This is a genomic window from Spirochaeta lutea, assembly GCF_000758165.1.
GTDB lineage: Bacteria > Spirochaetota > Spirochaetia > DSM-27196 > Salinispiraceae > Spirochaeta_D > Spirochaeta_D lutea.
The window spans coordinates 1-80,963 of record NZ_JNUP01000066.1; the positions used below are offsets into that span (position 1 = coordinate 1).

An 80,963-nucleotide genomic window follows, 5' to 3' on the forward strand; every position below is an offset into this window, starting at 1 on the left:
TGCTTCAAGGGTGGGGGAAGGTTTGTAAAAAGTTACAGGGTTTTGCGCACTACAAAAAAAAATCGGTACTGGAACATCCAGTACCGGAATATATAGTTAGCGGCGAAGGGACTTGAACCCCTGACCGAACGGATATGAGCCGTTTGCTCTACCGACTGAGCTACGCCGCCAAGCAACGGTGCAGACTATACCCGGGTAACTTAAAACTGTCAATAACCGGCAGCAATCTTAAAGCAGATTGAAATGGCGTCCCCGGGCAATTAGTTTTTTATTCCAATATTCCGATTGCAAAAACAACCGGCGGTGAGCAGGGTCTTCAATCTTGCTATTCCGTTCCTGCATGGCCTTAACGGCCTTACCCAAGACGGTTATGAAATCATCCTGTCCATCCTCCCCATTCTGCCGGATAGACTGTTCAAGGACCCCCTGATACCACAGCAGATGCCAATGGTAATAGGGGTCACCCAGCATATGGGGACGATTTCTGGTAAGGCTGGTCAGGATTTCCCGGGCCTCCTCAACATGACCAAGTCCCGCCAGCGCCAGGGCTCTCAGCCCCTGGGCCATGGCGGATTCAACGGTAAACCCATTTTCCGTACCGATGAAGCGGTCCTCAAACTCCCAGAACCCCGAGAGGGGTTGCAGGATAAACGGAATCGATCCCACTTCCAATTGAATCTCCCCCATGGGTTCATTGAGGATCTGATGGGCCTGACTGTAGTCAGCCTTCAGGATACAGCCCTCAGCTGCAAATAGCCGGGCTTCTCCCGATTCTGCACCCCAGGGTAGAAGTACGGAGAGCCCCTGGTCTATAGCTGACGAGTAGACGTCGCAGCGTGCTCCCCATATCTGAAACTCCCGGCGCCAATCCCTGAACCTATCCCCGTTAGCCCAGGACGGCATCTGGGTAAAGATCTTCCGAGCCTGGTCATAATCTCCTAGACTAAAACAGACCCGTCCTTGGAGAAACCGAATAAAAAGCGACCAGCTAAAAAACCCGACTTCCTCCAACCGCGCCGATAGACCGCCGTCCTTCTGGATAATCCCAAAAACCCGGGAGTAGTATCCCGTAAAAAACCATGAAAGCGCCTCAAAACAAGAACTGAGCAAGATTATCCACCCTGTTCCGGTTGCCTCGGCCTCCCGGACTGCCATGAGTACGTAATCCTTTGCCTCGCCGAGCTTGTTCTTGGCAGCGCAAATCTCCCCGTATAGCAACATCCCCATAATCTCTCCCAGAACATTTCCAATACTCTGAAAAGAAATCAACGCGGATTTCGTATCGGTTATTGCCGAATCCCATCTTCCCGCATATACAAACAACCGAGCTTGGAGGAGTTTTCTGAATCCCAGGAGTGCCGCGCTGTCTTCGATTCCCGGAAGCCGTTCGATGGTAACCAGGCTGTTTTCAGCGGCCGCTGCCTGCTCGTTCAAATGAAACACCTCGGTCTGGAAGAGCCGGAGCCATCCCTCTTGAAGAACCGACATCATCTTTCCCTGGGCCATATTCTGTTGAATGGATTCCCCCAGCCCCCGGATACCCAGCCTGCTCTGGCCGAGAACCAGGGAGTATCCGATGGAACTTACCGTCTTCCAATCGGTGAACTCATTCAGTATCAGATCCCAAAAGGCGGGTTGCATGGTTACCCGCCCCTGGGAATAGGCGGTCATCACCTGTCGGGTAAGAATGGACCGGACCTCATTAAAATCCGGATCACCCCCGCCCACACATGTCCTCTGCCATACCTCCAACAGCGTCGGTGACAGGGTAAGCAGTTCTTCACCAGCAAGAAGTCCCCGGTCCGCTAGCTGCCTGAACATCTCCGGCAACAGTACCCGGTTTATACCCAGGTGATCCGCTGCCCCGGCCAATTCCTTCACCGGGACCAGCCCCCGGGCGTAGCCACAGAGAAGCACAACCTTCTTCTCCTCCGCCCTCAAGCGGGAAAACTCCTCCCCAAGCTCCTGGGGATTCTCCCCGTTGATGGAAATGGTACGAAAAAAATCACGCGCCTGAAGGTACTGGGTCAAAACGCCATGGGGTTCCAAGGAGACGATCCGTAACGGCTTAGAATAACTGACCTCCCGCGCCACCTCCCGCACTAACTCCACGAGACCGCCGGACATATGCTCCTGGCCGGAAACCACAAGAATCATTCGATCGTTCACCGAGGAGGATTGAATCCAGTTCACCACCCCTGCAGCCATAGAAGCAATATCCTCCCTCCCCAAAGAGGGCCGCAGATACGTATCAGCATCATGAAAGCCTGCAATGATATTCAACCATGATTCGGAAAGATTGTTCCGATCCCTCCAAATCCGTAAGGCTCGGATCAATGGTTCCCACTCGTCCTTATCATACATGCTTCCATGGAGGTAAAAACACCGACTACTGATACCGGGCTGTTCATCCTCGAGAACCGCTGTAAAGCCCTGTAAGCCCTGCATCGCCGATGCAACCCTCAAAAACCCTGGGCCCTTTGTCCTGAGGAACCAGCGCAGGTCCTCCGCCTCCTCCAGGGTGCAACAGCTAGCTCTACTGCGGATGGGCTGGGGCTCTACGGCCCTGGACTCTTGAAGTAGGAACCAGCCTGGAAGGGACTCGGTAAATGAGAGCGGGGGGGTTAAAATCGCCCGGGCATCCTCCGAAGCCCAAAGGCAGTTCTGATAGGGTATCTCCATTCTGAAGGATTTGAAGATCCTCAGGGCTGATGCACGGTCAGAGGCTGTCACCATTACTCCGTGGTATGCCAATAAAAGGGATTTTAATGAACCGAGTACGGTAACACAACGCGCTATTCCTTCTGCGGCGGGATGCACAGTACCGGTTTTCTGGTGAGAAAAGGTTATAACCCAGACCTGGCTGCTGAGCTGCTCAAAGCCTGAGGCATATTGTACACTGGCTTCCTTCAGTTCCAATAACCCCTGACTAAATTTATCCGCTTTTAGTGTAACGAGTTGGGGAGCGAAGGGTACTTCAACAAAAAAGTAGATCATCCTTCCTCTATTGTCGATTCATTTCCTGTATACCCTTAGTAGCTTTATTAGATTCAGCTGAGTTTTTCGAACTTGAGTTGTTCTTATTCGAAAGTGGGTATATAACTATATGGGAGGGGTACCACCATGCCTGAATTAGCCACATGCACCTATGACGGCCAAGCCGGATTGGTTAAGCAGATCACTACTGAAGAGATTCAACTGGAATTCGAAACTGAACCCAAGATCTCCGTAGGTCGTATTGATACCTTCACAATCCAGCCCCAGTCCTCCGGAAATCCCGATGCGTTCAGCCTCAAAGGCGAGGTACATTGGATCAGACATAAAGACAGTAAAACTATTGTAGATATTTCCGTTATGGAACTATCGCTAACCGGGCATATAGCCTTAAAAAAGCTCATTCAAAGTTACCAAAAGCACTGATTTCCCCAACCCGCAGGGTCATCCGCCGATGGTAAGCCAACCATAGTAGGCAGACCACAAACCGGTAGCTCGTGTAAAACACTAAGGAGCAACCAAACCGGCTGCTCCCCTACCTCCAAGGCACGACCCAGGACGGCTCCGCTGAACATGGGTGTATGCTGCCCTTCTATCTAGGGTGAATCCCAGGTGAACTTTAATCTTCCCGCGGCTCAGCCACCTCTATTTTTCCATCATAGTCGCTTCCGTATATATAAGAGAGGAGGAAACCATGATCGGTAGATTTCATGTCCAGGAATTGTACCCCCACGTAGACCCGGCCCGAATCCCGATACAGGCGCATAATCCGGCCGCTGCAGGGTATCCTCTTCTTTCCCGCATGGATTACAAGTTCCAGGTCCATGAAAAGCCGGAGAGACGGTCCATCCAAGGGAAAGGAGAACAGCATACCCGATCCACTGATATCGACCAACTCGCTTTTTTTAAACTCGGCCTTTACCGGTACTGCCTTGAAATAACCGTTCTTCTGTAGGCTGTAGGAGAGCAGGCGCGAAAACTGGACCACAAAATCAATGACGTTTCGCGAAAAGCTGCTGGTCTGAACATCGGTACGAATGAGGAGGATATACCCCACCACATACTCGTGGTATAACACCGGACAATACAATTCATGCCATACCCGTTGAGCCTTCCGCTTTTTGACATACTCCTCCAGGCCGGAAACCTCCGTCATGGGATCCTCTCCCATGTCCTTGAACAAGCGGTAGATGTCATCCTCAGAGATAAGCAGGTGCTGAAGATTCCCCTTGGGCCCGGGGTTCACTGCCTGAATATCCTCAAAGGGCAGAAGGAGAACCTTTCCCCCGGCAGCAACCAGCCGTTCCATGGCGGTCTCGGGTTTACGCTCCCGGAACATAATGATCTTATTCTCCGAAGCAAAGCTGGCCACCTTCTCGCGGAATCCCTGCAGCAACTGGGCAATACGAGCCGGATCAAAGCGGTTATCCAGGGTAGGCATATCCGGCTCATAGTAGGTCTCGCTGGCGGGAAAGTCTAATTGGAAGCGTTCTCCCTCCAGAACCAAGGAAACCTGGATATCACCCTCAGGCTGAACCCGCTCAAATGAGCGGCTGAGATCCCGATATACGTTCGAAGGAAGATATACTTGAAGGCTTTTTCCCGTACATGAATGCACCCCGGATGTGGCTGTCATGGCTGTCCCGCGGAATCGGAAGAAGAGAGTTACCTCCTTGGGGGTGCCGTTGCATTCATCCTTATCCAACTCAAGGGTGATTTTCTGGTTAACAAAGCCAAGAAACCGGCCGTGGTATCGCTTCCCCTTGGCATGTATAGAAACAGGAGCCTCATTATCAACCAGATTTTTAAAGATAAATTCTTTTTCTATACGTTTAATTTCCTGTGCCACGTGTTTAGCCTTTCAAACTTATTTCAAAGGAGATACAACTACATCCACAATCTTCCAGGAGTCCGGGCCTTGAAGGTAGAACACTACATGTTGCTCCTCCGGTCTTCCCCACAGAATAACCGATATTTCCAATTCCTGGGGTGAAACCCGGTGTGTACCGATAATATAATGCATTTGCCATGATAAAAAAAGCTGTTCAGATTCCAGCACCTGATTCTGAACCATGACATCGTAGGGAGGAGCCAACAATTCCTTGATGGATTTCCGCTGTTTTACCCGTTCCAGAAAATCTGTAACCACCCCATAGGCCTGCCGAGCCTGGGGATTCATCTGTTCGGGCAATATCACCTTGAACTCCTGCCCGATGGTGGGTAATACCGGCACATATCCCCAGTGTCGGTCTGTCACCTGGGCAGTACCTATGCCGCTCGTTATGGTATAAACCAGAACGAGTATGATGGTCCGGCTCTTGGGGAACTTGTTCAAAACCGCCCTCCTTACAACAGTTACACCTCGCCCCTTCCGGGCCGGTCCATGGGAACCTACCCGATCCTGCGGCACCGGGTAATAGACAATACCACTCCGAGGGGGTAAGCTCAATTCCAATATGAATCACGAATTGCGTTCCCACATCGAAAACGATTATAACCTTCCCATCAGAGACCCCATCTGGCACCATATCTACCTATCTCCGGGCCTTAACAAGATCATCCAATCCCGACCGTTCCAACAGCTTTCCCGGATTAAGCAGCTCGGCCCCGCATACCTGGTATACCCCGGGGCAACCCATAGTCGATTCAACCATTCCCTGGGGGTTTTCCACATAGCAATGAGGATACTCCAGCGCATTCTCCTGAGACCATCCTGCCCTCCCCTCACCCTCGAGGGAGGTAAGGCGTTTCTTACCGCTGCCCTGGTGCACGACCTCGGGCACTTCCCCTATACCCACAGCCTCAAGGAGCTTCCCCTCAAGGACCACGAGGTGCTCACCGGGGAGATAGTGCTCAGCCAGCCCCTCTCGGACATCATAACCCGGGAAATCGGCACCAGTCCGGAGTATGTGGCAGATATCGTTGATACCTCGCGGCACTCATCCCGGGATGAGATACTCTTTTTTCGCAACATCCTTTCGAGCCCCTTGGATCCGGATAAGCTGGATTACCTGACTAGGGATGCCTTTTTTTGCGGGGTTCCCTACGGAACCCAGGATATCGATTACATCCTCAGCAGGATCCACCCTGCAGGGTACTCTGGAATCACCCTGGAGGAACAGGGGGCATCATCAATAGAACACCTGCTATTCTCTAAATACCTTATGTACCGGTCGGTCTACTGGCACCGGCAGGTACGCATCGCTACCGGCATGATTAAAAAAGCCTTATTCCTGGGCCTGACCAATGCCATCATCAGTCCTGAAGATTTGTACAATCTGGATGATGAGGGGTTCTTTGCTACCTTAAATACCAGGGAGGGATTCATTCCCTTCGGTCTCATTGAGTCTGTCCACCGGGGGGAGCTTTATACCATTGTAGTGGACCGCCCCTTCGATCCTGGCAGCCAAGGACACCACCATCTCGAAGACCTGGTGTACCGGGAACAGTTTGAACAGCGTATTATGGAGTGGCTCCGGAACCATACCGGCCTTCAGGTCCAGCCGGAAGAGGTGGTCTTGGATATTCCTGAGTCCATTTCCTTTGAGGTCGATCTGCCCATCCTTCGCAGGGACTCTACAACCGCACCCTATCTAGAAACCCGTACGGTATTTACCCCCCGGGTTGTCAACGATTTCACTCAAACCTTGCGCTACATCCGGGTAGCTCTCTCACCCAGGGTAGCTCAGGCGTTGACCACCCCCCTGCCCTTCGATGATCTGTTGACACAGCTTGCATAGCCTGGGCAAAGTACTATAGGTTACCCATAATGAAGAGTTCAAAAATACTTAAAGAACGCATACGTCGTATCGAAATCCTCCTCAAAGAACTGGGCTATGATGTGGAACCCGACGAACTTCCAGAAATGGCTGGATACAGCGCCGGGGTTTTTCAGGGGGAGCAGTACATTCTGAGTATCTCCGTCGATCAGGAGAGCAGGTTCCTGGAGCTTGGCTTTACCTTCGGATTTAGTAATTCCCTCCATGAACGAATACGATCATCTATGGAAGATCTTTTGGGAATCTGCTATGAATATGGAAACTACCTGTCCATCCAAACCCTGGATCCAGAAATAACCATTTCTATCTTTTCAAAGATTTACTTCTCCGGCCTAAACTACTATGCTTTAAAGGAGTCTGTCCGCGATCTACGCGCATCAGTTCGGCTCATCAAGGAACTGTTTCAGATTCATGACCATTTGGTAGGGGATGAGTATGGAAATTCATAACTTAATGGAAGACAAGGTTTTGGAGATGATTGCAGAGATCTGTGATTCCGAAGAAAAAACCCGTGCGAACGGGTACTGCACCTCTGAACAATGCCGTTTGGATGCTGCCTGCTTTGTGTTAAACCGGATTCCCCAACGGTATGTAACCTCGGGGCGGGGATTCGCCTATCTAGAATCGGATTTTAACGATAACCAGCAACTCCAGGTGGACATCATGACCCTTTGTCACGAGGGGCTGCGTAGGGTTTCAACCATCCAACGAAGTTTCTACGGAAACGACACCCCTTCACACCCCAACTCCTTCAAAGGCCCCTGTTTTACCTTTCCCCTAATCAAAGGCCGGTTGTTTAACGGAATAACCTTCGAGCCCATTGTAGGCCTGGATATAAAGATTCGCTTTAATAAGGAATTGGTGCCCATGATTGATTCCCGCTGGCCCAATCCCTACTCAGTTGTTGGGAATACGCCGGGAACCTATCTGTTCTGGCCGCGCCCTGTAGAAGCCGAATATGAGGGCCAGGAACAGGATTTTGACTTTGAATTAGTTATCGAAAGCCCCGAGTACGAGCCCTTCTTCCATTACTTCACCCTACACCTCCGGGCCGAGGATATTTCATCCCGGAGCGCCCTGAAACCCAACCGCGACTTCAACCTCACCGATCTTTTTCTGATTCCCCGGGGTATTGAAGAGGATATGCAGCTCTAGGACAAAGGGATTCTACTGCCCGCAAAAACGATACCGTGGGTGTCGAACCAACCCAACCCTGATGGAGCTCATAGCCCCGGCTGAGCAGCCCACCGCAGCAGCCTCGGGTAAACATGCTACACCCTTTGCGCACGAGGAACGAATCGCTAAAATTGTTCGCTATAGATCTCAACATCCTGAATGCGGCCCGGGACCCAGCGCTCTGCGAAATTCAAAATCTTATGCATGACCGATTCGCCGAACTGCTTGTCATTGGAAACGAGGGCAACGCCGATCTGGCCGAAGGTAAGGCTCTCATGCAGGTCTACCTCCGCGGCGCTCACCTTAAACCGGTCGATGATCTTGCCCTTGAGTCCCTTGATAACCTTCCGCTTTTCTTTCAGTGAAGTGGTATCCGGAAGCTCCACCACAAACTGAAGCATTGAAATCACCATAAACCCTGTTATTCCTGAGAATCCCCGGAATTCTGATCGTCTAGGAGGGATTCCAAATCCAGATGTGCTGTGTCAAGGCTGCTGGAACCCAAGCCCTCCATTTCCACCCGATTTTTCATGGGCAGAAACTCCTGATTATAGCTGTCCGCCAGGCGGTATATCTCATCCTCAGCATAATTCCGGGGAATGGCGATTTCCAAGGCATAGGTCGATTCATCCATTCCCCTCCGCATGATGGCCACAGGGTCAGACACCGTCAGTGCAAAGTGCGGCCCGTAAATAAAGGTCAGTACAAAGAGCAGCACGACAATAATGACAAAGACATAGAGGGAGGTTCTCGCATCCTGGGCATTCAGAGCCAGGGTCGATAGGTATACCGTAACGGAATCACCCTGGAGATACGCATAATCCCCGGGACCGTACTGGTCGACCATTTCCGGTCGATCATAGCGCTGGTACACCGTCCGGTTATTCTGTTGAATCAGAAGAATCTCGGGTACGAGGCTGGCACTCTGTCGAATCTGAGAAAGGGAATCCGAATCGGCAGCATCCACCGTTTCAAGGGTCTGGGACACCGCCTCCGCCCGACGAATGAAGTCCGTACTGGGATCCACGGAAGGAAGCAGGGAGCTCAGGATGCTTAAAACCATGACAGTAAATACTATGGTTGCAATCGATAGGGTCGCAATCTTATTAATGTGGCGCTGGGCCATGACCGAATCGATAAAACGGATATTCTTCGCAATCTTAAGAACCCGAAGCAGCCGGAGAATCCGGGCGATGCGGATGGTTTTTGCGATCTTCAGCACATTAAGAAATCCCCCCATCCCCGAGAATCCAACCGATCCTGCAGCCAGGGCAATGACCGTCGGCCCGGAATTTAATAGAAGCAGGGGTATGGAGGCTGCCAGATCAATCCAGCCCCCTCGCTCCAACAGGTATCCCCGGACATCCCGTTGAAGGATGCTGGCGTACAACCGTGATAGAAACTCAATGGAAAAAAACAGGTCGAAACCAAACCCTGTATACACCAACACCCGCCGGAACGACCAACTCCAGCCGCTGAGCCGGGCAAAGTCTTCCAAAAACGTCTGTATTAATACAAGGAAAATTGCTGCAACCACAATCCCTTCTAACAAGCCTTTTACCGAGGTCTTTTGGGTCCTCATCTGAGTTCCTCCTAACGGGAAAATTCCGCCGCAATCATGAATAGTTCATCCAAAAACCGCACATCGTACCCGAACACGGGGTAGTTTTTCCGAGCCGTACTGAGCCAGCTCTTCTCTGGTGTATTGGCACCGCGGTCCACGGTTTGCCCAGGACGGTAGGCCCTGCCCCAGTCAGAAAAAATACATGCAAGTCGTGCGGTGGCTTCAATATACGAGTTGTCCTTAAATGAGAGATTCGCGTTAATGCCGCTGGACAGTATCTGGGGGGGTAGATTCTTCCACTCTTCCCCTAATTGTTTTCTGAGCTTTTCACCGAAACTGGGTTGGATCACTCCGCTCCGCCGGTCGGGCAGGGATTGATGTGCCCTGACGTAGTAGTAGATGACCGGACGGAGTAGCATACTGGTTTCCACATACCGGAGGATCTCCTCCCTGCTCATCTTTAACCGCTGCACCTTGGACAGCTCAAAATGGATGTGCCGTTTACGATCCACTGCTTCAAGGCAGTAAAACTGGGGCAATCGACGTTCTATGGCGGTCCAAATGCCGGTGTACATCCGTCTGGCGTGGGGATTGGTAACCAAACCTAACACGAGCTTCTTCAACTCCTGCTTTGATCGGGTTAGTTCGGTTGTGCTCGCATCCAGGGCCTGGAAAAAACTGAGATCCAAGGTATTATCCAGGTATGATATCATCTGGGGCAGCAGTTGGGTGTTGGTAATCTCGTAGAGATTAGTCAACAGCAATGCTATGATCTGTCCCCAGGAGCGACCGGGAAAAAACCTGTCTGCCGCCAGGGTGGGGCCCAGAACATTCCGGTTTTGCATGAGAAACTGAATGATCTGCTCTTCTCGCTGCAAAAGAGAATCCTCTGCTAAGGCCGGATTCTGTAGTAACTTTACCAAAAAGGCCTTAGCCTTCGGAGCCTCTGCGCTGTCCATGGAAGCAAGTATAATACAGGGAGTTTAAAATTGAAAACCCGCAGAGAGAACTCGTTTGGCCTGCTTCTCGGAATACTGATCTTCAGCTGCCCTCTGTCCGGGGGTTTTTCCCAAACTCCCCCCCCGAACCTGGAGAACCTGCCTCCGGGGATGCGGGAATATTTCGAACCCGAAGCCCCGGCCTCCCTTCTCGATTTGTCCCTGGGCGATCTTGCCGCAGAACTGTTCATCTACGGTACCTGGACGAGCCAACTCGGTGCTCATTTCGGGGTTAGCTTTGTACCCGATTCCCAGGGTGATGTTGTTGCCATTCCGGGAACATTTCCTGGGCTTGAAGCCATCCCCTTTAAAAACACCGTCGATCTGCTGGTGAGTATCTGGATTGATCGGGGGTATTTTCTGGAGGCCGATGCAAAAAAGGAGTTTTCGGATTTGGGCCTTCTCATGGGGTACTCAAATTGGGAGCAGGATTTCTGGTTATCCAGGGTATGGCTGGGCAACCGGGGCATCGGGGTCCTGGGAAATCCCATGCTTCCCCAGCTTGCAGTCATCGACGGTACACCCGGCATCACCGCGGCCGCCCGATCATCCCTGGGGGTCCATGAGGTGGTTCTGCGGCTGGACGGCCGCCAGACCAGCACACGGTATTTCCTGGGTACCCAGGAGGTGGAGATGGTGCAGATTGAAGACAGCCGGTGGGTCTCCGGCTTTTCATTCATGCTTCCCTGGGGATTCCCTGCAAGCCTTCAGGATGAATTCGACCTGTACCAAGAGGTGGCCCCTAGCACACCCGGCGCCATTGAGGATGAAGCCGGGATCCGGTACCTCCCCCTCAAAGCCCGGGAGGATTACCAACTCCTGGCGGAACAAGGCAGGGTGTACCTGAAGGAACATCCGGGGCAGAAGCGGATAGTGGCAATGGTACCTCCCTTCGAGGACTCCTATCAGGAATATCCCCTCGTACCCCTGACCCTCGATCCGAATGCCCCGAACCGCTATCATTTCCAGCCGACAGATACATTGGAAGTCCGCCTTCCCCCTGGACAGGATCTAGAACTCTACGCAGACCGCCTGGACACCCTGGAACTCTCCGAAGACTCGGATCCCGCTACCTGGCCTGGAATTACCCGGCTTTTTCCCGAATTTCCCCGGGGCAGCGGTTCTTACGGCATCCTGCTCTTCGATCCCCAACGGTTTTCCCCCTTCATGGACTACGGGTTTTACTCCATGAAATCGAACCAGGACGGAGAAACTCCCGAAACTCCGGAATCAACCGAACCTTCCGAATCCCCGGCAGGTCAGGAGCTGCTCCGGGCAGATTACCAGCCCGGCGGCGGAAGCGGAATACTCCCCATGGTGCTCCAACAACTCTCCCCCACCCTGCTCCGGATTATTCCCGGAGATACCGGAGGCCCCAGGCGTCTGCCCCTGCTCTCCTACACCCCAGAAGCACTCAATACAAACCCATACATTTCTCGGAGCCTTCAGCCTCCGGGAACTATTCGCTTTTACCGGCCCCTGGGAGAGGATTCCGGCGTAATCACCCTCTCCCCGGATACCAAACCGGGATCCATCACTGTGCTTCGTAACGGTGTTCCCGTCCAGGATGTGGAGATAATCCCAGAAACCGGGGAACTGCGTCTCCGCCCTGAACCGCACAACACCGAGCTTATTACCGTAACCCAGCAAAGCCACAGTCCGGGATCCGCCTTCACCAACCTCAGCATCGGCACCCAGCATCGCATCAGCCTTGCAGAGGACCGATTCACCCTCGGACTCGGAGTAGCCGGTTCCATTCCGATTGCCGAGGATGGTGCCGCAGCCTTAACCGATCTGGATGCCGAGGGACTCTCACGGCGATCGGGTCTCCTCGAAGGGCGCTTGGATACCTCCTACCTGGATGATTGGATCACTGCCCGGATAAGCCTGGAGGCCCAGCTTCAGACCAGCGACCGTTTCGGAGGCATCGGCATATTCTCATCCGGAGGAACAACCTTCACTGTAATCTCCGAACCCTACCGGGCACTCCCCCTTTCGGATCTCGCTCCGTCCTGGCTCTATCCGGAAACCTCGCTGCCGGAACTCTCCCGGGAAACCCGGGCCCTTCCGGTGTACCGGGATTCCTACATCGGCGGATCTATTCGGGAGCTCCCCAGGACGTATGATGATCCAGCCCTTACCGAGGACTCCACCCTGCCCCCGGGGGAGCAAGACGGGGTAACCCTGACCGGGCCCTATCCCGTCAGGGGAACCGGTACCCAGGATTCCCTTATCGAGGGTTACGGCCACCTCTTGGAATCCCATTTCACAGAGAACCAGGTCTGGACCGGTATGATTCTCCCCGGGGCTCTTTGGTCCGAAACCCCGGAACCCGATGCCCCGGATCAAGACAGAATGACCAGTCCTCCCTCCCGAATACGGGGCACCGTCGGGCTGTTGGAACTGCCCCAGACCGGTGCCGAGGTCGACCTCTACCTGCTGGTCGGACACATGCCCGAAGACCTCAACAGTAACGGAACCATCGACCAAGGGTATCCCCTGGCCCTGGATGCTCAAGGAACAATTCTAGCTGGAACAGACTGGCAGCGGGGGTATACCGCCGGGCTGATTGACATCCCCCCCGGGGAGGACCTGAACCGGAACGCGGTGTTGGATAGGTTCCAAAGAGCCCAAGGCATGGCCCTCTCTTTGGGCAGCTTCACCGCATCGGGCCCCGGAACCATCACCTTCGACCGCCCCATCCCTCCCTCGGTGCGAATCCAGATTCTACAAGGCACAGCAGAGATCGCCCTGGTTGCAATCAATAAGGGGCAATCCCCCGGCACTCTGCGGATCGTCGCCGGCGACTGGCGCTACATCTTCGATGATTGGCCCCTCTCCCCCGGCACCGGGGGAACAGTCACCCAATACCCCCCGGACCATCCCCTGGCCCAGGATCTTCCCGGCCTACCCACCCGGGGAGATTGGGGTCAATCCTTCGCCCAGGGCAACCGCCAGTTTTCCTGGAACGCCGGGCAACCCGAATCCTGGGAAACCGGCACCTCCTTTTCTCCGGTCCCCAAACAGGCCTACAACAAAATCTCCCTTTCTTTCTATATTCACGACCTGGACCAGGGAACCATGACCCTCCTGGTCCGGGGCCAACACCAGGGCACCGCGGTCAGCCTCCCCGCGGCCCTCTCCCTGCCCTCGACGCCGGGATGGTACCGTCTGGATATAGATCTAACCCAGGGGGATTTCACCCTTTCTGATGCACAAAATACCGTCCTCCAAAGCGGCAGCCTTACAACCCCGATCCCGGAGGTGCTAACCGGCTTGGGCATAGAAATATCGGAGACCAACCGCGGCACTGTAACCCTTGGTCAGGCATGGTTTTCCTCACCCAACACCCGGGGACAGCTGTCCACCCAGGGCGATCTAATCCTGAGAGCCGGAGAAAGCAGCATCTACGGGCTTACCCAGGTTAACTGGATAACCGGAAACCTCCTCGCCGATCTAGGGCTAACCCTGGGTTATTCGGGCTTCTCTCTCCGGGGAAATCTCACCCTAGGCAACCAGAGCTATACCACCTCTCCTGAAATCATCTCCGCAGGCCACGGTCTAACCCTCCCCCTCGGGTTCCTTTCCCTCGGACACTCCTATACCCAAGGCCTGGATCCAACGAACCTCTGGAATTCCCTCACCAATACCCTGCAAATCACCCTGGGAAAAACCGTTCCCCAATTCACCTTGAGTCTCGCCAGCTCTCTAAGCGAGGCATCGAGACTGCTCCATCGCAGCTGGAAGGGCTCCCTGGGATTCAGTGGTAAAAGTCAGGGTGATTCTCATGCCTCTGCTTCCCAATTCGATGCAACCCTTACCCATACCCAGGGGCATCGACCTTCAACCCCCCGAACCCTCTCCACCAACTACCCCTCGAGCCTGCTGGCGAGCCTGGAACACAGCGTACCCTGGGTTATCTCCCAGGAAGATAGCCGCAGCTACACCGGGACCACGGGACTGAAACTCCCGGGTATGGAACTATCCTATTCCATCGCCGATGAACATCCCCCGGGTTCCATCGGCCCCCGGGCGGTCAGGGCAGGTCAGAAACTCACCCTGTTCCTGATTCAAACCGAGATAGCCGATCTTACCCTGAACTACTCCCGCGATTCCGTCAGCCAATGGGAACCGGCGCTTTTTCATTCCATCGGGGAGGATTTACAGAGCCTCGGTAGAATCATTCAGCAGGCTCCCCGGTCGATCATAGACCTTCCCCTCGCAGACCTGCTGTGGCCGGAATCCATCCTGGAAATTCCCGGAAGCAGCGCATTCACCCTGACCCCGAGCATCACCCTTAACCTCTCCCGCCCCCTCCGGGGCCTCGCATCGGACCTCTACACCCCGAGTTCCGTCTTTGTGGGAGCAGGAAGAATCTCCACGGAAGCCCGGGATTCCACCAGCCTCGGTGGGTCAGTTGGTATCAATGCCCTGAATATCTTCGGCCGTCGGGGCATCCTCGCCTCAAGTCAGGCCTTCGACAGCGATGACATTCGGTTATCCGGCGGCTTTGTATTGGTGCACCCGGAGATGTACTGGTACGGGGGATTAGCCGCCCAATGGGAGTTGTACGGCCTGGGATCCGGCGCCGGCAGCCCTCCGCCTCAATCCCTCTGGGAACTGCCGATATCGCCCTTGGGGTTCCCCCAGGGGGGCAGTTTACTCCCCCACACCCTGACCCTGAATACGGATCTCACCCTCGTCCGCCACCTAGAAGGAGGATTTATCGGCTCCCTAGGGGGCGGATACTCCTACGATACCCCTCTGCCGCCCATGCCGGAACAACTGAAGGCCTGGACGGACCAACAGCCCTGGCAGCTTATTCACCAAACCACGGGAATGATTGCCGGCCAGCTTCCCGGAGCTGGACTCAGCATGCCCCAGGAGCAAGCGGCAGGAGAATCACCCCAAAACAGCCCTAACATGACACCCCGAACCTGGAATAAACCCTCACTTTTTACCGTTCCCCTAGTGTCTTCAGGTTCATTCTCAATTATCATTAAGCACAGCAGCGTAATTGTCCTTCCCGGTGCGGGAAGTCTCCGGCTCTTTGCAGGCCTTGGCTGGAGACTCTACGAGTACCTGAAAATTCCGGATACCCTTACCCATCAACTGGGAGGACACGTGGGAATTGAGGTTCAACTTCAATTGTGACACTGATTACTTCGTAGTGCGCCAAGGGATGTACCATACGCCGTACATAGACACACCCTGCTATCCAATCCAAGGATAGTGTCACCGGCAGCAATGGTTACAACCTTCTATGCACTATAGATTTTTTTGCTTCCGGCGTTATATTTATAAGGAGGAGGGATTCCTATGAAGCAGCGTATAGTTACCGTCTTGATCGGTACTTTGTTTTTTTGTCTCGCTACCGTTCCCCTGGTGAGCCAGGATGAGGCCGGTTCACCGGATCTTGGATTAGGAATGGACCTGGCTCTGGGCACCAGCACCTTTACTAACCCCAGCACTGGCCAGCAGGAAAACTGGCAGACCCTGGGACTGAAGCCAGATTTGGCCATCGGCAAGTTCGGTATCGGTCTGGATATTACCTTGAATTACCGATTCACGACCTCCGAGGGAGAACCGGGATTCGAGGTACGGAAAGAGGACTGGGTTCCCTCGGAAGAAGCAGGCACTACCTTCCTGGATCTGTATCTCCCCCTGTTTAATTACATTCGCTGGGGTGTGAAGGGTGAACCGCTGTATGCCAAGATCGGCGGCATCGAAGACGGTCTTCTGGGTAACGGGTTTATTCTGGGTGGTTTTTCTAACACCCTCCATCGGCCGGACAACCGCCTCGTGGGTCTAAGTTTCGATCTTGACGGCAATCTCTTCGGATTTCCCTATGTCGGCTTAGAGACCTTCGTTAGCAACCTTGCAGCCTTTGATCTAATGGGAGGACGCTTCTACACCCGTCCCCTGGCTTGGCTGAATGTTCCGGTACTAAATACCATGCAACTCGGCTTTACCCTTGTCGCCGACCGGGATCCCTTCTTCTTCGACCGGTTGGATTATAAAGAGGTTGCCGCTGCCAGCGAAACAGCACCGACGTATCGCTACCCTGATTACCAAGACTATGTAGAATCGAAGGAAAATCTTCCGGATCCGGCAAGTATGTGGGGTTTCGACCTGCGGGTACCCATTCTTGGAAGCCAAGCCATCAGCCTCGCAGCCTTTACCGACCTGGTTAAACAACCCAGCGGCACCGGATTCATGATCGGCTTTGGCGGACAAGCCTTCAGTCTGCTGAATTTCGGCGCCCAGGTGCGTGTTCTGGGAGAAAACTTTCTGCCGGTATACTTTGATGGCAACTACGATCTGTACCGGGTTGATAAATACCGCATATTAACGGGAGAGGAGACGGTTCCAGGCTATGAAGGTTGGTTCGCCACCCTGGGTCTGGATGTCTTGGAAGGTATGGTAGTCTTCAATGCGAGCCTGGAAGGCCCATTCAAGCCCGATCCCGATGTACTATTCCTGAATCCCACCCTGAAAGGGCATCTCAGCGTATCGCCGGAGCTTCTGGCCGGCTTCAGCCTGAACGGCCACTATGAGAAGAAAGGAATCACCGACATTGCGGATCTGATTAGTCCGGAAAATGCAGTTATCGGCCTCTCCGTGGGGTACCAGACCGGTCCGGCCATAATTTCCTTGGTATATGACTTGAAGTATAATCCCGTTACCGCTGAAGGTGCGGACCCCTGGAAGGTCACCTCAAGCATTGAAACAACACTGACCTTTTAGGGATGTCCAGTTAAGGAGGAATATATGAAAAAACAGCGATTACTAATGTGTTTTATCGCCGTGTTGGCTGTCCTGGGAGGATACGGTTTCGCCCAGGCTGATGCCCCTGCGGCGTATCTCGAATACTATGACTTCGGAGTATCGGTCTTCGATTCCGAGGGATTCGAAATCCCCGATATCTCCTTCGGATTTGAGCTGGATCCGGGGTACCGTATTGAAACCAATGAAGGGGCTGCGGAAATAAGCCTGCAACCCAATGGTTCGATTATCAAACTCTCCCCGGGTACCAACTTCACCATCGACAGTGTTCAGGGTCGTGACGGAAGTACCTCGAACAACTTTTCCGTCGGCCGAGGCCGGATTCGTGCTGTCGCCGCGAAGGTAACCGGATCGGAATACAATTTCCGTACCCGAACCGCCGTAGGGGGTGTTCGGGGAACCGACTTCGGTATCGAGGTGGTTCCGGATCAGTCCGATTCTCTCTTTGTTGCCGAAGGAAGTGTGGAATTTACCAACTCTGAAACGGGGGAAAGCCTGTTACTTGGAGCCGGCCAATTTGCCAATGCCCTTTCAGAGGTTTTCCAGGCGGTTAACCTTACAGCCGAAGAGATGGGAGCCTTGTTTGAGGGACTTGATTTTTCCGCTCTAGATCCGGCCTCAGTACCCGGTCAGCCCCAACCCCAGGCAGACGATCAGCCTGCTGATCAGCCCGAGGAAGGCGACGACGGCTCTGAAACGGCTTCAGGAGCCGGAAGCTCGGGGCCCCTAGCCTCTCCGGAGAGTCAGCAGGACCAGACCGCCCAGGAAGAAGGAGAAGCCCAGGGTGATCCAACCATCAATACCGACAGCCCCATCTATAAGTTCCTTAGCGACTTCCTCGGGATGGAGGTAGGTTCCATTACCATGGATGGCAAGACCTACGGGAAGGCAGTGTTCCAACCGAAGATCAATTTCGGCAGCTTTAGATCCCAGTTGTATCTGCCTATTATCTATTCCGACAACCTCCTGGACCCCGAAAACTGGCATAAGCCCCAGGGTAACGATGAATGGAGTTTCGGTACCGATCAGCCCGAGGGTGAGGTGCTGGCCATTGTCGGGGATGTCCTCAAGGATTTGGTTCTAAAAATTAAATACATCGAAATCGGCGATTACCGCGACCCCTTCTTCTTGAAGCTCGGAAATGTTGAAAGCATGACACTCGGACACGGTATGTTGATTAATAACTATGCCAACGATGCAGATTTCCCTGCGGTGCGAAGGATGGGTCTGAACATCGGGTTGACGGGGAAAAAGGTAGGCCTTGAGCTGTTAACCAACGATCTGAGTAATCCGGAAATCTTTGGAACCCGGTTTGTATTCCGCCCCGCTGCCCCGTCCTTCGGCTTGGGCGTAGCCCTCAGTCTCGCAGCGGATATCAATCCCGGCGGTGAGCTGGAACGGGCGGCTGAATCGGCTGGTACGGATAATCTGACAGAATTGCAAAAAGCAGCAGCCGAAGCGGATCTGATGTTCTTTAATGCAGCCTTTGATATTGATGTCCCGATAGTGGAAACCGACTTCCTGAGTCTGGTACTCTTTGGAGATTTAGGTACCTTCATCCCCTACGTTGGATCATCCGTTACCCTGGACGGCACCACCATTGAGTCCGGGCTGAGGACCGAAGCCTTCATAGAACGTGACGATGGATTAAAGATCCGTAACTACGGGATCCAGACCGGATTGTTCGGGAATCTTTGGATCCTCGATTACCGGTTGGAGTTCCAGTACTATCAGGGTGCATTTACTCCGTCCTTCTACAACAATCCCTACGACCGGATACGATCCCAGCGTGCCACCGATACCCTTACCTTCCTGTTGGATCCAGCTGGATTTGACGGAATAACCAAGGCTGGTGTTTACGGATCCGCCGGAGCGCAGATAATTCCTGGATTAAGTCTCGGTGCCGGGTATAAATGGCCGTGGGTCATTGGAGCAGAGGGAGAAGCTGATATCACCGCCGACGATTACTTCCACATCGGCCTGCATGTTGCCGAGGGTCTCTTGCCCTACAACATCAGCGGAGGCATCCAGTTTGAACGGGCCCGATTCCGGGATGTATTCACCGACACGGAGAATTTCTCCCTCTTTGATGAGAATGCAACCTTTAAGGGCTCCATTAGTGTTGAGGTAGCACCCCTTATGGATATCGTGCTGTCAGTCGGTACTGCAGTATTGCGGGATGACACCGGTGCGGTGCGGTACAATGAGGGTGGAAAGCCGGTTTTCGGACCAACCATCAGTCTTGAAACGAAGATCGGATTTTAGTAGCTTGATTCTCAATGAATGAGAACCAGAAACACCATGCCCATCCTTCCCCAAGGCGTGTACAGGTCTTGCGGGAGGATGTGGCTCGTAAAATCGCGGCCGGTGAAGTAATTGACCGGCCGTATTCTGTTTTACGTGAATTACTCGATAATGCCATTGACTCCGGTGCGGATCAGATTCAGGTAGAGATTGCTGATGGTGGCACGCGATTAATCCGGGTAAGCGATAATGGATCCGGAATGAACAGTGAGGATCTATCCCTATGCTTCCAATCCCACGCTACCAGTAAAATTGAACATGAAGATGATTTGCTGCGAATCCAGACCCTAGGATTTAGGGGAGAGGCGTTATCCAGTATTGCAGCGGTGAGTAAACTGGAGATTACCTCCCGAGCAGAGGATGCTCCTGAGGGAGGGGTTGTAATCGTTCATGGGGGAAAAAAGGTCAGCCAAACCACCAAGGCTTGGGGAAAGGGCACCAGTATTGGGGTGAGCGATCTTTTTTTTAACCTCCCCGCCCGGAAGAAGTTTCTAAAACGCTCCGCAACAGAGGCGATGCTCTGTAAAAATACCCTCATAGAAAAGGCCCTAGCCTTCCCCCATATTCAGTTTGAATACAGAACAGAGGGAACACTCCGGTTCGTCCTGCCAGGGGTTCCTCCTCAGATAGAATCAAACCACTTACAGCGAATTCTCATGGCGTATCCGGACCTAGGAGATGAAAAACTCTTTTTCTCGGTCCAGGGTTCCGGGGATGGATTTTCTTTTACAGCCGTTATCGGTGAGCCGGGTATCAGCCGTGGGGACCGGAAGATGGTACAGGTGTATGCAAACCATCGCCGTATTCAGGAGTTCTCTCTCATTCAAGCCATGGAGTATGGGTTCCAGGGGTTCTTGCCTGGCGGCCGGTACCCCGTTGCCTTTCTGTTCCTGGATGCCGATCCTGCCTTTGTAGATTTCAATATCCATCCTGCAAAACGTGAAGCGAAATTCACCATTCTGCCGGAGATTCATCGAAGGGTGAGCCGATCAGTACAAGAAATTCTTTCCAATCACGCAAAGCAAACCCTGAGCTACCAGCAGCGAAGCGCCAGTCCCCGGCAGGATATCGGCGTTACATCCTTCCTGCACCATAACTCCACCGGGCAACTGCAGGGACACCCCCATGGCGCCACCCCGGCTGATTCCCCTCCCAATTCTGATTTCCCGGCTCGGGGAGTTCAGGAACGTATCCCGAATTGGAACCGACCTATGCCCCGCTCTACCTCCGAACTCTATGAGCCCCACGCCGAACCGATGTCGTCAAATCCAGCACCGCGTCACGAATCCGAACCCTACCGATACCTCGGCCAGGTGTTTACCCTGTTCCTGCTCGTAGAACTGGAGAATTCTCTGTACATGATCGATATGCATGCCGCACATGAAAAGATACTCTTTGAACAATTTTCGCAAAATCCCAGGCCCCAGCGGCTGCTACTCCCCCTGGAGCTCACCGAACTTGACGAACCTATTAACCCGGAACTGCTGCAGGAATTACATGCCCTGGGGATTGAAATCGAAACCAATGAATCCGGCACCTATCAAATAATCTCCCTGCCAGGGGGATTGATCGGAAAGGAACTCTATCTTGCGGAGTTTCTTGGGGGATTTCGGGGGACCAAGGACGATCTGCAGCGCAGCCTCTATGCCACCATGGCCTGTAGAAGCGCAGTCAAGGACGGTGATTACATAAACGACCGTATCGCCCATGCAATTATCCAGGGAGCACTCCAGCTAGAGAATCCCCGTTGTCCCCATGGAAGGCCCATCTGGTTTGAAATCTCCAAGGATGAGCTCTTCCAGTTGGTGGGGCGGACGTAACACCCCGCCTTCCCGGTAGGTTCCCGGGATGAAGGCAGAATCCCCAGCGTGTTCAGAGGGTGCTTGCAGCCCCCTTCTTATAGTCCGGCAAGCAAATCGCGCACCTCGGACGCATCCTCATAGTTCGCATTCCGCTTTAACAAATCCTCAAGGACGACCCGAGCCCGATCCTTATTATCCTGGGCGATGAGGACCTCTCCGAGACGGTGGTAGGCTTTGAAAAAGTTCCCATCTAGATTAATACTGGTTTCTAGGCTGCTCCTGGCCCCGCTGTAATCCTCCATACCGATCTGGGTTAGGGCGAGATTGTATCGTAGTTCAGGGTCGTTCGGTTTTTGGCTGACGGCCTTATTCGCATGGCGAAGACTATCGGTGTATACCGCTTTGAGGCGGTAGGAGGTCGCCAGGTTGGCATTCACTTCAATGGAATTCTCGTCGAGGTCGTAGGCTTGTAACAGGTACTCCAGGGCTTCATCCGGCTGATTCAGTTCATTGTAAATGGCCCCCAACTCGATATAGGGCTTGATATACCTTCGGTCCTGGTTAACTGAGGTAGTAAGGTATTCAATTGCCTGATCTACCCCCCCCAGCTTATGGGCCACAAGCCCGAGAGTATACGTATACTGAGCCCTGCCAGGCTCCAATTGCACGCTCTTCGCTGCTACGGGCAAAGCTTCCTCAAACCTCTCAAGCTCGATTAATACGGTTGCATAGTTATAATTGTTTACTGCCTGGTTGGGTTCCAGATCAAGGGCTGCCTTAAAGTACTCAAGACTTTCCTGGTATCTATTCTGGGTGAACAACACCGTTCCCAGAGCGCGGGTATGGGCGGCGCTGGGATTTAGCTCTACCGCCTTTCTGAGGTGGGTTACCGCCCTATCCAAATCGCCCCGGCTCTGGTTTATTCTACCGAGACGGTAGTAGGCGGCAGCATAGGAAGAGTCGACAGCCACGGCCTTTTGGTACGCATCCAAGGCGCGGCGCTGGTCCCCCAACTGTTCATAGGCCGCTCCCAGGTTGTAGAAACAGCGTTCATTGGTTGAGTCCAAGAAAATACTTGCTTCATAGGAACCCTTGGCTTCTTCAAAGCGGCCGGCACGGTACTGAGCATTTCCCAGGGCAAACAATACATCCGCATTGGTGGTATTGAGATCTGCCGCCTTTTTAAGCTCCTGGATAGCCCGGTCAAACTGCTGGGTTTCTTCGTAAATCCGCCCCAGGGTGTAATAGCTCTCCCAAAGATCGGGGTTCAGGGTTATCGCCCGGTTTGCATTGGCGATGGATTGATCTAGGTTAACCTGGTTAGCTGGATCTTCTTCAAAATAGTTCTCCGCCATCCGGGCATATACCAAGGCCTCCTGGGAATCGAGATTCATAGCCTCGGTAATTTTCTGCCGGGCTTGGGAGTATTGATCATTTTCTTGGTCGCGGCGGGCCTGCTCAAGAAGCTGCTGAATTTTCCTCTGTTTTTCAGCTTCCTGGGCGGAGAGCCGGGCTAGTCGTTCCTGCTCTGCCTGCTGGCGCTCTAACTCAGCTTGACGCTGGCGTTCTAATTCAGCCTCTCGTTGGGCAGCCAACTGCCGAGCCTGTTCAAGCTCCAACCGCTGCTGTTCCGCCTGGGCTTCCCGCTCTCGGGCTGCGGCCTCTGCCCTCCTGGCTTCTGCAGCTGCTCTCTGGGCTTCCAAGGCTGCAACCTCAGGATCCTCCCCTGCACTACTATTCCGTATGCTTTGCAGGGCATCCTGAAGCTCCTGGTTTTGTTTCGCAAGATCCTGAAGTTCCTGCTGACGACGTTGTTCTTCCTGGTTTCTTTTGGCTGCAAGAATCTCGTCCCGAAGCTGAGTGACCTCGGTATCCCTGGGATTCTCCAATAGTATCTGCTCTAAGAGATTCAAACCGCGGTCGTATTCCTCGTTTTCCAGATAATCCCGGGCAAGAAGCAAGGCGTTATCGCGTCTTTTCTGGGCTGGAGAGACATCCTGGAAATTCGCTGGTGAAGAGCTCCTGGATACCCAGATTGCCGTCCCCACTCCGGCTAACCCAACCAGGATAATCCCACCAATAATTATCAACATGCGTTGTCTCTTAGTTACAGAGCCCTTATTCATTTCTTCTGGCATAGACAAATTCCTTTTGTTTGTATCATCCTTCACGCAAGACGGCTAATCATGAATAGTGAGTTCATCGTCGAGATCAATCACCGTATCCGCCCCGGCACCCCGGCTATTTTTATCACCGGCAGCCGTATCAAGACTGTTAAAGACCGAGTTTAACAGATCTTGACGCCGCTGGGCTTCCTGTCTGGCCCGCTCTGCCTGCTCCTGGGCAATCCGGCGCTGCTCAGCCTCTCGTTGAGCTTCCTCCAGTTTTTGCTGTTCTTCCTCGGCAATTCTTCGCTGTTCCTGAGCCCTAAGCTCACCCTCCAAGGCTGCAATCATCTGGAGTACCTGAGGCACCTGTTCATGATCCGGTGCCAGCTGGATAAAGCTCCGGTAATCCCCAATTGCATTCTGATAGGCACCCCTGCGAACCTGGTTATTGGCCCTGTTTAAATAAGCGGGTGCATAACTGCGTTTGGCTTCAATAGCCCGGTTAAAAAAGCTCATGGCCTGATCAAGCTCACCCTTCCGCACAGCAATATTCCCCATATTGTAGAGGATCAAATGGGTCTCGGCTCCCGGCTTTGACAGCCCGTCCTGGAGCACCCCGAGAGCCTGCTCATACAATCCTATCTGTTCATATGCCATACCGAGGTACAGATAGACACGGGTATCCACCCCTGGACTCCGCAAACTAGCCTCAAGCAGGGGGATGGCCTCCTGGGGTTTGTTATACAAAAAAGCCTCAATGCCCTGTTGATACACCGAAGGAGCATCAGTCGACTGCGCCTCAAGACCGATTATACCGGAAAACAACAGAAGTAGCATAAACAGCAGAGGGATTTTCATGGCATTGATTTGACAGCGTGATAAGCAATACGGTATCTTTTTTAGTATCATGATCATAATCCCTCTAGTGGCCCTAGGGCTGGTGTTCGTACTTGGTATTATACTCATCGTCAGATCCATACTAACACCTAAGCGGGTGGGGACCATCGAACGGCTCTATAAACAGCGAAAGTTCCCCCAGGCTATAAAAATGGCAAAGCAAATCCTGCTCAAAGATCCAAGAAATGCCGATGCCCACTATTTCCTCGGCCTCAGTTACCTAGAGGATAATAAACCGGAACTCGCCCTCATGGAACTGAAAGCCGTAAACCAAATTGGTAAATTCGACGGCCTCATACGGGAGGTACCGTTCAGGATTAAAATAGCGGAACTATATTCGAAATTCAATCAGCCCGAAGAAGCCTTGAAGGAATATCTTTTACTTCTTAAGAATGATCCGGAAAATCCTGAATACTACTATCAAAGCGGCCTACTCTTCGAGCAGCGGGGCCGGGCTGACAAGGCCGTCGGGTACTACCGAAAGGCCATAAGCCTCAACGACCGTCATGCAAATGCACATAGTAGGCTTGGCTCCCTCCTGTTTCGGGCAAAGCGCCTCGGGGATGCAAAAGAATCCTTGGAAAAGGCTACGCGATTGCAGCCTGAGAATGCCCAGGCCCATTATTTCCTGGGTAAGATTCAAAAGGAGGCAAAGGAATACGTAGCTGCTCTAGCCTCCTTTGAGAAATCGGCCAAGGATAGCGAGTTTAAAACAAAGTCGCTCATAGAACGGGGGAACTGCCTCTACTACACCGGGGATATGGACCGAGCGGAGGCGGAGCTGCAGCGGGCAATCAAACTCTCCCAGCAACCCGGCTCTGCGGAGATCATTTTTGCCCGCTACCTATTGGCCGCCATGTATGAACAGAGCAGAAAAATTGAAGAGGCTATCGAGCAATGGGAAACCATCTATGCCGTGAAGCCCGATTACCGGGATGTGGGACAGAAATTGTCCAACTACCAGGATCTGCGGACCGACGATGTTTTGAAGGATTTTTTGATCGCCGGGCAGGAGGAGTTTATTCAGATGTGCCGGGGGGTTGTGGAGGGGTCCAGCCTAGCCGTTCATGATGTTAAAACCATAAACGGTGGCTGCCAGATCATTGCCGGTGAATCGTCCACCAAGTGGCGGAATCAGAGGACTCAGCCACGTCTTATCCATTTTCTCCGGATAACCGATCCGGTGGATGAATCTACCATTAGAGATTTCAACGAGCTGATCAGGGAGCAGGGGGTATCTCGAGGGCTGATTTTTACCAGTTCAACCTTCACCCGGATGGCTCAGGTCTTCGCAGAAAACAGACCGATTGAGCTCCACGATAAAGAAACCCTCCAACGGCTTCTCAAGAAGTACTCCGGAAACTCCTAGGACGGATCATGAAAATACTATGTATTGCCGACCATATCGATCCCTTGGTGCATAGTGTGAACGCTAAGGACCGCTTTAAGGATGTAGATTTTGTTCTCAGTGCGGGAGATCTCCCCATGGATTATTTGGGATTTGTTGCGTCTACATTAAATAAATCGGTGTTTTTCGTCTTTGGTAACCACAACCTAAAGCATGTAGAGTTGTTCCGTAGGGGATTTTCTGCTCTTCGATCAGGCATGGACGCTGCCCATCTTACACGAAACCGCTTCGGCTCAACCTACATTGGTGGGCGGTGTATAAAAACCAGGTCCGGATTGCTGATAGCAGGGATGGGGGGGAGCATTAACTATAATAATGGGGAGAACCAATTCAGCGATGCTCAAATGGCCTGGAAATTACTCCGGCTCATTCCCCGGTTATTACTCAACAAACTGTTCTACGGTAGATTTTTGGATATCTTCTTGACCCATAGTCCGCCCTACGGTATCAACGATCTGCCTGAGGATCCCTGCCACCGCGGATTTAAACCCTTTTTGTGGTTTATGCGCCTTTTTTCTCCCCGGTATCTGTTACATGGCCATGTACACCTGTATAATTCGAACGATACTCGGGTATCCCGGTATGAACATACACAGATTGTAAATGTGTATGACCACTACGTGCTAACCATTGAGGGAGTTTAGATGAAGGAATACTACGAAGGGCTGGCCCGGGATAATTTTAATAAAGCTAAGGCCCGGGCTTTCTTTCATCGCATCCTAAATGTTATTACCCCTGAGAAAGAAGAGCTTCTCAGCTTGGATGAGGTACGGACCATGGTTCCTGCCAAGGGAGAAAGCTACCAGGGGCTCAAGACCGTGCCGATCAACCTCATTGTCGGCTCCGAGGGACGGTATCAGGACTTTAACAAACGGTTCCTGCCGAAAAAAGAGCATCTCAGGGGACGGTGGACGAGTATTGACCGGGCTCATTTGACCGATGTGATCCTTCCCCCTGTTCAGCTATATGAGGTTGGCGGTGTATACTTCGTTCGGGACGGAAACCACCGGGTTTCGGTTGCTAAGATGCAGGGCGTTGAGGCCATCGATGCGGAGGTCACGGTTCTAGATTCGGACATTGAAATCACCCCAAATATGACAAGAAACGATCTAAAACGGGCGGTCATTACCTACGAATACAAGCGGTTTTGTACCCTCACTGGCTTCCCCACCATTATTCCAGATTATGATCTTATGTTTACCGCCACCGGCCGCTACGATGAGCTCCTGAACCATATTTATGAACATAAATACTACATGAATCTTCATCGTGAGTTAGAAATTCCCCTGGGAGTTGCTATTCAATCCTGGTTTGAACATGTGTATACCCCCATTATCGACCAGGTGCGCCAGGAGGGGCTGCTGTCTCGTTTTCCTGACCGCACCGAAGCTGATTTATACGTGTGGATTGTAAAACACTGGCACTACCTGAAAGAAAAGTACGGTCCGGGGGTGTCTCCCAGAGCGGCTGCCCTGGATTACTCGAAGCAGTTTGGAAAAAACCTGTGGGAACGGATTACGACCTTCTTCAGGCAGCTGCAGAAGTAATCGGCAGTCCCCAAGAGGGTTGTACCCCGGCCCGTCGGCAGCCCTCCCAAGGGATTCGGAGCACGAATGCCCCGGACCTACCCGGTGACGTTACAACCCGTTAGCGCATTATCGAGGTGATAACCAAGATCCCCGATTCATGGGTTGCCATGAGGTACCCCCTGCCCTGCTGGATAAGATCCGGTACATCCGGATAATCTTGGAACAGCAGCCCCCCTGCTGGGATGGGTATTACCCGGTGACTCGGTGAAACAGCCGAGGTCAGCAGCAACCCCAGTTGGAGATCCTCTAAGGATGGCCCGGGAACCGGCTGTTGAAGGGGAAGCAGGCCTTGGTCGGTAAGCTGCACCATGGTCGATGCCTCCATGGCCAGGGTGCCAGGTGGCCGGGGAACGGTGATCGTCTGACCGGATGAATCCCCTGCGCGATCAAAAACCTCAACCTCGTAGGTTCCCCCTGGGAATGCCATTCCAGTAGTGCTTAGCTGGGGATTCAGGGTTATAAGAGGCAGATGCAGAAGGCCGTTCTTGTCCGGAGGACTCTCGGGAGTGACCTCCCACAACAGATCATTACCCGGATAGCGTACCCTGACCAACTGGATATCCTCGTTCCCATCGGGATCATCAACTACCAGGGTCAGGTAAATCCCCCAATTCTCAACCTGCCCGTCTTGAATCATCACGGCAGTATCGGTACGGACCTGCAGCAATTCGGGCGGGTTTCCCGTACACCCGGATAGTACAAGGGCGAGCCAGAGAACAACGATACTAACACCCCATTGCCCGACGGTACGCTGTTTAAGAAAGATTCCCAGGGAAACCCCTGAAGAGAGGGAGGGGGCTACGATTCTTGGCAGGGTTTTCCTGGGGGTAACCCATCCTTCCCGGGGTGAGGTATTTAGGGTTGATTGTCCCAGGATCTTTGTATCAGCCATTCTAGGAAGAATGGTTCCATAAATGATGGGTTTGCGCAAGGTTTATATAGTGCACAAAAGGTTGTAACATTTCACCCCGACGACCCCACCCATGGGTGGTCATTTAGGTTGTTCCGCTATATCTGGTGGCGTTTACAACCTTTTGCGCACTACACAAGGGTTGGATATTGGGCCGATCATGACCGCCAACGCGGTCCGGCATTAAAAAACCCGTGCGCCAGGCACGGGTTTACAGTCTTCGTATTATGATTCCAGGTTTAGTAGGACTTCATCTGCTGAAGCTTACGTACCTTTTTCTGGATCTTCCGTTCAAGAGCCTTCTTTTTCCGGTTCTTGATGGTGGAGGGTTTTTCGAAGTATTCGCGCTTCTTCCACTCCCGGATAATACCTTCTTTCTCTACCATCCGCTTGAAGCGCTTAATGGCTTTTTCCAGGTTCTCACTGTCGTCAACTCTGATCTGAGCTATTTGAATCACCCCCTTTTCTTTCAACGGTAGTTAGGATTCTATCAAAAGGAAAACTTGGGGTCAAGTAAGGGAGTCCTACTGAAATACTCGGGATCCAATGCTTCGGTGCCGAATCGCAGTTCCCAGTGCAGATGAGGCCCCGTTGCCAAACCGGTTGCCCCTAGGGTCCCGAGAATCTCTCCCTGCTCCACCACCTCAGCCTGCTCGACCCGTAACTCGTCGAGGTGGAAATACAGGGTAAAAACCCCGGGAAGATGTTCCACCACCACGGTATTTCCGGTCACCTGGCGGTACCCGGTAAAAACAACCCGGCCGTTCCCCGAAGCGCGCACCGGAGTTCCCCGAGGACCGCCGTAGTCTACACCAATATGGATGGACCGGGCGCTGGATCCATCATCGTAGCGGTAGTTCCTCCGATCCCCATAGTAGCTGGTTCTGCGGATAGAATCCAAGGGATACACGAGAAGGCCGGTATGGTACCAGGCATCCTCATCCGCCTGGAGAAGGATAGATTGGAGAGCCAGCGCCTCCTCCGATCGTCGTTCCGGATTACCCGAGCGGACTGCGGTTAGGTCCTTGGTCAGGGGAATTTCCTCGGATAGGAATTCGCGCTGGCCGACCCGGATAACCCGCCTCTCTTCCCAGGGTTCCTCGGTACTACTAGGCATCAACCGTACCGTATATAACCCCGGGTCCAGGGTATTCGGTATGGGGAGGAAGAATATCCAGGTATGCATATCCGGATCAGCAGGATACCCGGGCAGGGCTTGTGATCGCGGCAAAACTATCCCCCGTACGGAAATACTCACCCGGTCTGCACCGTCCAAAAGGGAGGCGGTTAGTTCATTGCTGTACTCGGTATGGAAGGAGATTACCAAGGGCGCACCGGGAAGAACCGCTTTCTCCGTCACGATCTCATGGTCGGATATCGAGGCTGGCAGGGATTCCGCGGCGAGAAATGGCACAAGCATGGTAAGCAGTACCAGAGCCAGGGGGATCCTCCGGGATGGGGTAGTAGAAATCATTTATTACCTCGCATCTGGATTTTTGACATCCACAATCTGCAGTTGGAGGTTTTGACTCTGTCCGTAATAGTTGCGTTCAAGATGAAAGGCAACATCTGCAACCGCATTCTTCTGGAGAACCGATCCTACTAGATCCGAAGCATTCCAGTACAATGCCGGCCATTTTCGGGGCCCCATCTGCAGGGTGAGCTTCACATGCTCCTGGGTTTTTCCCAGGAACTGAATATCTTCTATCCGTGCGCCGTGGAAACTGTAGGTGAGACGGGGGAACTCCTGCCCATGGGGGGCAAGGATCTTCTCCACCGCTTCGAGCCCCTCATCCATCCGCACCGGAGGAACCATCAAGTCTACAGCCAGCACCTCTTCGGTTTGCTCATCCAGATGCATAAAGGGCAGCACCTCAGTTATACGCTGGAGGAACACGGAATAGGAGTCAATACCGAGGCTAAACCCTCCGGCGGCATCATGCCCACCCCAGGTTTCGAAGAGATCCTCAAATCGGGAGAGAAACTCGGTTGCACGGAATCCGCGCATTGATCGTATTGACCCCACCAACCGTGTATCAAGCTGGGCGACTACCGCGGCAGGAGCGTTGAATTCCCGGCAGAGCCGGCCTGCAAGAATACCGGTAATCCCCCGGTGAACAGAATCGTCCCGAACGATAAGAAATCTGCGGCCAAACTGTTCAAAACTTTCTTTGGCCAAGGGATACACCTTCTGCCATGCGGCAGATCCCAGCTCCTTCCGCTCCGCATTCATGGAGACGACCTCCCGGAGCAGTTGAGTAACCTCCTGGGAGGACCTGTTATCTGATAACAACAGCTCCACAGCCCGATCAGGTCTACCCATGCGTCCAGTGGAGTTTATAATGGGGCCGATTTTCCACCCGATATCCTTGGAAGAAATGGGCTTGCCGTAGACCTTTGTGTACTGTAGCAGTTCACGCAGTCCCTGACGGGGTGTGGTGGAAAGGGATTCTAATCCGTGGCGGACGAGAATCCGGTTCTCATCCCGCATCGGCATCATATCAGCCACCAATCCCAGAGCCACCAGATCCAGATCACGTTTATACTCCTCAAACAGGGCGGGATACGCGTGGTACATGAAACTGACCATCAGCTGCATGAGGGCTTCGATTTCCAGGGGTGGGCGATGGGAAAATCTCGCTAACCGGCTCCCCTGAAGCATTCGCATGAGACTGCGCCCCTGGAGGGAGGGGAAGGTCTTGGCAATCTCCGGAGCAATATCGGTGAGAGAAATGTCCACCCGGTCGCCAAAAACCTGGCGCATAAGCCGCTCCTGGGGTTTTGCGTCGTAAACCAGAATCTCATGACCAACCAAAAAATCTACCAACCGGCTCTGCTCGGGCTTCCCGATTCCGGGTACAATGTTCTCCGTTAATCGGTCAACCTCAACCATGTTTTCCATTTTTATGGCCTCAAAAATGACCGACTCATTGCCGGGGCGCACATTCAAAAGCGTAAAGGTTTGCTTGTAAAAACTGGTCTGGCTGAACCGGAGAGCCCACAGAAACTTAGCAACCAGTGCCGCTCCGCATAACCCGTCAAAGGGATAGCCCGCATCATCCAGCTTGGGGTTTATCAGAGCTACCGCCATGGGTATATCATCCTGGGGATTGTGATGATCTATTACTATGGTATCAATTCCCAGATCACGGGCAAGATCGATTTCCCGGGCAGATGTAATGCCACAGTCTACGGTAATAAGCAGACTGCCGTCTTCCCCAGCAAATCCGGTAATAACCTCTTCGGTCAATCCGTAACTCTCATCACCCATGGGAAGCTGCCACTTCACATCTAGTCCGAAATCCCGGAGCCGTTGGGTAAGCAATGCCGTGGAGGTAATGCCGTCTACATCCCGGTCACCGAAAATGAGTACCTTCTCACCCTCAGCCCTCGCCTGAAGCACACGATCTACCGCATCCTCCATTTCCATAAATAGAAAGGGGCTGTGGGTGGATTTGAGATCCTCGTCTAAGAAAAAGCGCAGCTCCTCGGGTTTTTCAATGTTCCGGCGCAGCAATACCGCCCCCACAAGAGGGTCGATCTGAAATCGCTGGCAGAAATCGTCGACTGCCTCTTTAGGCAGCCGTGGCATCTCCCATATCATAGGTCGTACAGTTCCTCCACAATCATTCCAGACGGTCCGGCAACCCCGGTCGATGCATCGCCGATTTCAATAGATTTCTCCAGAAGGGTACGGGCCTCATCAGCCTGTTCCTGGGTTTGGGCCCATAATCGGTAGATGTCCTGGCCGCGGGTCACCTCGGTTCCGGGTTTTATCAGTACCTCAACCCCGACGTGGGGTTGTACGGGATCCGTGGTCTTGTTCCGGCCTGCCCCGAGATACACACCGGCCATCCCTACCTTAAAGGCATCAAGACTGGCGACAACCCCGGCCCGGGGCGCCGAAACCCTAAGCTCTATTGGGGCCCTCCAGGTACCGATGCGACGTTCCATCTCCTGGATGTCGCCGCCCTGGAGCCGCACATTATCAAGAAAATGCTGGTATGCCCTGCCGTCGGCCAGGGCGGAGAGACAGCGGTCCTCGGCATCGGTAACATCCCCGGCAATCCCCCCCGCAACCAGCATCCAGGCAGTGAGCCGGATCGTAACCTCCATGAGATCTGCTGAGGGACCGGTGTATACTAGCTGTCCCTGGGGGGTACGCTGAGCTTCCCACCCCTCCCCTTGAAGGCAGGCTATCGACTCCTCAACCTCAAGGAAATTGCCTACCATGGTACCCAAGGGCGCATCCATCCGGGTGAGTACAGCAACCACCGTTTTCCCCAATTGTCTTCCGGTGGCAACCAGACTTTGAGCGAGGTTTCGGGCCTGTTCCTGAGTCTTCATAAAGGCCCCGGGACCAGTTTTTACATCAAAAACCAGGGCATCAGCACCCTCGGCGAATTTTTTACTGAGAATACTTCCGGTAATCAGAGGGATGGATTCCACGGTGCCGGTAGCATCCCTCAGGGCGTAGAGAAGCCGGTCTGCGGGGACGATCTCACGGCTTTGCCCGGTCATAGCGAAGCCGCAGGAACCGATTATTTCCCTGAACCTTGGTTGATCCATAGCTGTGGAATACCCGGGAATGGATTCCAATTTATCCAATGTTCCCCCGGTATGCCCAAGGCTACGACCGCTCATCATGGGAATCTGCACTCCCAGGGAAGCCGCCAGGGGTGCAAGAATAAGGGAAACCTTATCGCCCACCCCTCCGGTGGAATGTTTATCCACAAACGGCCCCGAGAGGCCGGTGAGATCAAAAACATCCCCCGAGGCTATCATAATCTCCGTGAGCACCTTGGTCTCCTCCGGGGTCATTCCCTGGAAGAACACCGCCATAAGCCAGGCACTAATCTGATACTCAGGGATTTCACCGGCAACATACCCGTTGATCAGATGAACAAGCTCCTCTTTGGTAAGTTGTTGACCGCTTCGTTTTTTTATAATTATATCCAGTGCCCTCATGGGATCCTCCTATCGGGGAAAACGGGTTACTCCAAGACCATCAGAGTAGCACAGAACCCCCTGGTTCACCAAGCAGGATTATCCGGGTAGAATACCGCCATGACGTCATTACAATTGTTTCTAGACCTTGACGGTGTTTTAGCGGATTTTGACGGGGGCGTAAAAGCTGTAACAGGCAGGCTTCCCGAAGCCTTGCCCCCGGGTGTGATGTGGGGCAAGATTGCGAAAACACCGGATTTTTATAATACCCTGGACTGGATGCCCGACGGCCAGCTGCTTTGGGAACATCTTCATGCATTGAATCCCATTATCCTTACCGGATTACCCCGGGGCTCTTGGGCTGAACCCCAAAAGCGTGCTTGGTGTAAGCGAATGCTCGGTCCCGATATTGAGGTAATAACCTGCATGAGCAGGGAAAAAGCAACTATCGCCAGGGAACGTGTCGGACATGACCGGGACATGGTTCTCGTGGACGACCGGGAACGCCTTCGCGGCGCATGGGAGGACGCAGGGGGCATATTCATCCACCATAGGAACGCCCGTGAATCCCTCCAGGCGCTCCAGCCGTATTTAGTGGGCGAAAACCCGTAACTATGCATACCGGCGACACTATCCTGCACTGAATCCCGGACTCCCAGACCTTATTACCGGAACAATCCCGGACCGAGGGTCTTGAGGGTTACCAGGGGTTTTCCCAGAGCATCCTGGACGATCATAATACCGACCTTAAAAAGTTGTCCCAAGGCCCCCTTTGGCAGCCCGACTGCGCTGGCCGTTTTGAGCTCCATGCGAAAACTGTTCTGCAGAAAATTTCTCGCCCCGGGCATCAAGGGGATTCCCATGGCTGCAGCAGGAACTTCCCTGGCAATCAGCCCAGCTCCGGGGGGTGCAAAAAACACCTCCTCATCGGAAGCAAAATCCCTTCCCGATTCTGAACAGACTTGGAGATCGGGCATTAGACCCGCTATAGCAATGAACCGCCACAGGAACAGGGTGCCCAGGGTGAGAATCCGTGAGATATGACCATCATCCCGGGCATAGCCAAACCCGCTGAGAAGCAGGAGGGCGTCCTGGAGCAGATAGAATACCTGGCTATTATCTCCCTCCATATGGCTTGATAGTGCCAGCTCCGCCCAGAGGCTGGCTATTCCCAGGGCTTCGTAGGATTCCCGCAACCCCGGATGGTACTCCTCAATATCCGCATCGGTGAGCTTGATGGAGTTCCGTACGGGGTCTTCGTACAGGAACAGGATGCCCCGGGCGAAGGGAATTGCAGCACTCCGCAGCTTCCCCCGGGGACTGGCTGCGCCATGGGCAATAGCCCGAAGGATACCCCGGTCGGGGGTTACGAACACAACCCCGCGGTGTTGCTCCCCCAGGGGATAGGTTTTTAGTATGATGGCCTTTACTGTTCGGCTCCTGGACATACCTGCATGGTATCCCGGTCGGGCAGTCATGCTCAACGGGGTATTCGGACCTGGGGGATCGGCTTGTACTTGACCCCTGGCATCCTGGAGCTTACTTTTTAGCAGTAGGTTCAAGCATTAGAATCACCCTACCATTTTGACAAAACCTGGAGTAAAAGAGGCAACTATGGCTGACCAAAACATCGTACCATCGGATCAAACTCTACCCAATAAAATTCGGGTACTCCCCCTGATGGGGAAGCCCATTTTCCCGGGGATATTTACCCCTTTGATGATAAATAGTCCCGAGGACCTGAAGACGGTGGAGGATGCCCTCCAGAGTGACAATAGTCTCGGGTTAGTGTTGGTTGAAAACGAAGAAACTGAGAACCCCAGCAGCAATGATCTATTCTCTGTAGGCACCCTGGCGAAGATCGTGAAGAAGATAAATCTCCCGGACGGGGGCATGAATATTTTCATATCCACGATAAAACGCTTCAAGATTAAGAAGGTCATCCAATCCGAGATTCCTATTACGGTTGCCGTGGAATACCCCGAAGAGGTTCTCGATGATACCCTGGAGGTTAAGGCCCTCACCCGGAGTCTGATTACGGAGATGAAGGCTGTCTCGGAGAACAACCCCCTTTTCTCCGAGGAGATGCGGTTGAATATGGTCAACATTGATCAGCCCGGAAAGATTGCTGACTTTATTACCTCGATTCTCAATATCGACCGGGAGGAGCAGCAGCGTGTCCTGGAGACCTTCGGTATAAAAAAACGGATGGAACGGGTCCTGCTCTTCATTAAGAAAGAGCAGGAACTACTAAAAATCCAGAAGAAAATCCAGAATCAGATCAACGATAAGATTGAAAAGAGCCAGAGGGATTACTTCCTGCGTGAACAGCTTAAGGCCATTAAGCAGGAGCTGGGAATCGCCGTGGACGGGAAGACCGAGGAGTATAACCGGTTCAAGGAGATAGTAGATTCTCTTGAGGTCGAGGATGATATCAGGGAGCAGATCGAGAAGGAGCTGGATAAATTCGCCCTGATGGAACCCAACAGTTCGGATTACCATGTAACCAGGAATTACCTGGACACCATTGTCAGCCTCCCCTGGAACGATCCGCCCCCGGTGGAGATCGACCTCAAGAAGGCCCAACGGATACTGGATGCTGATCACTATGGTCTGGAGGATGTGAAGGAGCGGATCCTGGAATTCATTGCCGTACATAAGATGAAGAAAGACTTCAGGGGATCTATTATCCTGTTGGTCGGTCCCCCGGGGGTAGGTAAAACCAGTATCGGCAAATCTATTGCCCGGGCTCTGGGGCGGAAATTTTTCCGTTTCAGTGTGGGAGGAATGCGGGACGAGGCCGAAATCAAGGGACATCGCCGAACCTATGTGGGAGCCATGCCCGGAAAAATCATCCAAGGATTGAAAATTGTGAAAACCAAGGATCCGGTTTTCATGATTGATGAGATAGATAAACTAGGTGCTAGTTTCCAGGGGGATCCGTCCAGTGCACTTCTTGAGGTTCTGGATTCTGAGCAAAACAATAGCTTCCGCGACCATTATTTGGACCTCCCCTTCGATGTTTCCCGGGTATTGTTTATTGCAACGGCCAATAGCCTGGATACCATTCCTCGACCCCTCATGGATAGGATGGAGATTATCCGGTTATCCGGGTACATAACCAAGGAAAAACTTTCCATTGCGAAAAAATACATTATACCCAAAAGCCTAGACCGGAACGGAATGACCAAGGACCAGGTTCAATTCGACTACAAGGCCCTTACCGCCATAGCGGAAGGCTACGCCAGGGAAGCCGGGATGCGAAATTTTGAAAAGGCAGTGGATAAGGTCAATCGAAAGATCGCCAAAAAACTTCTGGTTGAAGAGGTACAGCCGCCGGTTACAGTGACCCGGGAGGACCTCACAACCTACCTCGGCCAGCCCTACTTCCGGGAGGATGACGCGAAAACCATTATTGCACCCGGCATGGTTACCGGACTTGCCTGGACAAACTTCGGTGGGGACACCCTGATAATTGAAAGTGTAGCAGTACCCGGTAAGGAGGGGTTCAAGCTAACCGGGCAGATGGGAAGTGTCATGCAGGAATCGGCAAATATTGCCTACACCTACGTGCGCTATCTGGCGGATTCCCTGGGAATCGCTGGAGACTGGTTCTCTAAACACACCATCCATATCCATATTCCTGCCGGGGCTACTCCCAAGGACGGTCCCAGCGCGGGAATTACCATGGCCAGCACCCTGGTTAGTCTGGCTCTCGGGAAAAAGGTTAGCAAGAAAATAGCCATGACCGGGGAGCTATCCCTCGCCGGCAGGGTGCTCCCCATCGGCGGTTTGAAGGAGAAGACAATCGCGGCAAAACGAGCTACTATAAAGGACATCATCATTCCAAAAGCGAATGAGCGGGATCTGGATGAGATTCCCGATTATGTTAAAAAAGGCCTGACCTTTCACCCTGTGGAGGAAATGGCAGAGGTATTACGGATCCTCTTCGGAGAGCTAAAGGATGCCTGAGGTTGGGCTTAAACATGGCACCCTCTTCTCCTCCCGATGGATACCATCTCAGAACAATCAACTAAGGTACGGTGTAAATAACCTATGACTACTCTTACGACTGGTTCCCGATATCGGGAAGGAGATTCTATGTTCACCCCGCCGGCAATCCAATTGATCTTCCTGGCGGCGGCTCTTATCCTGACAGGATGCGGCGCTGAAGAGACCCAGGCTTCTACTGGAGGATTGACGGCTCAGCCCAGTTCTAGCTCTTCCAACTCACCCGCTCCGGTGTCCCATGGAGTACCGGGGACAAAACTGGCTGATGGGGATACCAGAACAGCTGACCGGCTTCATCCCCGGTTTCAATTAACCAAGAATGAACTTACGCGTCTCTTGAAAGAAACGGCTTCCCGGGAACCCGGGGCAATTACCGATGATATAGAGGAAGCCATCCTCTCCCGTCCCCAGGTGTTCCTGGACCTGGCAGCCCGGATCCTGGATGAATACCCGGCAGATCTGGTTCTGGTGGATAAAAACCATGCCCTACCCGCGGATTATATTCCCCCGGATCTCGTTGCTATGACAGAGTATCCTCAGCTCTACCTGAACCGGAATGATCTCCGTCTCCGGAAACGGATTATACCGGATCTCCTAGCCATGGTGGAGGCTGCGGACCAAGCAGGGGCACGACTGGTGCTCTCCAGCACCTACCGGAGCTTTGAATATCAGGACGGCCTGTTCCAGCGTCATGTCCGAGAAATGGGAGAAGCAGAGGCATCCAGGGTGAGTGCTAGGCCGGGGACGAGCCAACACCAGTTGGGTACGGTAGTCGATTTTGGCTCCATCACCCCGGAGTACGCCCGGCACCCCGGGGGTATCTGGCTGGCAGCCGAGGCGTGGCGATACGGGTTTAGTCTGTCTTACCCCGAGGGATATGAGGCGCTTACCGGATATGACTATGAGCCCTGGCATTTCCGCTGGATCGGGCGACCGGCAGCACGGCTCGAGCATGAGTTTTTCCAGGGAATTCAGCAGCGCTTCCTCCTTGCCTGGCAACACCTCGCAGGCAGCCTCAGCGCTGCACTTCGGTAAAGGAGATTTCCTTGGAACTACTAGCACCAGCCGGCAGCCTCGATAAATTGCACTATGCATACCGCTACGGCGCAGATGCCGCGTACATCGGATTGCCCGGTTTTTCTCTCCGGGCAAAGGCCGACAACATAGCAACGGATAACCAGGACAGTCCCGAGAGTATCCGCAGGGTGAAGGGCTCTAAAAAACTCTACTGCACACTAAATATCTATTTTCATAATAACGATGTAGAAGAACTGAAATCCCAGCTGGATCGAATCGAAACCTACCCCTTTGACGGATTCATTATCAGCGACATCGGCATTCTCCCGATTCTCCAGAAGAGATTTCCTGATAAGGAACTCCACCTGAGCACTCAAGCCAACTGCGTCAACCGGGAAGCGGCGAAGATGTACCATTCCATGGGATTCTCACGGATTGTGCCAGGCCGGGAGCTCAGCCTCCCCGAGATCCGGGAGATCAAAGATGGGGTTCCGGATCTTGAGATTGAGGCATTCATCCATGGAGCGATGTGTCTGGCCTACTCAGGACGCTGCTTCTTATCGTCCTGGATGAGCGGAAGATCGGCAAACAAGGGCGACTGCGCTCATTCCTGCCGCTGGGGATACCGGGTTGCACTAGAAGAAGAGATGAGGCCCGGTGAGTATTACCCGTTGGACGAGGAGGAGGGTCCTTCGGGTACGGGCTACACTACGATCATGTCCAGCAAGGACATCTGCATGATTGATTATCTCTCGGAGCTGCGGGCTGCCGGGGTGGATAGCCTGAAAATTGAAGGCCGAATGAAGAGTCTCTACTATGTTGCCATGATCACCCGGGCGTACCGGAAGGAACTGGATCGGATCTCCCGGCTCTCCGATATCGAGATTGACCTTCGCTCCCGGGAGACCCAGCCCTTCATCGATGAGCTCTACCACGTAAGTCACCGTGAATTTTCCACTGGGTTCTATTTCGGGAGAACCGATATCCAAAAACCGACTACCGAGAACTACCGGCGAAGCCATCTCTTTCTTGGAAGTCTGGAGGAAACCCCGCCGGAGGTATCCGAGCCGAACCAGATTCCCCAGGAGGACTCCCAATGGACCCTCCCGGTCTACCTGGATGTAAAAAACCACATTACCCAGGAACACGCCTTAGAACTGGTAACCCCGGATATCCCCTTCATTCCCCTGGAGCCCGGAACCTTCAGGTTCATTAATGCCCAAGGCAGCATCCACGATTCAGCCACCCACGGTAAACCCTGGTTCATCCAGATAAAAAGGTCAGCCCTGGCGCGAGGCAGGGTATCCCACGCCCCCCTACCGCCGATCCAGACCCAGGCATCCTCAGCCCCACCATCCCCCCATCCGGGATGGATACTTCGACGACGGATTCTGGATACCCCACCAACTCCATAACCTCAGGGCGCTTTCCCATACATTGCCCATTGGAGATGGAAAAACAGCAGCGGGGATTCAATGAACCGGAGGGCTTATGATGCATAGGTAGAATACGGGCCGTAATTGACTGTATCCTGGGCGATAGGCTGTACCGAGCCATGCCGGCGGTACTATCCCTGGGCTTGTAACCGGACTGCACCCTTAGTTAGTGCGCAAAAGGTTGTAAACGACACCAGATATAGCGGAGCAACCGAGGATTCTTCCCATGGGTGGTGTCGCCGGGATGAACAGTTACAACCTTTTGCCCACGACCCACCCCGTATCTGTCACACACTAGCGGCCTAGGCGCATTATGCCTGGGATTGCTACTATCGACGGCTGAATCGTCGGAAGCGTTCGTACTCCTCGAAGGATCTCACAAGGGTGTCTGTGATTCGTCGCAAGGGAAACGCCCTGCTCTCTAGTATCAAATCCGCCGCATCACCGAACCACAGCCCCTGGGTGCCTGCTAGAAAATCCTGCCAGGTTGTATTCATATCATCCGCGTCCCGGAGCAAATGTTCCACCCTGGCTTGTAGGGTATGCAGCTCCTGGTACCCTCGTAATGGCCCGTTTAGTACCATCCCGATTTGCTGAATCTCCTGGCAGATTTCAGTGTACAATCTTCCCTGCCGCTCATCGATCCTCGTAAATCGCTGGTAGTCTTCCGGAGCCGCCAGGGCAAGACTCGATATAACCTGCGCCTGTTCCAGGGCTTCTTGATCCAGGGGCACACCGGGGAGCAGAGACTCTACATCACCCCGGAACTCCTCAACCAATCTGGTAAATGCGCCGCGGGAATCCGCCAAGGAATCGTAACAGGCCACATCACCCCGCCAGGGCTGGGGAATGGTGGGGAGATAAAACCCCCACCTGTCTAGCAAGGAATCCATCAATGCCCGGAACGGGGGAAAGAAATCTTCAGGATACACCAAATAATCGTTGATTCTGCTTTCGAATCCCCATGGAAATAGCGCCCCAAAATCCACCAGGAGCGACTCTCCTTCTTCCAGAAATCCGGGACTAGTAATTTCAGGCAGCACCCGTAGGATCAGATCGGGCCTCAGGGGGGTAGACCAAAATTGCAAAATCATGAGGGTAGTATGCAGCCAGCATGGACGGTCTTGCAAGAGCTTTCGTCCCTGGGTATGCTCCTATCCATGACATCCATGAATAAAACCTATGCAAAGACACTTGAGGCCCTGGGTATCCGGTTTCCCCGGCTGCTCATGCCCGCACCGGAAGTCCCCATTGAGACCTGGGGGGTTGTAGCCTGCGATCAGCACACCAGCGACCGGGATTATTGGAACCGGTTATCCAAGGCTATCGGATCAAACCCCTCTACCCTGCCCCTGATTTTCCCGGAGGTGTACCTGGAGGACCCGGATCGTCAGGATCGGATTCAGCGGATCCACCAGACGATGCAGCACTACCTTGACCAAGGGCTCCTGCAGGATGTGGGTGAACAGCTCATCTACATTGAACGAACCACGGAAGCATCGGGGCTGCGTCAGGGGATCCTCCTCGCCATGGATCTGGAGTATTACGATTACTCCAAGGGATCCACCAGTCTTATCCGGGCGACCGAGGGGACCATCCTCGACCGCATCCCACCCCGGGTACAGGTGCGTAAAGGGGCTCCCCTGGAGTTGCCCCATATCATGATCCTCATCGACGACCCTGATCAGGGCATCATCGAGCCCCTGGCTTCCCAAAAAAACTCGGATGCCCGCGTTTACACCACCGACCTGCTGCTCGGCGGAGGCCATATTGAAGGGTACTCCATCAAAGATTCCGGGACAATTCAGACCATCCTTTCAGGACTGCAGAATCTGGCCTCCGCTGACACTACCAAGAAGCGGTACGGAACCGACACTCCCCTGCTCTTTGCCATGGGCGACGGCAACCATTCCCTGGCAACAGCCAAGACGGTATGGGAGGAGTTGAAGGCCGCAGCGGTTCAGGAGCACGGAACCTGGGAACATCTGGTGGATCATCCCGCCCGCTTTGCTTTGGCGGAAATTGTAAACCTCCACAGCCCGGGCCTCCGGTTTGAACCCATCCACCGTACCCTCTTTGGCGTCTCCGGGGAGGAGCTCCAGGAGGTATTAAAGGGTGATTTTAACGCCCGTATTACTCCCATGGCGGAAGATACCCTGCAGGCATTTCTGGAAGGGAACCCGGCTGGTCAAAAAGCTGCCGGAATCTACGATGGGGATCAATGGTACTGCGCCGAGTTCCCCGAGGATGAAGAGCGCCTTCCCAACGCCCTGGTGGATTTGGCCTTTGAGACCCTTCGAAGCAGGAATCCCAAGGCGACCATAGATTTCATCCATGGTTGGAACCACACCAAGAATTTTGCAAAACAGGGCTCAGCGGTTTCGACATTTTTCCCGGTAATTGCCCGGGACCGGCTCTTTGACTATGTAATTAACCAGGGTTCCCTGCCCCGAAAAGCCTTCTCCATGGGAGATGCCGAGGAAAAACGCTATTATATCGAATCCCGCCGGATCTTACCCAGTTGAAGGGTGGTCAATTGATTTTTTTCGCCCACGGGGCTACATTGACTCCATGAGGTCAAGAAGCCCCGGGGGCATCTTCATTATTGCCGTACTCCTCTGGTTTGTTACCCTTGGGCATGCTGGAGCTCAGACCGACGCCTATACCTTTGTGTTCCTGGGAATTCACGATGGAGAGGGAGTACTTTCCCCTGCCGAGTCTCGGGTACTGGAAAACAGACTTGCCTCCTTCCTCATACAAATAGAACAACTTGAATCCTATGATTTCCTTTTCCCGGAAGACGCATCCCAGATACGTCAGGGGATTATAACCCCCACCAGGAGGGAGATAAGCAGCCAAGCAATTCCCGAGGTTTGGAATCCCCTGGCCCGGGGAATCATCATCGGTGAAATCAACAGGATTAGCGGTGTTTTTTACCTTGATCTCCAGATATTCAGCAGATCCACCGGGCGTCTACTGCTTTCCCAGCAGAGTGAATTTGCCAGTTTCCAGGCCATGGTGTCCGAATTGCGGGGAACTACCTTCAGGCTCTTCGGCATTGAAGACACCCCATCCCAGGGGCTGACCCAGGGGCTCGCCCAGCAGGGGAACACACCGCTCTTCCAGGAATCCCCCACCGTCGCCATGATTCAGGGCCGCTGGATCGGGGATACTGGCATTGGCACCGTAACGGTAAACCGCGATGGAACCGCGGTAGCAGGACTCGGAGACGATGAGCAAATGCAGCTCCAGGTTCGCATAGAGGGCGGTGTAATTCGGGTACGGCAGAATGAACCCAATAGTCCCAAGATGTATATGACCCTATTCCCCTACAGCATAGCCACCCAAATAGTACAGTTGGCCCGGCCTATGAGCTGGGAGTTTCAGTTGTCCATGGACGGTAAGCGGTTGGTTGGCAATAAATTTACCTCCTACGTTACCGTAGATCAGGGTGTGGTCACCAGGGTTGATAACACCTACTTCAGAGAGGCCGTCTGGACCCGGCCAGAAACCGGGGAATAATAGATCTTAAATGCTCAAAAGACTGCACCCTTCTACCCCGGCGACCCTTACCCCTGGGTTGGCTCCGGGACTGTTCCGCTACATCCGGTGTTGTTTACGACCTTTTGCGTAGTCTTGAAGGTGTCGGTGATACTCGAACGAGGGTACTACCGATAGAAAGGCGCATTGAAAGCTCATCCTTCCGGAATCCCATGGAATCAATGGGTTTTTCGGAGGGTAAAATCACTCACCACTCCATTCTCCGGGGTTGAAGCCGGGGATTTAGGTTGCTTTGCCTTCCCCGGGCGTATCATTCCCATAAGTAATGACAACAGGGCAGCCGCTGCACCGGCACCCAAGTACATCGACCGAGGGGGAGCTCGGTAGGTTGGAGCCTTTAGGATTGTTCCGCTCGTTTGGGGCTGATTGAAGTCGGGCTTTGTTTGTATTCGAACCAATACCTGATTTGGACCAACGTACCCGAGGGAATGTGCCTTGGCTTGGAGCAACTCCGAACTGGTTTCCGCCCGAATCATACGGTTTGTCAATTCGGCTTGGAGGGTTTCCAGCCGGGCGTTGTTCCTCTCTAGCTCAGCCAGATACTCACGTTTGCTTTGAAGATCTACATAACCGCCGGGCCCATAGATCCCCAGGCCCACCATATACACAAGAACACCTAATGTTATAGAGAAAAATATCTGTGACAGCTTCATCCTGTTTGAAGTAACGGTGTATAATAGATTAAACTTAACCAAATAGCGGTTATGATCGTATAATTGTAGCCGATACTTGAAAGGTATAGTACTACCATATAGTCTGACCAGGAGAAGCGGATGGCCGAGGAACGCAACAAGACGGAAGATTTCGACTCCCTCGATGAATATGGTGTCTGGGTAAAATCAGGCATCGAAGATGTGGATGCCGAAACGGATGATATCCAACTGGATGATATACCGACCGAGCTTGACCTGGATTCTTATGATGAATCCCAAGATACCCAGGACCATGAACCAAACGTGGAGGGTCTCACCGAGGAAGAGGAATCTCTCCTCGGCGACTTGGAAGATAGTTCATTGGATACCGACCAAACCGCAACCATGGAAGACATTACAGAGGATACCCCCATGAGTGATAAGCAAAACCAGGATTCCGCCATAGATGAACTCACGAATGAGGAGACCGACGAGGTTTCCATAGAAATACCGGATTTTGATGATTTTGATCCGGATGAGGCCTCAGAATCATCCGAGGATACCAGTGCCCTGGAGGAAGAGTTAGCCGGATTGGATCTGGATGCTATTCCCGAGGACGGTGAAATCACCCTGGACTTATCCATGGATGATGACGATGACCAGATCTACCTTGAAGAGGAAGAACTCCAGTTGGACCTGAACGATGATACCGAAGAGATTATGCTGGAAGATTTTGATGAAGGCGATCATGAGCTGGAGGACGATATCGTTATTCCAGGACTAGATGATCTTGATGACCTCTCCGATGAGGAAAACGAGATTCTAAACATGGGTGGCTTGGATGACCTTGAGGAGGTTCCCAGCGAGCCCGGGGATACATTCGAGGAGCAGTCCCGGGATGACCTATCCGAGGATACTCTGGATTCCGGGACGGCCCCAGACTCATCTCAGGATGAGGAGCTGGTTCAAGACGGCTCTCTAGACACCACCGAGGATAGCCTGGACGACAGCTTCACCATGGAAGATGAAGTAGAGGAAGTAACTCTGGATGATATGATGGTTGAAGATTCCTCGGGTGAACACGTCGAAGAAACAAGCCAAGAGGATGAGAGTCTTGAAACCTCCGAGGGGGGGTCTCTTCCCGATTTTGATGAAGAGTTTTTGGATCTTGATGATTCGGATCTCCTGGTATCCCAGGATAGCGAAGGGGATACCGAACTTGGCGATACAGATATTGATCTAAATATTTTAAATGAAGCCGCAGCTCCGCCCTCGGTTGAGGAAGATATTGACCTGGATGCCTACGAGAAGGACCTGGCCGCTGGTGAAATTGTTCTCGAAGAATCCCAGGATGACCAGAACCAAGAAGATTCAGGTTCCCCTTCAGAGGATATCTACACCGAAGGTGATGAAGAAGATGCCGGTCAGCAGCAAGATCAGTCTGAAGAACATCTCCCCGGGGCCGAGGCCTCTGAGGACCTCAGCCTCGAGGATATCCATGAACCCGATTATTCGGAGGACCTGCCGGAACTGGAGGACTTTGACGATGTTGAAGCCTTTACCGATTCCCTTTCCTCCGATACAGAAGAGGAAGTAGAGGAACAGTCAGGGCTTGAAGATTCCGTTGCCCCAAGCACCGATGAACTTTCATCCTCCGAGAGCGACGAGGACCTAGGCGCTGAGGAAGCCTCCTCGGTAGATTCGGAAGAGGTAGATGTAGAGGATTCTGAGGAAGAGGAACAAGCATCCTCCCTGGATGATTCAGATCTCGCTGATGACGAATTTGGGATCATTGAGGTCGGATCTAAGACAGAGCAGGATGCCTCGCCCCAGGAAGGGAGCGTAACCCTGGACCCTGGCTCCTCAATTCTGTCGGCCATTGAAAGAGAGCTTTCAGCCATTAAAGGAGAATTGACCAGCCTCCGGGCAGATCTTCAGACCCTGCGTCACCAGGAGAGAACCCTTACCGAAGCAATCCAACAAAAACGTCAGGAGCTGGACGGCAATGATCAGGGTGCCACCTCCGAGGCTGGAGAACCCGTCCAGGAGGTCCCCCAGGATGCTCCGGAGCCCACACCAGACGATGAAAACCAAGAGGATTTCCAGGATTTTTCCCAGCCGGAGGCAGAAACAGAACTCTTCGGTGATGAGGATTCTGCGGGTGGTATTGATACCTCAGGGGGATTCTTCGATGAAGAGGAAGATGAAACCATCGCCCTTACCGGTGATGAACTGGATAATATTTTAAATACCGCCGAGTTTACCGAAGAACCCGGAAAGCCCAGTGATTACGACACGGATCTTGATCAGAACATTGATGATGAGCTTCTAGGAACCCCCCAGGAAGAAAGTACTCAAGAGGACGCTTCCATTGATCTGGTAGAGGAAGAAACCCGGGAGGATTTGTCAGACCAGGTAGTTGGCGAGATTTCCCTGGAGCCTGTGGATGAGCAGGAATCTGCCGGGGAAGACCCCTTTCAGGGCAGCGATGAAGAAGTCCGGGCTATGGCCGAGATGGATATCGAAAAAGAACTTCAGGACATCGAGGATCTGGATGATGATTCCATAGAGTTTGATTTCGATGACTCGGATCTTGAGGATATGACCATAGAGATTGGGGAGGCCGAGGAGTTCGATACTTCTGTAACCGAGCAGGAGGAGACCGAACAGGATCTCCCTGAGCAAGAATCCCTTGAGGACGAGGGATTTGATGAGGTCTATGATTCCACCGTGCAGGCAGAGGAGGATGCCGGCGAATCCATGGCGGACGAGACGCAACCTCAGACAAGCCCAGAGGCTCAAGAGGATGACCAGGAGACCTCGGTAGGTGCCGCGGGTGAGGAATCACCGGATGCAGAAAGCACACCTGCAGCTGCCGCAGTTGAGCATGGCCCCGACGCAAGTATGTCCAGTTCACTGAAGCATGAGATAAAGACCGTATTAGCCTACATGGACAAACTTCTAGAGGCCCTCCCGGAAGAAAAAATAGAAGAGTTCGCCAGAAGTGAGCATTTTGAGACCTACAAACGTCTCTTTGAGGAGTTGGGGCTATAATCTATGGGACTCATGAACCGAGTTCTGGAAATTCAATCCGAGGACTCCGGTAAGGAAGCCTCCCCTTACAAGTCTGCCCAGGGGTTCTTGCACCACGCTGAGTTTGTAAGACGGAAGGTTAACCAGAAGCAGGATAACACTCCCGCAAGGGATACCAGCAGTGTCCGGGGCATGGAAGCCCGCCCCGGTCTGTCTCCCCACCCCCAAGGCGATACAATATCACTGGAGGGATTTCAAACAGACAGTGAGGAGGCGTTGGTACAGATTCTCCAGGCAGTTCACGGACTCCCTGATACCTTCCTCGGATTGTATGATTTTTTCGTACTGCTCCGGGATGTACTCAGCATAGAGAAATCTGCCCTGCTGACCCCGTCTGCCGAGGACTCACGGATTTTTGAACCTGTGTTGTTCTGGAACCTGGATCAAACAAGCCTCCACCGGTTATCCTTCCCAAGAGAAGAGTTATCAGGCTTCGACCGATGGGGGGTCTTGTCTGCTCAAAACGTTACAAAACTGAGCAGCCGAGATATAGCGGTTACGGAATCGGATTTTATTTGCATACCCTTTCCGGAAAAGGAACCGGTAGGTGCCTTGCTGTTTTCCAGCCCCTACGGGCAATCCTCAGAGAAAGCCAATACCCTCCTGGTGAGTGCGCTCTCCCAGATCCTTTCCACCAATTTCGCAGGAATACCCGCTCAGTTTTCAGCAGAATATACCCCAATTCCCCTGGATGTGTTACTGGCCGATCCCCAGGAGCGGATACTCCATATTTCAATGCTTGAAATCCATCGCGCCCTCCGGGAGCACTTCCCCATGGTTTCTGCCCAGCGGATTCCAGAAATTGTATACCGAACCTTGGCAACCCTTACAGAGTGCCGAATCGGTATTTCACCGGAGGGATTTTATCTCCATCTTGAAGCCCCCTTTGCCCGGGCACAGGACCGGTTCTACGAAGAGACAGTTCGGCAGCTCTGCAGCTGGTTCACCCTGGACCCTGATGAGGTAACCTGGCATATTTATGAAGGCAAGAATGTCCAACGATGATTCTGGTTCAAGGAAAACGCGGGCATCTGACGGTAAAATCCTCCAAAGGACGCTTTCTGCACAGCAGGGTAAATCCCCGGGAAGAAGCCCTCTCCCTTGCGACTGAACAGTTATCATCCTCCCAGGTCAGGGAGGGGGGACTGGTTCTCCTGGACACCGGACTCCCCTATCTCAGTACCTATTTAGCAGAGCAGTTTCCCGCAACCCCGCAGTATATTATTCACAGCGATGACCGTATGGCGGAATTCTTTTTGCACCGGAATCCTGAGTTACCCCCGGGGAGCGTACATTGGCATCCTGGCGACACTGCCTCTCTGGAGGACACCCTGAGACCTTGGATGGCGTCGCGGTACCTGCGGGGGGTACAGTTGCTTCAAGGCAGGGCCGTGGACGACACAGCCTTTGCCCAAGAATCCGCCCAAACCGTCGCGAGTACCACTGCCGGGATATTCACCCAGGTTCACCGTGAGACCATGACCCGGGGGTTCTTCGGCGTCAAAAAACTCGCCAACCTCCGGAAGGCGGTTGAATTACTCGAATCCGGCGGAGGTTCTCTGGTAACCGGGGTTACCAGGGCGGATGATGAAAAAGTCCCGGTACTGGTAGCAAGCGGCCCCAGCCTGGGACAGGCTGCCTCCTACCTCTGCAAATACCGTGAAACCATGATGATCTATGCCCTGCCCTCTGCAATTTCTTTTCTACACAGCATCTCCATGGAACCCGATGTTATCCTCACCACGGATCCTGGATATTGGGCGGGGGAACATTTACGGCAAATCCCCTCGCATTGGAAGAGCAGGATCATTGCCCCCCTTACCGCCGAGCTAGGCAGGATGCCCGGTATGGGGATGGTGCACTTTCTCCCGGTTTCCGACCCCCTGACAAGCCTCTTCCTGAAACCTCAGGGAATCAGACCTGGCATGAGAGAAACCGGTACCGTCGCAGCCTTTGCCTTAGATTTGATCCTTGAAGTCCATTCCAAGGCTGTCGTCATCTTCGGTCTAGATCTATCTCTCTACCAACTGGTTGGACATATTACCCCCCATGGCTTCGATACCCATCTTGCCGGAGGAAGCACTCGTTTGAATCCCTTAGAAACCATACAGACCACAAGGGATCTGAATACCCTGGCCCCGGGTACGACCTATAAACCCCGGATTTCCCAAGGATCATTAGAAATCTATCGGACCTGGTTTAGCAGGTTTTTTCATGGAAAAACCGATAGAACCTTTCTTCGGTTCATCGAGGGCCATCCAGGGGAGGATCTGCCTTGTGCTTCCAGGGAACAGGTTAGCCGCGTTTTGGAACGAGCATCCGACGCCTGGAAAGAATCCGAGCCCACCCACGGTCCCGGTACTGGTCCTCTGGGGCTGTTTGACCATTCCTCAACACTGGAGGATTATGCCGTTCTACTCAAGCACCTTGAGTCGGCGATGCTGAAGGCTTGCACCTATCCCCTGAATCCTGAAGACCCCGCGGACGAGCTTCTCCAGGAGGTCTGTTTCTTTTCCTATAAGCGGTACTGGTCGGAGCATTCTGCGGATCAGCGTCGCGCTGTTTGCGCGGAAATGGCGGAGGAGATTCACTTTCACTTTTCGAGGCTGGCTCTATGAGAATTCTTGACTGGAGTTTGGCCCAGGGATTCGGAAAGATTCCCCGGGTAGAGTTTCCCCGGGGCAACCGATGGTTCACCAGTAAGCGCTCGCCCTTCCGAGAGTTGTATACCCTGGCAGAGACTATGCAATCCGGTGATTTTGTAATCGTTATCGGCTGGGATTTTCATGAGCTATCCTCGGGAAAACACCCCCGGATGAACCGTGGAACCATGGTGTTTTTGGATCCCTTCCCCAAGCTGAGTCGAACAATAGTCAAGGAAAACGCCCTACCGTCACCCTCGCCGGACATGGGGTACCATGCCGCCGATCCTGAGAAACCTGGATTCTCATGGCTTGAGGAGGTCTTCACCGGATACTCCCCCCTGTTGTTTCAGAATCTTCGGGTCGAGACGGTGGCAGTGTATCAGCAAACCGGTCATCCCTGGATCGATCAGGTGCTGAGCCGGCTTAAAAAAAGAATCGCCGAGCTAAAAGACGATCTCTCTACCCAGGCAGTATTCGGAAACCGCTGGCTTGAAAACGGGCTTAAAAACCTGGAGTATTACCACCGCCAATCGGCTTTGACGGCTCCCGGGCCAGGTAGGCTCCAGTCGGTATGGGTGCTGGGCGCCGGCCCCAGTCTGCACAAACGGTTATCCGAGGTACAAACCATCGAGGCTGATCAACGCTATGTAATCTGTGCCGACACTGCCCTGCCCGCCCTAACCCACCGGGGAATCACTCCCGATGTGGTGGTGAGCCTGGACGCCCAGTGGTACAGCTTCGAACATCTTCGTTTGGCGGAGGTATCCCGAGCCGGTTTTTGGCTGGTGGATTTTTATACATCCCCCCTGGTAATCCGTTTGCTGAGTAAAAAACAGATCCCCTTTCGGTTTGTTTTTTCCCGCCATCCCCTTACCCACCTCCTGCTGGACTATCTACCCCAGATTGGGAGTCTCCTAAACAATCAAACCAACGCGGGGCTAGCCGCCCTCTCCTTCGCGAAGGGTCTTAGTACCCAGCTGTCCCTCGGGGGCCTGGATTTCTCCTTTCCCGGATTCCGTTCCTATACATCCCATACCTACCGGGATCTCTACGATGAGCTGTCCCGTTCCCGGCTGCACAGCCGGGATACCCAGGATCTATCGATAATGGACCGGGCGGGGCCGCTCTCAGTACTTCGGTTCGGCCCCCCGGTAAACGAGCGAGGCTTCGGAGCATCCGGTTATACATCCCTGGGTGAAAGGCGGGATGAGATTCTGAACCAGAATCATCCCGGACCAACCCTGTGGGCTATAGAAGATCTTGGCCGAGGGATCAACAGGAACCCTTCTATTCGGAACCTAGCCCGCGCCATCCTTGAGCGCATATCAGTGCCCATAAATTCCTTAGAAGAGGTCGTACATAATCCTGACGTTGGTATTTTCTCACCGGGGATTCTCGGTATTATCAGCAGGAATCAAAAAAATACCGCCCCAGGGGGTGATATTTTGGATATATCCAGACAACTACAGCAGAAAACCATAGGACTGCTTACCCTTTTGGCATATAATGGGGAGGTATGATGTCCCGATATCCAACCCTGATCACCTGGCTAGGTATTGTGTTCTTTCTCGTGTTCTTCAGTGGGCTTTTTATTCTGAGTGATTCCATCAGAAGAAATAGAGTTCAAGAAGCCGAGCACACCTTGGAGGCATTGCTGCCGGAGATAAGCGGCAACCGAGAAAACCAGCAACGCATCCTACAGAAGATATACCAGGATCTTCCAACATTAGAAGCCTTAATGTATGAGAACCCCAGGGGAAGTATTGGATTTCTTTGGTCTCGGAATCCAGAACTGGTAACCCTCCCCGGTCAGACCGAGCCATCCGGACCGAGACTTCAGGCTCCAGGACTTCACCAAGCCCTCATCTCCCGGCCTGCCATGGAGAATGGACAGGCAACAGCGGTATTCCGGGTTATTCTGGGACGAGATCTGTTCTTTTTGTTCCGTACCGGCTTCATCGCCCTGTTATTATTCGCGGGTTTGCTGATCTGTCTCTATGCCCTGCTCTCCCTCACCCGGAAAGAGGAGACCTGGGCCCCCGAGGAGGAATCAGACGATCAAGAATCAGACGATCAAGAATCAGACGATCAAGAATCAGACGATCAAGAATCAGACGATCAAGAATCAGACGATCACGAACCAGGCGATAACACGACACCCCCTGGACTACCCGAGGATGAAGCCCCGGAACCCGGAGGTGCCCTCATGGCAGCAGATCCGGAACCCGGGGGTGCCCCGGCACCAACAGATATGGAGCCACCCCCCCCTTCCCGGGAGGAATCCGCCGACGAAGAGGTTCCACCCCCGATCGACTCAGACCCGGATTCAGATTCAGAACACGGCCTCGGTGGAGAAACAGACGCCGCCGACCAGCCGCCGTTTTCCAGTCCCTTGAGTCCTGACAGCGCTTTGCCGGAAGCACTTGATGCGGAACTACGGAAAGCGACCCTAGAGGATACATCCCTGAGCCTTTGCCTCATCGAGATGACAAACCCAGAAACAGTGGAAGAGGGATTATCCCGGTTTTTTAGCAGCCTGATGGAGGTCTTCATCTACCGGGACCTGCTCTTTCATGAAACGACAGCTGCATGTTGGGTTATACTCCCCGGCCAGGACCTAGATGCAGCCCTTTCTTCCTGTAAGGAATTTCTAGCCAGGGGTCATGCAAAGCTTCCGGATAGCGATATACGAATCGGCATTACCTCCCGGAACGGCCGCCACATACATCACCAGGTCATGATGAAGGAGGGCCGGGCCGCCCTGGCTCGCGCCCTGGCTGGGACCGACCCACTAGTAGGGTTTCAACCGGATCCGGAGAAGTACCACAAAATCACCCCCCGGTAATTCGGTAGGCTACCCTCCTAATCCCCTATTCCCCGGGCAGAAGCTGTGTTACCCGCCAGGAGGGCAGGTTCCCTCGCAGCAGGATTTGGTCACCTTCTTTCCAGATTGCATAGTACGTATCGTCTTCAAGAGTGTAGACCTCTAAGGTTCTCCTCGTTCCGGATTGCAGGGTCATGGTGATTTGCAGCATTGGAGCATCTCCCAGGATCTGGGCCCCAAGATCACCGGTGTCCAGCCCGGATAGTTCCAGGGTGGTCAAACCTGAAACGTACGACTCCAGTGACCCGCCGAAGGGATCCTGTTCGGTAGAGATCTCCCAGCCCTCGGCGGCATGGGTAAGTATCCGATCGTCCTGACCCGGAATCTGAATCTTCACCTGATACACATCCTGGGCGGTTATGCCTTGGGGCCAGAGACGCAGCTCGGTCCAGTAGGCCAGATCCTGATTAATATAAAAATCCGCCTCGGAACCCGTGGTGAATACCCGGGGATCGGCATCGGTACGCACAAACACGCCGTTTCCGCCGGGGGTGTATTTGCCGTAGTAGAGTACCCGGACCGGGGGTGAATCGGTGTCCAGACGAAGGGTGATAACCCTTGCAGATGCCTCATCCAAGTCGTAGGCCCCGTAGGAATCCTGGGAAGAAGTAACCAGGGTTTTCCCCTCAAGCTGCCCCAGACTCTCAAGAAAATCCCGGACCCGCTGGGATCGGGAATCATACCAAGCACCGTCGGGGTACCTGACCTGCCATTGATCTTCACCGGTGCGCCGAAGCGCAAGGGAATCACCGGATGGAGAACCTGGGTCATCCAGGGAGATAGCGCCGATATTTTGAATAGCCTCGATCTCCAGGATGGATGGTTTGCCCTGGGACCGGGTGGTCAAATTCCGGTATAGAGAAATACTCAGTATGGCAGCCAGGAGAACCACCCCAAGTAGGATGTATATGCCTAATAGTTTTTTTTCACCCGTGGTGAACCTCATGCTTCTCATTGGTTTGCCCTCCTTCGACGGGAAATAAATCGGATGATCCCGAGAATGAGCAGAATCAGAGGGGCTGCACCGATTCCCAGGGTTTTTGCCCAGTTCATGGATGCGGACCGGAGTTCAGGGTCCTGGATGGCATCGAGCCGGGTATTCCGAATCTGCCTGGTCCGGAGATTCAGCATCTCCTCATCGTGTCCCAGCCACTCAAAGGCCGACAGTGCAAACTGAAGGTTCTGGGTGGAGCGGTGGATTTGAATCAAACTGGTAAGAAAATCCCCATCTCCAACCACTACCAGCCGGGCGTTATCCGTCGAACCTCGATGGGAGGGGTTTTCGCCCCTGGGATCACCGGGGAAGTAGGATGATACCCCTCCGGTTAACACCCCGGCTAATACCTGCTGTTGTTCCTGGAAGGTTGAGCTGAGATACCCAACCTGAACCGGATTCGTCTGAACGGGCTGGTCCATGAGTGCGGTCCGGTCGCTGGAGAACACCAGGGGCTCAAAGGATCCATCAGGGTTCTTCTGTGAATCGAAGCTGATGGGGCTTGCCCAGAAAAGATCCAGACCGGCAAACCTGGCGGTAATAGGATGGTCCGGGGCGCCTTGGGTGGTTTGGACCCAGAGGGGGTATGCTTCATAGGTATTTATACGCATAGCTCCCTGCACCTGCTGGACGGGTATGGGGAGATTCGAACGGTCCAGAACCCACTGGGGCGACACTTCGATTCCGTAGGAACCCAGAATTTGAAAAACCGGGGCATCGCTTCCATCCTCGGGCTGAAGATTCGACTCCAGATTTACCGAGATGGGATCCACGGCCCAAAATACGCCCTTTCCTGCCATAACAAACTGATCGATCTGATACAGGGCCCCCTGATCGAACCCTGCACCGCCCAATACAAAGAGTGCATCCAGAGTTTCCGGGATACGCTCCCCCGGAGTGAGGCTACGAACCTCGGCGATCCGAGAGAGCTCCTGATACAGATATCCGAACTCCTCCTCGGCCATGGCGGGTTGTCCGTCGGTGAGAATCCCAACGCTGCGTTTCTGTCCCCGGGTGAGATCCCGGATGGCGGTGGTGACCTGGTATTCCAGGGAACCGGGATCAGCAATGGCAGGAATGAGACTCTGCTGGTCCCGGTAGGAAATAATAATACCGGTGTACACCTGGGCCACCCGCTGTTCGTTTTCTTCGATGACCTGGTATTGCTGGGGCTGGATTCCCAGCTGCTCGGGACTGCTGAATTCCTGGTCTTCTTCCGGATCGACTACCCGGAGATTAAGCCGAGTACCGCCATAGCGCCCGTACTCCTGAAGAATATCGATGATATGCTGAATTTCCGGGATTTCACGGGTCAGACGCCCTGAAACCACATAGGTAATTGATACCGGGTCTTCGAGCTCCTGAAAAAGATTCCTGGAAACCTTGGAAATGGTGAACACCTTATCCTCGGTAGTGTCTGCCCGGAACCGTACCAGACCCGATAAAATCACCAGCAATAAAAAAATAACCAAGGGCAGGATGGTAAATAGCCAGGTTTTGCCCCTGGTAGGACCTACAATACGTGTTTCATGGGACATAGGTTACCTCCATTTCCGAAGCAGCAGCGTCCGAGCGTTGATAAACAAAAAGAGCCAAATCACCCCCAGGAAAAAGAACAGGTCCTGGCTGTCTATGATTCCCTTGGCAAAATCCTCGAAATGGAACCCCAGGGAAAGGGCGGCCATGATGCGCTGGAAAAACAGGGGTGCGGCGCTACCCCGAACGAAGCCCTCCGCGATGGTTACCAGCAGGAGCACCCCAGCGGTGGAGATGAAGGCCGAGACCTGGTTCCGGGTGAACAGGGAAATGCTCTGTCCCAGAGCAAGACCCGCAGCCCCCAGAAGAAAAATCCCCACATACTGACTGACGATTGGTCCGGGATCAAAATCGCCGAAGGGTAATACCGCCGCCACCGTCGGAAGGGTTCCAACCAGGATGATGGCCAGTAAAATCAGGTTGGCAATAAACTTTCCTAATACCAGATCCCATTCCCGGGCGGGAAGGGTTACCATGAGCTCCAGGGTTCCCTGGCGGGTTTCTTCGGCCCAGGAACGCATGGTAAGGGAAGGAATCAGCACGATGAATACAAAGGGGAAAATGGAGAAATAGCTGCGCAGACTTGCCGTATCCCTGGCGAAGAAGTCCTGGATGGTAAAAAACCAGACACTGGTGAACAGAAGGAAAAAGAGAGCAACAATATAGGCGATGGGCGAATTAAAGCCGGACCGCAGCTCCCGGTGAACCAGTGCCCAAAAGGGATTTCCGCGGCGGCGCGCTGGCTTGCCGGTTGGACGATTAGGATGTTCTACATCCGAGGATTTCCCGGTTGAATCGGGATCCTGGATTGAATCGACGGGTGTTGTGGTTGACTTAGACATTGAGATCCTCCTTCCTCGGGGTATCGTTTCCTGGATTATCATGGGGATCCTGGGTCGTGAGCTGTTTGAACAGATCCTCAAGGCCTGCAGTGACGGGTTTCAGGGCAGAAAGCTCGATACCATGAGAAGCTGCCCATTGGAAGAGCTGAAGCCCCGCTTCGTCGCTGGTCATGGATGCAGGTAATACAACCTGGAGGTTGATCCATTCTTGGGGTGATTCCACCGTCCCCTGCTCCTGATCCTCAATCCGGGAACCTACAAGGCCGGATACCGCCTTGATGGCAGGGGTGATGCCCCCGATCCCCTCAGGATGCCGAATCCGCAGGGCAAAGACCCAGTCTCCCTTCAGTTCACGGGCAATCGCCTGGGGAGTGCCCGAGGCAGCAACCCTTCCGCGGTTCAGGATAATGACCCGGTCGCAGAGGGCCTCCACCTCTTGAAGGATGTGGGTTGATAGGATGATGCTCTTATTCTTACCAAGCTCCCGGATGAGGGTCCGGATTTCCTGAATTTGATTCGGGTCCAGCCCTGTGGTCGGCTCGTCCAGAATCAATACATCCGGATCGTGCATAATAGCCTGGGCCAGTGCAACCCGCTGCCGGTAGCCCTTGGAGAGCTCCTGAATCGGCCGCCACAGTACATCCAGTATGCCGCAGCGCCGGGCCGCAGTCTCAATGGCCTGTACCCTGGACTCGGCGGCCAGCCGGGTTTCAGCAATAAACTCCAGGTACTCATGAACCGTAAGTTCGGTGTACACCGGGGCATTCTCGGGCAGATATCCGATCCGGGCCTTGCACTCCAGGGGGTTCTCGGAGATCGGAACCCCGTCCAGGGTCACTGATCCCGAGCTTTGGTAATGGTACCCGGTCAGAACCTTCATGATGGTGGTTTTTCCGGCCCCGTTGGGACCCAAGAGCCCAAGGATTTCTCCGGGACGCAGATCAAAATCCACCCTGTCTACGGCCGTCACCGAGCCGTAGGACTTGGAGAGTTGTGAGACGCTTATCATACAAGTCTACTCCTCGTAGGGTATGGTGTAGGTGTGCCGGTCTCGAGTGAGTACCGTCATGGGAAATTCCTCCCGAGCCTGATCCAAGAGGATGTTTAGATCGTGGTCGGTGTACCGGGGGCTGTAGTGCAGAAGCCCCATATTCTTTACACCACCGGCCTGGCGGGCGAGTTTGCCTGCCTGCCGGGAGGTCATGTGCCGTTTTTCCCTGGCGGTTTCGGTATGCTCATCGGAGAACATTCCTTCACAAAAAAGGAAGTCCGACCCGGCTACCTCTTCTGATATAGACTCCAGAGGAAGGGTATCGGTTACATAGGAAATTTTCCGGCCCTTCCTGGCGGGACCCAGTACCTGGCTCGGTTGGACCCGGCGGCCGTCCTCCAGTTGAACATCCTCGCCTCGCTGCAGAACCGACCACATGGGTCCCCGGGGCACACCAAGCTCTTGGGCGGCAGCGGGATCGAAGACCCCGGGACGCGGATCCTCAACAAAGCTGTAGCCCACGCAGGTTCGGGAATGGGACAGGGGAAAGGAACGCACCCGGTATCCCGGACCGGAGAACACTGTTTGCGGAACCGATGGATCCTCAATCTCCTGGACGATGATACGGTAATTTATGTGCATCTCCAGGGTTTTCCGGTTCGCATCAATGTATTCAGCGATCCGGGGAGGACCGATGACATAGAGGGGATCCTCCCGGTCAACCTGGCTCGAAAGCATGAGCATACCCGGCAGACCGGTTACATGGTCTGCATGGGTATGAGAAATAAAAATGGCATTGATTTTTTTCCAACGGAGATTAAGGCGCCGAAGGCTCACCTGGGTTCCCTCTCCACAATCAAACAGGAAGAGGTCACCCTCACGACGAAGTAACACGGAGGTAAGATGCCGCCTGGGAAGGGGCATACTACCTCCGCAGCCAAGTACAAAGGTTTCCATAGTCATAATATGACCGGATCATAGCATAAAACTAGAGTACTGTGGAGACATCCTCATCGTAATTAACGTCCGCCCGGCCGAAGCCGTGAATCGCCAAAAAGTCTTGGTTGTACCCCTCCAGATCTCCCAGTTCCCGGATAGATTCGCTGGTCACCTGAGGCCAGAGTTCGTTTACCCGGTCCTGGACATCTTGTCTCATCTCCCAATCATCCATGCGGATTCTGCCCTCTTCATCCACCGGCACCGGCTTTTTACCCAGACGGTCCCGGAACAACCGATCCATCTGCTCGATGCAGCCCTCATGAATTCCCTTTTCCTTCATCACCTTGAACAGGAGAGCTAAATACAGGGGTACTACCGGAATAACCGCGCTTGCCCGGGTCACCAGGGCCTTGTTCACCGAGACGTAGGCCTCGCCCTGAATATCTGACAGGGTTTGGGTGATTTCCCCGGCGGACCGTTCCAGATGCTCCTTGGCCTTACCAATGGTTCCATCCCGGTACACCGCCCGGGTTACCTCCGGACCAATGTAGCTGTAGGCTACCGTCCGGACACCCTTCGCCAGGACACCGGCCTGCTTCAGGGCCGACATCCAAAGAATCCAGTCCTCTCCGCCCATTACCTTGACGGTCTGCTCCACCTCTTCGTCGCTGGCGGGCTCGATGGAAAACTCTTTTATCTCCCCGGTTTGGGGGTTGATGGACTTTGCGCTGAAGGCAGAACCAATGGGCTTCAACACCGATCGGTACACGTCCCCGCTCTGGGGGTCGGTACGTACCGGACTTGCCAGGGAGTACACCACCAGGTCAACATCACCTAAATCATCCTTGATGGTCTGGATGACCTGTTGCTTCATTTCATTACTAAAGGCATCGCCGTTGAGGCTCTTGGCGTACAACCCAGCCTTCGCAGCTTCCTGCTCATAGCTGGCCGTATTATACCACCCCATGGTGCCGGGACGTTTCTCCGATGGCTCCTTTTCAAAACTGACGGAAAGGGTCTTAGCCCCGGATCCGAAGCCGGCAACGATCCTACTGGCAAGACCGTATCCTGTGGAACCGCCGATAATCAGAGCCCTCTTGGGCCCGTTCTCCACCGGTCCCTGCCGCTGTACATAGGCAATCTGATCAAGAACATCCCGCCGGCATCCTTCGGGATGGGCGTTCATACAAATATTGTTTCGAATCATAGGTTTTATAATCATTGATTTCTCCTTCTTACCCTGAGGTTACACAGAACCTACAGAATAATTGAATATTATTCAAGAATCCTTACCCCCAAGCCGTGATCTCCCGGCGCTATTGGAAGGCTCCCCTGATTGGCAACCCCGGGAGTTACATGGTACATTTCTGCCATGAAGAGCCTGAGCATACCGGTATTTACCTGGAACACCCTTTCCCAGGAAGAAAAGTCTACCCTGCTAACCCGGTCCGAAGAGGATATCCGGGAGGTGCAGGATTCAGTTCGGTCCATTATTGAAGATGTAAAACAACGCGGCGATGAGGCAATCCGGGAATACACCGCCCGGTTCGACAAGGCCGAGTTTCCCCATAAACCCCTTCAGGTTACCGAAGACGAGATAGATGAGGCTGTTAGGACTCTGGACCCGAAAATTGCCCGGGCTCTGGATTATGCCATGGAGAATGTTACCCGGTTTCACCAGGCCCAGGTACCCGCTGCCATGGATATGCACCAGATACGCCCGGGGATCTGGGCCGGGGAGCGGGCTACACCCATTGACAGCGTGGGATTATACATTCCCCGGGGCAGGGGCAGCTTTCCTTCCATGCTCTACATGCTCGCCATCCCGGCAAAACTAGCCGGCGTGCCCAACATCTCCATCGTCACCCCTCCCGGACCCGACGGAACGGTGGACCCCGCCTGCCTCTACGCAGCCCGTTCTATCGGCGTTTCCACCGTATACCGGGTAGGAGGCGCCCAGGCTATAGCAGCCCTGGCATTCGGAACCCCGAGCATCAGGCCCTGCCTGAAGGTCCTCGGACCGGGAAGCATGTATGTTACCGCAGCGAAACGGCTGCTCTCGGGAACCATAGACCCGGGCCTTCCCGCAGGCCCCTCGGAGTCCATCCTCTGGGCGGACGCAAGCCAAAACACCCAGGACGACATTACCCGGATTTGTCTAGACCTGCTTATTGAAGCGGAACACGGAGCAGACAGTTCGGCCCTGCTGGTGACGGATGATCAAACCCTGGCAAGACGCGTCGCCGAAACCCTGCCTGCATTAATCGAAAATACCCCCGAGCCCCGGCGAGAATTTCTCAAAAAGGTATTCTCAGGGTACGGCGGCATTATTCTCGGGCAGAACGAGGCCCAGGCTGCCGACATCATTAACCAGTTCGCCCCGGAGCACCTCTCCATCCAGACCCGGGAACCCGTGGACTCCGTCGCCCTCATTAAAAACGCCGGAGAGATACTCCTGGGACCCTTCGCACCCTTCTCGGCCGCCAACTATGCCATCGGCGCAAATGCAGTCCTGCCCACCGGAGGATATGCAAAAACCTGGTCCGCCGTCTCGGTCAGAGATTTCATAAAATACAACTCCATCATCCAGATGACCCGCCGGGGTTACCAGGATCTACGGGACCATGTAATCACCCTAGCCGACTATGAGGGCTTTCCCTCCCATAGCCGGGCACTCAAGGACCGCCCTGAGGCCTAATCTGGATACGAGCCCCATGAACCTCCTGGAACAGGAAATCCTCCAGGCATGTAAAACCCTGGAGGGCCTCACAAACTTTGAACGCCGCCCCGGTACGAGCCGGGAATACCGACTGGACAGAATGGCTGCAATCCTTGAAGCCTTCGGAAACCCCCAGGACAGCCTCACAATCATCCATGTGGCAGGTTCAAAGGGCAAGGGCTCCGTGGCCAGTCTGCTGGCCGCCGGCCTGGCAGCAATGGGACACCGGGTGGGATTGTACCGCAGCCCCCATATTCTGGATTACCGGGAACGCTTCACCCTGGCCGGCACCTGGTTCCCTCCCGAGCTCTATGCCTCGGTACTGGGCCGGGTCGTTCAGGCCATCCCCCGGTTTCCCGAGCCCACTACCTTCGAGCTCCTGACCCTGGCGGGTTTCCTCCTGTTCAAGGAGGCCAGCTGCACCTGGGCCGTGGTGGAGGTAGGCCTCGGTGGGCGGCTGGATGCCACTAACCTGGTCAAGCCCCTGGCCTCGGTGATCACCACCATTGAACTGGAACATACCGATATCCTGGGTTCCACCATTCCCGCCATCGCCCGGGAGAAGGCCGGCATCATTAAGGCTAACCGGCCGGTGTATGTTTTTCCCCAGGATTCCGAGGCGGAACTGATCTTCTCCGCCCGGGCAGGAGAACTGCATAGCCCGCTCCGGTTTCCCCTGGGCCGGGGTACCCAGGCCTTGGAAGCCATTCATACCAGGATTACCTGGCAGGGCTGTGAAATTACAGATCCGGATGCCGTATCCCTCCGTCTCCCGGTTCCCGGACGTATCCATGGGATTAATGCCCTCTTTGCCCTTCGGATTCTGGGGGATTTGCATGCCCGGGGCCTTGTTCCCGGCTCCATGGTGCAGGCCCAACAGGGCATTGAGGATCTGCGGATACCCGGCCGTATGCAGGTTCACCCCCAGCCCTTCGGCCCTGAGGGACCGGCCCGTATTATCCTGGACGGTGCCCATACACCCTCTTCCGCCAAGATGCTTGCCGCGAATCTTCAAAACCTGGGGCTTACCCGGATTATTCTGATCACGGGTATTGTGGAGGGAAAAAACGCAAGAGAAATCCTGGATTGCTTTACCTCCCTGGCCGGCTATGTCATTATTACACCTCCGGGGCATTTTAAGCCCAGTAATCTGCCGGCCCTGGGAGCCGTATGCGAGAAATTAGGGCTACCCTATAGCATCGAACCCCAGGCCTCCCAGGCCCTGGCAGAGGCTGCAGCCCAAGCCGGCAGGGAGGGCACTATCGTGTGTACCGGGTCCTTCTACCTTCTGGGAGAGATCCTTCCCCTTTTGCAGGAACACCCCGGGGACGCCAGGAAGGAAGCGACATGAGTCTACGTTGTACAGAAATCGATAGTATCCTGGGCGAGCTTGATCTGCCGGGATCCCTCATCCAGCAGGTCAGCCAGCCGGACTTCGCCAACCTTCTCCTGCAAATTTACCGACCCCAGGGGGCATACTGGCTCCGGGTGAGTCTCGCCCAGGGTAAAACCAGACTGCACCGAGCCTTCCTTCCAACGGGCAAAAAAATGAAGCTTCAACGGTTCACCGAACTGCTGCGCAGCCGGATAAAGGGCGGGCGAATTACCGAGGCTCGTCAAATCGGCATGGACCGGATCGTATATCTGCGGATAGCCAGGGGCGATGAAATCACCCTGCTGTACATCCGCCTCTGGGGCGCTGCGGCTAATATCATTGCCACGGATGAGCATCGGGTCATCCTGGATGCTTACTACCGCCGCCCGGGTAGGAATGAGGTATCCGGAGAGGTCTTTGAGTTACCCCCTGCCTCGGGAAGCAGCCCCCAGGACTATCCTGCCCGGTCGTTTCCCCAGGCCGACCCGGTTTCGCCGGATATGCCCCTGAACCAGGCAGTAGACTGGTGGTATGCCGAGCTCGAAGAATCCGAGGAACGCCGGGCCCTGGAAAAGGATCTCTCCCGCCGGCTGCATCAGCGCTGCTCCGGCCTTCTCGCCCGGATTAAGGGATTAGAATCACGCCAGAAAGAATACAGCGATGAGGACTATTACCGGATCTGCGGGGAGATGCTCACGAGCCAGGCCTCTCAAATCCCCAGGGGTTCGTCTCAGGTAGAGCTCCAGAATTACTACGATCCTGCCAAGCCCCTGCAAATCAAACTGGATCCGAAAAAAAGCCCCCAAGAAAATGCCGAGACCTATTTTCAGCAATACCGCAAGGCAAAATCGGGGAAGGAACATGTGCTCCAGGAACTACAATCCCTGAAGCGTCAGCTCAACCATTGGGAGGGCATCCTGGAGGATCTTTCATCGGCATCCCTTGAACTGCCCCGGCTCCGGGAACTCTCCCAGGAGCTGCAATCCCTGGCTAAATCCCCCGCCGGACGATCCTCGGACGGCAAGGGTACCAAGACGAACCAGAGCCCCCCCGGGTTGGAATATCCCAGCCGGGGATACCGTATTTTAGTGGGCCGTACCGCCAAGGAAAACGACGAACTGCTGCGGCGCTGGGTCAGAGGAAACGATCTCTGGCTGCACACCCGGGATTATCCCGGAGGGTATGTATTTATCAAAGCAGTCAAGGGGAAAACCGTGCCCCTGGAGGTTCTGCTGGATGCTGCCACCCTGGCCCTCTTCTACAGTAAGGCAAAGGCCAACGGCGAGGCTGACCTGTATTACACCCAGGTAAAATACCTCCGCCGCCCCAAACAGGGTAAACTCGGGCTTGTGTTGCCCACCCAGGAAAAAAACCTACACATTACCCTGGATGAAACCCGTCTCAAAACCATCGCCGGAGAATTGCAGGCATAACCATGGAACCGAAACCTTGCAAGACTGCCGGCCATAACTGATAATTTTAGTGATGATTACTCCAATCCGCGAACCCCTGGTGGAGGGATTGTTTTACCCCCAGGAGACAGAAGAGTTACGAGGCATGATTCTCCAATTGTTGACCCAATCTACCCGGGAAGGTACCGAAACAGGGCCGGAGGCTACCCCCGGCCATCCCCCCCTGGGTCTGGTGGTCCCCAACGGCTCCTATTACCATTGCGGATCGGTCATGGCAAGGGGATACGCAGCGCTATCATCCCTCAGCCCTCCCCTCTCTGTAGCCCAGTACTCCCGAATAATCATTCTGGCCGGGGCACCCCACAGCGAAGCCCATTCAGCCCGGAGTGGGGCCTTCCTCAGCACCTCCGGCGCCTTCCGGACCCCCATGGGAACAAACCCTGTGGACACCCGGTTTCAGGAGACCCTGGTTTCCCTTTCGGGGTTGATTCAATTCAACGAAACCGCTCATTTGGAGGAACACGGGATCGAATTGCAGCTTCCCTTCATTCACTATACCTTCGGCGAGATCCCCGTGGTCCCTATCCTACTCTCCGGCTTTACCGCGAACCATGTGAAGTCACTGGCCTCGGCCCTCATGCTCTCCTTGGAAGATAGCCCCGGCCGCAGCCTGATCATCGTATCATCCAATATGTCGGGACCGGGGGATCTGGAATCAACCCAGAAAACCGCAGAGCTGGTGGTAACAGCCATAAAAAGCAGACTCTGGAACAGCTTGCTCGTCCCCTCGGGACAATCGTCAGAATCATTCCTTCCCCCGGCCGGTATCGGGGGCCTTGCCGCCCTATCCCTGCTCTACCGGGATTCTGACCATCAGCTCCTCGCCAGGGGATCGTCGCTTTCAGTAGACGGAAACCCGGAAGTTGTGGTGGAATACGCCTGCCTTGTGGTAGTATAAGGCTGATCACACCATGCCGGAGGCTCAAAATGCAATGTATCACCACGGGACCCTATACCCGGAGAATTGAATCCTCGGAAGGACGTAAACTGGGAATTGCCACCCATATTCCGGCCAGTGGCATGGGGATGCGCGGTTTATCCCAGAACCGGTATAAGGAAGCGATTATCCTGTACCCGGACCGGATTGATTATTGGAAACCCGAGTCGATCCGGGAGGATCAAAAGAAACTGCTCATCCTGGGCCCCTACCTGCCCCTCATCAGCCTGGAGGAGGTGCTTCATCTCCCCACAGAAAACCAGCTTCCCTATCTCGCACGCCTTGCCGGGGTTTTGGACCGGCTCTTTGATCACGAGGATTTTATCAGTCCGCTTTTCGGGGGGTCGGTATACTTCCTTGATGATTCCGGGGTGATGATCCTTCCCTTGGGCTGGAGCCAGCAGATCCTGCACTTCCTCTCCGACGATTTTACCAAACGCCTGGTATTACATAGCAGCCTGCCGGGCAGGTCCACGGCGAAACAACGGATGCTCTTTGCCTTCGGGGTGCTCTGGTACCGGGCAGTCACCGGGCAATTCCCCTTCGACGACACCGAGGACAAAACTGAGCCGGATATACTCCCGGAAGACGCCGGGGACCAGGAAGTACTCAATAATCCCGCCCAAGAAATGGAGATAGACGTGGAAGAGCGAAAACTCAACCGTCTCTTTCCCCCTCCCCACCTGCTTGAACCGAGTCTGCCGGCTCAGGCAGCCTCACAGATTTCCAGCCTATTAATTAACGACAGCAATAACCTCCCCGATGCCGCAAGTCTGGAAACGGCGGTCTCTGAGTGCCATACATGGATGACCAGCAAGACTCGGGTAGTGGGAGAACAGGAACTAGCACTCAAAAAGGAATCGGAACTGGTTTATAAAAAGCGTATGCGCCGGTTTGTAGTACAGAGGACCATCCGAAAACGCAGCGGTCTTATCGCGGCAGCTGCCCTTGGGGTGGTGCTAGTAATCAGTATTGCCAGCTCACTCATCGGCCGCGCCCTGGAACCTCCCCGGACCCTAGGCTTGCAACCCCAGGAGGTTGTCCGGACCTTTCTGGAGTCAATAAATACCATGGACCATGAGATGATGTCAGGATCGGTCCGCAACGGGGCTGGTTCGGACCTGATTAACTCGGTTCTCCAGATTTTTGCCACCGTCCAGGTGCGGCAAGCCTACGAGGGCCGGTATGTCCACGTGAGTCCCCAGCAGTGGCTGGACGAGGGCAAACCACCCCTGCCAGAGTCAACCCTGCTGTACGGTATTGCAAACCTTGAAATTCTGGATTCTCAACAGCCCGGTGATGATCCGGAGGGCATGACCATGGTGGATGTCCGGTATGAGATTTTTTCCCCTGATATTCGCCAAGAGGTTGCCAGCGACGGTAGAACCATAGCCGCTTCATATTATCAAAGCGGGATCATTACCCAGCGCTTCATCCTGGAACACCATCGGAATGCATGGTTTATCACGGAAATTGTAACCCTGGATGAGGAATCTCCCTGAGACCGTCCCCTCGATCCAGGGGCTAGGATGCTGCCCGGTGCCGCGCCAAAAGGCAAGCCGGTCATGTGAATCCTGTGACCAGGACAGGCACCTAGGGCAGGATATTGATGAAGTACAGAGGTAATCCCACCGCCAGGGAGACACCCGCTCCGGCGAAAAGGCCGATACTGATATCATCCACAATATTCCCCGGGGTTTCAAAAATCTGCTGGCCCCACAATGCAACAATAATGCCGGAAATACCGGAGAACGCCCCGGCCCCGGTCAAAATGACCCCCGCTGTTCGGCCGGGATTCCGCTGAAGAATCCTGGGTTGTATCTCGGGATACACGCTTTCGATGCTCACCACCGGCAGGGAGGTTATGGTATCCGCGAAGCTGGGTTCGGGCAGCTCAAGCTCCTTTACCCGGTTCTGGAGTTCCTCAGGGGTCAAGTCTCCCTGCTGAAGCGCCCGGCGCTCCGCAGCGAGCTGAATCTCCCGCCTAGCCTGGAGAATCTTAACCTTCAGCTGGGGAAACTCCTGGTTTATCTTTTCCACATCCACGGGTTGGGTTTTAAAGTTATTTTCCTGCCAGAAGCTGTTTATGGCCGTCTCAATGCCGCTCTGCTGGATAACCGGGGATCTGCCGGCCTGGGTGCCCACTTGACCCCCCGAGATTCCCGGTTCACCGGTTTCCTCCCCGGATGCCGGGGATTGGGGAGCAGGGGTGCGCAGACTTACCATCTGATTGGCGGAGATACGCACCGGCTGAGGGGTCGGTGCAGCCTGGGGTTGGCCACCCGGCTCCTGGCCGCCCTGGCCGGCAGCGTCGGGATCAGCCGGATCGGTACCGGACTCCCCGGGATCTTCGGCACCATCGGGTTCCGCGGCTTCTACCTCCACCGATCCCTCAAAACAGTACACCTGGGTCACCGGGTTGGTGAAACTGCCCCGCTCAACGACGTAATCAAATCCAAAGTCGGTGCCCCGTACCCCGGCTACAGCCTGACGGCCCCGAATCTGAAAGGGATCGGCACTGCCTACCCGCTCGACCTTCGCCCGGACCCGGCCGTAGAGCAGATCAAAGTTTCCGCCCCCGTTTTGAGCAATCTGTTGTATCTGGAAACTGGTATTCTCGGCGATCTTAAGGGTTGAGCGGGAGGGGAGCAGCTGAACCTCCAAGAATGTTCCATTCTCGGTCTGTACCAGATCACCCTCCAAAAGAGGCATGCCGATGACATCATCGGCGAACACATCGTAGGTCCGCAAGGATCCGTTCCTAAAAATGGATATCTCCGAACCGTCGGCGTAGAGAATCACCCCAAAAACATCTTCACCAACCAGGGGAGAAACTGTCAAAAATAGAAGAAACAGAGCCGTCATAACCCGTACAAGATGTGTTTTCATGTGTCACCTCACTGTAAATGTATCTCAAATACCCCGGGCTATCAATTGCATACCAGCCCAGACTTGATTATATTAGCCCTAATGGATTTTGCAGATTCCCGGATCGTCCTTGCAAGCACTGATACTACCCTGCAGGACCTCCTCCGCACCGCTCCCAACAACCCAGGCAGCTTCTCCCGGCACTTCACCCAGGGGGAGGATTTTTTTATCTCCCTGGCTGAACCGGTAACAGTGCCGTCCCTGCCCATTCACCATCCCGTGAACCAGCCGAAACCCGCCAAGGAGTACCGCCAGGGAATCCAGACCTTGGTAAGCCAATTAGTGCAACAGGTTCCCCAACTCTTTCAGGGACTGACCTATTTTTTTGATCCCCGGGATCATCTACGCCCCAGCTTCTACCAACTCTACCGAATAGCAGGGCAGTACTATCTCTACCTCCTGAAGATTGATCTCACCTTTCATCCCGGACGGCATCATACCTTGGCCCTGGGCAGCAACGACGCATCTCCTGAATACCGGACGAAGGCCTTGATTCTTGAAGCGGACATGATCCCCATATCCCGGATAGACAACGGAACCGACGGAACCAAACACCTGGTGGTTCACCAATCGGTTTCGGATACCTGGATCGGGGAAACCGGCCGGGGATATTTCGTGCAAGGAATATGGTTGGACCGTGAACTAACCAAGTTTTTTTCCAAGCTCTTCCTCCCCCGGGGTAAACGCACCTATCCCTACTACCCCTTCACCTGTAAATACCGCTCGATCTGTCTCACGGTAATTCACCTGGACGCCCAGGGGCGGAAGGGATTTCTGCCCCTTCTTCACCAGGCCCGGGGGTACATATTGGATCACCTGGCAACCATTGAGGATGCCCTGCGGAACCAGGAATTTTCCGAGAACCTGCCGGCCTTCGCCTCTCTCTATGAGGAGATCCCCGATTCCCTGCGCCGCGGATTCTCAACAATTTCCATGGAAGCCTATCTAAACGACCAAGAAATGAGAGAATATGAAATCATTGAAAAATCCCTCTGATTTGGCAGGCCTCAAGGTAACCGTCCAAGGTCTGGGACTGCACGGCGGCGGTGTCGCCACAGCCCGCTACCTGGCAAGACACGGAGCCCTGGTAACCGCCACCGATCTACGCTCCGAGACGGTTCTGGCTCCGAGTATTCAATCCCTGGAGGGGCTTCCTATTCGGTTCGTCCTGGGCTGTCATGAAGATCGGGACTTCAGCGCCGCCGACCTGGTCATCAAGAACCCCGCAGTGCGCCGGGACAACCCCTATCTGGCCATGGCTCGGAACATCCACACCGACATTTCCCTGTTTTTGGGGTTCTATACCGGGCCGGTACTGGGGATCACCGGGAGTAAGGGCAAAAGTTCTACGGCCTCTGCCCTTCACCACGGGCTTCGGCAGACTATTCCCGGAACGCGATTGGGGGGGAACATAACCGTTTCGCCCCTGGCCTTTCTGGATGAGATTTTAGGTGATTCCCATGCCCCAGGCCATGCACCCGCCCCCGGGGCACCCGTGCAATCCCTCCCCCCGGTGGTCCTGGAGCTATCAAGCTTTCAACTCGGCGATCTCCCCCTCAGCTCCACACAGTTTACCGGGCTATTCTCCGGAATAACGAACATCCACCGAGATCACCAGGATTACTACGGAGCCATGGAACCCTATGTGGCTGATAAAGAGCTGATCTACCAACATCAGCCCCGGAGCGCCCGGGGGGTGTTTTTTACATCTCAAGACTGGGGCCGCAGCTTCGCCCGCCGGGCCATCGCCCGGGGGGCAGGGGATGTTTGGGCTGTCAGGGAAAACGCGAACAGTTCCGATGGGCAGGATTCTCCGGATACCACCTTCTCCGGCTCCTTCTACCTGGCTGACCGCGGCGGGAGGGAACTCTGGGGGATGTGTCATCCCCGAAACCGTGCCCCTTTTGCGGTGTTCTCAGAAAACAGGCGGGTTGCTGGGGCCCAGCAGGGCTTAAACCTGCTCTTCGCTGCAGCCGGAATGGAGAAATTCGGTGTAGACCCCGGACAAATCCTCCAAGCCCTGGACAGCTACCCCGGGATTGAACACCGTATGGAGTTCTGCGGCCAGGTAAATGGCGTGGACTGTTACAATGATTCCGCTGCCACCATCCCTGAAGCTGTCCTAAGTGCCGTCCAGAGTCTCGCGGCACCGGTCCATCTGGTAACCGGCGGCACCGATAAAAACCTGGATTTTTCCCTGTTCTCGCGCATTGGTGCCCTGCCCGCCACCATCTCCGTGTTAGACGGCAGCGCTGCTCCGGGAATAACCCGGGCCCTCCGGGAGGCCGGCCGCCCCTATTCCGGTCCCCACCCCGATCTGAAATCCTCCGTTACCGCAGCCTTGGATAATGCGCGTCAGGGAGAGGTACTCATTTTCAGTCCGGGATGTGCCAGTTTCGGGATGTTCCTGAACGAATTCGACCGCGGTAGGCGCTTTAAGGCCCTCATCGCGGATCTGGCCCGAGGAGCACCCTAGGGCAGGTCTACCTGAAAGAATTCCAGATTATGGTCAAGAAAATCCGTGGTAGCAAGAAGGCTGCCGTCGGGACTCAGGGCCAAACCGGTGGGTTGGTTTCGTCCCCAAACCCGTCCCACCACCTCCATGGTTCGGGTATCCAATACAGAAATCGTACCGAAGTCAGGACCCTTGAGCAGGTACGATTCGGGATTGTTCCGGCCCCGGGAACTAACAAAGAGATAGCGTCCGTCCCGGCTTAGGGCGATGGTATTGAGCTTGGGAGCAAGGTCTGTTCGGCTAACCAGGGTTTCATCGGAGGTATCATACACCCAGATATCCCCATGGTACATATCGCTGATATACAAGCGGTTTACAGCGGAATCCAGAACCATGTGGCGTTTTGCCCCCCAGCCCGTGGGTATGGTCTTGATACGTTCTCCCGTGGTCAGATCAAAGACGTCGATACCGTCGCCCTCGTAAATCCCTGCATAGAGCTTTGTTCCCTCGGCATTGATCGCCATTCCCCTGGGGGTTCCGGAGGCTGCCAGGTGGCCGATAACCCGGTGTTCCTCCACCGACACAATGCTAATATCTTCGGACAACCAATTGGAAACATAGGCGTACTGCTCCCGGGAATCCACGGTAATAACCTTGCTCCACTCTCCCCGGGTCGGAAAGCTGGAAACCGGTTCCAGGGTGTCCAGATCAATAACATGGACCCTCCCGGCGGTCATCTGGCTCAGCCAGATCTCTCCCCGTTGAGGAAGCACCGCCCATTCCACAAATCCCCGGTGGCGCCCCCACTCTGGGATGGCCACCCGGCGCAGATGTTCCGGGGGATCGGTTCGGTACACATCGTAACCCGGTCCGTTTAGCTGGGCCGCCAGGAGGTACTGGCCGTCGGGGGTAAAAACCACGGATTTCGGTTGACTGCCTGTGGGGAGCTCCCCCCGAAGGGGTAAGATAGAATCCAGGGGTTCCAGCTTCTCGTCTACCTCCCGGATCGTTCCGGCTTCGAGATTGTGAAGGGTGATATACTTGCTATGGTAGCCCGGACTCCGAAGTTCAAAGAGCCGCGACCCGGTACGCAGGATGTAATCACGCCAGGTATCCCGCCTGTTGTCCGGCTCGAGTATCTGGCCGGAGAGCACATCCACCAGCTGGGTTTCCTGGGGGAAGACCTTCAGGGAAAGCCGTGCGGTTCCCTGGGCAGCCAGGGATTGGGCCGGGACCGCGGCATACAAAAAAACCCAGCACACCAGGAACAAAAATCCGGTACGGGTTGACGAAACAGCCCCCCAGCCCCGGAGGCGTTGGAATCTACCTTGAAGAATCACCATGGTCACATAGTATTGTCCCAGAAAGTGCTTTGCAATACCCGGTGTCCGACAGTACTATGAACACAAGGAGCGCCCTATGAGTTGGTATAGCCCGGAATTCCTCCGTGAAATTCCTAAGACCGATCTGCACGTCCACCTGGATGGCAGCCTTCGCCTGGAGACCCTCATTGAGCTCGCCCGAGATCAAGGGGTGGAGCTTCCCAGCTATACCCCTCAGGGTCTGTTAGACCAGGTTTTCAAACCCCACTACGAGAATCTCAACGAGTATCTGGCCGGCTTTGCGTACACCACTGCGGTTATGCAGACACCGGATGCCCTGGAACGGGTGGCCTATGAGCTAGCCATGGATAATGCCGCAGAGGGGGTCCGGTACGTTGAGGTGCGATTTGCCCCCCAGCTTCACATGGGTGATGCCCTGGACTTTGACCAGGTTATGGAAGCGGTGGATAGGGGATTGAAACGCGCCAGATCGGAGATTAATGCCGCTCTGGTTCCCGGACAGCCCGAGTTCGAATTCGGGATCATTGTCTGCGCCATGCGGTATTTCAACCAGCATTTTTCCCAGTATTACCAGGATTTTGTCCGTGCCCACCGCTATTCCAGCGAAAAGGAGATTATCCGTTTTGCCAGTCAGGAACTGGCAAAAGCCTCCATCCGTCTGCGCCAGAGCTCAGAAATTCAGCTGGTAGGGTTCGACCTGGCGGGCAGCGAATACGGGTACCCCGCCAGCGCCCATGAAGAAAGTTACGATATCGCCCACAGCTCCTTCCTGAAAAAAACCGTTCACGCCGGGGAAGCCTACGGTCCTGAGAGCATCTTTCAGGCCATCACCAGTTTGCATGCCGACAGGATCGGCCACGGTTTGCATCTCTTTGATGCCGGAGCGATCACCAATCCGGTTATTCAAAACCCCCAGGGCTATGTGAACCAGCTGATAAACTACATTGCCGATAACCGAACCACCCTGGAGGTCTGTCTTACCAGCAATCTCCAGACCGTTCCTGCCATTCGCGGTGATTTAAAGAACCATAGCCTGGGCAAGATGCTGGAGAACCGCCTCTCTGTGACCCTGTGCACCGATAACCGGTTGGTCAGCCATACAACCCTTACCCAGGAACTGCAGCTTGCCCTGGATCATTTCGCCATAGACCCTAAGATGCTTAAAAATATTATTATCTACGGATTCAAGCGGAGTTTCTTCTACCGCCCCTACTCCCAGAAGCGGGACTGGGTCCGTTCCGTCATTACCTACTACGACACCATCGCGGAAAAACACGGGATTTCTGCACAGTAAGGGTATCTGTGGTACCATGGAAGGCAGTACCGATGAGATCCAGGGTAGTTTTGGTTCAGTACCATGAACCAACCGCACCCGTGCTGCACACCACTCCCTGGTAATTTGTCTACCAGAAACCAAGGAGGAATGGAATGAGAGGATCACGGAACCTAAAACACAGCCTCGGCGTCCTGATTGTGGGAACAGGATTGGCACTTCTTCTCGGCTGTGCAACTCCCTCAGGTGAGGCGCCTGCCTCAGAACAGGGGGCTACAGCAGAGCAAGCCCCAAAACAGGAGCAGCCAGGGGAACCCCGGGTAGGCGTTCCGGGCCCCGGAGGCGGAATCATTTTTTATGATGATCAGGTCGGGTTCGATTTTAATGGGGACGGGACTATTGGTGAAAACGAGAAGAACCTTTTACAGTTCAGCTATCTCCAGGGAAAACGGTTTTTGGAAGCGGCACCCCGAGGGTGGAATCTTCCAGAATCCAGAAACGATCCCGTTGTTCACTGGGGTGGAGATTCGTATAACATCTCTGCAATTGAGGACGTTGAAATTAATCTAGTAGCCCCCGAGGCTGAGCATATAAGCGCAACCCTCGGCAACGGTGCCCGGAACACTCGTTTGATTCTCGAATCCTTGGCTGAGGAAACCCAGGAAACCGATACTGCAGCCCACCTCTGTGCTAATTTCCGTGGGGGTGGATTCGATGATTGGTTTCTTCCCTCGGTGGGCGAGGTTGTGGTACTCCACGGCATGAGAAATACGGTGGACGGCCTCATTATGGAAGCCTACAATACCTCATCTGAAAGCCTCTTTAATAATCTACGCTGGGTGGTGACCATGCATGAGGACGGCTTTGGGGTCGATACCAGACGGAAGTACCACACTGCCAGGGTCCGGCCCATACGGGCGTTCTAAAACAGGAACCCAGAGGAACATTCAACAATCTATCCCGGGAGGAACGAGTCGTGGCACATCGAATACTCTATGAACGCAGTCAGGCAGCCTTCAGCAGGGTGTACCACCTCGGCCGCCGGGATACGAATTTGCTCTCTCGGCTCCTAGGCCAGGACAACCGGATCCTAACCTTGTTGGAGGTGCTACAGGCCGTTCAACCCGGGGGCGAGAGCTCCCTGGGCATACAGGATATCCGGGTTGAGGATATAATCGGATCCGAGTCTAAGGGCGATGATTTCTCCCGAGATTTTTATCCTCGCAAACCCTGGATGGCCGGGCGGTGGACCACCATCCACCACCTTATGAGCCAAGGAACCCTTGATCAAGCCATATCGGTATTCGAGCTGGGCGGCAGGTATTTCGTCCGGGACGGCCACCACCGGGTGAGTGTGGCCAAGGCCATCGGCCGGGTATTCATTACAGCGGAGGTGCGATCCATAGCCCTGCCCTACGGGATCGAGGCCGATACGGATCGGAATATGCTTGCGGTATTGGCAGGTAAAGATCACTTCCATAGTAAAACTGGGATGTTCCATTTTGTGAGGGATCAAGAGTTTCGGGTTCAGCGGAGAGATACCTGGTCCTGGCTGGAACGGGAGATATGTGATTTCAACCGCCAGTATTTTATCCGGCGTTTCGGAAGGCAGCCCAAATCCATGGAGGAACAGATTACCGGCTGGTACAAAAACCTCTACCGGAATGCCATGGATTATATTCACCATAATTCCCTGGCCTACCTATTTCCCGGTTACGATGAGACGGATGTCTTTGTCGAGATGATTCGGTTCTGGAACGGTTTCGACCAACCCGATGATCTCTGGCTGGGGGATATGTATAGACAGTTTGTAGCCCGGCACAGCATAAAAAATCCCCTGGCGGCCCTCATACACCGAGGTCGGCGTTTCTTCCGGCAACTGGCTCAGAGTCCCGAGGATGAGTTTAGACTCTTTCTCCGGGTGAGCCAGATCCCGGACTTGTACCCCGAGGCCCCCCTTCTTCCCCATGAGCCGGGGGTCTACCGCCTCTGTTACCAACAGCTGATAGGTCGCACCGCTCAGGTGCTGCAACAACACCTCGGCCGAGCTCCCTATATCCACGAACTGACCGAACTATGGTACCACCGATACTACAAGCCCATGGCACTATTCTGCCTAACCCGCGAGTCCCCCAAGGAACAGTCTGGATTGTTTCTTAGGATGAGCAGGCGATGGTTCGTTCCGGTAATCACTGGAACCCGTGACATTCAGGAAATCCTACCAGATCAGTGAACCGTCCTCCCCGGGATGCTGCATTCGTCATGGAACAGGTGCGGTACGTGACGTTGAAACACCTCCTGTGGCCACCCCTTGGTTGGTTAGTCCATTGCACTTATTTAATGGACAGGACCGAATTTCAAGGCTATCCTGAACTATCCCGTGTACAAAAGGAGGAATTACCATGGGTAAAAACAATGGATATCTGCTGCTGGCAGCCGTGGTCTGTGCCGTGGGTGTAGGCTGTGCAACCCCGGGAAGCGGATCAGCCGATGTACCGCAAAGCGGCGACCCGATGGTTGCGGAAGAGCAGCCCGAAATGAGCCAGGTAGGGGCGGCACCCTTTCAGCGGGTGGTGACCGGCTATTTTATCCAGTGGGGAATCTACGGCCGGGCATATCATGTCTGGGATATTCCCGCGGAGCATCTGAGCCACCTGCTCTACGCCTTCGCAGAGGTCGGAGAGGATCATACCATCACCCTCCTGGATCCTTGGGCGGATGTGGATAACCCCTTCCCTGATTCACCCCTGAACGACCAAGAGATTCTATCCTCCCTGGATTTCCGGGGGAATTTTGCCCAGCTGGTCCTCCTAAAGCATGCCTATCCCCACCTGAAGACCCTCATCTCCGTTGGCGGTTGGACAAAATCCGGGCGGTTCTCGGACATGGCAGCCACCGAGCAGGGCCGTCGGTCCTTTGCTGAGTCATGCGCCGCCTTTGTGATGAAGTATCAGTTTGATGGCATTGATATCGACTGGGAATATCCCGTCGGCGGCGGGCTGCCAGAAAACTCCGCCCGCCCCGAGGACCGGGAAAACTATACCCTGATGATGGAAGCCATCCGGAAAGCCCTGGATGGGGCGGAGGAAAAAACCGGTAAGGAGTACCTTCTCACCGGGGCGACTTCGGCCGATCTAGAAAAAATTGCGAACATCGAATTTGATAAGGTCCACAGGATCATGGATTACATCTATGTTATGGCATACGATTTAGCTGGCGGATGGAGTCAACAGACAAACCACCAAGCCCCTCTCTTCTTTAACCCGGATCAACATAGCCGCGCTCAGGAGTTAGACCTGCCCGCCCAGCCGGAGCATTACACGGTATCAGCAGCCATCCGGGGCTACCTGGATGCCGGTGTCCCCCCCGAGAAGTTGGTACTGGGGGTTCCCTTCTACGGCCGGGGCTGGTATACCGAACCGGGGCTGGAGGATGGCATGTTTCAGAAGGTTACCGATCCCCTACCTCAGGGTACCTGGGAGCCTGGAGCCTGGGATTACGATGACATCAAGGCAAACCACCAGAGACCGGAGACCTACCGGATGGATCAGAAGGCGATGGCCAGTTACCTGTACAACCCGGAAACCGGCTTAGTCATCAGCTATGACAGCCCGGAAATCATGGAACGGAAGGCTGAATTCGTAGTGGATCAGGGACTTGGGGGCATGATGTTCTGGGAAATCACCCAGGATAGAGACCTCGACCTAATCTCGATTATCAGCAGGATGATGCAGTAGGGGCGCTCGGGGCAGAGATGTGATCCTAGGGATAGTTTCATCCTGCCCCTATGCCCCCCGAGGGTTCCCATGATACAATTTTTCCATGTACCCATCCAAAAAAATGACGGCCGCAGTCCTCAAGGCACGCAAGGAACTGCAGCGTAATCCTGAATCAGAACCGGAAACCCTCGGCAATCTCCAGCAGCAGTTCCTCCGCACCCTTCCCCGGAGCGTACCACCGGGACTGGGAGATGAGCTATTTGCCTGGGCCTGGCCCCGGACCCTGGATCAGAACCGAAACGATCTGCTGGGCGACCTCTGTGATCTCTTTTCCATGGATTATGACGAGCAGGCTGATCCCCTAACCCCGGATGACTGGGCATACATCAGCGATATAGTCAGCGATTTCGATCAGGATCTGGAACTCAGCCTGCTCCAGTACATCATGATCCGGGTGGTAGACCACGGAGCTCTGGACTAACCAGGGCTCTTCCGTGACCTACACACCCCTACTCAATACGGTTGAGCAGGTCGATCATCTCCAGCAGACCCAGGGCGGCATCCCATCCCTTGTTGCCCGATTTTATGCCCGCACGGTCCAGAGCCTGGTCGGTGGTATTGGTTGTCAGAACCCCGAAGCTGATGGGGATCCCGGTCTCCAGGCTTGCCTGGGCAATACCCTTGCTGGTTTCGGCGCTAACATACTCAAAATGGGGCGTATCCCCCCGGATAACAGCCCCCAGGGCGATTACACCGTCCCACTTTCCCGAAGCGGCATAGCGTTTCGCCGCCAGAGGAAGTTCCCAGGCCCCGGGCACCTTGCAAACCTCTACATCTCCCGGGTCGACTCCGTGCCGGACCAGACAGTCCAGGGCACCCTGGGTAAGGGGCTCGGTGGCGAAGCTGTTAAAACGGCTGACTACCAGGGCAATCCTACGCCCCTGTCCATGGTAACGGCCCTCAATCCAACGGGGCTGCTTGGCAGCCGTGTTCGTGTTAGGTGTATCTTGCATATGATTCTCCTCTATCCCCGAATTTCGGGGTACTGTGTTTGTTCCCAAGGGAATTGCAGGGTGTATCGTTCCTGAATCTCTAGGGTGATTCCAATGCCAGGGCAATTACAATGTCCTGGATGCTACAGAGCGGCATGGCCAGCTCCGAGGCCAGGCTTTGCAGATCCCCGGCCCGGGCCATGGTGCCGTCGGGATTCAGGATCTCGCAGATGACCCCGGCGCTCCGACGCCCCGCCGCCCTGCATAGCTCCACCGCAGCCTCGGTATGTCCCCGGCGTTGGACCAATCCGCCGGACCGGGCCGCCAGGGGAAAGATGTGGCCCGGGCGCCGAAGATCTCCCGGGGTGCTGGCTGGGTCGGATAGGACCCGCAGGGTTCTTAGACGGTCGGCAATAGAAATTCCCGTGGTAATACCCTGGGCAGCATCCACCGAAACGGTAAAGGCCGTTCCCTGAGCATCCCCGGGGGTCGGCAGGTCCGAATATTCGGTAGCTGCATCGGGCAACGGCCCTGCAGTCTGGGGGCCCAGCTGCAAACCCCGGATAATCTCCGGCCCCAGGGCGACGCAGACCAACCCGGCCCCGCGATGCACCATGGTATTCAGGTCGGCGTAGGAAATGTCCTGGGCGGGGGCGATAAAATCCCCCTCATTCTCCCGGTCTTCATCATCCTGGACAATTACCATCCCCCCCCGGGCCAGACGCTCCAACACCGCCCCGACCCGCTGCCGTGCCTGGTGGAGCTCCCATCGGGTGTACCGTGTAGTTTGAATCGTCATCTCAATCCTCCTCTGACCTCGGCCAGCCGGGCAATGTAGCGGCCCACTATGTCCGTTTCTAGATTCATCTGATCCCCGACCCGGCGATGAGCCAGAGTGGTATGCTCCCGGGTATGGGGAATGACATTGCACACCACCTCATCGCCCCGGATGCTGCTGATGGTCAGACTGATTCCGTCCAGACAGATGGATCCCTCGGGAATACAGAGGTGGAGTTTTTCCTGGGGGATTCTAACGCCCAGGTACCAGTTAGACCCCTGCTGATGCCACCGGGTGATGGTAACCCGGCATTCCCCATGCCCCTGGACGATGTGGCCGTCAAACCGGCTGTCCCCAGCCATGGCACGTTCAAGATTTACCGCATCCCCTATGCCCAAGAGGCCGAGGTTCGTTTTCCCCAGGCTCTGCTCCAGGGTATCCACGGCAAACCAGTCCGGACCCGAAGCGATGACCGTTTGGCAAACGCCGTTAACCGCTACGGAGGCCCCGAGGGCCAGGTGGGGAAGCGTAGAGGTCTGAATCCGCAGCCGCCGACAACCCGGATCGGTGATATCTACCCGGATTACCCGGCCTTGCTCCTCAATGAGTCCGGTGAACATAGGCTGCCTCCTGAGAAATCCCATGGGCGTTCGGGTTGTCGGCGGGGAGATCAAAAAGATTCACCTCGGTGCTGCCGATCTGCCAGCTGTACCGCCGCTTCATGGGGAGATTCGGTCCCCCGGGGAACCCTGGAAGATACTCCATGGCGTTAATCCCCCGTCCTAGGAGTACCGGCTCACGGAACCAGAGCAGCCGGTTCACCAACCCGGCCCTGAGAAAGGAGGCACTGAGACGCGGCCCGGTTTCCACAAGGGTTCGGGTGATCCCCCTGTCCCGGAGATGCTCAAGCACCCTCCCGGGGTTGAGTCCGCCCAGGGGATGAACGTCCCGGGGCTGGAGGGCCTGGATCTGGAATCCCCGGGCCTGTAGATCCTGGGAGCGCTGCACCATGGCTGGGGAATCCAGGGGACCGCAGAATATCAACACCGGTCCTGCATCCAGGGTATCTACCAGGGCAAGATCCGCCCCGGGACGGGCTGCATTGAGACGGGTGTCCATAATTACCCGGAGGGGTTGGCGTACCGGGGTGTACCCCGGAGCCCCGGCCAGATACCGGGGGTTATCCGTCAGCAGGGTTCCCAGGCCGAAGATAACCGCCTGGAAGTTTCCCCGAAGCACCCTGGCCCAGTCCCTGGCTGCGGGACTGGTGATATCCATGGTCTGTTCCAGGCTGGGCCCGATCTGCCCCTCCCAGGAAGTGGCGATTTTTAGGGTTACTCCGGCGTCGCCGGGGATGAGCAGGGAGGAGGGAACCTCCTGGGAATCCTCCCCTTGGTCCTGGGGCGGGGATTGGGAATCTCCGGGTAATTCCCGGGTTAACATCATTGCCAGGTAATCGGGGTTCAGGCTTAGGGCCTGGGCTGCCCCGGGACCAATGTCCACATCAATCCCTGCCCGGCGGAGGGCACTGATGCCCCGGCCCCGGACTCGGGGATTGGGATCCAGGGTGGCAATTATTACCCGGGCTATCCTGTGGCGGATAATGAGGTCGGTACAGGCCGGGCGGTGTTTGCCCGGATAGGTGGAACAGCAGGGCTCCAGGGTACAGTAGAGCTCGGCCCGGGAAAGATCCTGGAGGCTCGCTCCACCCTCCAATGCGGATTGTATTGCAGCCTCTTCAGCGTGGGGCTGGCCGGGTCCGGGGTGGTACCCCTGGCCTATGATCTGCGAATCCAGAACCAGAACGGCGCCTACCCTGGGATTGGGATGCACCTCCGGTCCTGCCGTGCGGGCAAGTTCTATTGCCCGGTCCATGGGTGAGTTGGTCATGCAGGACTCCTCGGCTGACCTGCCGGGTAAAAAAATACCCTGGCCGGTCAAAGGGTCCAGGGCATGGTGGTTTTCGGGAAGAGTTGTTGAAACAGTACCCTCCTAGAAACAGGAGGATGATTGCCCGGTTTCGAAGCTGGAACACCGAGTGCGGCATGCAGTCCGGACATTCAAATCACCCTAGAATTCTAGGATTACCCCGATAATCCGACCCCAGGATCCTCTTTGGAGGCACCCTGGTCCCTATCCGGGGCTGTTCTGTTTACAGATTTTCTCCCATCCGGACTATACCGTCGGTACCGGAATTCCACCGGTTCAGTTTGGTCTTGCCAGTCGAATGCTGTGCATCCGCCGTGGAAGGCGCCAAGGTCGCGGACTATCACCGCCGGTCGGGAATTGCCCCTTCAACGAAGGAGGCGCACCCTGCCCTGAAAATCGTAGATTCATACTACTAAGAAACGGCGGGATTGTCCATGGTCTCCCCCCGCCTGAGGGATGCATATCCTAAGGGGTGGCTCGGGCGGTACCGGTATTCGGGCTGTTTTGGGAAACCTGCTCTACAAGGAGGTGAATTTAGGGTATAAGGGTAGTATGAGAATTTTGCACACCGCTGATTGGCACCTCGGAAAGCGGCTGGGTCCGTTTTCCCGGCTGGAAGAACAGAGGGATTTTCTCCAGGAGCTGGTGGAACTATGCAGGAGTCACCGGGTGGATATGGTGGTAGTCGCCGGGGATGTATTTGACGTCCCCAACCCATCCAGTGAGGCGGTGGAGCTGCTATACCGTTCCCTTAAGATTCTGGCTGAGGACGGAAACAGACCGGTGGTGGTTATCGGGGGAAATCACGATTCAGCGGAGCGAATTGATGCCCCGGATCCCTTGGCCCGGGAGAACGGTATCTTTTTCTACGGATCACCCCTTGCCCAGCCCGGAGACTGTAATCTGGCCTGCGGTTTACGGGTTCGCCATCCCGAGCCGGGATTCGCCCGGTTCTCCCACCCGGCCTGGGACCGGGAGGTCGCCCTGATCGTGGCTCCCTTCGCGAATGAACACCGCCTGAAGCTTTCTCTGCCCGTGGAGGAGGGAACATCGCCGTTTGCCCAGGAGGACCGGAACACCCGTGAAATGCCACAGCCCGACGGCACCCCTGCCGCCCCGGAGAACCAGCCACAGCCCGCCCTCGAATCCGGGAGCACTCCAAACACGGGAAGTCAGCCCCGGCTCGATGCAGGCTCCGAG

Annotated in this window: 63 protein-coding genes, 1 tRNA gene and 1 riboswitch; of the genes, 35 read left to right on the forward strand and 29 right to left on the reverse strand. The window is 54.5% G+C overall.

Translation table 11 applies throughout. The annotated features are described in order from the left end of the window. Positions 1-97: 97 nt before the first annotated feature. Together DC28_RS10670 and DC28_RS10675 are read right to left on the reverse strand one after the other, a co-directional pair. Positions 98-170 (reverse strand) — tRNA-Met (locus DC28_RS10670). Between the two features lie 58 nt (positions 171-228). Next, a complete protein-coding gene (locus DC28_RS10675; RefSeq protein ID WP_037548489.1) occupies positions 229-2,997 on the reverse strand; it encodes a hypothetical protein in 2,769 nt (922 codons plus the stop codon). 126 nt (positions 2,998-3,123) lie between these two features. Here DC28_RS10675 and DC28_RS10680 point away from each other — a divergent pair, with 126 nt between their 5' ends. Further along, positions 3,124-3,420 (forward strand): hypothetical protein, encoded by a 297-nt coding sequence (locus DC28_RS10680; RefSeq protein ID WP_037548491.1) that lies wholly within the window; start codon positions 3,124-3,126, stop codon positions 3,418-3,420. A 193-nt stretch (positions 3,421-3,613) separates the two neighbouring features. On the opposite strand, the gene DC28_RS10685 is transcribed toward DC28_RS10680, so the two are convergent. Next, a complete protein-coding gene (locus tag DC28_RS10685) occupies positions 3,614-4,843 on the reverse strand; it encodes a PilZ domain-containing protein (RefSeq protein ID WP_037548494.1) in 1,230 nt (409 codons plus the stop codon). 18 nt (positions 4,844-4,861) lie between these two features. Further along, positions 4,862-5,329: a hypothetical protein gene (locus DC28_RS10690; RefSeq protein WP_037548495.1), complete on the reverse strand. Its 468-nt coding sequence runs from the start codon at positions 5,327-5,329 to the stop codon at positions 4,862-4,864. A 121-nt stretch (positions 5,330-5,450) separates the two neighbouring features. On the opposite strand from DC28_RS10690, the gene DC28_RS10695 reads away from it, so the two are divergent. Genes DC28_RS10695 through DC28_RS10705 form a run of 3 tightly spaced genes read left to right on the forward strand, consistent with a single transcriptional unit; the run spans position 5,451 to position 7,928 of the window. Further along, entirely contained in the window at positions 5,451-6,734 is a 1,284-nt protein-coding gene (locus DC28_RS10695; protein ID WP_037548497.1) for an HD domain-containing protein, read from the forward strand. Positions 6,735-6,763: 29 nt separating this feature from the next. Beyond that, complete coding sequence (locus DC28_RS10700; RefSeq protein ID WP_037548500.1) at positions 6,764-7,222, forward strand: hypothetical protein; 459 nt, start codon at positions 6,764-6,766, stop codon at positions 7,220-7,222. Further along, positions 7,209-7,928 (forward strand): late competence development ComFB family protein, encoded by a 720-nt coding sequence (locus tag DC28_RS10705; RefSeq protein ID WP_037548503.1) that lies wholly within the window; start codon positions 7,209-7,211, stop codon positions 7,926-7,928. Before DC28_RS10700 ends, DC28_RS10705 begins: the two co-directional genes overlap by 14 nt. A gap of 146 nt (positions 7,929-8,074) precedes the next feature. Here the strand turns inward: DC28_RS10705 and DC28_RS10710 are convergent, their stop codons facing one another. From DC28_RS10710 to DC28_RS10720, 3 genes are read right to left on the reverse strand one after another with little or no spacing between them, the layout of a single operon-like run. Next, positions 8,075-8,362: a DUF503 domain-containing protein gene (locus DC28_RS10710; RefSeq protein WP_037548505.1), complete on the reverse strand. Its 288-nt coding sequence runs from the start codon at positions 8,360-8,362 to the stop codon at positions 8,075-8,077. An 8-nt stretch (positions 8,363-8,370) separates the two neighbouring features. After that, entirely contained in the window at positions 8,371-9,531 is a 1,161-nt protein-coding gene (locus DC28_RS10715; protein WP_052078775.1) for an ion transporter, read from the reverse strand. Between the two features lie 11 nt (positions 9,532-9,542). Next, positions 9,543-10,472: a hypothetical protein gene (locus DC28_RS10720; protein WP_037548508.1), complete on the reverse strand. Its 930-nt coding sequence runs from the start codon at positions 10,470-10,472 to the stop codon at positions 9,543-9,545. A gap of 30 nt (positions 10,473-10,502) precedes the next feature. Here DC28_RS10720 and DC28_RS10725 point away from each other — a divergent pair, with 30 nt between their 5' ends. The 4 genes from DC28_RS10725 to mutL all read left to right on the forward strand — a co-directional run bounded on the left by DC28_RS10725 (position 10,503) and on the right by mutL (position 21,421). After that, the gene (locus DC28_RS10725) at positions 10,503-15,665 is read left to right on the forward strand and encodes a hypothetical protein (RefSeq protein ID WP_037548510.1); all 5,163 of its coding nucleotides are present in this window, start codon (positions 10,503-10,505) and stop codon (positions 15,663-15,665) included. A gap of 165 nt (positions 15,666-15,830) precedes the next feature. Beyond that, positions 15,831-17,258, forward strand: a complete 1,428-nt coding sequence (locus DC28_RS10730; protein WP_037548512.1) for a hypothetical protein — start codon at positions 15,831-15,833, stop codon at positions 17,256-17,258. Positions 17,259-17,282: 24 nt separating this feature from the next. Continuing rightward, positions 17,283-19,562: a FecR family protein gene (locus DC28_RS10735; protein WP_037548515.1), complete on the forward strand. Its 2,280-nt coding sequence runs from the start codon at positions 17,283-17,285 to the stop codon at positions 19,560-19,562. Between the two features lie 14 nt (positions 19,563-19,576). Continuing rightward, on the forward strand, positions 19,577-21,421 hold the full coding sequence (gene mutL / locus DC28_RS10740) for a DNA mismatch repair endonuclease MutL (protein WP_037548517.1): 1,845 nt from the start codon (positions 19,577-19,579) through the stop codon (positions 21,419-21,421). A 77-nt stretch (positions 21,422-21,498) separates the two neighbouring features. On the opposite strand, the gene DC28_RS10745 is transcribed toward mutL, so the two are convergent. Together DC28_RS10745 and DC28_RS10750 are read right to left on the reverse strand one after the other, a co-directional pair. Then, positions 21,499-23,541: a tetratricopeptide repeat protein gene (locus DC28_RS10745; RefSeq protein WP_037548519.1), complete on the reverse strand. Its 2,043-nt coding sequence runs from the start codon at positions 23,539-23,541 to the stop codon at positions 21,499-21,501. 42 nt (positions 23,542-23,583) lie between these two features. Beyond that, the gene (locus DC28_RS10750) at positions 23,584-24,369 is read right to left on the reverse strand and encodes a tetratricopeptide repeat protein (protein WP_162180226.1); all 786 of its coding nucleotides are present in this window, start codon (positions 24,367-24,369) and stop codon (positions 23,584-23,586) included. Between the two features lie 49 nt (positions 24,370-24,418). On the opposite strand from DC28_RS10750, the gene DC28_RS10755 reads away from it, so the two are divergent. The 3 genes from DC28_RS10755 to DC28_RS10765 are packed head-to-tail and all read left to right on the forward strand — an operon-like array spanning position 24,419 to position 27,363. Continuing rightward, complete coding sequence (locus DC28_RS10755; RefSeq protein WP_037548526.1) at positions 24,419-25,777, forward strand: tetratricopeptide repeat protein; 1,359 nt, start codon at positions 24,419-24,421, stop codon at positions 25,775-25,777. An 8-nt stretch (positions 25,778-25,785) separates the two neighbouring features. Further along, positions 25,786-26,460, forward strand: coding sequence for a metallophosphoesterase (locus tag DC28_RS10760; protein ID WP_037548529.1), 675 nt, complete (start codon positions 25,786-25,788; stop codon positions 26,458-26,460). After that, on the forward strand, positions 26,461-27,363 hold the full coding sequence (locus tag DC28_RS10765; RefSeq protein WP_037548532.1) for a hypothetical protein: 903 nt from the start codon (positions 26,461-26,463) through the stop codon (positions 27,361-27,363). Between the two features lie 100 nt (positions 27,364-27,463). Here the strand turns inward: DC28_RS10765 and DC28_RS10770 are convergent, their stop codons facing one another. The 5 genes from DC28_RS10770 to DC28_RS10790 form a co-directional block, all read right to left on the reverse strand. Continuing rightward, complete coding sequence (locus DC28_RS10770) at positions 27,464-28,297, reverse strand: hypothetical protein (protein ID WP_037548535.1); 834 nt, start codon at positions 28,295-28,297, stop codon at positions 27,464-27,466. Positions 28,298-28,554: 257 nt separating this feature from the next. Further along, positions 28,555-28,764, reverse strand: coding sequence for a 30S ribosomal protein S21 (rpsU, locus tag DC28_RS10775; RefSeq protein WP_037548733.1), 210 nt, complete (start codon positions 28,762-28,764; stop codon positions 28,555-28,557). Between the two features lie 41 nt (positions 28,765-28,805). After that, entirely contained in the window at positions 28,806-29,789 is a 984-nt protein-coding gene (locus DC28_RS10780; protein ID WP_052078776.1) for a M23 family metallopeptidase, read from the reverse strand. A gap of 3 nt (positions 29,790-29,792) precedes the next feature. Then, positions 29,793-31,907: a single-stranded-DNA-specific exonuclease RecJ gene (recJ, locus tag DC28_RS10785; protein ID WP_162180227.1), complete on the reverse strand. Its 2,115-nt coding sequence runs from the start codon at positions 31,905-31,907 to the stop codon at positions 29,793-29,795. A gap of 8 nt (positions 31,908-31,915) precedes the next feature. Next, on the reverse strand, positions 31,916-33,283 hold the full coding sequence (locus DC28_RS10790; protein ID WP_037548540.1) for a thymidine phosphorylase: 1,368 nt from the start codon (positions 33,281-33,283) through the stop codon (positions 31,916-31,918). A 99-nt stretch (positions 33,284-33,382) separates the two neighbouring features. Between DC28_RS10790 and DC28_RS10795 the strand changes: the two genes are divergently transcribed. Further along, positions 33,383-33,874 (forward strand): HAD family hydrolase, encoded by a 492-nt coding sequence (locus DC28_RS10795; RefSeq protein ID WP_037548543.1) that lies wholly within the window; start codon positions 33,383-33,385, stop codon positions 33,872-33,874. Between the two features lie 53 nt (positions 33,875-33,927). Here DC28_RS10795 and recO read toward each other — a convergent pair whose 3' ends face one another. After that, entirely contained in the window at positions 33,928-34,710 is a 783-nt protein-coding gene (recO, locus tag DC28_RS15680; protein WP_162180228.1) for a DNA repair protein RecO, read from the reverse strand. 166 nt (positions 34,711-34,876) lie between these two features. On the opposite strand from recO, the gene lon reads away from it, so the two are divergent. From lon to DC28_RS10815, 3 genes are all read left to right on the forward strand, one after another. Beyond that, positions 34,877-37,234 carry an endopeptidase La gene (lon, locus tag DC28_RS10805; RefSeq protein WP_037548546.1) on the forward strand — a complete coding sequence of 786 codons (2,358 nt, stop codon included), beginning with the start codon at positions 34,877-34,879 and terminating at the stop codon, positions 37,232-37,234. A gap of 129 nt (positions 37,235-37,363) precedes the next feature. Further along, positions 37,364-38,308 (forward strand): M15 family metallopeptidase, encoded by a 945-nt coding sequence (locus DC28_RS10810; protein WP_052078778.1) that lies wholly within the window; start codon positions 37,364-37,366, stop codon positions 38,306-38,308. Between the two features lie 11 nt (positions 38,309-38,319). Then, positions 38,320-39,705, forward strand: coding sequence for a peptidase U32 family protein (locus tag DC28_RS10815; protein ID WP_052078779.1), 1,386 nt, complete (start codon positions 38,320-38,322; stop codon positions 39,703-39,705). A gap of 350 nt (positions 39,706-40,055) precedes the next feature. On the opposite strand, the gene DC28_RS10820 is transcribed toward DC28_RS10815, so the two are convergent. Then, entirely contained in the window at positions 40,056-40,820 is a 765-nt protein-coding gene (locus DC28_RS10820) for a hypothetical protein (protein WP_037548549.1), read from the reverse strand. 9 nt (positions 40,821-40,829) lie between these two features. Here DC28_RS10820 and DC28_RS10825 point away from each other — a divergent pair, with 9 nt between their 5' ends. Further along, a complete protein-coding gene (locus DC28_RS10825) occupies positions 40,830-42,251 on the forward strand; it encodes a DUF1015 domain-containing protein (protein ID WP_052078780.1) in 1,422 nt (473 codons plus the stop codon). 46 nt (positions 42,252-42,297) lie between these two features. Then, positions 42,298-43,248 (forward strand): TP0183 family DNA metabolism protein, encoded by a 951-nt coding sequence (locus DC28_RS10830; RefSeq protein ID WP_037548551.1) that lies wholly within the window; start codon positions 42,298-42,300, stop codon positions 43,246-43,248. Positions 43,249-43,445: 197 nt separating this feature from the next. Here DC28_RS10830 and DC28_RS10835 read toward each other — a convergent pair whose 3' ends face one another. Next, positions 43,446-43,940 (reverse strand): septum formation initiator family protein, encoded by a 495-nt coding sequence (locus tag DC28_RS10835; protein WP_081942145.1) that lies wholly within the window; start codon positions 43,938-43,940, stop codon positions 43,446-43,448. Positions 43,941-44,060: 120 nt separating this feature from the next. On the opposite strand from DC28_RS10835, the gene DC28_RS10840 reads away from it, so the two are divergent. The 5 genes from DC28_RS10840 to DC28_RS10860 are packed head-to-tail and all read left to right on the forward strand — an operon-like array spanning position 44,061 to position 52,502. Next, positions 44,061-46,973, forward strand: coding sequence for a midas domain-containing protein (locus DC28_RS10840; RefSeq protein ID WP_037548554.1), 2,913 nt, complete (start codon positions 44,061-44,063; stop codon positions 46,971-46,973). 12 nt (positions 46,974-46,985) lie between these two features. After that, positions 46,986-48,017 (forward strand): helix-turn-helix domain-containing protein, encoded by a 1,032-nt coding sequence (locus DC28_RS10845; RefSeq protein WP_156104659.1) that lies wholly within the window; start codon positions 46,986-46,988, stop codon positions 48,015-48,017. Further along, positions 48,014-49,630, forward strand: a complete 1,617-nt coding sequence (locus tag DC28_RS10850; RefSeq protein ID WP_037548558.1) for a 6-hydroxymethylpterin diphosphokinase MptE-like protein — start codon at positions 48,014-48,016, stop codon at positions 49,628-49,630. Before DC28_RS10845 ends, DC28_RS10850 begins: the two co-directional genes overlap by 4 nt. After that, positions 49,627-51,177, forward strand: coding sequence for a 6-hydroxymethylpterin diphosphokinase MptE-like protein (locus DC28_RS10855; RefSeq protein WP_037548560.1), 1,551 nt, complete (start codon positions 49,627-49,629; stop codon positions 51,175-51,177). Before DC28_RS10850 ends, DC28_RS10855 begins: the two co-directional genes overlap by 4 nt. Beyond that, a complete protein-coding gene (locus DC28_RS10860; RefSeq protein ID WP_156104660.1) occupies positions 51,174-52,502 on the forward strand; it encodes an ICP22 family protein in 1,329 nt (442 codons plus the stop codon). The genes DC28_RS10855 and DC28_RS10860 overlap by 4 nt, the downstream gene beginning before the upstream one ends. Before the next feature lie 25 nt (positions 52,503-52,527). Here DC28_RS10860 and DC28_RS10865 read toward each other — a convergent pair whose 3' ends face one another. Genes DC28_RS10865 through fabV form a run of 6 tightly spaced genes read right to left on the reverse strand, consistent with a single transcriptional unit; the run spans position 52,528 to position 59,065 of the window. Continuing rightward, positions 52,528-53,496: a DUF4340 domain-containing protein gene (locus DC28_RS10865; protein WP_037548564.1), complete on the reverse strand. Its 969-nt coding sequence runs from the start codon at positions 53,494-53,496 to the stop codon at positions 52,528-52,530. Continuing rightward, a complete protein-coding gene (locus DC28_RS10870; protein WP_037548567.1) occupies positions 53,493-55,073 on the reverse strand; it encodes a GldG family protein in 1,581 nt (526 codons plus the stop codon). Before DC28_RS10870 ends, DC28_RS10865 begins: the two co-directional genes overlap by 4 nt. Positions 55,074-55,076: 3 nt before the next feature. Then, positions 55,077-55,913 (reverse strand): ABC transporter permease subunit, encoded by an 837-nt coding sequence (locus DC28_RS10875; RefSeq protein ID WP_081942146.1) that lies wholly within the window; start codon positions 55,911-55,913, stop codon positions 55,077-55,079. Further along, the gene (locus DC28_RS10880; RefSeq protein ID WP_052078781.1) at positions 55,906-56,922 is read right to left on the reverse strand and encodes an ABC transporter ATP-binding protein; all 1,017 of its coding nucleotides are present in this window, start codon (positions 56,920-56,922) and stop codon (positions 55,906-55,908) included. Before DC28_RS10880 ends, DC28_RS10875 begins: the two co-directional genes overlap by 8 nt. Positions 56,923-56,928: 6 nt before the next feature. Continuing rightward, a complete protein-coding gene (locus DC28_RS10885) occupies positions 56,929-57,867 on the reverse strand; it encodes a ribonuclease Z (RefSeq protein ID WP_037548569.1) in 939 nt (312 codons plus the stop codon). Positions 57,868-57,892: 25 nt separating this feature from the next. After that, positions 57,893-59,065, reverse strand: coding sequence for an enoyl-ACP reductase FabV (gene fabV / locus DC28_RS10890; RefSeq protein WP_037548571.1), 1,173 nt, complete (start codon positions 59,063-59,065; stop codon positions 57,893-57,895). A 150-nt stretch (positions 59,066-59,215) separates the two neighbouring features. Here fabV and hisD point away from each other — a divergent pair, with 150 nt between their 5' ends. Genes hisD through DC28_RS10915 form a run of 5 tightly spaced genes read left to right on the forward strand, consistent with a single transcriptional unit; the run spans position 59,216 to position 65,848 of the window. Continuing rightward, positions 59,216-60,541, forward strand: coding sequence for a histidinol dehydrogenase (gene hisD / locus DC28_RS10895; protein ID WP_037548572.1), 1,326 nt, complete (start codon positions 59,216-59,218; stop codon positions 60,539-60,541). A gap of 16 nt (positions 60,542-60,557) precedes the next feature. Next, a complete protein-coding gene (locus tag DC28_RS10900) occupies positions 60,558-61,913 on the forward strand; it encodes a bifunctional folylpolyglutamate synthase/dihydrofolate synthase (RefSeq protein ID WP_052078782.1) in 1,356 nt (451 codons plus the stop codon). Continuing rightward, positions 61,910-63,370: an NFACT RNA binding domain-containing protein gene (locus DC28_RS10905; protein WP_037548573.1), complete on the forward strand. Its 1,461-nt coding sequence runs from the start codon at positions 61,910-61,912 to the stop codon at positions 63,368-63,370. The genes DC28_RS10900 and DC28_RS10905 overlap by 4 nt, the downstream gene beginning before the upstream one ends. Before the next feature lie 52 nt (positions 63,371-63,422). After that, positions 63,423-64,307 carry an AmmeMemoRadiSam system protein B gene (gene amrB, locus DC28_RS10910; protein ID WP_037548574.1) on the forward strand — a complete coding sequence of 295 codons (885 nt, stop codon included), beginning with the start codon at positions 63,423-63,425 and terminating at the stop codon, positions 64,305-64,307. A 29-nt stretch (positions 64,308-64,336) separates the two neighbouring features. Beyond that, positions 64,337-65,848, forward strand: a complete 1,512-nt coding sequence (locus DC28_RS10915) for a hypothetical protein (protein WP_037548575.1) — start codon at positions 64,337-64,339, stop codon at positions 65,846-65,848. Between the two features lie 91 nt (positions 65,849-65,939). Here DC28_RS10915 and DC28_RS15685 read toward each other — a convergent pair whose 3' ends face one another. Then, complete coding sequence (locus DC28_RS15685; protein WP_052078783.1) at positions 65,940-67,235, reverse strand: FecR family protein; 1,296 nt, start codon at positions 67,233-67,235, stop codon at positions 65,940-65,942. An 81-nt stretch (positions 67,236-67,316) separates the two neighbouring features. Here DC28_RS15685 and DC28_RS10925 point away from each other — a divergent pair, with 81 nt between their 5' ends. Then, entirely contained in the window at positions 67,317-68,270 is a 954-nt protein-coding gene (locus DC28_RS10925) for a hypothetical protein (protein ID WP_052078784.1), read from the forward strand. Beyond that, the gene (gene murD / locus DC28_RS10930) at positions 68,245-69,750 is read left to right on the forward strand and encodes a UDP-N-acetylmuramoyl-L-alanine--D-glutamate ligase (protein WP_037548576.1); all 1,506 of its coding nucleotides are present in this window, start codon (positions 68,245-68,247) and stop codon (positions 69,748-69,750) included. The genes DC28_RS10925 and murD overlap by 26 nt, the downstream gene beginning before the upstream one ends. Here murD and DC28_RS10935 read toward each other — a convergent pair. Beyond that, complete coding sequence (locus tag DC28_RS10935; RefSeq protein WP_156104661.1) at positions 69,747-71,072, reverse strand: YncE family protein; 1,326 nt, start codon at positions 71,070-71,072, stop codon at positions 69,747-69,749. The genes murD and DC28_RS10935 overlap by 4 nt on opposite strands. A 76-nt stretch (positions 71,073-71,148) precedes the next feature. Here DC28_RS10935 and DC28_RS10940 point away from each other — a divergent pair, with 76 nt between their 5' ends. From DC28_RS10940 to DC28_RS10960, 5 genes are all read left to right on the forward strand, one after another. After that, positions 71,149-72,366, forward strand: a complete 1,218-nt coding sequence (locus tag DC28_RS10940) for an adenosine deaminase family protein (protein ID WP_037548578.1) — start codon at positions 71,149-71,151, stop codon at positions 72,364-72,366. A gap of 134 nt (positions 72,367-72,500) precedes the next feature. Then, positions 72,501-73,271, forward strand: coding sequence for a hypothetical protein (locus DC28_RS10945; protein ID WP_037548579.1), 771 nt, complete (start codon positions 72,501-72,503; stop codon positions 73,269-73,271). Positions 73,272-73,321: 50 nt separating this feature from the next. Next, positions 73,322-74,578, forward strand: coding sequence for a hypothetical protein (locus DC28_RS15690; RefSeq protein WP_052078786.1), 1,257 nt, complete (start codon positions 73,322-73,324; stop codon positions 74,576-74,578). 169 nt (positions 74,579-74,747) lie between these two features. After that, a complete protein-coding gene (locus tag DC28_RS10955) occupies positions 74,748-76,082 on the forward strand; it encodes a glycoside hydrolase family 18 protein (protein WP_052078787.1) in 1,335 nt (444 codons plus the stop codon). Positions 76,083-76,167: 85 nt separating this feature from the next. Continuing rightward, positions 76,168-76,545 carry a hypothetical protein gene (locus tag DC28_RS10960; protein WP_037548581.1) on the forward strand — a complete coding sequence of 126 codons (378 nt, stop codon included), beginning with the start codon at positions 76,168-76,170 and terminating at the stop codon, positions 76,543-76,545. A 28-nt stretch (positions 76,546-76,573) separates the two neighbouring features. Here DC28_RS10960 and ribH read toward each other — a convergent pair whose 3' ends face one another. The 4 genes from ribH to DC28_RS10980 form a co-directional block, all read right to left on the reverse strand. Beyond that, complete coding sequence (ribH, locus tag DC28_RS10965) at positions 76,574-77,077, reverse strand: 6,7-dimethyl-8-ribityllumazine synthase (protein ID WP_052078788.1); 504 nt, start codon at positions 77,075-77,077, stop codon at positions 76,574-76,576. Positions 77,078-77,156: 79 nt separating this feature from the next. Then, positions 77,157-77,855 (reverse strand): 3,4-dihydroxy-2-butanone-4-phosphate synthase, encoded by a 699-nt coding sequence (gene ribB, locus DC28_RS10970; RefSeq protein ID WP_052078789.1) that lies wholly within the window; start codon positions 77,853-77,855, stop codon positions 77,157-77,159. Further along, on the reverse strand, positions 77,852-78,454 hold the full coding sequence (locus tag DC28_RS10975) for a riboflavin synthase (protein ID WP_037548582.1): 603 nt from the start codon (positions 78,452-78,454) through the stop codon (positions 77,852-77,854). The genes ribB and DC28_RS10975 overlap by 4 nt, the downstream gene beginning before the upstream one ends. Then, on the reverse strand, positions 78,435-79,724 hold the full coding sequence (locus DC28_RS10980; protein ID WP_037548584.1) for a bifunctional diaminohydroxyphosphoribosylaminopyrimidine deaminase/5-amino-6-(5-phosphoribosylamino)uracil reductase RibD: 1,290 nt from the start codon (positions 79,722-79,724) through the stop codon (positions 78,435-78,437). Before DC28_RS10980 ends, DC28_RS10975 begins: the two co-directional genes overlap by 20 nt. A 264-nt stretch (positions 79,725-79,988) precedes the next feature. Further along, a riboswitch (FMN riboswitch) is annotated at positions 79,989-80,164 on the reverse strand. Positions 80,165-80,315: 151 nt separating this feature from the next. Here DC28_RS10980 and DC28_RS15695 point away from each other — a divergent pair. Then, positions 80,316-80,963: metallophosphoesterase family protein (locus tag DC28_RS15695; RefSeq protein WP_156104668.1), on the forward strand; the 648-nt coding region annotated here is incomplete at its 3' end.

What these genes read in the sequence shown, in the direction of transcription:
- hisD (WP_037548572.1), top strand. Translation starts at nt 59,216, where the DNA reads ATGAAGAGCCTGAGCATACCGGTATTTACCTGGAACACCCTTTCCCAG.
- DC28_RS10700 (WP_037548500.1), top strand. Translation starts at nt 6,764, where the DNA reads ATGAAGAGTTCAAAAATACTTAAAGAACGCATACGTCGTATCGAAATC.
- DC28_RS10900 (WP_052078782.1), top strand. Translation starts at nt 60,558, where the DNA reads ATGAACCTCCTGGAACAGGAAATCCTCCAGGCATGTAAAACCCTGGAG.
- ribH (WP_052078788.1), bottom strand. Translation starts at nt 77,077, where the DNA reads ATGCAAGATACACCTAACACGAACACGGCTGCCAAGCAGCCCCGTTGG.
- DC28_RS10960 (WP_037548581.1), top strand. Translation starts at nt 76,168, where the DNA reads ATGTACCCATCCAAAAAAATGACGGCCGCAGTCCTCAAGGCACGCAAG.
- DC28_RS10830 (WP_037548551.1), top strand. Translation starts at nt 42,298, where the DNA reads ATGAGGTCAAGAAGCCCCGGGGGCATCTTCATTATTGCCGTACTCCTC.
- DC28_RS10820 (WP_037548549.1), bottom strand. Translation starts at nt 40,820, where the DNA reads ATGATTTTGCAATTTTGGTCTACCCCCCTGAGGCCCGATCTGATCCTA.
- recO (WP_162180228.1), bottom strand. Translation starts at nt 34,710, where the DNA reads ATGTCCAGGAGCCGAACAGTAAAGGCCATCATACTAAAAACCTATCCC.
- DC28_RS10810 (WP_052078778.1), top strand. Translation starts at nt 37,364, where the DNA reads ATGTTCACCCCGCCGGCAATCCAATTGATCTTCCTGGCGGCGGCTCTT.
- DC28_RS10880 (WP_052078781.1), bottom strand. Translation starts at nt 56,922, where the DNA reads ATGATAAGCGTCTCACAACTCTCCAAGTCCTACGGCTCGGTGACGGCC.
- DC28_RS10975 (WP_037548582.1), bottom strand. Translation starts at nt 78,454, where the DNA reads ATGTTCACCGGACTCATTGAGGAGCAAGGCCGGGTAATCCGGGTAGAT.
- lon (WP_037548546.1), top strand. Translation starts at nt 34,877, where the DNA reads ATGGCTGACCAAAACATCGTACCATCGGATCAAACTCTACCCAATAAA.
- DC28_RS10860 (WP_156104660.1), top strand. Translation starts at nt 51,174, where the DNA reads ATGATGTCCCGATATCCAACCCTGATCACCTGGCTAGGTATTGTGTTC.
- DC28_RS10790 (WP_037548540.1), bottom strand. Translation starts at nt 33,283, where the DNA reads ATGAGGGCACTGGATATAATTATAAAAAAACGAAGCGGTCAACAACTT.
- DC28_RS15685 (WP_052078783.1), bottom strand. Translation starts at nt 67,235, where the DNA reads ATGAAAACACATCTTGTACGGGTTATGACGGCTCTGTTTCTTCTATTT.
- DC28_RS10980 (WP_037548584.1), bottom strand. Translation starts at nt 79,724, where the DNA reads ATGACCAACTCACCCATGGACCGGGCAATAGAACTTGCCCGCACGGCA.
- DC28_RS10955 (WP_052078787.1), top strand. Translation starts at nt 74,748, where the DNA reads ATGGGTAAAAACAATGGATATCTGCTGCTGGCAGCCGTGGTCTGTGCC.
- DC28_RS10730 (WP_037548512.1), top strand. Translation starts at nt 15,831, where the DNA reads ATGAAGCAGCGTATAGTTACCGTCTTGATCGGTACTTTGTTTTTTTGT.
- DC28_RS10825 (WP_052078780.1), top strand. Translation starts at nt 40,830, where the DNA reads ATGCAGCCAGCATGGACGGTCTTGCAAGAGCTTTCGTCCCTGGGTATG.
- mutL (WP_037548517.1), top strand. Translation starts at nt 19,577, where the DNA reads ATGAATGAGAACCAGAAACACCATGCCCATCCTTCCCCAAGGCGTGTA.
- DC28_RS10885 (WP_037548569.1), bottom strand. Translation starts at nt 57,867, where the DNA reads ATGACTATGGAAACCTTTGTACTTGGCTGCGGAGGTAGTATGCCCCTT.
- DC28_RS10770 (WP_037548535.1), bottom strand. Translation starts at nt 28,297, where the DNA reads ATGGCTGATACAAAGATCCTGGGACAATCAACCCTAAATACCTCACCC.
- DC28_RS10870 (WP_037548567.1), bottom strand. Translation starts at nt 55,073, where the DNA reads ATGTCCCATGAAACACGTATTGTAGGTCCTACCAGGGGCAAAACCTGG.
- DC28_RS10935 (WP_156104661.1), bottom strand. Translation starts at nt 71,072, where the DNA reads ATGGTGATTCTTCAAGGTAGATTCCAACGCCTCCGGGGCTGGGGGGCT.
- DC28_RS10755 (WP_037548526.1), top strand. Translation starts at nt 24,419, where the DNA reads ATGATCATAATCCCTCTAGTGGCCCTAGGGCTGGTGTTCGTACTTGGT.
- DC28_RS10750 (WP_162180226.1), bottom strand. Translation starts at nt 24,369, where the DNA reads ATGAAAATCCCTCTGCTGTTTATGCTACTTCTGTTGTTTTCCGGTATA.
- DC28_RS10865 (WP_037548564.1), bottom strand. Translation starts at nt 53,496, where the DNA reads ATGAGAAGCATGAGGTTCACCACGGGTGAAAAAAAACTATTAGGCATA.
- DC28_RS10915 (WP_037548575.1), top strand. Translation starts at nt 64,337, where the DNA reads ATGCAATGTATCACCACGGGACCCTATACCCGGAGAATTGAATCCTCG.
- DC28_RS10795 (WP_037548543.1), top strand. Translation starts at nt 33,383, where the DNA reads ATGACGTCATTACAATTGTTTCTAGACCTTGACGGTGTTTTAGCGGAT.
- DC28_RS10840 (WP_037548554.1), top strand. Translation starts at nt 44,061, where the DNA reads ATGGCCGAGGAACGCAACAAGACGGAAGATTTCGACTCCCTCGATGAA.
- recJ (WP_162180227.1), bottom strand. Translation starts at nt 31,907, where the DNA reads ATGCCACGGCTGCCTAAAGAGGCAGTCGACGATTTCTGCCAGCGATTT.
- DC28_RS10710 (WP_037548505.1), bottom strand. Translation starts at nt 8,362, where the DNA reads ATGGTGATTTCAATGCTTCAGTTTGTGGTGGAGCTTCCGGATACCACT.
- DC28_RS10780 (WP_052078776.1), bottom strand. Translation starts at nt 29,789, where the DNA reads ATGATTTCTACTACCCCATCCCGGAGGATCCCCCTGGCTCTGGTACTG.
- DC28_RS10720 (WP_037548508.1), bottom strand. Translation starts at nt 10,472, where the DNA reads ATGGACAGCGCAGAGGCTCCGAAGGCTAAGGCCTTTTTGGTAAAGTTA.
- amrB (WP_037548574.1), top strand. Translation starts at nt 63,423, where the DNA reads ATGATTACTCCAATCCGCGAACCCCTGGTGGAGGGATTGTTTTACCCC.
- fabV (WP_037548571.1), bottom strand. Translation starts at nt 59,065, where the DNA reads ATGATTATAAAACCTATGATTCGAAACAATATTTGTATGAACGCCCAT.
- DC28_RS10940 (WP_037548578.1), top strand. Translation starts at nt 71,149, where the DNA reads ATGAGTTGGTATAGCCCGGAATTCCTCCGTGAAATTCCTAAGACCGAT.
- DC28_RS10715 (WP_052078775.1), bottom strand. Translation starts at nt 9,531, where the DNA reads ATGAGGACCCAAAAGACCTCGGTAAAAGGCTTGTTAGAAGGGATTGTG.
- murD (WP_037548576.1), top strand. Translation starts at nt 68,245, where the DNA reads ATGAAATCATTGAAAAATCCCTCTGATTTGGCAGGCCTCAAGGTAACC.
- DC28_RS10705 (WP_037548503.1), top strand. Translation starts at nt 7,209, where the DNA reads ATGGAAATTCATAACTTAATGGAAGACAAGGTTTTGGAGATGATTGCA.
- DC28_RS10680 (WP_037548491.1), top strand. Translation starts at nt 3,124, where the DNA reads ATGCCTGAATTAGCCACATGCACCTATGACGGCCAAGCCGGATTGGTT.
- DC28_RS10875 (WP_081942146.1), bottom strand. Translation starts at nt 55,913, where the DNA reads ATGTCTAAGTCAACCACAACACCCGTCGATTCAATCCAGGATCCCGAT.
- DC28_RS10735 (WP_037548515.1), top strand. Translation starts at nt 17,283, where the DNA reads ATGAAAAAACAGCGATTACTAATGTGTTTTATCGCCGTGTTGGCTGTC.
- DC28_RS10835 (WP_081942145.1), bottom strand. Translation starts at nt 43,940, where the DNA reads ATGAAGCTGTCACAGATATTTTTCTCTATAACATTAGGTGTTCTTGTG.
- DC28_RS10745 (WP_037548519.1), bottom strand. Translation starts at nt 23,541, where the DNA reads ATGCCAGAAGAAATGAATAAGGGCTCTGTAACTAAGAGACAACGCATG.
- DC28_RS10760 (WP_037548529.1), top strand. Translation starts at nt 25,786, where the DNA reads ATGAAAATACTATGTATTGCCGACCATATCGATCCCTTGGTGCATAGT.
- DC28_RS10945 (WP_037548579.1), top strand. Translation starts at nt 72,501, where the DNA reads ATGAGAGGATCACGGAACCTAAAACACAGCCTCGGCGTCCTGATTGTG.
- ribB (WP_052078789.1), bottom strand. Translation starts at nt 77,855, where the DNA reads ATGACGATTCAAACTACACGGTACACCCGATGGGAGCTCCACCAGGCA.
- DC28_RS10675 (WP_037548489.1), bottom strand. Translation starts at nt 2,997, where the DNA reads ATGATCTACTTTTTTGTTGAAGTACCCTTCGCTCCCCAACTCGTTACA.
- DC28_RS10925 (WP_052078784.1), top strand. Translation starts at nt 67,317, where the DNA reads ATGGATTTTGCAGATTCCCGGATCGTCCTTGCAAGCACTGATACTACC.
- DC28_RS10905 (WP_037548573.1), top strand. Translation starts at nt 61,910, where the DNA reads ATGAGTCTACGTTGTACAGAAATCGATAGTATCCTGGGCGAGCTTGAT.
- DC28_RS10855 (WP_037548560.1), top strand. Translation starts at nt 49,627, where the DNA reads ATGAGAATTCTTGACTGGAGTTTGGCCCAGGGATTCGGAAAGATTCCC.
- DC28_RS10765 (WP_037548532.1), top strand. Translation starts at nt 26,461, where the DNA reads ATGAAGGAATACTACGAAGGGCTGGCCCGGGATAATTTTAATAAAGCT.
- DC28_RS10695 (WP_037548497.1), top strand. Translation starts at nt 5,451, where the DNA reads ATGAATCACGAATTGCGTTCCCACATCGAAAACGATTATAACCTTCCC.
- DC28_RS10850 (WP_037548558.1), top strand. Translation starts at nt 48,014, where the DNA reads ATGATTCTGGTTCAAGGAAAACGCGGGCATCTGACGGTAAAATCCTCC.
- DC28_RS10845 (WP_156104659.1), top strand. Translation starts at nt 46,986, where the DNA reads ATGAACCGAGTTCTGGAAATTCAATCCGAGGACTCCGGTAAGGAAGCC.